The organism is Cellulosimicrobium sp. EB106-03-01-XG111, from assembly GCF_058792115.1.
This window is the reverse complement of record NZ_JBYTEQ010000006.1, coordinates 115,344-229,295: the sequence shown is the minus strand read 5'-3', so window position 1 is coordinate 229,295 and position 113,952 is coordinate 115,344. Positions and strand designations below refer to the sequence as shown.

The window sequence follows — 113,952 nt, the reverse complement described above, 5'->3', positions numbered from 1 at the left end:
CGGTGGTGCGCGCCGTCGGCGTCGGCCCACCAGAGCCCGGGGATCCCCGGGAGGGCGGCGGGCTCGGCCGGGAGCGCGTGGTACGCGACGAGGCTCAGCCAGCCGTGCGGCGGGCGCAGCCCGTCCTCCCGCTCGGCGTGCCAGGCGGCCCACGCCGCGGCGTCGGGCGACGCGGACGCGGCGGGATGCGCGGGTGCGGTGGCCACGGCGCCCGTGGCGGTCGGCGTGCTCGTGCTCATGGGTCCTCCGAGGTCGGTGCGGGTGGTCGGTGCGATCGCTGCGGTGTCGGCGACGGTCAGCCGACGAGCTCGGCGGGGTGCGCCGCCGTCGGTTCGTCGTCGCCGCGCGTCGTCGTGCCGGGGCGGGCGAGGTCGAGGTGCTCGCGCAGGGTCGTGCCCGCGTACTCCGTGCGGAACGAGCCGCGCTCCTGGAGCAGCGGGACGACCTGGTCGAAGACGTCGTCGAGCCCGCCCGGCGTGAGGTGGGGCACGAGGATGAAGCCGTCGGAGGCGTCCTCCTGGACGTGCCGGTCGATGTCGTCCGCGACCTGCTGCGGCGTGCCGACGAACCCGCCGCGCGACGTCACCTGGATGACGAGCTCGCGGATCGACCAGCCGTTCGCCTCGGCCTGCTCGCGCCACGCCGCGGCGACCGCCGCCGGGTCCTTCGCGTGCCGCACCCGGCCGCGCGTGATCGACAGGTTCTCGGTGTCGGGGTCGACGTCGGGCAGCGGGCCCTCGGGGTCGTACGCCTCGAGGTCGCGGCCCCAGACCTGCTCGAGGAACGCGATCGCCGTCGGGCCCGAGACCTGCTGGAGCCGGATCTCTCGGGCGCGCTCCTCCGCCTCGGCGGGCGTGTCGCCCAGCACGACGACGGTCGCGGGCAGGATCTTCAGGGAGTCGCGCTCGCGCCCGTGGGCCGCGAGCCGCCCCTTGACGTCCTCGTAGAACGCGCGCCCGGCGTCGAACGTCGAGTGCGCGGAGAACACGACGTCGGCCGTCGCGGCGGCGAAGTCGCGCCCGTCGGCCGAGTCGCCCGCCTGGAACAGGACGGGGTGGCCCTGCGGGCCCCGCGGCGTCTCGAACAGCCCGACGACGTCCGCGTACGTCCCGTGGTACGCGACCGGCCGCACCGCGCCGGGCCGCAGGAACTCGCCCGCGATCCGGTCGGCCAGCACGGCGTCGTCGTCCCACGAGTCCCACAGGGCGCGCGCGACCTCGACGACCTCGGCCGCCCGCGCGTACCGCTCGGGGTAGGGCAGGTAGCCGCCGCGGCGGAAGTTGGCGCCCGTGAAGGCGTCGGGGCTCGTCACGAGGTTCCACGCCGCACGGCCCTCGGAGAGCAGGTCGAGCGTCGCGAACTGCTTCGCGAGCTCCCACGGCTCGTTGAACGTCGTGTTGATCGTGCCCGCGAGGCCGAGCCGCTCCGTGACGGCCGCGAGCGCGGCGAGGACGGGCAGCGTGTCGGGGCGGCCGACGACGTCGAGGTCGTGGATGCGGCCCTTGTGCTCGCGCAGGCGCAGGCCCTCGGCGAGGAAGAAGAAGTCGAGCTTCGCGTCCTCGGCACGGCGCGCGAGGTGCTCGAACGACGCGAAGTCGATCTGGCTGCGCGAGCGGGGGTCGCTCCACACGGTGGTGTTGTTGACGCCCGGGAAGTGGGCGCCGAGGTGGATCTGCTTGCGGGGTCGGGTGCTCATGTCGGGTCCGTCCGGGCTCAGGCGATCGCCGCGTAGCGGTTCGCGGGGTGCGGGAGGCCGAGCGTGTCGCGCAGCGTCGTGCCCGGGTACGCGGTGCGGAACAGGCCCACGCCCTGGAGCAGCGGCACGACCCCGTCGACGATCGCGTCGAGGTCCGTGCTCAGCGACGACGGCCGCAGCAGGAAGCCGTCGGCGGCGCCGGCGTGCGCCCACTCCTCGACCGTCGCCGCAAGGTCGCGCGCTGTGCCCACGTGCGTCAGCGAGTCCGTGTCCCACGAGACGCCCTCGAGGTCCTCGAGCAGGTCGAGGCGGGCCTGCGCGCTCGCCCGCGTGTCGCCGACGACGACGTAGGCGTCGACGAGGACCCGGAGCGTGTCGGGGTCGCGCCCGGCGTCCGCGGCCGCGTCGCGCACCTGCGACCGGATCGCGGTGGCCTCGTCGCGGGTCGCGGCGCGGACCCGGACGACGTCGGCCCGGCGGGCCGCGAGGTCGAGCGACGCCGGCGTGCTCGCCCGCACGACGACGGGCGGCTGGCCCTGCGGCGGGCGCGGGGTGATCGACGGCCCCTTGACCGCGAACCGGATGCCCTCGTGGTCGACGTAGTGCAGCTTCTCGCGGTCCACGAACCGGCCCGTCGCGACGTCGCGGATCTCGGCGTCGTCCTCCCACGAGTCCCAGAGCCGCGTGACGACCTCGACCGCCTCGTCCGCCTCGGCGACGGCGTCGGGCTCGTCCTGGGCGCCCTTGCGCCCGAAGGCCGCGGCCTCGGCCGGGGTCGTGGACCACCCGACCTGCCACCCCGCGCGGCCGGAGCTCACGTGGTCGATCGTCGCGACCGCCTTGGAGACGTGGAACGGCTCGGTGTGCGTGGTCGTGACGGTCGGAACGAGGCCGATGCCCGCGCTGCGCGGAGCGAGCCGGGACGCGACGAGCGCGGCGTCGAGCCGGCCGCGCACGGACCCGTTGCGGCCCGGCTGGAGGGTGAACGCGTCGTCGAGCGTGACGAGGTCGAGCAGGCCGCGCTGGGCGGTGGCGACGAGCTCGACGAGGCGCTTGGCGTCGAACAGGCGCTGGGCCTGGGAGCCCACGGTCCGCCAGGCGGCGGGGTGCGCACCGGCGTCGGTGAGGTCGACGCCCAGGTGGACGGTGCGGGCGGGGCGGGGGTCGGGCATCGCGAGGATCCGTTCTGGGACAGGCGCCGACCGCACACTCAGGGCGCGGCGGGGTGCCAGGGGGTGGGCAGGGTCGCCCCGCCGCGGGGCGGCAGGGCGGGGCCGGGGAGGCCGGAGGGAGGCCCGTCAGGGCGTGCGCACAGGCGCGCGCGGCGTCAGGAGCGGGGCGTCGTCAGCGACAACAGGTGACGCGCGCGGGGGCGCCGACCGGACAGGAGACGACGGCTGCACCGCGGACCGGACAGGGGCACGTCGGCGCGTGCGGGGTGCTCACCGCGGTGCTCGACTGTCGCCGGTCCATCGTCCGTCTCCTTCGTGCCCGTCGCCGGGCGCCGCGTCGTTGCCCCGCACCGCGCGGGTCGCGCGTCGCGGGACCTGGTCCTCACCCGGGGCACCCCGCCGCGCGGGAGGGTTGCCGTCCGACGAGCCGGGGCTTGGCGTCGGAGCTCATGACCATGTCCTGTGCCGAGGTCCGTGGACCTCGGTTGCGCGGGAACTTACGAGCGGGCACGGAGGGTGTCAACGCACCGCCGGGACCTTCCCACATACTGGACTTGATCGGTCAACTTTGAGCGCCGACGGCTCTCGTTTGCACCGAGTGCATCGATGCACCTAGTGTCAAGAGGTGCCTCCCCTGCCCGGACCCGAGCGCCCGACCGCGCCCGTGACGGACGCCGCCGACCTCGCCGCCCCCGGCCCGGACGCCCCCGCTCCGGACGCCGCGGCTCCCGACCGCCGCGCGGCCCTGCGCGCGCGCCACCGCCGCGCGATCGTCGCCGCCGCCGCGACGCTCATGGAGGAGAAGGGCGGCGCGCGCTTCACCGTCGACGAGCTCGCGGCACGGGCCGACGTCGCGCGCCGCACGATCTTCAACCACTTCGCGTCGCTCGACGACGTCGTGGTCGAGGTCTGCGAGGACGTGCTGGGCTCGGTCGTCGAGACGCTCGGGGCGAGCGCGGCCGAGCCGGGCACCGACCGCCCCACGCCCCTCGACGACGTCACCGCGGCGCTGCGCGGCACGGACCTCGTCGGCCCCATGGCCTACCTCACGCGCGCCCTCGGCGGCACCGCGACCGAGCCCACGCCGCGCGTCACGACGATGGTCGTGCGCACCTTCACCCACCTCGCCGAGCGCCTCGTCGCGGCCACCACGCGCCGGCACCCGGACGTCGACCCGCTCGAGATCGAGATGCTCGTGGGCGCGCTCATGGCCGGGGTCCTCGTCATCCAGCGTCGCTGGTGGGCCGAGACCGGTGCCGCCGACGACGACGCCTCGCGCGAGGTCTGGGCCGGTCTGCTCGACCGCCTCGTCGAACGGATCCGCGCCGGCTGGGCGGACCCCGCCTGACGCGACCCGCACCCTCCCCGCCCCCGCGACCACCTCTCCCGCCACGCCACCCCCGCCACCCCGGGCGCACCCGTCGGACCCGGACCGGACTCCCACCGAAGGACCCTCATGGCTGAACTCCTCTACCGCCTCGGCCGCGCGTGCGCGCGCCGCGCGCGGACCGTCCTCGCCGCGTGGCTCGCGGTGCTCGTGCTCGCCGGGGCGGCGTTCGTCGCGTTCGGCGGCACGCTCGCGAGCAGCTTCTCGATCCCCGGCACCCCGACCGCCGACGTCACCGAGCGCCTCCAGACCGCGCTGCCCGAGGCGTCGGGCGGGAGCGGCACGATCGTCCTCGCGACGGAGGACGGCGCGCCGTTCACGCCCGAGCAGGAGGCGGCGATCGCGGACCGCTTCGCCGCGGCGGAGGAGGTCGACGGCGTCGCGTCGGTCGTCGACCCGTTCGCGACGCAGGAGGAGCTCGCCGACCAGCGGAAGCAGATCGACGACGGCCGCACCCAGATCGCCGCGGGACGCGAGCAGATCGAGGACGGCCGCGCGCAGCTCGCCGCCGCGCAGGAGCAGGTCGACACCGCCCGCGCCCAGCTCGACGCAGGCCAGGCCCAGCTCGACACGGCGCGCGCCCAGGCCGAGGCCGCGGGCGCGCTGGAGCAGGCCGCGCCGCAGCTCGACGCGCAGCAGGCCGAGCTCGACGCGGGCCGCGCCACGCTCGAGTCGCAGGCCGCGACGCTCGACCAGCAGGTCACCGCGCTGGAGGACCAGAGCGCGACGCTCGAGGAGCAGTCCGCGCAGCTCGAGCTCTCCGCTCCCCTGCTCGACATGGCGTCCGACATCCGGCTCGTGTCCACGGACGGGAGCGCGGCGGTCGCGAACGTGACGTTCACCGAGCCGAACATGAGCATCGACCAGCAGACGAAGGACGACCTCGTGGCCGTCTTCGCCGACGACCCGGTCGACGGCGTCCAGACCGACTTCTCGTCCGACATCGCCCAGGGCGTGCCGCAGGTGTTCGGCGTGGGCGAGGCCGTCGGCCTCGTCGTCGCGGCGATCGTTCTCGTCGTCATGCTCGGGACGCTCGTGGGCGCCGGCCTGCCGATCCTCACGGCCCTCATCGGGGTCGGGATCGGCGCGCTCGCCGCGATGTCGCTGTCCGGGGTCGTGGAGATGTCGTCGGTGACGCCGGTGCTCGGCCTCATGCTGGGGCTCGCCGTCGGGATCGACTACTCGCTGTTCATCGTCAACCGGCACCGGCGCCAGCTCAAGCAGGGCGACGAGCTGCACGAGTCGATCGCGCTCGCGAACGGCACGTCGGGCAACGCGGTCGTGTTCGCCGGGGCGACGGTGCTCATCGCGCTGCTCGCGCTCAACGTCACCGGCATCCCGTTCCTCGGCCTCATGGGCACGGTCGGCGCGCTGTGCGTCGCGATCGCCGTGCTCATCGCCGTCACCCTCACGCCGGCCCTGCTCGGCATGATCGGCCCGCGGATCCTCAGCCGCCGCGAGCGCGCCGCGCTCGCCGGTCCCGCCGCGTCGACGGGTGTCGCCTCGACCGGTGCGGCGACCGGCGCGTCGACCGGGAGCGCGGCGTCGGAGCCGGGCGCCGCGGGCGGCCTGCCCGCCGCGGAGCCCGTGCGCCCCATGTCGACCGTCCGCGCGGTGGGCACGGCGCTGCTCGCCGTCGTCGCGCTCGGCGTGATCGCCCTGCCCGCGCTCGACCTGCGGACCAACCTGCCCGACGGCTCGTCCGAGGCGCACGACTCGACGCAGTACCGCGCGTACTCGACGATCGCCGAGGAGTTCGGCGAGGGCACGAACGGACCGCTGCTCGTCGTCGCCGACCTCCCGGGCGAGCCGACCGAGGCCGAGGCGCTCGAGTACCAGGTGGGCGTGGCCGAGGAGCTGTTCGCGCAGGACGACGTCGTGGCCGTCGCCCCGATCGGGACGTCCGAGGACCGCACGGTCGCGGCGTTCCAGGTGATCCCGGCCGAGGGTCCGACGAGCGAGTCGACCGAGGAGCTCGTGCACGCCCTGCGCGCCCTCGAACCGCTCGACGGGGACGTGACGCTCGGCGTCGCGGGCTCGGCCAGCGGCAACATCGACATCTCGGAGAAGCTCGCGCAGGCCCTGCCGATCTACCTCGCGGTCGTCGTCGGGCTGTCGCTCGTCATCCTCGTGCTCGTGTTCCGGTCGATCTTCGTGCCGGTCGTCGCGACGCTCGGGTTCATCCTGTCGTACTTCGCCGCGCTCGGCGGGGTCGTCGCGATCTACCAGTGGGGCTGGCTCGCCGGGGTGTTCGGCGTCGAGACGCCGGGCCCGATCCTCAACTTCCTGCCCACGATCCTGGTCGGCATCCTGTTCGGCCTCGCGATGGACTACCAGCTCTTCCTCGGCTCGGGGATGCGCGAGGCGTACGCGCACGGCGCCCCCGCGCGCGTCGCGATCGTGCAGGGCGTCCGCGCGGGCCGGGCCGTGGTGACGGCCGCGGCGATCATCATGATCTCCGTCTTCGGCGGGTTCGTCTTCTCGCACAGCGCGATGATCCGGCCCATCGGGTTCGCGCTCGCGTTCGGCGTGCTCGTCGACGCGTTCGTCGTGCGGATGCTGCTCGTCCCGGCGCTCATGCACCTCGTGGGCGACAAGGCGTGGTGGCTCCCCCGCTGGCTCGACCGCGTCCTGCCCGACGTCGACGTGGAGGGCGCCGCGCTCGAGCGTCGGCACCCGCACCACCTCGACGGGCCGGCCGACCCGGCTGCCGAGGGCGCCGCGCCCGACGACGGCACCGACCCGGGCACGACCGGCCCGGACGCGGCCGAGCCGGAGCCCGCGCGCGGCTGAGGCCGCGGAGCCCCGCACCGGACCCGGTGCCACCGGTCGACGAGCGAGCCCGCTCGTCGGCCGGTGGCGCCGGGTCCGTCGTCGTCAGGGGCGAGGCACGTGCACCGTCGCGACGATCGCGCGGTGGTCGCTGCCCACGACGTGCAGGGAGTCGACGTCGGTCACGACGTTCTCGCGGTCGGTCACCACGTGGTCGAGGTTCAGCACCGGCGGCACGACGCCGGGGCGCGGCGACCACGACAGGTCGAGCCCGCCGCCCGAGGCGCGCGTCGCGTCGTGGAACCGGTCGCCCAGCAGCCGCCGGAACGTCGCGTGGTCGTGGGTGGAGTTGAAGTCCCCGACGAGCACCTGGGGCAGCGGGTCGCCGTGCGCGCGCTCGGCGAGGGCGTCCGTCTCCTCGTGCCAGATGTCGACGTACTCCGGAATCGGCGGGATCGGGTGCACCGCGGTGACGCGCACCGGCACGCCGTCGACCTCCACCGTCGCCGACGGCATCGCGTCGTTCGAGAGCGGCTCGACGTCGACGTCGCGGAGCGGCAGCGCGCTCCACAGCCCGCTGCCCATGGCGCCGCGCCCGACCTTGCCGTCCGCGCTGTACGGCAGCACGTCCTCGATGCCCGCCGCGACGAGCCGCTCGCGCAGGTCCGTCGTGAGCTCCAGCACGGCGAGCACCTGCACGTGCTCGGTGCGGACGAGGCCGACGAGCGCGTCCGCGTCCGCCGCGCCGTACCAGGTGTTGGCACCCATCACGCGCAGCGTCACCGCCCCGTCGGGCGGGGCGGGGCCGGGCACGAACGCCGGGACGAGCCACACCGCCTGGACGGTGACGCAGACGGCGAGCAGCGCCGCGAGCAGCCACCGGCGCGCGAGGAGGGTGAGCACGAGCCCGACGACGGCGCCCAGGGCGACGATCGGCATGAACCCGACGACCTGCGCGACGGGCGTCCACGCGTCGTCGGGCAGGGCGCGCACGAGCGTGAGGAGGAGCACCGCGACGGCGCCCGCGGCGAGGACGACCGTGAGCGGCCGCCCGCCCGGTCGGCGCCGCGTCGTGACGCGCGCGGGCGGGAGGCGCGTGGTGGCCGAGGTCATGCCCGGACTCTCGCAGCGCCCACCCTGCCGCCGCGACCCGCCCCACCGGCCCGCCCGGCGATCTCCACCGAACCCGCCCACCCGCCCGGGACGACGACGCCCCGGTCACCATGCGGTGACCGGGGCGTCGGTGGAGCGGGTGTCAGCCGAAGATGGCCGGCAGCGTGCCGCGGAAGGCCGCGTCCGCCTCGCTGAGCGGGACGGTGAACAGGCCCGCGACCTCGAGCGCCTCGCCCGACTCGGCGGCGGCCCCGGGCTCCGTGCCGGTCTCGCCGATCTTCAGGACGGGGACACCGCGCGCGACGCACGCGTCGACGAGCTTGGACTCCTCGCCGCGGGGGACCGCGACGAGCGCACGGGCGGTCGACTCGGAGAACAGCGCCTCGAACGGCGTGACACCGTCGCGCTCGGCCAGCGCGTCGAGCGACACGGTGGCCCCGACGCCGAACCGCAGCGACGCCTCGAGGAGCGCCTGCGCGAGGCCGCCCTCGGAGAGGTCGTGCGCGGCCGACACGAGGTCGTCGCGGCTCGCGTTGACGAGGACGCCGGCGAGCGCTTTCTCGGCCGCGAGGTCGACCTGCGGGGGCACGCCGCCCAGGTGACCGTGCTCGACGTCGGCCCACGCCGAGCCGTCGAGCTCCGCCCGCGTGGTGCCGAGGAGGTAGATGCTCTCCCCCGTCTCGCGCCAGCCCGACGGCGTGGCGTGCGCGACGTCGTCGAGCACGCCGAGCACGCCCACGACCGGGGTCGGGTGGATCGACGAGTCGATCTGCCCCGGCTCGCCGGTCCCGTTGTAGAGCGAGACGTTGCCGCCCGTCACGGGGACGCCGAGCTCGCGGCACGCGTCCGCGAGGCCCTCGATCGCCTCGACGAGCTGCCACATCGAGTCCGGGTCCTCGGGCGAGCCGAAGTTCAGGCAGTCGGTCACGGCGAGCGGGCGGGCGCCCGTCGTCGCGACGTTGCGGTACGCCTCGGCGAGCGCGAGGCGTGCTCCCGTGCGCGGGTCGAGCTTGCCGTAGCGGCCGTTCGCGTCCGTCGCGAGCGCGACGCCGAGGCCCGTGCTCTCGTCGACGCGGACGACGCCCGAGTCGTCGGGCTGCGCGAGCGCGGTGTTGCCCTGGACGAACCGGTCGTACTGGTTCGTCACCCACTCCTTGGACGCGAGGTTCGGCGACGCGAGGAGGCGCAGGGCCGTCGCGCGGAGCTCGTCACCGCTCTCGGGGCGGGCGAGCGCGTCCGCGTCCACCGTGCGGGCGTTGAGCCCGTCCTGCCAGGCCGGGCGCGCGTAGGGGCGGTGGTACACCGGGCCCTCGTGCGCGACGGTCCGCGGGTCGACGTCGACGATGCGCTCGCCGTGGTGGTCGATCGTCAGGCGGCCGGAGTCGTTGACCTCGCCGATGACGGCGGTCTCGACGTCCCACTTGCGCGTGATCGAAAGGAACTCGTCGAGCTTCTCCGGCGCGACAACCGCCATCATGCGCTCCTGCGACTCCGACATGAGGATCTCGCCCGCGTTGAGCGTCGGGTCGCGCAGCAGGACGTCGTCGAGCCACACGTGCATGCCGCCGTCGCCGTTCGAGGCGAGCTCCGACGTCGCGCACGAGATGCCGGCGGCGCCGAGGTCCTGGATGCCCTCCACGACCTGCGCCGCGTAGAGCTCGAGGCAGCACTCGATGAGGACCTTCTCCATGAAGGGGTCGCCCACCTGGACGCTCGGGCGCTTGGCGGGCACGCCGTCCTCGAACGTCTCCGACGCGAGGATCGAGGCGCCGCCGATGCCGTCGCCGCCCGTGCGGGCGCCGAAGAGCACGACCTTGTTGCCCACGCCCGAGGCGTTGGCGAGGTGGATGTCCTCGTGGCGGAGCACGCCGAGGCACAGCGCGTTGACGAGGGGGTTGCCCTGGTACGACGAGTCGAACACGAGCTCGCCGCCGATGTTCGGCAGGCCCAGGCTGTTGCCGTACCCGCCGACGCCGCTCACGACGCCGTGCACGACGCGCGCCGTGTCCGGGTGGTCGACGGCGCCGAAGCGGAGCTGGTCCATGACGGCGACGGGGCGCGCGCCCATGGAGATGATGTCGCGCACGATGCCGCCGACGCCGGTCGCGGCGCCCTGGTAGGGCTCGACGAACGACGGGTGGTTGTGCGACTCGACCTTGAACGTCACGGCCCAGCCGTCACCGATGTCGACGACGCCCGCGTTCTCGCCGATGCCGACGAGCAGGTGCTTCTTCATCTCGTCGGTGGTCGCCGCGCCGAACTTCGACAGGTGGACCTTGGAGGACTTGTACGAGCAGTGCTCGGACCACATGACGGAGTACATCGCGAGCTCCGCGGCCGTGGGGCGGCGCCCCAGGATGTCGCGGATGCGCTGGTACTCGTCCGGCTTGAGGCCGAGCTCGGCGTACGGCTGGACCTCGTCGGGCGTGGCGGCGGCGTGCTCGACGGTGTCGAGCGTCGGCGCGGCGGGACGAGCCTCGGAGCGTGCGGAAGCCTGGGGTGCGGGGGCGGTCATCGTTTCCCTCGGGTGGGCGCTGAGCGGGGAGCGCACGACGGCGCGCGGCCAGTCTACCGGCGCGCGCGGAGAGGCTGTCCGGGCGTCTCGCGTCGCGGGCGGCCGAGAAGTGAGACGAGCGTCTCGCCGTGCGGAAACTCCGTTTCCGGGTTCCGATGGAGGGGTGACCACCCTTCTCGAACCGACGTCCGGCACCGCGCGCAGCACGACCAGCGACCTCCTCGACCCGCACCTGGAGCGTCTCGGCCACGAGCTCACGCTCGTCGAGCGCCAGCTCAACGGCTACTCCCGGCGCACCGGCTCCTACGTGGGCCACGGGGCGGTCGAGACCGTCGAGCCGGCGGAAGGGCGCTACCGGGACGAGCTCGAGGCCGAGCGGGAGCGCATCCTGTCGCGGCTCGAGATGCTCAGCGCGATGCGCGTCGCCGCGTCCTGCTGACCCCGACCGCGACCGCGACGCCGAGCGCGGCCACCGCAGGGCGCGGGACGGCTCAGAGCGTCAGCCCCAGCACGACGCCCAGCACGCCGAGCGCGGGCGGCACGAGCTGGACGAGCGCCGCGCGCGCCTTCGACGGCGACGAGAGGATCAGCACGAGCCCCGCCGCGACCATCGACCCGGCCCCCGCGACCACGAGCGTCAGGCCGACGTCCTGCCGGTCCGCCGCGTACAGGACGATGCCGAGCACGACGAGCACCGCGAGGAACAGGTTGTAGAACCCCTGGTTGAAGGCCATCTCGCGCGTGGCCGCCGCCTCCTCCGGCGACGTGCCGAACGTGGCGCGCGTGCGGGCGCTCGTCCACGTGAGCGACTCCATGACGAAGATGTACACGTGGATCGCCGCAGCGACCCCCGCGAGCGCCAGCCCGAACCCGATCATCGTCGGCCCCTCCCGGTCCGCGAGGCCGCACGGTGCGCGGACCCCGGCGTGCCGACCGGGTGTCGCTGCCTCAGCGCTCCTCAGCGTTCCACAGGAGCGGCTCCGCCGCCGCGAGCGCCACGGCCAGCGCGCCGACCGCGAGCCCGACGCGCGTGTGCGGCAGGCGCACGCCGCGGTCGCGCAGCCGCTCCCCGCGCCGGTAGACCCACTTCTCCCCCGCGACCACGAGGGTCGTCGCGAGCGCGAGCCCGGCCGCCGTGCCCGCGACGGCGACGCCGGCCGGCACCGGCGCGGTGTCGTCGTCGGTCGTGGCCCAGGTGTTGTCCTCCCGCGGGGCGCCGTCGGCCGTCGTGGTCCCGGGCGTCGCATCGGCCCCGTCGGCGTCCGCCTCGCGAGCGGCGTCGCGCAGGGAGCGCAGGCCCTCGCGCGCCTCGGTCCCCTCGGTCGTCGAGGTGAACGTCAGCACGACGGCGGCCGTCGCGACCGCGGTCTTGACGAGCGCGCGCGCCCAGCGCGGGCGGACGACGTCGGGCACGGCGTACCACGCCACGGTGGACAGCCCCGCGATCGCCACGGTGCGCGGGTCGGCGACCCGTCGGGTCGGCGCGTGCTCGGTCATCGTGCCCCTTCGTCGGCAGGTGTGCTCGGGGTGCCTAACGGCCCGCGACCGTGCCGAGTTCCTGCGGCCCGGAGGCGTTCGCGCAGGTAGCGCACCGCGGGGGCGTCGGTCATGGTCGCGCGCCACACGACCGTGACCGGGCGGGTCGGGACGGGCTCGCGCACGGGCACCGCGACGACGTCGGCCGGCAGCGGGCCGCGCCCGAGGCGCGGCACGAGCGCGACGGCGAGGCCCTGGGCCACGACCTCGACCTGCGACGCGAACTCGAGGCACCGGAAGTCGATGCGCGGGACGCGCGGCTCGCGCGCGAACATGTGGCAGAACCACTCGTAGCAGATGGTGCCGTCAGGCGTGCAGACCCACGTCTCGTCGAGCAGGTCCGACGGCGTGAGCGCCTCCCGCCCCGCGAGCGCGCTCGACGCGTGCACGAGCACGTCGGCCTCGTCGCGGAACAGCTCCTCGGCGCGCAGGCTCGGGGGCAGCGCGAGGCCGACGCCCTCCCAGTGGTGCACGAGCGCGATGTCCAGGGTGCCCGCCGCGACGGCCGCGACGGCGTCCCACGGCTCGGTCTCCTCGACGACGAGGCGCAGGTCCGGCACGTCGTCCCGCACCTGCGCGAGGAGCGGTGCGACGGCGCCGCGCACGGCCGTCGAGAACGACCCGAGGCGCACGGTCCCCGTGGGGCGCGCCCCGGCGTCGTGCAGGCGGGCCCGCAGCGACTCGACCTGCTCGCGCAGCGCGCGACCCTCCTCGACGACGCGCCGCCCCGCGGCCGTGAGGACGACGCCGCGCCCTTCGCGGTCGAGCAGGCGCGCGCCGAGGTCGCGCTCCAGGCGCTTCACCTGCTGCGAGACGGCGGACGGCGTGTACCCGAGGTCGCGCGCCGCGGCGTGCACGGTGCCGGTGCGCTCGACGGCGAGCAGGGCGTCCACGGCGGCGAGGTCGATCATGCGACGGATGCTATCCGGAAGCGACGCTACCGGGAACCGTGCACGACTGTGCGCTGGACGTTCACGGTGCGACGGCGCACCCTCGATGCCATGCCGCTGCGCCCGTCCCTCCTCGCCGTCCTCGTCGCCGTCGTCTGGGGCGTGAACTTCGTCGTCATCGACCTGGGGCTCGGCGACGTGCCGCCGACGCTGTTCGTCGCCCTGCGCTTCCTCGTCGTGCTGGTCCCGGCGGTCTTCCTCGTCCCGCGGCCGCGCGCACGGTGGCGGGACGTGCTGCTGGTCGGCACGTTCATGAGCCTCGGCCAGTTCGGCCTGCTGTACACCGCGCTCGCGCTCGGCATGCCCGCCGGGCTCGCGTCGCTCGTGCTCCAGGCCCAGGTCGGGCTCACCGTGCTGTTCGCCGCCGCGGCGCTGCGCGAGGTCCCGACGCGCGCGCAGCTCGTCGGCGTGCTGGTCGGGGCGGCCGGGCTCGTCGTCGTCGGCGTGGGCCGCAGCGCCTCGACGCCCGCCCTCGCGTTCGTCGTGACGCTCGCCGCCGCGGCGTCGTGGGCGGTCGGGAACGTCGTCGCCCGACGCGCCGGGAGCCGCCGTGACCAGGGCTCTACCTCGCCTGACCTGGGCTCGACCTCGCGCACCCAGGGCTCTACCTCGGGCGACCTGGGGTCTGCCTCGGCGGGGCGGGGCTCCTCCCCGCGGCCCGGGCTGGAGGGGCTGTCGATGACGGTGTGGTCGGCGCTCGTCGTGCCGGTCCCCATGCTCGGGCTGTCGCTCGCGCTCGACGGTCCGGACGCCGTCGGGCACGCGCTCACCCACCTCACGCTCGCGCCGGTCCTGTCGACCCTGTACACCGCCTGGCTCGCGAGCCTCGTGGGCTACGGGATCTGGAACACGCTCCTCGCGCGGTACCCGGCGTCAGCGGTCGTGCCGTTCACGATGCTCGTGCCGCCGGTCGGGATGCTCGCCGCGTGGCTCGTGCTCGACGAGGTGCCGAACACGGCCGAGGTGGTGGGCGGCGTCGTGCTCCTGCTGGGCGTCGCGACGACGACGGGCGTCCTCGGCCGGCGGCGCTCGCCGGGCGCCGCAGCCGTTCGTCCCGACGCGGTGGCGCCCTCCGTCGCGGCGGGCCCGACGCCCGCACCCGACCACCCCGACGCGACCGCGACCGGCGGCCCGACCGCGACACGCGCCCGCTCGCGCTGACAGGACGCCCGCGCGGGGGTTCCATGGGAGTCCGGGACGTCCGAGACGCGAGGGAGCCTCTCATGAGCGAGACCGCGGGCCGCACGGAGGAACGTCAGCAACCCGAGCTCAAGCGCGTCATGGGGCCCAGGCTGCTGCTCCTGTTCATCGTCGGGGACATCCTCGGCACGGGCGTGTACGCGCTGACCGGACAGGTGGCGGGCGAGGTCGGCGGGGCGGCGTGGCTGCCGTTCCTGCTCGCATTCGTCGTCGCGACGATCACCGCGTTCTCCTACCTCGAGCTCGTCACGAAGTACCCGAGCGCGGCGGGCGCCGCGCTCTACACGCACAAGGCGTTCGGCATCCACCTGCTGACGTTCGTCGTCGCGTTCATGGTCATGAGCTCCGGGATCACCTCGGCCTCCACGGCGTCCAACGCGTTCGCGGGCTTCGTCTCCGACGGGTTCGGGCTCGAGCTGCCGACGGGCGGGGACGGCCGCCTGCTCATCGCCCTCGCCTTCATGGCCCTCGTCGCGCTCGTCAACCTGCGCGGGGTCGGGGAGAGCGTCAAGGCGAACGTCGTGCTGTCGCTCGTCGAGCTGTCCGGCCTGCTGCTCGTCATCTTCGTGGGGCTGTGGGCGACGACGCAGGGCCGCGCCGACTTCTCGCGCGTCGTCGTGTTCGAGAGCGCCGACGACAAGAGCGTGTTCCTCGCCGTCACCGCCGCGACGACGCTCGCGTTCTTCGCGATGGTCGGGTTCGAGGACTCCGTGAACATGGCGGAGGAGTGCAAGAACCCCGTGCGGGACTTCCCGCGCATGATGCTCACCGGGCTCTCGATCACGGGCGCGATCTACGTGCTCGTCGCGATCACCGCCGTCGCGCTCGTCCCCGTGGGCGACCTCACCGACGACGCCAAGGGGTCGGCGCTCACCCAGGTCGTCGCGGCGGGCGCGCCGAACCTGCCGTTCGACACGATCTTCCCGTTCATCGGGATGTTCGCCGTCGCGAACTCGGCGCTCATCAACATGCTCATGGCGTCCCGCCTGCTCTACGGCATGGCCAACCAGGGCGTGCTGCCGCGCGCGTTCGGCCAGGTGCACCCGTTCCGCCGCACGCCGTGGGTCGCGATCCTCGTGACGACGGCCATCGCGTTCGCGCTCATCGTGTACGTCGTGCGACAGTCCGGGACCGCGGCGGGCACCAACGCGATCGCCCTGCTGGGCGGGACGACGTCGCTGCTCCTGCTCGTCGTGTTCACGATCGTCAACATCGCGCTCCTCGTGCTGCGCCGCGACCGCGTCGACCACGAGCACTTCCGCACCCGCACCTGGCTCGCGGTGCTCGGCGCCCTGACGTGCGCGTACCTCGCCGGGCCGTGGGCCCGCAGCGCCGAGCAGCAGGAGCAGTACGTCATCGCGGGCGCGCTCGTGGCCCTCGGGGTCGTGCTCTCGTTCGTCACGTGGCTCTACAACCGCTCGGTGCGCCACCGCCGGATCGCGTTCTCCGACGTCTCCCGCCTGGAGGACGACGTCGACGACGACGGCCCGGGGCGGTGACCGTCGTCGCGCATGATGGGTCCATGCAGACCCGCGTCGCCGCCTACGCCGTGGTCGTCCGCGAGGACGGCCGGATGCTCCTCCCCCACTGGAGCGAGGGGGACCACGGCGGCTGGACGCTCCCCGGCGGCGGCATCGACCCGGGCGAGGACCCCGCCGCCGCGGCCGTCCGGGAGGTGCGCGAGGAGACCGGCTACGACGTCGAGCTCGACGGCCTGCTCGGCGTCGACAGCATCGTGGTCGACGCCGCCGACCGCATCCGTCCCGAGGACCGCGACCGGTCGCTGCACGCGATCCGCATCGTCTACCGGGCCCACGTGGTGGGCGGCGAGCTGCGCGTCGAGGAGGACGAGTCGACCGACGACGTCGGCTGGTTCACGCCCGACGAGGTCGACGCGCTCGACCGCGTCGGCCTCGTGGACGTGGCCCGTCGCTGGGCCGGCCTGCTCCCCGTACCGTCGTGACCCGCTCGCGCCGGGCGGCCGGCGGGCGGCGCGGGGCGACGGTGCTGGGCGCGCCCGCCGTCGGCGTCCTGGTCACGGTCGCGCTCGCCGCGTGCACGTCCGGCACCCCGCCGCCGGACCCCGACACGGTGACGTCCGCACCGGCGCAGGTCCCGCCCCCCGGTCCCGGCGCCACCACGGAGGACGGTGGCGCGGCGGACGATCCGAGCGGCGACCGGAGCGGCGACGCCGAGCCTGCGGCCGTCCGCGTGCCCGTGGGGACGGCGACGGTCGAGATCGCCGCGCTCCTGCCGGTCGGGGCGGCGCCTCCCCACGTCACGGCCGACGCCGAGGGTGCGTCCGACGTCACGCTCGCCCTCGCGGGCGCCCCGGCCGTGGTCGCGGTGGAGGGTGGCTCGCTCGTGCGCCACGCGGACGGCACGCTCACCGTCCTCGACGACGGCGGCGCACCCGTCGGCGGGCTCGGCGCCCCGCGCGTCGTGGGCCGGCACAGCGAGCCGGGCGCGAGCGGCGCGGAGGACGCGAACGGGTCGGAGGGCGCGTCGACCGACGGCACGGACGTCGACCCCACGGCGGGCACCCCCGCGCCCGGGACCCCGCGCGTCCGGGTCGCGCTCGTCGACGCCCACCGCGCGGAGGTGACGCTCGTGGGGACGGCGGGGACGGCGGGGACGGCGGGCACGGCGTCGGGCGCGGACGACGCGGCGGGCGCTCCCGCCGGGGACGCGGGCGGGACCGGGACGCCGGACGACGCGGCGGCGTGGGACGTCGTCGTCCCGCTCGGTACGCGCGCGGTGCGCAGCACCGACTGGGGCGAGCGCGAGGGCGGCCGGTCGCTCGCCGTCGACCCGACCGCGTGGGCCCGCGCCGCGGGACAGGCGGGCCGGGAGCTCGTGTGGGCGCAGGTCGTCGCGGCCGAGCCGGAGGCCGACACCCCGACGATGCACGACCAGCTCGTATGCCACGCCGTCGGCGCCCCGGACAAGGCGACCTGGAACCTCGAGCCGTGGCGGCCCGACGTCGGGCTGCTCGCCACGATGTCCGCGCGCTGCAACCCCGCCTGAGCACCGGCCACGGACGGCAACGGCCCGGGCGGCACGACGGCTGGTGGGCGTCGTGCCGCCCGGGCCTGACCCTCGGCAGCGGTACCGCTCCGCCTGCAGCGCCGAGGACGTTCCGGGGTGGCGCCGAGGACGGCGCCGGGGTGGTCAGCGGGCCTGCGGGCCGCCCTTCGCGGCCTTGCGCAGCGCCTTCTCGCTCCGCGGCTCGTCGCCGCTCGCGCGCAGGCGCCGGTAGTAGTCGCGCGCCTCGTCCTGGCGCTCCTTCTCGATGCCCGTCGCGATCGTCGCGCGCAGGTGCTCGGGGCCGTAGCCCCAGGCGTCCACGAGGTCCTGCGCGTGCGGACGCAGCCGGTCGATGAGGCGGTCGAGGTAGCTCGTCACCGTGCGCGCGCGCTGCGTCGAGAGGCGGCCGTTGAGCAGGTACCAGGCGAGGTGGCGCTCGACGAGGCTCAGGCCGTACAGGTCGCGCACCGTGGTGAGGACCTCGCGCGTGCCCGCGTCCTCGATCGTGCCGAGCGCCTGCGTGAACGCCTCCCAGCGCAGCAGCTCCGCGTGGGCGCGGGCCGCCTCGACGAGCTCGACCTGGTGGGCGTTGAACAGGTTCGTCGCCGTCTCCGGGTCGGCCTTCTGCGCCGGGCGCAGCGCCTGCGCGACGTCCGCGACCATCGTCTCGACCCGGTCGGTGAGGAGCGCGCGCTGCGTCTCGGGGTCGCGCAGGTGGCCGGCGGCGCGGCGCGGGTCGCCGACGTCCGCGAGCGCCTGCGCGGCCCGCTTGAGCGGCGTGCGGTGCAGCGCCATGTCGCCCGCGCGCTCGACGACGACGCGCGCCATCTGGCCCGGGGTGATGCCCTTGAACTGCTTGCCGTAGTCGGCGAGCAGGCGCTTCGCGACGAGCTGGAGCAGGACGGTGTTGTCGCCCTCGAACGTCGCGTACACGTCGAGGTCGGCGCGCAGGCTCGTGATGCGGTTGGTCGTCAGGAACCCGGCCCCGCCGCACGCCTCGCGCGTCTCCTGGAGCACGTCGAGCGCGAACCGCGTGCTCGTCGCCTTGAGCGCGGCCGCCGTCGTCTCGAGGTCCTCGCGCTGCTCCGGGGTGTCCTCCTCGCCCGAGAACACCGAGTGGAACAGGTCGAGCAGGCGGTCGTGCGCGAAGTGCGCCGCGTACGTCTCGGCAATGGGGACGATGAGGCGACGCTTGTGCGTGCCGTAGTCGAGGAGCACGACCTCCTCCGTCGGCGTCGCACCCGTGAACTGGCGGCGCTCGTTCGCGTACCGCACCGCGATCGCGAGGCCGAGCTTCGCCGCGGTCACCGCGGCGCCGTCGAGCGACACGCGACCCTGGACGAGCGAGCCGAGCATCGTGAAGAAGCGGCGCCCGGGGCTGTCGATGGGGCTGGAGTACGTGCCGTCGACGTCGACCGAGCCGTAGCGCGCGAGCAGGTCGGTGCGCGGGACCCGCACGTGGTCGAAGTGCAGGCGCCCGTTGTCGATGCCGTTGAGCCCGCCCTTCTGGCCGTCGTCCTCGCCGCCCACGCCGGGCAGGAAGGGCAGCCGACCGAGCTCGTCGCGCTCGCCCGCGGTGTCGCGGATGGGCACGTAGAACGCGTGCACGCCGTGGTTGACGTTCTTCGTGATCAGCTGAGCGAACACGACGGCGGCCACGCCGTGCACGCCTGCGTTCCCGAGGTAGTCCTTCCACGCCCCGCGGAACGGGGTGTGGATGACGAACTCCTCGGTCTCGGGGTCGTAGGTCGCCGTGGTGGCGATGCTCGCGACGTCGGACCCGTGGCCGATCTCCGTCATCGCGAACGCGCCGGGCACGGAGAGGTCCATGGCGCCCGGCAGGAGGCGGTCCTGCTGCTCGGGGGTGCCGAGGTGCAGGATCGCCGAGCCGAACAGCCCCCACTGCACGCCCGCCTTGATCTGCAGCGACGGGTCGGCCGCGACGAGCTCCTCGAACCCGGCGAGGTTGCCGCCCGCGTCGTCCGCGCCGCCGAGGCGCTCCGGGTACCCGCGCCACACCTGGCGCTTGCCCACGAGCAGGTGCATCTGCTCCAGCACGCGCTCGCGGTGCTCGCGCAGGCTCTGGCCCTCGATGCGCTGGAACGCCTCCTCGCCCGCGGTCGCGCGCGCCGCCGCGCGCAGGTCGGCCCACCGGCCGAGCAGGAGCTTCTCGAGGGCGGCGACGTCGACGCGGGCGTCGCCGTGCGGCGTCGGGCCCGCGTCGCCGGTGCTCGTCGTGCGCGGTGCGAGCGCGGGACGGTCGGACGTGGCGGTCATGGCTTCTCCTTGAGGTCTGAGGCGGTCGCCGGGTGCGGAGGGCGGTCGGTGGGGACGCGGACGGCGTCGGGGCGGGTCGTGCCCGGGTTGTGCGAGAGGACGCCGACGGGGCCGGCCCACAGCCAGGCGGCGACGCGCTCGGTGAGCTGCTCGCGGTCGGGGACGTCGGCGCGGTCGCGGTGGGCGAGCCACCACTCGCCGGCGCCCCGGACGAAGCCGACGGCGCCCGCGGCCCACGCCGCGGCGTCGGCCGGGGAGACGTCGGTGACCCGGGCGAAGGGCTCGGCGACGAGCTCGATCACCGAGTCGAGGAACGCGGCGAGCGGGGCGCGGTCGGCGCTGCCCGCGCCCTGGGTGAGGCCGTTCGCCGCGAGCTGGGCGGCGGGCTCCTCCGTGCCCGCGACGGCGCTCGTGCGGGTGACGAAGTAGTACACGTTGGGCGAGCTCTCGATCATCTCGAGGTACACCCCGACCATCGCGCGCAGCGCGCGCTTGGGGGTCTCGGCGGCCTCGGCCGCCTGGGTCAGGGCGTCGTGCATCTGCCCCACGACGGCGGAGCCCAGGGCGACCTGGAGCCCGGTCTTGTCGTCGAAGTAGCGGTAGATGATCGACTTCGACGTGCCCGACGCCGCCGCGATCTCGTCCATGGAGACCCCGGGGCCTCCCCGGTGCACCGCCTTGCTCGCCGCCCGGATGAGCTCCGCGCGGCGCGCCGCCCGGTGCTCGTCCCAGCGGGTCGACCGACCGTCCACCGCCGCGACCGGCTGCACCCGCCCTCGGGTGACCGGTCGCGCGTCGGCACCTGCGTTCACGTCGTCCTCCGTTGCGCCCGACCTCGCTGTCGTCGGCACCTCGTCACGGGTGCCGAGCCGGGGCAGGGCACGGCCCTGTGACCCGACTCACGAAACTGAGAGTATCAGGTACTCTTGGTATTGGACACCAGCCGGCCCTCTCCCCCGTCTCGCGCACGCCGTGCCGAGGCGCTCTCCCGGGCCGGGACCGAACGCAGCGCAGCGAGCACGGACAGGAAGTGAGGCACAGTGGCCACCAGCACCAGCCCCCGCCCGACCCCCGAGCAGTCCCCCCAAGAGAGCGCCCCCGCGGGCGCGCCCCGCGACGCGTGGGTGGTCGGCGGGAACCGCATCCCGTTCGCCCGCGCGGGCAAGAAGTACGCGTCCGCGAGCAACCAGGAGATGTTCACCGCCGCGCTCGACGGGCTCGTCGCACGCTTCGGGCTCCAGGGCGAGCGGCTCGGGGAGGTCGTCGGCGGCGCCGTGCTCAAGCACTCCCGCGACTTCAACCTCGTGCGCGAGTCCGTGCTCGGGTCGTCGCTCTCCCCGCAGACCCCCGCCTACGACCTCCAGCAGGCGTGCGCGACCGGGCTCGAGGCGACCATCGCCGTCGCGAACAAGATCCGTCTCGGCCAGGTCGAGTCGGGCGTCGCGGGCGGCTCCGACACCGTGTCCGACGCCCCGATCGCCGTGAGCGAGGGCCTGCGCCGGGCCCTGCTCGAGGCGAGCCACGCCAAGACCTTCGGCCAGCGCGTCAAGGCGTTCGCGAAGGTCCGCCCCGCCGACCTCGCGCCCCTCACGCCCGCGACCGACGAGCCGCGCACCGGCCTGTCGATGGGTGAGCACCAGGCCATCACGACCGCCCGCTGGGACATCTCGCGCGAGGCGCAGGACGAGCTCGCGCTCGCGAGCCACGAGCACCTCGCGGCCGCGTGGGACGCCGGGTTCTTCGACGACCTCGTCACCCCGTTCCGCGGTCTCGTGCGCGACGACAACCTGCGCGCCGACTCGTCGCTCGAGAAGCTCGCCGCGCTCAAGCCCGTGTACGGCAAGCGCCTCGAGGGCGTCACGCCGACCATGACGGCGGGCAACTCGACCCCGCTCACCGACGGCGCGTCGACCGTCCTCCTCGCCTCGGCCGAGTGGGCGCGCGAGCGCGACCTGCCGCTGCTCGCACGCGTCGTCGACGCGGAGACCGCCGCCGTCGACTTCGTGCACGGCCACGAGGGCCTGCTCATGGCCCCCGCGCACGCCGTCCCGCGCCTGCTCGCGCGCAACGGGCTCGCGCTCGGCGACTTCGACCTCTACGAGATCCACGAGGCGTTCGCGTCCACCGTGCTCACGACCCTCAAGGCCTGGGAGGACGACGAGTACTGCCGCACCGAGCTCGGGCTCGACGGCGCGCTCGGCTCGATCGACCGCTCGCGGCTCAACGTCAACGGCTCCTCGCTCGCCGCGGGCCACCCGTTCGCCGCGACCGGCGGGCGCATCGTCGCGACGGCGGCCAAGCTCCTCGCGCAGCGCACCGCCGAGACCGGGGCGCCCGCGCGTGCGCTGATCTCCGTGTGCGCCGCGGGCGGGCTCGGCGTCGCCGCGATCCTCGAGTCCGTCCCCGCGACCGACGCCCCCGCCTGACGGCCCCCGACGACCCGAGAGGAACCACCGTGACCGACTCCTACGTCCAGGCCGTCAACTCCGGCTTCACGAAGACGCTCGCCAAGAAGCTCGGCCTTCCGCGCCCGGCGGTCCTGCGCCGCTTCCGCGCGGGCGACCCGCTCACCGTCGGGCCCGTGCTCGTGCTCGGCGGCACGCCCGGCGTGCGCGACGACGCCGACCTCGTCGCCGAGGCCCTGCTCGCCTGGGACCTCGACGTCCGCCAGACCCCGGACGACACGACCCGCTGGGGCGCGGTCGTCGTCGTGCTCAGCGGGATCGAGCGGCCGCAGGACGCGTCCGCGCCCGTCATGGCGCTCTCCGCGACGCTCCGCCGCCTCGCGCCGAACGGCCGCGTCGTGACGATCTCGCGCGCCCCCGCCGACACCGACTCCCCCGAGCTCGCCGCCGCCCGCGAGGGCGTCGACGGGTTCCTGCGGTCCGTCGCCAAGGAGCTGCGCTACGGGGCGACCGCCAACGGTGTCCAGGTGACCGACGACGCCCCCGTCGACAGCCCGAGCGTCCTCGCGACCCTCCGCTTCTTCCTGTCCGCGAAGTCCGCGTTCGTCGACGGCCAGCTCCTCCGGGTCGGCCCGAGCGCGTCCGACAGCGCCTCCGCCGACCTCGACCACCCGCTCGCCGGCAAGGTCGCGGTCGTCACGGGTGCGGCCCGCGGCATCGGGGCGCAGGTCGCCCGGACGCTCGCGCGCGACGGCGCGAGGGTCGTCGTGGTGGACGTGCCCGCCGCGGGCGAGGCGCTCGCCCGGGTCGCGAACGAGATCAAGGGCACGGCGCTGCAGCTCGACGTGACCGCCGACGACGCGGGCGCCCGGATCCTCGAGCACGCCCGCGCACGGCACGGCGGGCTCGACGTCCTCGTGCACAACGCCGGCATCCTGCGCGACAAGCTGCTCGCCAACATGTCCCCCGACAAGTGGGACGCGGTGGTCGCGGTGAACCTCGCCGCGCAGCTGCGGATCACGGAGTACCTGCTCGGCGCGAACGGGTTCTCCTCCGCGCCGCGCGTCGTGTCGCTCGCCTCGACGAGCGGCATCGCGGGCAACCGCGGCCAGGCGAACTACGCGTTCTCGAAGGCGGGCGTCATCGGGCACACGCGCGCGTTCGCCCGTCTGCTCGCGGCACCCGGCGGTCCGGGCGGGACGGCGAACGCCGTCGCGCCGGGCTTCATCGAGACGGACATGACGGCGTCGATCCCGTTCGTGCAGCGCGAGGTCGCGCGCCGCGTCGCGTCGCTCCAGCAGGGCGGCCAGCCCGTCGACGTGGCCGAGGCGATCGCGTTCCTCGCGTCGCCCGCGGCCGGGGGCGTCAACGGCCAGGTGCTGCGCGTGTGCGGGCAGAACGTGGTGGGCCGGTGACGGCGCCTGCGGGCGCCCCGGCGCGCGTCGAGACGCTGCCCGCCGTCCCGGGGCTGGGCGGCCTGTACGTGCGCGGGCTCGCGGCGTCGGGCCGGATCGCGGCGGCGCACCGGCTCCCCGTCCGGGGCGGCCCGACGGAGCTCACCCTCCCGGACGTCATGTACCGGGTCGCGGCCGTCCCGACGGGCGACGACGCGGCGCCGGGCCACGTGGGCAGCGCCGCGCACCTCGCGCGGTACGCGCGGCTCGTGGGCGAGGCGCCGTCGGACGTGCTGCCCGCCGGGTACCTGCACGTGCTGGGGTTCCCGCTCGCGACGGCCGTCATGGTGCGGGCGGACTTCCCGCTCCCGCTGCTCGGGATGGTGCACCTCGCGAACTCGGTGTCCGTGCTGCGTCCGGTGCGGCTCGGGGACGCGCTCGAGGTCCGCGCGCGGGCGCAGGACCTGCGCCCGCACCGCCGCGGTGTCCAGGTGGACCTCATCACGGAGGTCTCGGTGCTGCGCACGGACGACGAGCGCGCCGCGGGCAGCGGGCTGGCCGCGACGACGCTCGCCTACCGGGGCGTCTCGACGTACCTCGCGAAGGGCGCGTCCCTCCCGGGCGGCCCCGCCCCGGCCGACGCCGAGGGACCGGCCGCGTTCGTCCCGCCCCTGCCCACCGCGCGGTGGGCGCTCGGCGCGGGGACCGGCCGCGCGTACGCGGCCGTGTCCGGCGACCGCAACCCGATCCACACCTCGGCGCTGGGCGCCAAGGCGTTCGGGTTCCCGCGGGCCATCGCGCACGGCATGTACACCGCCGCGCGGGCGCTCGCCGAGGCAGGCCCCGGTCGCGGCGACGCCTACGACTGGACCGTCACGTTCGCCAAGCCGGTGCTGCTGCCCGGCACGGTCGACGTCGCGCTCCGCCCGGCGGGCGACGTGCCCGCCGAGGTGCGGGACGCCGTCGGGCAGGTCCCGGCGGCCGTGCCCGACGGCGCGGGCGACCCCGGCACGGGCGTCGCCTACCAGGCGTGGGACGGCAAGGGCCCCCTCCACCTCGCGGGCCGCGTCACCCCGCGCCCCTGACGGTCCCGCTGCCGAGCACGGGGTCGGTGTCGTCGTCGAGCGCCTGACGACACCGACCCCGTGCTCGACGCCGCGCAGGCTCGTGGTCGACGCGCCGGCCGGTCAGGACAGGCGGGCGAGCAGCCCGTCGCGGACGGTCGGCCACTCGTCGCGGAGGATGGAGAAGTAGGCGGTGTCCTGGCGGGAGCCGTCGGGCGCCACGCGATGGCTGCGCAGCACGCCCTCGGGGACCGCGCCCAGGCGCCGGATCGCCCCGAGGGACCGGCTGTTGCGGGCGTCGGCGCGGAGCGCGACGCGCGCGACCTCGAGGTCCTCGAACGCGTGCCGCAGCAGGAGGTACTTGCAGGCCGGGTTCGTCGTCCCGCCCCACCACCCGCGCGCGTAGAACGTGGACCCGAGCTCGACCCGACCCTGGGACGGCACCCACTCGTAGAGCGACGTCGAGCCGCGGACCGCGGCGTCGGCGGGCTCGCCGTCCGCACCGGGAGCACCGGGAACGCCCACGACCGCGAACGCGAGCCGGCCCGGCGCGGCGACCGCGTCGCGCACGTAGCCCTCCATCGCCTCCGTGCCGCGCGGCACCGCGCTGGACATGCCCGCCCAGATGCCGTCGTCGACGAGGGCGCCGAGCGCGGGCGCGTGGGTCGCGGCGAGCGGTTCGAGACGGACGCCGAAGCCTTCGAGGACGGTGTCGTGCTGCACCCGCACATCCCACCACACCGCCCGTGCCCCGACGGCGTGCGAGCCCGGCCGACCGTGGTTACGGTCGAGAGGTACCGACGAGAGGAGCACCCATGGGACTCGGAGACAAGGCCAAGCACGCCGCTGAAGAGGCGGGTGGCAAGCTCAAGGAAGGCGCGGGCAAGCTCACGGACAACGAGCGGCTCGAGGCCGAGGGCCAGGGCGACCAGGCCAAGGCCAACGTCAAGCAGGCGGGCGACGACGTCAAGGACGCGTTCGACCGCTGAGATGCTCCACCGTTCGACCGCGAGGGCTCCGCTACGGCGGGGCCCTCGTGGCGTCTCCGGGACCGTGCGCTCGCGGCGATCGGGGCGGAACGCTCAGGGCAGGACCGCCCGGGCGCGGTGGGTCAGGACGCGGCGAGCGGCCGGACGTCGGCCGGCGCCGCCGGCGCGAGCACCGGGACGACGCGCGGGGCGGTGATCCGCGCGAGGAGACCCACCTCGACCCCGGGCCACTCGGGCGCGAGGATCGAGAACAGCACGGAGTCGGCGCGCGTCCCGTCGGGCGCGGTGCGGTGGCCGCGCATGACGCCCTCCTCGTGGGCGCCGAGACGGCGCATGGCGCCGAGCGAGCGCTCGTTGCGCGTGTCGACGCGGAAGCCGACCCGGTGCACGTCCCACGTCTCGAACGCGTGGCGCAGCAGGAGCCACTTGGTCACGGGGTTGACGAGGCTCCCCCACGTGGACCGCGCGTAGAACGTGCGACCCACCTCGACGCGGCGGTCGACGAGCGACAGGTCGCGGAACGCCGTGCTGCCGAGCACGGCGCCGGGCACGCCGTCGGGGTCGACGGCGCGCACGACGAAGCCCGTGAGGTCCGGGGCCGCGCGCGTCGCGGCCACGAGATCGGCCATCCCCGCCACCCCGTAGGGCAGGGGGATGCTCATGCCTGACCACATCGCCTCGTCGACGAGGCCGGCCAGCGTCTCAGCGTGCTCCAGGGCCAGCGGTTCCAGGCGGAAACCGTGCCCCGAGAGGACGACGTCGTGCAGCACAGCGCATATCAGAGCACACGCGGAACACCGCGCCAAGAGGGTCCGGCGACGCGGTGGACAACGCTCGGCGACGGGCCGGTGAACGGGCTCCCCCGTCGGCCGCCGACGACGGTCAGACGGCCGGTCCGCAGCCCGCGGCGTCGGCGAGGAAGCCCGCCGCGGCGGTCGCGAAGAGACCCTCCAGCCCGGACCCCGCGGGGACCGGGCGGGGGTCGTCGACGACGGCCCAGCAGCCGTCGACGACCTCGTACCGGGTCGTCGGGCCCTGCTCGACGTACGCGCGCACGGCCTCGACGAGGCGCACGACGTCCGCGCCCGTCGTCCCGACGCCCACCGAGGCGCGGATCGCGCCCGCGTCGTAGCCGAGGCGCGCGAGCAGCGGGTGCGCGCAGAACCGGCCGTCGCGCACGCCGATGCCGTGCTCGGCCGAGAGGTAGGCGGCGACGAGGCCCGGGTCGTGGCCCTCGACGGCGAACGTCACGACGCCGACCGGGTCGACGGCGTCGTCCCAGACGCGCACGACCCGGACGCCGGGGACGGCCTCCAGGCCCGCGACGAGGGCCGCGCGCAGCGCCGCCTCGTGCGCGTGCAGGTCGGCCGGGTCGAGCGCGGCGAGCGCGTCGCACGCCGCCGCGAGCGCCGCGGCACCCACCACGTTCGGCGAGCCGGCCTCGTGGCGCGCGGGCGCCGTCTGCCACTGGGTCCCGGTCACCGCGACCTGGCGCACGGCGCCGCCGCCCGCGAGGTAGGGGGTGCCCGCGTCGAGCCAGTCACGACGCCCGACGAGCGCGCCCGCGCCGAACGGCGCGTAGGTCTTGTGCCCCGAGAACGCGACGTAGTCGGCGCCCGACGCGGCGAGCGAGAACCCGCGGTGCGGGACGAGCTGGGCGCCGTCGAGCACGACGCGCGCGCCAGCGTCGTGCGCGGCGCGGACGACCTCGGTGATCGGCAGGGACTCGCCCGTGACGTTGGACGCGCCGGTCACGGCGACGAGCGCGTACGGGAAGCGCGCGAGCTCGGTGCGCAGGCCCGAGAGCGTCTCCGCGACGGACGCGCCGCCCGCGAGGACCGTCGCGCCCCCGGCGCGCTGCCACGGCAGCAGGTTCGCGTGGTGCTCGACGTCGAGGACGAGCACGCGCGCGGGCGTGCCGTCCGCGTTCGCCGGGACGCAGCCCGCGAGCAGGTTGAGCGAGTCGGTGGTGTTGCGCGTGACGACCGTGACGTCGTCCTCGCGCGCGCCGACGAACGTGCCGATCGTGCGGCGCGACGCCTCGTAGAGCGCCGTGGAGACCTGCGACAGGTAGCCCGCGCCGCGGTGCACGCTCGCGTAGAGCGGCAGCACCTCGGTCACGCGGTCCGCGACCGAGCGCAGCGCCGGGGCCGACGCCGCGACGTCGAGGTTCGCGTACGGGACGCTGCGGCCGTCGACGAGCGGGACGAGCGTGTCCCCGCCGACGACGGGCAGGAGCGCGGGCGCGTCGGCGAGCGCCGCGAGGTCAGGGGCCGGGGCGTCGGTGGGACACGAGACGTCCGCGAGAGCAGTCATGGCACAGTCCTCCAGGGTCGTCCGGGGAGAACCTCCCCGCGCTTGCCGCCCGCCGGTCGGCGTGCGGCCTGGTCGTCACCCGGGGCACCCCGCCGCGAGAGGAGGGTTGCCGGCCAGCAAACCGGGGTTTCGCGCTGGCACTCATGACCTGCGTCCAGGATGTGCGCGGCGGCACTCCGTGTCAACCCGTGGTCAGGGCAGTCCGCATGGTGGACGCTCTCTCGCGACGTCGCGGCCCACGGTCACTGCACGCCGAGGGCCGCCGGACTCACGCGCTGTAAAATTTCGAGATTTTGGGAAGGCCATAATTTGAATTCTCGAGTACCTTGAGGGCTAGCAGGTTCTCCTCCTCCTGCTTTAGCCAATCCCTGACCACCGTGCGTGCCTCATTTGACGCGAGCGCGCAGAACGCGAGGATTCGCCGGCTTAGAGGTTGATGACAGTGGGGCATCGAAGCGCGGGCTGCACCGCGCAATTTGTCGGGGTCCCAGCAGGCTAAGCGGTGAGCGGCCATGGCGAGCAGTGGGGCCGATGTCGCCGGTTCGCTTACCAGCGACTCCACGAGTTCGATCATGTTCTTTCGCGGCCTAATGTTAGGCGAAATCATTCGCAGGTAGTGTGCTGTAGACCACTCGAAAGCAGCCCATTCGGACCTCGAATGTTCCACGAGCCAATCCTGCAAGCTCGCCTGAACAAAGTTCTCTCTGAATAGCGGACCAAGGATGTCCGCACCGTGCGGCATCTCGACGCATGCATCAAGCATATCAATCACACGGTAGCTGGAGCCATGCTTTAGCATGCGATTAGCCGCAAACTTGAGGCTCGTCCTTCCCGCGACGGCTGGCTCCTCAAATAGACGATCCACGAGTTCCTCGAGTGGCCCCTCATCCGCCTTCGAATCGAGCGCCTCATCGATTGCACTGTGTTCGATCTGCATCGCGCGCTCCCAAACCTCTGGACCTTCCAGGAGCCTTGTCTTTGCGCTGTTTGCATGGAGTCCCAACGACCGCGCCGTGGACTGCAATTCGAGTTGGGCCGACCGCATCGACGCTCCGTCATCCCCGAAAAGCCAAATGTCATCCATCCAGCGCGTCCAACTTGTTCGCGGGTTCGCCCCCTTCGTTCCGCGCACGACAAGTTCCATGATGCTTGAGGAGTGGCCCTCAAGCACATCGTCCAACGACGACACGTACATGTTGGCCAGAACAGCAGATGCGAAAGAACGTTGCGGTATGCCCGTTCGATGGGCATTCCTATCGAATCCCTCTAGCATACCGAGGAGTCGGCCAGTGGCCTTTCCCTTCTTGGCAATCTGCTCTATCCGCTCCTGGAGGAGTTGCACAGGGATGCTCGCGAAAAAAGAGACAATGTCGGAGACGAGGGCCACGTCGAACTGATATGCAGCAGACTCGAGGTGTGAACGATAAACATCCCACTGGAGCGAGTTTTTCGAGTAAACTCCCCGCTCTGGATCGGCTGGAGGAAGCCTCCATCCGTAGACGTTCCTGGGGAGAGCGCCGATCGCCTCAACGCTAATACGGTCCACAAGCGCCTGGTATGCGAGCCGGTCCAGGATGTCCAAGACCACCGCCGGCCTAACTCCCCAATTCTCCTTTGGCACGTCGATCAGTGTCAGCTTGCGCGAGCCAGAGCCATCGAGATAGGTGTGTAGTTCGCCTCGACCGACCTTCTGCAGAAACTCCAGCTCGGGCCAATTCCATGGGTCTCGGTACCAATCTTCTACGAACTCGACCCGAAGGTTCGATGCTGCGCGGTCGACGTCGAGAGCTCGTTCCCATTGCACGGCTGGCACCGGGCGAGACTCGCACCAGCGCTTCCAATGCGCAACCCTCTCGGATGCGTTTCACCCTCCGACTATTGCTGGTTCGAAGCATCCGGCACACCGTGGGTCCCACTCAGCGCTGAGACGGGCGTTCCGCGCGTCGGACGCGTGGCGTACGATCCGAGCCAACCATCCGGAGCGGCCGAGTGACGTGGCACGTCGACGCCGCAGCAACCCCCCGGACCGCCTCGGCGGCCGGGCGCAGGGTGCTACTGCCACGATCGATGGAGGAGGACTCTCATGAGCGACCAGTCCCAGCAGGCGTCGGCAGCGGGGTCGGCGCTGCCCGACGCACGACCCGCCGTCGGCTACGCCGGCGACCTCACCCCGCAGCAGGCGTGGGACCTGCTCGCGCACGACGAGCGCGCCGTGCTCGTGGACGTCCGCACCGAAGGCGAGTGGCGCACCATCGGCGTGCCCGACGCCACGGACCTCGGCCGCGACGTCGTGTTCGACGAGTGGGTCACCCCGGCGGGCCCCAACCCGCGGTTCCTGGACCAGCTCGTCGAGGCGGGCCTGACGCCCGGCGACGAGCGTCCCGTCGTGTTCCTGTGCCGCTCGGGCCAGCGGTCGATCGGCGCGGCGCGCGCGGCCACGGCCGCCGGGCTCGGGCCGTCGTACAACGTGCTCGAGGGCTTCGAGGGCGCCCAGGGGTTCTCGGGCCTGCGGGACGTCGAGGGCTGGAAGGTCCGCGGGCTGCCCACCACGACGTTCGACGAGGCCGCCCGGTGAGCGCGGCCGTGCCCGGGAGCGTGCCCGGCGGCTCCGGCCGCAAGCCCCTGCCCGCGAGCGCCCGCCCCGCGACGCTCGCCGTGCGCGGCGGTCACGCGCGCACCGAGTTCCAGGAGACGTCCGAGGCGCTGTTCCTCACCCAGGGCTACACCTACGACCGCGCGGCGGACGCCGAGGCCGCGTTCCAGGGAGAGCTCGACCGGTTCGTCTACTCGCGGTACGGCAACCCGACCGTGCACACGTTCGAGGAGCGCCTGCGCCTCCTGGAGGGCGCGGAGGCCTGCTACGCGACGGCGTCCGGCATGTCCGCCGTGTTCACGGCGCTCGCGGCGCTGGTGCGGTCCGGGTCGCGCATCGTCGCGGCGCGCGCGCTCTTCGGGTCGAGCCTCGTCATCTTCGACGAGATCTTCGCGAAGTGGGGCGTGCGGACGGACTACGTCGACGGCCACGTGCTGTCGCAGTGGGAGGAGGCGCTGTCCACCCCCGCGGACGTCGTGTTCTTCGAGACGCCGTCCAACCCCATGCAGGACATCGTCGACGCGCGGCGCGTGAGCGAGCTCGCGCACGCCGCGGGCGCGGTCGTCGTGCTCGACAACGTGTTCGCGACGCCGCTGCTCCAGAAGCCGCTCGAGCTCGGGGCCGACGTCGTCGTGTACTCGGCGACCAAGCACATCGACGGGCAGGGCCGCGTGCTCGGCGGCGCGATCCTCGGGACCGAGGAGTACGTCACCGGCCCGGTGCAGACGTTCATCCGCAACACCGGGCCGTCGCTCTCGGCGTTCAACGCGTGGGTGCTGCTCAAGGGCCTCGAGACGCTCCCCGTGCGCGTCGCCGCGCAGAACGCCGCCGCGGCGCAGGTCGCGGAGGCGCTCGAGCAGCTCCCCGGGATCGGCCGCGTGCGGTACCCGTTCCTCGCGTCGCACCCGCAGCGTGAGCTCGCGCGGTCGCAGCAGAGCGGCGGCGGGACGGTCGTGACGTTCGACCTCGCCGTGCCCGAGGGCACCGACCCCGAGACGGCGAAGAAGCGCGCGTTCACGTTCCTCGACGCGCTCCAGGTCGTCGACATCTCGAACAACCTCGGCGACGCGAAGTCCCTCGTCACGCACCCGGCCACGACGACCCACCGCAAGCTCGGCCCCGAGGGCCGCGCCGCCGTCGGGATCGCGGAGACGACCGTCCGCCTGTCGGTGGGCCTGGAGGACCCGCAAGACATCATCGAGGACGTCGCCCAGGCCCTGAACTCCTGACCCCCCGCCTCCCGCCGAACAGGTGGGCAGCGGGGGCCTGGTCGGCAGCGGGGCTTCCCGGAATCGGGTGGACCGAGCGTGCCGTGCCTTCGTAGCGTCGTCGGGTGCCCGACGCGATCTTCGACGACCCCCGGCTCGCCGCCCTCTACGACCCGCTCGACCCGGACCGGTCCGACCTCGACACCTACGTCGCGATCGTCGACGAGCTCGGCGCGCGCCGTGTGCTCGACGTCGGGTGCGGCACCGGGACGTTCGCGTGCCTGCTCGCGCAGCGCGGCGTCGAGGTGGTCGGCGTCGACCCGGCGGGTGCGTCGCTCGACGTCGCGCGCACGAAGCCGGGCGCCGAGCGCGTGCGCTGGCTGCACGGCGACGCGACGACGCTGCCCCCGATCGAGGTCGACCTCGCGACGATGACGGCGAACGTCGCGCAGGTGTTCCTCACCGACGACGCGTGGGCCGCGACGCTGCGGGGCGTCCACGACGCGCTCGTGCCCGGCGGGTGGCTGGTGCTCGAGACGCGCGTCCCCGCCCGCCGGGCCTGGGAGGGGTGGGTCCGCGAGGCGACGACCACGCGCGTGGACGTGCCCGACGTCGGCCCGGTCGAGTCCTGGACCGACCTCACCGACGTGTCGCTCCCCTTCGTGTCCTTCCACGACACGACCGTGCTGCCCGACGGCACCACGCTCCACTCCGACTCGACGCTGCGCTTCCGGGAGCGCGACGAGGTCGAGACGTCGCTCGTGGCGTGCGGGTTCGAGGTCGTGGACGTCCGGGACGCGCCCGACCGCCCGGGTCGCGAGTGGGTGTTCGTCGCACGGCGCGGCTGAGAGGAAGTCGACCAGTTCCCACGCGGGTGCCACGTGCTCGGCCGCAGGCGCCCGGAACCTGTGGACGGCGGTTCGACGGTGTGGGTCGCACCTCGTAGATTCCTCGTAGCGCATGGCGACCGGCCGGCGCGTGACCACGCCACCACACCGACAGGGGTCCTCTTGCTGCACGTGCACCGCTCCGAGCGTGCCGAGGCCCTCGTGGCGCCGCTCGCCGCCGTGCTCGCGGAGGTCCCGACGGACCCGTTCACGCCGGACGTGGTCGCGGTCCCGACGCGCGGGGTGGAGCGGTGGCTCGCGCAGCGGCTCTCGCACCACCTGGGCGCGGGCGAGACGGCGGGGATCTGCGCGAACGTGGACTTCCGGGGCCCGCGGCGGCTCGTCGAGCAGGTCGTGGCCGACCTCACGGACCTCGACCCGGACGACGACCCGTGGCGCCCCGAGCGACTCGCGTGGTCGGTGCTCGAGGTGCTCGACGCGCACCTCGCCGAGCCGTGGGCGGCGCCGCTCGCGCGCTACGTCGGCGACCCGGGCGACGAGGTGCGGCGGGGCCGGCGGCTCACGCTCGCGCGGCGGCTCGCGGACCTCCTGGTCGACTACGCCCGCCAGCGGCCCGAGGTCGTGCTCGCGTGGTCGGCCGCGTCACCGGTGACAGGGACCGCCGTCGCGCCGGACGACCTCGCGTGGCAGCCCGAGCTGTGGCGCCGCCTGGTGGAGCGCGTCCCGGCGACGGACCCGGCGCGGCGCGTGAGGGCGGCGGTCGCGGCGCTGCGCGCGGACCCGACGGCCGTCGACCTGCCGCCGCGGTTGTCCGTGTTCGGACCCACACGTCTGCCCGAGGACGAGCTCCGGGTCCTGCGCGCGCTCGCCGAGCACCGCGACGTCCACCTGTGGCTCGTGCACCCCTCGCCGGCGCTGTGGACGACGGTCGCCGCGTCCGACGGCGGCCCGGCTGCGGGCGGCGCGGACCCGGGCACGGACCGCACCGGCGCGCCCGTCCGGCGTCGCGCGGACCTTCCGACGTTCGCGCGGCACCCGTTCCTCGCGTCCACCGGCCGGGACACGGTCGAGCTGCAGCTCCGGCTCGCCGCGGGCGAGACGCACGAGGCCCACCACGAGGCCGCGCCCCCGCCGCCGACCCTGCTCGGCGCGCTGCAGTCCGCGCTGCGGGCCGACGAACCGGACGGCGCCCACGTGCTGGACCCGACGGACCGCTCCGTGCAGGTGCTCGCGTGCCACGGGCGCGCCCGGCAGGTCGAGGTGCTGCGTGAGACGCTCGTCGGCCTGTTCTCCGCCGACCCGACGCTCCAGGCGCGCGACGTCATCGTGCTGTGCCCCGACGTCGAGACGTTCGCGCCGCTCGTCACCGCGACGTTCGGCGCCGTCCCCGAGCTCGGCGACGACGCGCACCCCGGCCAGCGGCTGCGGGTCAGCCTCGCGGACCGCGGCGCCGGGACCACCAACCCGGTGCTCGCGCTGCTCGCCACGCTGCTGCGCCTCGCCGACGGCCGCGTCACCGCGTCCGAGGTGCTCGACCTCGCGGCGAGCGGGCCGGTCCGCCGCCGGTTCCGCTTCTCCGACGACGACGTCGACCGCCTGCGGCAGTGGGCCGTCGAGGCGGGGGTGCACTGGGGCGAGGACGGCGAGCGTCGCGCCCGCTTCGGGATCGACGAGCACGTGCGGCAGGGCACGTGGGACGCGGCGCTCGACCGCATCCTGCTCGGCGCGGCGATGGCCGACGAGGACGCGCGGTTCGTCGGGCCCGCGCTCCCGCTGGACGACGTCGGCTCGACGGACGTGGACCTCGCGGGCCGGCTCGCGGAGCTCGTCGCGCGGCTCACGGAGATCCTGCGCGGTCTCGACGGCGTACACCCGCTCGCGCACTGGCTCGACACCCTCGACCGCGCGCTGACGCTCCTGGCGGAGGCACCGCCGACGGAGGCGTGGCAGATCGGCTCCGCGCGCCGCGTGCTCGGCGACGTCCGGGCGGCGGGTGCGGCGGACGGCGGGGTCGCGCTGCGGCTCGCGGACGTGCGGGCGCTGCTCGACGACCGCCTCGCCGGGCGCCCGACGCGCGCCGGGTTCCGCACGGGCGCGCTCACCGTGTGCTCGCTCGAGCCGATGCGCTCCGTGCCGCACCGGGTCGTGTGCCTCCTCGGGCTCGACGACGGCGTGTTCCCCCGCACCGCCGCGCCCGCGGGCGACGACCTGCTCGCCCGGCACCCCGAGATCGGCGAGCGCGACGCGCGCAGCGAGGACCGGCAGATCTTCCTCGACGCCGTCGCCGCGGCGGGCGACCACCTCGTCGTCGTGCACACCGGTGCCGACGAGCGCACCGGGGCGCCGCGCCCGCCCGCCGTCCCCGTGGCGGAGCTGCTCGACGCGCTGGACCGGGTGGCCACCACGGCCGACGGGCGCCCCGCGCGCGAGCACGTCGTCGTGCAGCACCCGCTCCAGACGGTCGACGAGCGGAACTTCACGCCGGGCGCGCTCGGCGTCCCGGGGCCGTTCAGCCACGACGACGCCGCGTTCGCCGGAGCCCGCCAGGCGCGCGAGAAGCGCGAGCCGGTCGGGGCGCTCGTCGGCGCACCGCTCTCGCTGCCGACCGGTGCCGCCGTCGGCCCGGCGGAAGCGCAGGGGTCGCCCACGGCGGCGGGGGGTCGCGCCGACGTCGAGCTCGACGACCTGGTCCGCCTGCTCGAGAACGCACCCCGCTGGTTCGCGCAGCACACGCTCGACGTAGGTCTCGTGCTGGAGGAGGAGGACGTCGAGGACCGGCTGCCCCTCTCCCTCACGGGGCTCGCAGGCTGGGGCGTGGGCGACCGCGTGCTGCGGGCCGCTCTCGCGGGCGTCGACCCGAACCGCGCGATGCAGGCCGAGTGGCGCCGTGGCCAGGTCCCGCCGCGCGAGCTCGGCCGGTCGGCGCTCCAGGAGGTCGTCCGGGCCGTGGGACCGCTCCGGGTCGCGTCCGTCGAGGCCGCGCGCGAGGCCGACGTCGCGGCCGGTCGTCCCGTGAGCCAGGACGTGCTGAGCTCGGCCGAGACGGTCGACGTTCGAGCCACCCTCCCGGGCGGGGGCACGCTCGTCGGCAGCGTCCCGGGCGTGCACGGCGCCCGCGTGGTGCGCACGGAGTACTCGCGGCTCGGGCCGAAGCACCGGCTGCGCGCCTGGGTGCAGGCGCTCGCGCTGCGCGTGAGCGACCCGGACCGTCCGTGGGACGCCGTCGCGATCGGCCGGTCACCCCGCGGCCCGGGTGTCGCGTGGTCGACGCTCACGCCGCCCGACCGCGACACGGCGGCCGCCGTGCTGGCCGACCTCGTGGCCCTGCGCGACGAGGCCGCCCGCGAGCCCCTGCCGCTGCTCCCCGAGGTCGCGCTGCGCTACGCCGAGGAGCGCCGCACCACCGACGCTCGCGACGCCCTGATGCGCGCCGGGTGGGCGTGGAACAAGGGCTTCGAGCGCAAGGACCCGTACGTCGTGCTCGCGTGGGGCCAGGACCCGGCGCTGCCCGACCTCGCGGGCCACGCGACGACGGCCGACCTGGGTCGCTTCCCCGACGACCCGACCCGCCTCGGCGCGCTCGCGCGCCGGGTGTGGGACCCCCTGCTGGAGCACGAGCTGCGAGGTGCGCGATGAGCGGCCCGACGTCCGCACCGGTCACGCCCGCCGCAGCGTCCGGACCCACCGCACCTGGGTCCGCGGCGCCCGGGTCGGCGGTGCCCGGATCTTCCGCGGGGAGCCCGCGGCGCTTCGACCCGTTCGGCGACCTGCCGCGCGGGACGGTCGTGCTCGAGGCGAGCGCCGGGACGGGCAAGACGCACACCATCGCGACCCTCACGACGCGCTACGTCGCCGAGGGCGTCGCGGCGCTCCCGGAGATCATGCTCGTGACGTTCGGCCGGGCCGCGACGTCGGAGCTGCGCGACCGCGTGCGCGAGCGCCTCGTCGCGACCGAGCGCGCGCTGCGCGGCCCCGAGCCGGCGCACAGCACCGACGAGCTCGTCGCGTTCCTCGCCGCCGTCGACGCCGACGAGCTCGCCCGCCGTCGCGAGCGCCTGCGTGTCGCGCTGTCCCAGCTCGACGCCGCGACCATCACGACCACGCACGGCTTCTGCCAGCAGATGCTCACCGCGCTCGGGACCGCGGCCGACGTCGACCTCGCGACGAGCTTCCTGCCCGACGTGGCCGACCTCGTCGAGGAGGTCACGGACGACCTGTACGTGCGGCGGTTCGCCGACCAGAGCGAACCGATCCTCTCGCCGCGCGACGTGCGCGAGGTCGCCCGCGCGGCGGTGAGCGACCACGGGGCGGTGGTCGCGCCGTCGGACGCGGCCGAGGGCTCGGTCGCCGCGGCGCGGTACGAGGTCGCCGGCGCCGCGCGCCGGGAGGTGGAGGCGCGCAAGCGCGCGATGCACCTGCTCGACTACGACGACCTCCTCGTCCTGCTGCGCCGCGCGCTCACGGACCCGGAGCACGGCGAGACCGCGACGCAGCGCGTCCGGTCGAGGTTCCGCGTCGTCATGGTGGACGAGTTCCAGGACACCGACCCCGAGCAGTGGGCGATCCTGCGCACCGCGTTCCACGGGCGGTCCGACGAGCACAGCGCGCTCGTCCTCATCGGGGACCCCAAGCAGGCGATCTACGCGTTCCGCGGCGCGGACGTCGTGACGTACCTGCAGGCCGTCGAGGACGCGACGGACACCGCGACGCTCAGCACGAGCTGGCGCAGCGACGGCCCGCTCCTCGCGGGCCTGCACGCGCTGCTCGGCGAGACGGCGCTCGGCGACCCGCGCATCGTCGTGCGCCCGGTCGACGCGGCGCACCCCGAGGCGCGGTTCTCCGGCGGCGCGCCGGTGCGGCTGCGGCAGGTGACGCGCCGCGCGTACCGGCTGGGCGCGTCGTCGGCGCCGTCGGCCCCGGACGCGCGCGGCCTGCTCGCGAAGGACGTCGCGGCCGACGTCGCGGGCCGCCTCGGCACCGCGTCCGGCGGGGGCGACCGCGTGCGCGACGACAGCGGCGGCACGGCGGGCGGCGCGGCGCGCTGGCGCCCGCTCGAGCCGCGCGACGTCGCCGTGCTGACGCGCACGAACGCGCAGGCCGAGGCGGTGCGCTCGGCGCTCGTCGCGCTGGGCGTGCCGGCGGTCGTGTCGGGGCCGTCGAGCGTGTTCGGGTCGGCCGCGGCGCAGGACTGGCTCACGCTCCTCGCGGCGCTGGAGCAGCCGGGCCTCCACCGGCGCGCGACGGCGCTCGCCCTCACGCCGTTCGTCGGCTGGGACGCACAGCGTCTCGCGACCGCAGGCGACGCGGACCACGACGAGCTCGGCGACACGGTCCGGGCCTGGGCGCGCCTGCTCACCGACCGGGGCGTGGCCGCGGTCGCGGAGGTGGCCGCACGGCGTGGCGCCACCGCGCGCGTCATGGCACGGGCCGACGGCGAGCGCTACCTCACCGACCTGCGCCACGTCACGCAGGCGCTGCACGAGGCCGCGACGACGGAGGGTCTCGGCACGGCCGCGCTCACCGCGTGGCTCCGGACCCGGATCGCGGAGGTCGGGTCGGTCTTCACCGACGAGCGCACCCGCCGTCTCGAGACCGACGCCGCCGCCGTGCAGGTCGTCACCGTGCACGCCGCGAAGGGCCTCGAGTTCGGCGTCGTCTACGTCCCGTTCGGGTGGGAGCGGTTCGAGCCCGACGACCAGGAGCTGTTCGCGTTCCACGACGACCACGGGCAGCGCGTGCTGCACCTCGGCGGGGTCGGCTCCCCCGGGTTCGTGGACGCCAAGGGGCGCTGGCGCGACGAGGAGCTGGGCGAGGACCTGCGCCTGCTGTACGTGGCGCTCACCCGGGCGCGGCACCAGGTCGTCGTGCACTGGACGCCCACCAAGCGCAGCACGGGATCAGGACCGCTCACGCGCCTCCTGCTCGCCGACCGGATGCTCGGCGGCGAGCCCGGGCGGCACGCGCGGCCCGACGCGATGCGCGACGACGCCGTCCGGTCCGCGTTCGAGGCCGTCGCGGCGCGGTCGGGAGGGACGGTCGTCGTCGAGCAGGTCGACGCCCGGGCGAAGGGCGAGCGCTGGTCGCCCGGCACCCGGGCGGGCACGGACCTCGCGCTCGCGACCGCCGTCCACCTCCCGGACCGCGACTGGCGGCGCGCCTCGTACTCGGCGCTGACCGCGGCCGCGCACCACGGCCCGGTCGGCGGGATCGAGAGCGAGCCGGAGGACCCGGGCGTGCAGGACGAGCCGGAGGAGACCACGGACGACGACACCGCCGCGCCGGCGTCCTCGACCCCGGCCCCACGTCCCGGCGCGGACGTGCCGTCCCCGTACGAGGGACAGCCGGGCGGCACCGCGTTCGGCACGCTCGTGCACGAGATCCTCGAGTACGTCGACACCGCGGCCGACGACCTCGACGCCGAGGTGCGCGCCCGCTGCGCGCAGGCGGCGACGGTCCGGGTGCCGGGCGTCGAGCCCGTCGCGCTCGCGACCGCGCTCGGCCTGTCGCTGCGCACGCCGCTCGGACCGATCGCGGGCGGGCTCACGCTCGCCGACGTCGACCCGCGCGACCGGCTGCCCGAGCTCGAGTTCGAGCTCCCGCTCGCCGGGGGCGACGAGACGGAGGGTGTGCGTCCCGCGACGCTGCGCGACCTCGCGGACGTCCTGCGGGCGCACCTGCCCGCCGACGACGCGTTCGCCCGCTACCCCGACCTGCTCGCAGCGCTGGCCGACGAGTCCGAGACCGGCACGGGCACCGGCGGCGTCCCGCTGCGCGGCTACCTCACGGGCTCGATCGACGCCGTGCTGCGCGTGCCCGCCCCGAGCCCCGACGGCGCTCCGGGCGGGGCTCCGGGCGGCCGCCGCCGGTACCTCGTCGTCGACTACAAAACGAACCGCGTCGGGCCGCCCGGGGTCCCGCTCACGGTGGGCGACTACCACCCCGACGCCACGCGCGACGCGATGCTCGCCTCGCACTACCCGCTGCAGCTCGTGCTCTACCTCGTCGCGCTCCACCGCTACCTGCGGTGGCGCGTGCGCGACTACGACCCGGACCGCGACCTCGCCGGCGGGGCGTACCTCTTCGTGCGCGGCATGGCGGGGCCGGACACGCCCCGCGGCCCCGACGACACCCCGTACGGCGTCGTCGCCTGGAGCCCGCCGCCCGGGCTCGTCGTCGCCCTGTCCGCCCTGCTCGACGGAGGTCGCGCATGACCACGGCCACCCCCGGGGCGGCGACCCGGCCCACCGCTGCTCCCGTCACGGTCGACGAGGGCGACCCCCGGCTCGCGGTCGGCGTGCCCGCCGGTCTCGCGCCGTTCAACGTCGCACGCGTCGTCTCGGCCGCCGACGTGCGCGTCGCGCTGCGGCTCGGCCGGCTCACGGGCGAGCACGACGACCGGGTGCTGCTCGCCGTCGCGCTCGCGGTCCGTGCCGTGCGCAGCGGCTCGGTGTGCGTGCGCCTGGACGACCTCGGCTCCCTCGAGCTGCCCGAGGACGAGGAGGCCGCCCGGACCGACGCCGCGGACCTGCCGTGGCCGGACCGCGCCGCGTGGGCCGACGCCGTCGCGCGCAGCCCGCTCGTCGCCGTCGGGGTCGACGGCGCACCCGACCGGCCCGCACGCTGGGTCGGGGGCGCGCTGTACCTCGACCGGTACTGGCGCGACGAGCTCGCGGTCCGGCACGACGTCGACGGCCGGCTCGCGGCGCCCGACCTCCCGGTCGACGCCGAGCGCCTCGACGCCGCGCTGGCGCGCCTCTTCCCCGCGGCGGAGGACACGCGCCAGCGGCTCGCCGCCGCGCACGCCGCCACCCGACGGCTCACCGTCCTCACGGGTGGCCCCGGCACGGGCAAGACGACGACGGTGGCGCGGCTGCTCGCCGTCCTGCACGACGCCGTCCCGCACGACCCTCCCCGCCCCGCGAGCGCGGTGGCACCCGCTCCGTCGCGCGCGGGGGCGAACGCCCCGACCGACCAGGGCACGGCCCTGCGCGTCGCGCTCGCCGCCCCGACGGGGAAGGCCGCCGCACGGCTCCAGGAGGCGGTGCGGGAGGTCGTCGCCGGGTTCGAGGACGCGGCGGACCGCGCGCGCGTCGGGACGCCCGTCGCGACGACGCTGCACCGCCTGCTCGGGTACCGGCCGGGCAGCAGCACGCGGTTCCGCCACGACGCGCACCACCACCTGCCGCACGACGTCGTCGTCGTCGACGAGACGTCGATGGTCGCGCTGCCGCTCATGGCGCGGCTGCTCGAGGCGCTGCGACCCGACGCGCGGCTCGTGCTCGTCGGGGACCCGGACCAGCTCGCCTCGGTGGAGGCCGGCGCCGTGCTCGGCGACCTCGTGCACCGCGAGCCCGTCACACCACCGGCCACCGCGCCGGTCGTGCTCGCGGCGGCCGAGACCGCGCTCGCCGACGCGCCGCCGCCGACCGACGGCGAGGTCGACGACCGGGCGGTGCTCGGCAACGGCGTCGTCCGGCTGCGCACCGTCCACCGTCAGGACCGCGACTCGGAGATCCTGCCGCTCGCCGCCGCGATCCGGGCCGAGGACGCGGAGGCGACGCTCGCCCTGCTGCGCGCAGGGCACGGGTCAGTGGAGTTCCTCGAGACGCCCGACGACGAGCCCGACGACGCGGTGCTGGCCGCGGTGCGCGCGGACGCCGTCGTGGCGGGAACCCTGCTCGTCGAGGCCGCCCGCGCCGGGGACGCCGGCGCCGCGCTCGACGCGCTCGCGCGGCACCGCGTCATGGTGGCGCACCGGCGCGGGCCCGCGGGGCGCGGCCGGTGGGCGGCGCAGGTCGAGGCGTGGGTCGAGGAGGCGACCGGCCACCACGCGACCGACTCCCCGTGGGTCGCCGGGCGGCCGCTGCTCGTCACGACGAACGACGCCGAGGTCGGCCTCTACAACGGCGACACCGGCGTGCTCGTCGCGGAGCCCTCGGGCGGGGTCGTCGCCGTGTTCGGGGACCCGCGCGCGCCCCTGCGCGTGCGCACCCACCGGCTGCCGCCCGTGGAGACCGTGCACGCGATGACGGTCCACCGCGCGCAGGGCAGCCAGTTCGACCGCGTCACGCTCGTCCTGCCGCCCGCGACCTCTCCCCTGCTCACGCGCGAGCTGCTGTACACGGCGGTGACGCGCGCGCAGTCGTTCGTGCGCGTCGTCGGCTCCGAGGACGCCGTGCGCACCGCGGTGACGAGCCCGGTCCACCGCGCGAGCGGGCTGCGGACCCCGCTGCCCGGCGGTCAGTCCTCGGCGCGCTCCGCCTGATCGCGCTCGCGCAGCTCCTTCAGCCTGCCCCAGGGCACGAGCACGATCCAGGCGACGGACGCGACGGCGGCGCCCATGATCATCGAGGGGACGTCCATGGCGACCATCCTGGCAGGCGTGCGCGGTCGCCCCGGGGAATGAGGCACGGGGGTGGCCGGTTGGCACCAGGGTGAGCACCCAGACCCCCCGCCTGTCCGTCCTCGACCTCGTGCCCGTCCGCTCGGGCCAGTCCAGCACCCAGGCGGTGCGAGCGTCGCTCGACCTCGTGCGCCTCGCCGACCGGCTCGGCTTCGAGCGCTACTGGTTCGCCGAGCACCACAACATGCCCGCGGTCGCGGCCTCGACCCCGCCCGTGATGATCGCCGCGGCGGCGTCGGTGACGGACCGGATCCGCGTCGGCTCGGGCGGCGTCATGCTGCCCAACCACGCGCCGCTCGTCGTGGCCGAGCAGTTCGCCGCGCTCGAGGCGATCGCCCCCGGGCGGGTCGACCTCGGCCTCGGCCGCGCACCCGGATCGGACCCGGTGGTCACCCAGCTCCTGCGCATCACCGGCCCGACGGCCGACGTCGACCGCTTCCCCCAGCACGTGACAGACATCCTCGCGCTCATGAGCCCGCAGGGCGCGACGCTGCGCCTCACGAGCGGGCAGGTCTACGACGTGCACGCGACGCCCGCCGCGGACGGCACCCCGACGGTCTGGCTGCTCGGGTCGAGCGACTACTCCGCGCGCCTCGCCGCCGAGCTGGGCCTGCCGTACGTGTTCGCGAACCACTTCTCGGGCCAGGGCGTCGACGAGATCCTCGCCCTCTACCGCGAGGGCTACCGCCCGAGCGAGGCCTTCCCCGAGCCCCGCACGTTCCTCACCCTCAACGCCGTCGTCGCGGAGACCGACGACGAGGCGCGCGCCCGGGCGCTCCCCCAGGCGCGCATGATGGCGCGCCTGCGCACCGGGCAGGCGCTCACCGCGCTGGAGACCGTCGAGGAGGCGCAGGCCGCGCCACTCGACGGCGCGGCCGGGCAGATGGTCGAGGACAGCCTGCGCCGCTGGGCCGTCGGGACGCCCGACGCCGCGGCGGCCGAGGTCCGTCGGCTCGCCGAGCGCCACGGCGTGGACGAGGTCATGGTCGTGCCCGTCGCCGCGTCCCGCACGGACGAGGCGCTCGACGCGACGCCGGGCCGCGCGCGCACGCTCGAGCTCCTCGCGGGAGAGCTCGCCGCCTGACCCGGAACCGCCGAGCACGAGCGTGCTGTCGCTGAGCGCCCCCTCACGACCGCAAGGTCGTGCTCGACACGGAGCGAGGTCGTGGTCGAGGTCGACGTGGTGGCAGGCGCATGGTGGCGTCGGTGGGAGGCGGTAGCGTCGCGCGCATGACCACGAAGTACGACGACGCGTCCTGGCACTTCGACGGCGAGGGCTACCCGCCCGAGGCCGGTCCCGAGGCGGGAGCGACGCACATCGGCATGTTCCTCGCGTGGGCGGCGCTCGCGGGGCACGTGTCCCCGGAGCTCGAGGAGGACTCCGAGGACGAGCTCGCCGCGCTGCGCGAGCGCACCACCACGCCGGGCGCGTTCGTGCACGAGTCGTGCGACGGCAAGCTCGTCGACGTCGACCTCGACGACGTCGGCGCCGCGTTCGCGAGCGCCTACTACGCGGGCGACGACGAGGACGAGGACGACGGCGGCCTGTACCTCGAGGACTACGTGGACGCCGTGAGCCCCGGCGACGGGGAGCCGGAGGACGTGTACCGCGTCCCGGACACGTGGGAGACGTACGAGCTCGTCGCGCCGCTGATCGACGCGCGGTTCTCCCAGTGGGACGACGAGGGCCGCCCCGCGGTCCTGCGGCACCGCGCGTGACATGAGCGTCCCGACGCCCGTCACGCGCCTCGCCGCCGTCCTGCGCGCGGACAACCCCGGCCCCATGACGCTCGACGGCACGCGGTCGTACGTGCTGCGCGCGCCGGGCTCGGCGTCGTGCGTCGTCGTGGACCCCGGGCCGGACGACGCGGCCCACCTCGACGCGCTCGCCGCCGCCGGGCCGGTCGAGCTCGTGCTCGTGACCCACCGCCACGCCGACCACACGGCCGGGTCCCCCGGGCTGCGCGCGCGCACCGGCGCCCCGGTGCGGGCGGCCGACCCGGACCACTGCCACGGCGGCGCGCCGCTGCGCGACGGCGAGGTGATCGAGGCCGCGGGTCTGCGGGTCGTGGTCCTCGCCACGCCCGGGCACACCGCCGACTCAGTCTGTCTCGTCCTGCCCGACGACGGCCCGGTCGCCCCGACCGACGACCCCACCCGCCGCACGGCGGACCCGGGCCTGGCGGGCTCCGGCACCGCGGGTTCCGGCACCGCGGGTTCCGGCACCGCGGCGCACGAGGGCGCGCGGACGCCGTCGGGCCCGACGGTCCTCACGGGCGACACGGTGCTCGGGACGGGGACGACGGTGATCGCGACGCCCGACGGGTCGCTCGGCGCCTACCTCGCGAGCCTCGACGCGCTCGAGGCCGTGGCGGGCACTCCGGGCCCGGCGACCGGCCTCCCCGGCCACGGACCGGTCGTCGACGACCTCGCGGCGCGCGTGCGCGCGTACCGGGAGCACCGCCACGAGCGTCTCGCCCAGGTGCGGGACGTGCTGACCACGCTCGGCCTGGCCCCGGACGCCCAGGACGCGTTCGACCAGGTGGTCGCGCGGGTCTATGCCGACGTCGACCCCGCGGTGCGAGGAGCCGCCCGGCAGTCCGTCGCCGCGCAGCTCGCGTTCCTCGCCGGCACCGGCACCGGCACCGGCACCGGCACCGGCACCGGCACCGGCACGATCGCCGACACCGGAGCGGGCGCAGCCGACGACACGCCCGGCACCCCGAGCCGCGACGGCTGACTGTCGGTGCCACGGTGCACGATGACGGGATGACGACACCACGGCTCGGTATCGCGTTCGTGCCCACCCACGCGCCGGAGAGCCTGCGGCGGCTCGCGACGACCGCGGAGGACGCCGGTCTCGACGACCTCTGGGTGTGGGAGGACTGCTTCAAGCAGTCGGGTCTCGCCTCGGCCGCCGCGGCCCTCGCGTGGACGGACCGCGTGCGCGTCGGCATCGGGCTCATGCCCGCCCCGCTGCGCAGCACGGCGATCACGGCGATGGAGGTGGCGACGCTCGCGCGGATGTTCCCCGGCCGACTCGTCGCGGGGGTCGGGCACGGCGTCCAGGAGTGGATGGGACAGGCGGGGGTGCGCGTCGCGTCTCCCCTGACGCTCCTGCGCGAGCACGCGACGGCGCTGCGCCGTCTGCTCGCGGGCGAGGAGGTCACGACGGACGGCCGGTACGTCACGCTCGACGCCGTCCGGCTCGACTGGCCTCCGACGGAGCCCGTCCCGCTGTGGCTGGGCGGGTCCGGACCGCGGACGCTCGCGCTGGCCGGCGAGCTCGGCGACGGCCTCATCCTCACGAACGCGCTGACCCCCGAGGACGTGCGGAGCGCGGCGGACGTCGCGCGCGAGGGCGGCGCGGGCCAGCGGTTCGACGTCCACGCGACGCTCATCGCCGCGACGGGACCGGACGCGCAGGCACGGCTCGACCGCGAGCTGCCGGTATGGGGCGCGGAGCCTGGTCGTGGCATCGGTGCCGCAGGCGACGCCCGGGCGGTCGCGGCGGGCGTCCTGGCTCTCGCGGAGGCGGGCGCGACGGCCGTGGCGGTCCAGCCGACCGCGGACGAGCCCGACGTCGAGGCGTTCGTGCGCTTCCTCGGGCACGAGGTCGCGCCGCTGCTCAGCTCCCGGTGACGCGCCCGGTGTCGCCTTCGCGGTCCGCGGCGCCGGGCCGCTGGCGCAGGCCGTGGACGAGGGCGACCACCGCGCAGACCAGCGCGACGGCGCCGACGGCGAGCGCGAGGCGGACGGGGAAGTCGGCGTAGAGGTCAGTCACCTCGCCGACCGGGAGGCCCCAGCCCGCCGCGGTCTCGCGCACTTCCGCCGCGAGCGCGCCGATCCGTCCGGGCACGCGCGTCACGGCTGCGGAGACCCACCCGAGCAGCTCGAGGACGACGGAGGCCACGGAGTGGGCGCCGGACGCGAGGGGGATCACCGGTCCACCCTAGCGGAACCGGACAGCGCGGTCATATGCGGCACGGCGGCGCATCGCCTCAGGTCAGCGGCTTGGCGAAGCACAGCGCGACGTGGTTGTCGCGGTCGTAGGGCGGGAAGTGCACGACGGCACGGAAGCCGAGCGAGCGGTAGAGCGCGATGGCGCCGGGCTGGCGGATGCCCGTCTCGAGCAAGAGCGTGGAGACCCCGCGCTCACGCGCCGCCGTCTCCAGCCCGTCGAGGAGCCGACGCGCGGTCCCCGTGCGGCGCGCGCTCTCGCGCACGAACACCTTCTTCACCTCGAGCGCGTCCTGCGGCGCGCCGGGCTCGGGCCGTCGCAGCGACGCGCACCCGAGCGCCGCGCCGTCCCGGTACGCCACGAGGGTCAGCACGACGTCCGTGCCCAGGCGCGTGTCGACGGCGTCGAAGCCCCCGGCGGAGTCGAGGCCACCGAAGAGCTCCGGGTACAGGACGGCCGACGACGTCTCGTGCATCTCGCGGCGCAGCGCGGTCGCGTCGGGGTCGTCCCACGGGACGGCACGGAGCTCGACGGCTCCGACGACCGGGCTGCCCTGCGCGGCGCCGATCTCCCGTCCGGCTCCCGGCGGTCCGGCGGTGTCCGGCGCGGCGGTCCGCGGTCCGGTGGCCTCCGGCGCGGCGGCGCGCGACGCGCGCAGGTCGAGCGCGAAGCAGCGCGAGAGCGGCTGCCCGGCGTAGTGGCCGTACGACTCGATCGGCACGTAGCCGAGCGAGAGGTAGAGGTCGACGGACTCTGGCTGGAGCGTTCCCGTCTCGAGCACGAGCCGGTCGAGGCCCGCCGCGACCGCGCGCTCGTGCAGCGCGCGCATCGCGGTGCGGGCGTGCCCGCGGCCCCGGTGGGCGGGCTCGACGTACAGGCGCTTCACCTCGCCGGTCCGCGCCGGGTGCGCGCCGCCGCGTCCGTCCGGCGTGCCGGAGACGTCGCGCAGCGCGACGAACGCGACCGGTTCGCCGTCGTCCCGGACCACGACGTTCGCGAGCGCCGCCTCGGGGGTGAACGTGCCGGCGTCGGGCTCGCCGTAGCGCACGGCGAGCTCCGCCTGCTGTCGCGACCGCAGCCGCTCGGCCGCGGCGTCGTCCGCCGGGACCGTCGCCACGGTGACGGCCCCGGTCCCGGGGCGCCCGACGCCGTCGGGCAGGACGCGCGGGAGCGTCACGCGCGGACGAGCGCGCCCAGGACCGACGTGAAGAACCCGAGGCCGTCGGTGCCGGCGCGCGGGCCGGCCGCGGCGGCAGGGCCGAAGCCGGGCTCGACGGCGTGCTCGGGGTGGGGCATGAGCCCGACGACGTTGCCCGCCGCGTTCGTGATGCCCGCGATGCCGCGGCGCGACCCGTTGGGGTTCCAGCCGTCGTAGCGGAAGACGACGCGCCCCTCGGCCTCGAGCTCGTCGAGCGTCCGCTCGTCGGCGACGAACTGCCCGTCCTGGTTCTTCAGCGGGATCGTGATGCGCTGGCCGGCCGTGTAGTCGCGCGTCCAGGCGGTGTCGGCGTTCTCGACCACGAGGACCTGCTCGCGGCACACGAAGTGCAGGTGGTCGTTCTTGACCATCGAGCCCGGGAGCAGGTGCGCCTCGGTGAGGATCTGGAAGCCGTTGCAGATGCCGAGCACGGGCATGCCGCCCTTCGCGGCGTCGACGACCGACTCCATGACCGGCGCGAAGCGGCTGATCGCGCCCGCGCGCAGGTAGTCGCCGTAGGAGAAGCCGCCGGGCAGGACGACCGCGTCCACGCCGTGCAGGTCGGCGTCCGCGTGCCAGAGCGACACGGCCTCGCCGCCCGCGAGGCGCACCGCGCGCGCGGCGTCGCGGTCGTCGAGCGTGCCGGGGAAGGTGACGACGCCGACCGTGGCCGTCGCGAGAGCCGCGGTGGACATCAGGCGAGACCCTGCGACGTGATCGTCGCGGCGGCGTCCGTCTCGATGTCCGCGACGCGCACGACGTCCTCGATGACGGGGTTCGACAGGAGCTTCACCGCGGCCTCCTCGGCAGCGGCGAGGACCTCCGGCGTCACGGGCCCCTCGACCTCGAGCTCGAACCGCTTGCCCTGGCGGACGGACGTGAACTGGGTGAAGCCGAGGCGCGGCAGCGCCCCGACGACGGCCTTGCCCTGCGGGTCCAGGATCTCGGGCTTGGGCATGACCTCGACGACGACGCGTCCCACGGGGGCTCCTTGGCGAGAGTGTTCGGGAGGGCCGGGGCTCCGGGATCCCGGCCACGTCACGGGCGTCGAGGACGCCCGGGAGGACGGGACGAGCGGGAGCCGACGGCGGGATTCCGCGCCCAGTCTAGCGGGCGTACGCACGCGTCCGGACGGGCGTCCGCACGGTGAGCGGGCGCGCTCAGCCGCCCGCGGTGCGACGGCGGTCCGGGGAGTCGACGGGGATGTTGCCGTCGAGCACGTGCTTGCGCCAGGCCCGGTCGACGTGGGACCGGCGGAACAGGAACCCGCTCACGAGCGCAGCCGCGCACCACAGGACGCCCATCCAGAGGTCCGGACGGGTGACGTCGTACGAGAACAGCGCATGGCCCAGGACGGGCCACCCGTAGAACACCGCCAGCGCGGTCCCCAGGCTGCCCAGGGTGACGCGCCAGGGGTACAGCGCCCCGTGGATGTCGTCGGCGACCCACCACCAGTACCGCGCGGGGAGCCGCAGGTCGAGCGACCGGTAGAGCAGCCAGCGCCCGAGCGGCGGGTGCTCGCGCCACCGCAGCGCCCACCCCGCGCGCACGAGGCCCCACGCCTCGCGCGCGCTGATGCCGCGGGGAGCGGCGCCGTCGTCCGGCTCGGGCGCCAGGTCGAGCAGCACGGCGAGCGCCTCCTCGGCGTGCTGGTCGCGCCAGCGCCGGGGGTAGGCGCGCAGCCAGAACCGCGCCGACCGCTCGTACCGGTCCGCGCCGCGCGACCCGCGCGCGGGGCGGCCGGGATGCGCGCCGTCGGCGCCGGCCCGTCGCCGGCTCACGCGCCGCTCCCCGCGAGCCCGTCGGCGGCACCTCGACCGGCACCTCGACCGGCACCGCGGGAGAGCGACCGGCGCGCGCGCTCGGCGAGCTCGGCGAGGCGGAGGGTCTCGGCGCGGGCGGCGCGGCGCCCGTCGTCGGTCGCGCGGTAGTAGCGACGCAGCCGGCCGTCGACGACCTCCTCGCCCGTCGGCTCGACGAGCCCGGCCGCGACGAGGCGGTCGAGGTTCCCGTAGAGGGTGCCCGCGCCGAGACGTGTGCGCCCGTCGGAGAGCTCGCGCACCGACCGGATGACGGCGTAGCCGTGGAGCGCCTCGCCGCTGAGGGCGAGGAGCACGAGGTACGCCTGCTCCGTCATCCGGAACGGGGCTGAGGAAACCATGCTCGATATATATCGCCCGACGACCTATGTGCGCAACCGCTCGACGCGTGTGTCAGAGGGTGCCGCTACTCTCGAACACGTGTTCGAGACGCACGCTCGGGCACGGTGCGAGGGCGGGGTCCTGCCCCTTCCCCGCCCTCGCACGAACCTGGCCCGACGACGCACGGAGGCTCACCATGGACGCACCGGCAGCACCCGTCCCGACGACCGAGCGCCGCCGCTCGCGGCCTGCGCCGGCGACCGTGGCGCGGGTCCTCGCGCGCGACGGGACGTGCGTCTTCCCGGGCTGTCGCGTGCCGGCGTTCCGCTGCGACCTCGACCACGTCGTCGCCCCGCGGCCGGGCTCAGGCACAGGCACAGGCACGGACGACGACGCGGGGTCCGCGCACGAGGCCGACAACCTCGTCGCGCTGTGCCGCCACCACCGGGTCGTCCGCGCGCGCGACGGCTGGCGCCCGGCGCTGCTCGCCGACGGGTCGGTCCGGTGGACCGCGCCGAGCGGCCACACCTACCTCCGGCCCGGCACCCTCCGGACCGCGTGAGGGTCAGGCCAGCGTCGAGCCGGTGAGCCGCTCGTACGCCTCGAGGTAGCGCGCGCGGGTGCGCGTGACGACCTCGGCCGGGATCGACGGCGGCGGGGTGTCCGCGGCGCGGTCCCAGCCCGAGGCGGGCGACGTGAGCCAGTCGCGCACGAACTGCTTGTCGAAGCTCGGCTGCGCGCGGCCCGGCTCCCACTGGTCCGCGGGCCAGAAGCGCGACGAGTCGGGCGTGAGCACCTCGTCGCCGAGCACGGTCTCCCCGGTCGCCGGGTCCACGCCGAACTCGAGCTTGGTGTCCGCGAGGATCACGCCGCGATCGCGCGCGATCTCCTCGGCGCGCGCATACACGGCGAGCGTGAGGTCGCGCAGGCGCGTGGCGTCGTCGAGACCGATCTGCTCGGCCACGACGTCGAACGAGACGTTCTCGTCGTGCTCGCCCACCGCCGCCTTCGTCGCGGGCGTGAAGATCGGCTCGGGCAGGCGCGACCCGTCGACGAGGCCGTCGGGCAGCGGCACGCCGCACACCTCTCTGCCTGCGCGGTACTCCACGAGGCCGGAGCCCGTCAGGTACCCGCGCACCACGCACTCGACGGGGAACATGTCGAGGCGACGGCAGATCATCGCGCGGCCGGCGACGACGTCGGGCACGAGGCCGTCACCCGGCACCGCCGAGACCGCGGTCGAGACGACGTGGTTCGGCACGAGGTCCGCGAGCTGCTCGAACCACCACAGGCTGAGCTGCGTGAGCACCACGCCCTTGTCCGGGATGCCGGGCGACAGCACGTGGTCGTAGGCGCTGACCCGGTCGCTCGCGACGACGAGCACGACGTCGCCCAGGGGGTGCACGCCCCCCACGGCAGGCAGGTCCGGGACGTACAGGTCGCGCACCTTGCCCGAGTACGCGTGCGTCCAGCCGGGCAGGTCGAGCGCGGCGGTGTCGAGGGCGTCGGCCTCGCCGAGCGAGAGCGCGGAGCCGGGGTCCTGCGGGGTGGAGGTCACGGCCCCTAGTGTCGCACCATGCGATTCGCACCCGGCCCCGCGTCCACCTCCGGAACCGACTCCGGCCCGTCCCCCGCCCCGCCCGAGGACGGTGACGACGCGGGGCGCGCGACGGACGACCCGCGGGTGCGCGACTTCCTCGCGACGTTCTCGGCCTTCATGGAGACGGCCAACGAGCAGGCGCAGAGGCAGCGGGTGGACGCCGGGCCGTCCGTCGCGGACGTGCTGCGCGAGCACCTGGGCTCCGACCCGCGCGCGATCGCGGTCGTCACCGAGACGGTGTCGACGCTGCGCAGCGTCGACGCGGACGTCGCGATCGAGGCCGTCGTCACGCGTCACGGCGGCGGACGGGTCGTGGGCGTCGGCGGTGGCGAGCAGCGGATGCACACGTCGTTCTCCGAGATCGTCGAGCACTCCGCCCTGTGGCGTCAGTTCCCCGTCGGTGCGGTCGACTACGCGCGTGCGGCGACGGGCCCCGAGAGCGAGCGCCGCACCGTCTCCTTCGGGCTCCACCTCTTCGCGTACGCGGGCACGCCCGTCGCGCTCCTGCAGCGCGCGGCGAACCCGCGGCACGGCAACGAGGGCAGCGTCGAGGTCATGTGCCCCGAGGAGGACGCCGCCCTGTCCCTCCTCGCGGAGCTCCGGGCCGCGATGGTCGAGCACAGCGTGCTGCGCGGCCAGGTCGTGACGTTCACGGCGTCGGACTACGGCGCGCAGGCCGGCGGCATGACGTTCCTGCCCCGGGACCGGGTCCCGGCGACGGACGTCGTGCTCCCGGACGGCACGCTGAGCAGGATCGAGCGCCAGGTGCTCGGCGTCGCGCGGCACCGCACGGAGCTCCTCGCGGCGGGCCAGCACCTCAAGCGCGGCGTCCTGCTCTACGGCCCGCCCGGGACCGGCAAGACGCACACCGTCCGCCACCTGGTCGGCGAGAGCCCGGGCACGACGGTCATCGTCCTCGCGGGCGGTGCGCTGCGGCTCGTCCGGCTCGCCGCCGAGACGGCCCGCGCGCTGCAGCCCGCGATCATCGTGCTCGAGGACTGCGACCTCATCGCCGAGGACCGCTCGTTCCACGACGGCCCGCAGCCGCTGCTGTTCGAGGTGCTGGACGCCATGGACGGCCTCGGCAGCGACTCCGACGTCGCGTTCGTCCTGACGACGAACCGCGCCGACCTCCTGGAGCGTGCGCTCGCGCAGCGGCCCGGCCGGGTCGACCTCGCGGTCGAGATCCCGCTGCCGGACGCGTCGGCACGGCTGCGGCTGTTCGAGCTCTACCGCGGCGACCTGCCGTTCACCTCCGGAGCGCTCGCCGACGCCGCCGACCGCACGGACGGCGTGACCGCCTCCTTCGTCAAGGAGGTGGTCCGGCGGGCCGTGCTGCGCGCGGTCGAGGCCGGGCACGACGTGGGCGACGAGGACCTCCGGTCCGCCGTGCACGAGATGACCGCCGACGCCGAGCGCATCACGCGCTCGCTGCTCGGCTCGTCGCCGGACCTCCTCGACGAGGGGTCGCTCGAGCCCTGACCGGCGACGGCCGTCCTCGGGGGCGTCGGGGCGGGGCGGACCGCCAGCCCGCGCCGATCCTCCCGCCCGCGGCTAGTGTCCCGAGAGGACGACCGTGGGCACGCTCCCCCGCCGTCGGGCGCCCGCTCCGGAACGCCTCCCGCGTGCGCACGTCTCGTCCCGGCTGCGCCGACGGCAGCGGCCGTCACCGGAACGGAGGACGCACCGATGCACCACCCCAGGACAGCACTAGCGGCAGGGCTGGTGGTGCTCGTCGCGAGCGCGGGCCTCGCCGAGACCGCGCGGGCGAGCGCGCCGCCGACGGAGAGCGTCTCCCTGTCCGTGCCCGGCACGGCCCCCGGGCGCACGACGGCACCGGCGACGGACCGCGGTTCCGGCAGCCTGCCGGAGGGGCAGCTGCGCGCGCTCGAGCTCGACCTCGGGCTCGACCCCACGGAGGTCGACGACCGGCTCGCGCTCGACGCCGCGACCGCCACGGTCGAACGCACGCTGAGCGGCGAGCTCGGTGCCGTGTACGCCGGGACGTGGGTCGACGCCGAGGCAGGGACGCCCGTCGTCGCCGTGACCGACCCCGCAGCCGTCGCGGACGTGGAGGCGGCCGGCGCCACGGCCCTCGTCGTGGACCGGAGCCGGGCCGAGCTCGACGACGTCGCGGCGCAGCTCGAGACGACCAGGACGCCCGACGCCGTCCAGGCCTGGTACGTGGACGTCACCACGAACGAGGTCGTCGTCGAGTCGCTCGACCCCGCGGCCGCGGAGGCGTTCGTCGAGGCGTCGGGGACCGACGGGTCCGCGGTGCGCACCGAGGTCGTCGACGCGCCGTACGAGCCGGCGGCGGACGTGCGCGGCGGGGACCGCTACATCTCCCGGGACCCCGGCGGGTGGTCCGGGTCGGCGTGCTCGATCGGCTTCGCCGTCCAGGGCGGGTTCGTCACGGCGGGGCACTGCGGCGCGGCGGGCAAGGAGGTGCTCACCGCGAGCTGGGCGCGGATGGGCACGGTCCAGGCGGCGTCGTTCCCCGGCCACGACTACGCGTGGGCGCGCGTCGACGCCGGGTTCTCGCCCGTCCCGCGGGTGAACGACTACGCGGGCGGCACGGTCGACGTCGCCGGCTCGGCCGAGGCGCCCGTGGGAGCGTCGGTGTGCCGCTCGGGTGCCACGACCGGCTGGCGCTGCGGCGTCATCGAGCAGAAGAACATCACCGTCAACTACGGCACCGGCACCGTCTCCGGCCTCGCGCGCGGCAGCGCGTGCGCGGAGGGCGGCGACTCGGGCGGCTCGGTCGTCTCGGGCGACCAGGCGCAGGGCGTCACGTCGGGGCGCGTCAAGGACTGCTCCAACGGCGGCTCGTTCGTCTACCAGCCCGTCAACCCGATCCTGTCCGCCTACGGCCTGTCGCTCGTCACGACGAAGGGCACGGCGGGCAGCGCCCTCGCGGGGTTGTCGGGGACGGTGAACCGAGACCCCTGGTTCCGCCGGTAGCGACGGTCGCCGGACGCGCCGTCAGCCCGCGGGCGTGACCTCGCCCGCGGCAGCGCGGGCCGCGATGTCGTCGCGGTGGTGCGAGCCGGGGAGCACGATGCGGTCGACCGCCGCGTACGCGCGACGGCGGGCCTCGGCGAGGTCCGCGCCGCGCGCTACGACCGAGAGCACGCGCCCGCCCGCGGCGACGAGGTCGCCGTCGTCCGTGCGCGCGGTCCCGGCGTGCAGCACGTGGACGCCCTCGACGTCCTCCGCCGCCTCGATCCCCGTGATCGGGTCGCCGCCGCGGACGGCGCCCGGGTAGCCGTGCGCCGCGACGACGACGGTGACCGACGCGTCGTCGTGCCAGCGCAGCGGGCCGACCTCGGCGAGCCGCCCCTGGGCCGCCGCGAGCATGACCGCGGACAGCGGCGTCGCGAGGCGCGTGAGCACGGACTGCGTCTCCGGGTCGCCGAAGCGCGCGTTGAACTCGACGACGCGCGTGCCGCGGCTCGTCAGCGCGAGGCCCACGTAGAGCACGCCGACGAACGGGGTGCCGCGCCGCGCCATCTCGTCGATCGTCGGCTGCGCGACGCGCGTGACGACCTCCTCCACCAGGCCGTCGGGCGCCCACGGCAGCGGGCTGTACGCGCCCATGCCGCCCGTGTTCGGGCCCGCGTCGGCGTCGAACGCACGCTTGAAGTCCTGGGCGGGCGCGAGCGGCACGACCGTCGCGCCGTCGCTCACGCAGAAGAGGGAGACCTCGGGACCGTCGAGGTACTCCTCGACGACGACGCACGGGTCCTCGGGCGTGCCGTCCGCCGCGCGGCGGGGCGTCGCGAAGCACGCGGCGGCGTGCTCGAGCGCGGCCTGGCGGTCCTCCGTGACGACGACGCCCTTGCCCGCGGCCAGGCCGTCGTCCTTGATGACGTAGGGCGCGCCGAACGCGTCGACGGCGGCCGCGACCTCGTCGACGTCGGTGCACACGTGCGCGAGCGCCGTGGGGACCGACGCGGCGGCCATGACGTCCTTCGCGAACGCCTTGGACCCCTCGAGCCGCGCGGCCTCGGCGCTCGGCCCGAACACGGGGACGCCGGCCTCGCGCACCGCGTCCCCGACGCCGGCGACGAGCGGCGCCTCCGGGCCGACGACGACGAGTTCGACGCCCAGGTCCGTCGCGAGCGCGGCCACCGCGGCGCCGTCGTTCTGGTCCACCGCGTGCAGCGTCGCGAGGTCCCCGATGCCCGGGTTCCCCGGGGCGGCGTGCAGCTCGTGGCGCTCCGCGCCCGGGCGGTCGGCCTCGTGCGCGAGGGCGTGGACGATGGCGTGCTCGCGGGCACCGGTCCCGACGACGAGGATCTTCACGGGCGCCGAGTCTACCGAGACGGCCCGGACGCCCCGCGGGGCGTCCGGGCCGTGGTCGGCTGGCGTCGCCGGCTCAGTGGATGAGGTCGTGGCGCGGGATGATCGCGTCGCGGCTCGGGCCGACGCCGATCGCGGAGATCCGCGTGCCCGACATCTCCTCCAGCGCGTGCACGTAGCGCTGCGCGTTGACCGGCAGGTCGTCGAACGTGCGGGCGCCGGAGATGTCCTCCCACCAGCCGTCGAGCTCCTCGTAGATCGGCTTCGCGTGGTGGAACGCCGTCTGGTCGAGCGGCATCTCGTCGTACCGGACGCCGTCGACGTCGTACGCGACGCAGACCGGCACCTTCTCGAAGCCGGTGAGGATGTCGAGCTTGGTGAGCACCATGTCGGTGATGCCGTTGACGCGGGTCGCGTAGCGAGCGATGACCGAGTCGTACCAGCCGCAGCGGCGCGCGCGACCCGTCGTGACGCCGTACTCGCCGCCCTGCTTGAGCAGGTACTCGCCGTTCGCGTCGAACAGCTCGGTCGGGAACGGGCCCTCGCCCACGCGCGTCGTGTACGCCTTGATGACGCCGATCACGGAGCTGATGCGCGTCGGTCCGACGCCCGAGCCCGTGAGCGCGCCGCCCGCGGTCGCGTTGGACGACGTGACGAACGGGTACGTCCCGTGGTCGACGTCGAGCATCGTGGCCTGCCCGCCCTCGAAGAGGACGTTCTTGCCCGCGTCGAGCGCCTTGTTCAGCTCGAGCGCCGTGTCCGCGACCATCGGCTTGAGCCGGTCGGCGTACTGCAGCAGCTCGGCCACGGTCTCGTCCACCGTGATGGCGCGGCGGTTGTAGACCTTCACCAGCAGGTGGTTCTTCTGGTCGAGCGAGCCCTCGATCTTCTCCGCGAGGATCTTCTCGTCGAACAGGTCCCAGATGCGGATGCCGACGCGGTTGATCTTGTCCGCGTACGCCGGCCCGATGCCGCGGCCCGTCGTGCCGATGCGACGCTTGCCGAGGAACCGCTCGCTCACCTTGTCGATCGTGCGGTGGTAGCCGGCGATGACGTGCGCGGAGCCCGAGACGAGCAGGCGCGAGACGTCGACGCCGCGCGAGATCAGGTCGTCGAGCTCCTGGAACAGCACCTCGATGTCGACGACGACACCGTTCGCGATGACCGGCGTGACCCCCGGGGACAGGATGCCCGACGGCAGCAGGTGGAGCGCGTACTTCTCGTCCCCGATGACGACCGTGTGGCCGGCGTTGTTGCCGCCGTTGAACTTGACCACGTAGTCGACCCGGGACCCGAGGAGGTCGGTCGCCTTGCCCTTGCCCTCATCGCCCCACTGGGCACCGACGAGCACCACGCCTGGCATGGAATCCCCACTTTCGCACTGCCTGTTCCTCGGGCCGGTCATGGTCGTGGGCGCGCACCGGCGTCCGGAGCGGAGCGGGCACGGGGTGCCCGACGGCGCCGGGCCCGCGGGCCCGAGGCGTCACCCGGGCGGCAGAGACCCGGGGACCGGCGCCGAGTTTACCGGTCGGATGACGGAAATTGACCTTCGAGACGTCTATCGACCGCGTCACGCCCGGGATGGGCAGAATGGCCTCATGAGCGACACGCACGCCAACCTCCTCGGCGGCCCCGCACCGGTCCGCCTCCCCGACGACTACGCGCACGTCCGCGACGCCATCGCGGCCGACGGCGACCCGTACGAGATCGCGGGCCGCTCGCCCGCGAGCTCGCTCGCGTGGGCCTACCTCGCCGAGGACTTCCTCCACGAGAACGGCTCGCGCGGCGCGGTGACGGCCTACGCGTTCGCGCGCACCGGCTACCACCGGGGCCTGGACTCGCTGCGGCGCGCCGGCTGGCGTGGCCAGGGCCCGATCCCGGCCGACCACGTGCCGAACCAGGGCTTCCTGCGGGCGCTCCTGGCCCTCGCCGAGTGCGCCGCGTACCTCGGCGAGGTCGAGGAGGCGGAGCGCTGCGAGCAGTTCCTGCGTGACGCCGGGACCTCGGCCGACGAGGTGCGTGCGCTGCGCTGACCGGCCGCGCGTCCGCCCGGCGAGCACCGGGTGGGCGCGCGACGCACCCGGGCGGCGTCTAGAGTCGTGGGCATGATCGAGATCGCCACGTCCCCCGCGACGACGACCCTCGTCATCGCCGGAGACCTCGATCTCGCCGAGCGCGACCAGTTCCCGGAGATCGCGGCACGCGTCGTCGGGCTGCGCCGTCAGCTCCTCGTCATCGACATGTGCCGCGTGACGTTCATGGACTCCACCGGCGCGGCGTTCCTCATCTCGCTCGCCGACGCCGGTCGCAAGCGCGGCGGTGCGACGGTGCTGCGCGGCTGCGACGACCGGGACCTGTTCGTCCTCGAGGTGTGCGGAGCGCTCGAGCTGTTCCGCATCGACAACGACCACCGCTGCGAGCCCGCGACGCCGCCGTCCGGCTTCGCCAAGGTCGAGCCCCCGGCCTGACGCCGTCGGGCCGCCCTACCGCCCCGAGGGCCGCAGGGTCGCCCACACGAGCTTGCCCGACGCCGTCGGGCGCCATCCCCAGTCGGCGAGCCGCTCGACGATCTGCATGCCGAAGCCGCCCATGCGGTTCGGGTGGCCGTCCGTCGGGACGGGCGGCGCCGGGTTGGAGTCCTCGACCTCGACGCGGATCCCGTCGCCCGTGTCGAACAGGCGCAGCGCGAGGTGGCCCCACCCGTGCAGCACGCCGTTCGCGACGAGCTCGGAGACGACGAGCTCCGCGTTCGCGCTCTCCCGCACGCCCCACGCCTGGCACGTGCGCACGACGGCGTGCCGCGCGCGCCCGATGGACGCTGGCTCGCTCGGCAGGAGCCAGCGACGGCTGCGCGGGCTCAGCACGACCGCGGACGCGTCCCGCTGCGGGTCGGGGATGCGCACGACGACGAGCGCGACGTCGTCCTCGGGGGCGTCGGCCAGGCGCGACAGGAGCTCCTCGCCCACGCCCGCGGCGTCGACGGCCGTGACCGCCTCGGACGCCGCCACGAGCGCCTCCAGGCCGACCCGCAGGGCGCGGTCGCGGCGCTCGATGAGGCCGTCGGTGTAGAACACGAGCGTGTCGCCCGGCAGGAGCGTCGCGACGCCCGTCGAGCGGCTGCGGCCACCGAAGCCGACGAGCGCTCCCCCGGCGTCGTCGAGCTGCGTCACGGTGCCGTCGCGCAGCAGGAGCGGGGGCAGGTGGCCGGCGCGCGAGTACTCGATCCGCCACGCGTCCTCGGGCTCCGCGGCGTCCGGCTGCGTGAGCGCCGCGTACACGAGGCTCGCGGACCGCGGGATGCGCATGCCCTGGACGAGCTGGTCGACGCGCTCGAGCACGGGGCCCGGCGTCGTGAGCTCGTACGCGTACGAGCGCACCACCGAGCGGAGCTGGCCCATGGCGGCCGCCGCCTCGACGTCGTGCCCCACGACGTCGCCGATGACGAGGCCGACGACGTCCGGCGCGATCTGCAGGACGTCGTACCAGTCACCGCCCACCTGGGCGTGCTCGGAGTTCGGCGCGTAGTACGTCCACACGTCGAGGCCCGTGACGTCGGCCTGCTCGGGGAGCATCGCGCGCTGGAGGGTCTCGGCGAGCCGGTGCTCGCGCGCGTAGAGGCGCACGTTGTCGATCGCGGTCCCGGCCCGGCGGGCGATGACCTGCAGCAGCGTGCGCACGCCCTCGCGGGCCTCCGCGTCCGTGCCGAACCCCTGCGGCGGGGTGTCGGGAAGGTCACCCGTGACGAGCAGGCCGAGGATGCGCCGCCGCCCGGGGACGGCGGACACCGTCACGGACCCCGGCGGCCGCGCGAGACCGGAGAGCCGGTGGTGGAGGTCGCGCTGGAGCCAGCCCGAGGCGGACCACTGCGGGTAGGTGGCGGACAGGTCGAGCGTCACCGGGCCCTCGATGCGCCCGTCGAGCACGTCCTGGACGCGGTCGGGCACGTCCACCCGGACGCGCGGCACCGAGCCGGTGACGGCCGCCGAGTCGCCGAGCGCGTCGGTCGTGTGCGCGCCGGGGGCCAGGGGCAGGACGCCGGGCGTGTAGCGGCCGTGCCGCTGGCCGCGCCCGCTCGGTGGCGCCGCCGTGTCGACGCCCTCCGCGTACCGCAGGCCGTCGTCGTTGAGGTAGAAGCCCGCCCAGTCGACGACGTACCCGGCGAGCAGCGCCGTGATGTCACGCAGCGCGTACGGCTGGTCGAGGTCCGCGAGGAGGTCGGAGCTGCGGGAGACGACGTCGAGCACCGCGCGCTCGCGGCGCTCGAGCGCGAGCGACGCGACCTGGGCCGCGTACCGCTCGAGGTGCTCGGAGACGTCGACCTGCGCTCCGACCCAGTGGGTCACCGTGCCGTCCGGGCCCGTGAGGGGCGCGAGCGAGAGCTGCGTCCACACCGCCACCCCGTCGCGACGGAAGGTGCGCACCGTGTAGGTGAGCTCGCGCTCGTCGGCCACGGCGGAGCGGAGCTGCTGCGCGTCGACGGGGTTCGCGAGGAGCGACTCGAGGACCTGAGGACTGCGGCCCAGGACCTCCGCGGCGGTGAACCCGGTCTGTCGCTCGAACGCGCGGTTGACCCAGACGATCGACATCTCCGACGATCGTGGGCCCGTGACGAACATCGCGACCCCGGTCGCGTCCATCGCGCGCGTGCACAGCTCCTGGACGTGCGCGGGCAGGTCGGTGCCGAGCCCCGGCGAGCTGCCCATCGTCACCTCCGACGGTCCGAGCGTCGATCGTCTGGAAACGGACGCCACGGTCGCGTTACTGTCCCGACTGGACATTCAACCGTAGATTGGTGCTTCCCGAGACCGGAACCGGTCCGGACCACGCCAGAGAGGAGCGCCGGTGCGCGAAGGTACACCCCCGGCCGCAGACCGTCCGGTCGGCGTCGCCGGCGACCCCGCAGGAGCGGGCGACCCCGCGAGCGTGCACGTCATCGTGGGCACGACGCGAGCACGCATCGTGCTCTCGGGCGAGATCGACGCCGACCTCGGCGCCGACCTCCAGGAGGCGACCGCCGCGGCGGAGGACTCCGGCCTGCCCGTCGAGATCGACGCCCACCACGTGACCTTCATGGACTCGTCGGGCGTGGCGTTCCTCGCCCGCCTCGCGTCACGCGGCCCGCACCGCGTGCGCGTCCTCCGTGCCCCGCCCACGGTGCGGTTCCTGCTCGAGGTGACCCGGATCGGGGAGCTGCTCGACATCGTCGACGTGGACCCCGGCTTCGACCTCGACGAGCCCCCCGGCAACGGCGCGGGCAGCACCGACTGACGCCCGCGGCCGCGCCCGCCCGCGGCCGCAGCACGACGAAGGCCCCCGGTCCTCACGGACCGGGGGCCTTCGTGCGACGCGGGCCCGGAGCGAGCGCCGGGCCGTGCGGCGTCAGCGGATCTTGTTGCCCGCCGAGCGCAGCTGCTGCGACGCCTCGATGATGCGCGCGGCCATGCCGGCCTCGGCCAGCTTGCCCCAGGCGCGCGGGTCGTAGGCCTTCTTGTTGCCGACCTCGCCGTCGACCTTCAGGACGCCGTCGTAGTTCGAGAACATGTGGCCGACGACGGGGCGCGTGAACGCGTACTGCGTGTCGGTGTCGATGTTCATCTTGATGACGCCGAAGTCGACCGCCGCCGAGATCTCCTCGGCCGTGGAACCGGAGCCGCCGTGGAAGACCAGGTCGAACGGGTTCTCCTTGCCGACCTTCGCGCCGACGGCCTCCTGGATCTCCTTGAGGATCTCCGGGCGGAGCTTGACCGCACCCGGCTTGTACACGCCGTGCACGTTGCCGAACGTGAGGGCCGTCAGGTAGCGGCCCTTCTCGCCCGTGCCGAGCGCCTCGATCGTCGCGAGGCCGTCCTCGACCGTCGTGTAGAGCTTCTCGTTGATCTCGGCCTCGTGGCCGTCCTCCTCGCCACCGACGACGCCGACCTCGATCTCGAGGATCGTGCGCGCCGCCTGCGAGAGCTCGAGCAGCTCGGCCGCGATGGTGAGGTTCTCGTCCAGCGGGACGTCCGAGCCGTCGTACATGTGCGACTGGAACGTCGGCAGGCCGCCGTTCTTCACCTGCTCGGCCTCGATGGCCAGGAGGGGGCGGACCCAGGAGTCGAGGTTCTTCTTGACGCAGTGGTCGGTGTGGATCGCGATCTGCACCGGGTAGTTCTTCGCGACCTCGCGCGCGTACGCCGCGAGGGCGAGCGAACCGGCGATGCGGTCCTTGACCGTCGAACCCGAGCCGTACTCGGCGCCGCCCACGGAGACCTGGATGATGCCGTCGGACTCGGCCTCGGCAAAGCCCTGGAGCGCGGCGGTGATCGTCTGCGACGAGGTGATGTTGACGGCCGGGTAGGCGAACGAGCCTGCCTTCGCCCGGTCGATCATCTCGGCGTAGACCTCGGGGGTTGCGATGGGCATGCGGAGCTCCTGTGGAGTCGTGCGGGGTGGACTGTCAGGTCAAAGTCTGGCATGGATGACAGCGCGAGGTCAGGGCCGTTCGACCTGTGGTCCCCCGATGACCACGCCTCTACCTCGGCGGCCCGGCCGGCCCCAGGTGCTGCTCCGCCCACGCGTGCAGCGCGATCGCGCCCGCGGCTCCGGCGTTGATCGAGCGGGTCGACCCGTGCTGCGTGATGTGGAGCACCGCGCGGCACGCCGCGACCGCCTCGGGGGTCAGCCCGGCTGACTCCTGGCCGAGAAGCAGCACGCACGACGCGGGCATCGCGTAGCCCTCGATCGGCACCGACCCCGGGACGTTGTCGACCCCGAGGAGCGGCAGGCCCTCCCCCGCGGCCCAGCCCGCGAGCTCCTCCACCGACGCGTGGTGGTGCACGTGCAGGTAGCGGTCCGTGACCATGGCGCCGCGGCGGTTCCAGCGTCGCCGCCCCACGACGTGCACCCCGGCCGCGTTGAACGCGTTGGCGGTGCGGACGACGGAGCCGATGTTGAGGTCGTGCGCCCAGTTCTCGATCGCGACGTGGAGCCGACGGGCCGGGTCACGACGCGCGTCGAGGTCGGCGACGACGGCCTCGACCGTCCAGTAGCGGTAGGCGTCGACGACGTTGCGGCGGTCGCCGTGCGCGAGCAGCTCGGGGTCGTACCGGGGGTCGAGCCGCGTCGCCCCGGGCGGTCCGGCGGGGTCCGGGACGCGGGGCCACGCCTCCGGGCCGCCGGGCCACGGGCCGACGCCGACCTCGCGCTCGGCCGTCCCGCCCGGTCCCGCCGTCCCCGCGCTGCTCGCCATGGCGCACATTCTGCCGGGACCCGCAGGTCCGTCGTCGCCGGATCTCCACGGCGGGTGCACACCGACCGCCGGGCCGCGCGGCCCCGCCCGGCTACGCTGGTGACCCGTGAACACCCTCGCCGAGCTCGCCTCCGCCCTCCCGGGGGCCGCGCACGCCGCGGGCCTCGGCGCCGCCGGACCGGTCGCCGCCCTGGGCCCGGACTGGATGGACCCGATGACGCTCATCGAGCGCTTCGGTGACGCCGCGCTCGTCGGGATCGTCGTCGTCATCTTCATCGAGACGGGCCTGCTCTTCCCGATCCTGCCCGGCGACTCGCTGCTCTTCACCGCGGGCGCGCTCGTCGCGCAGGAGTCGCTGCAGATCAGCCTGCCCGTCCTGCTCGTCCTGCTGTTCGCCGCGGCGTTCCTCGGCGACCAGACGGCGTACCTCATCGGACGCACCGTCGGGCCCAAGGTGTTCGACCGGCCCGACTCCCGGTTCTTCAAGCGCAAGTACATCGACCAGACGAACGCCTACTTCGAGAAGTACGGCGGCCGGACGATCGTCATCGCACGGTTCGTGCCCATCGTGCGCACGTACGCCCCCGTCGCGGCGGGCGTCGGCAAGATGCACTACCGGCACTTCGTCGGGTTCAACGCGCTCGGCGCCCTGCTCTGGGCCGTCGGCCTCACGTGGCTCGGCTACCTCCTGGGGAACATCACGTTCGTCAAGGAGAACATCGAGGCGCTCGTGCTCCTCATCGTCCTGCTGTCCGTGCTGCCCATGGTCATCGAGGTCTGGCGCGGTCGGCGGGCGGAGAAGCGGGCCGCGGCGCTGGAGGCGCAGATCGCCGCCGACGCCCACCAGAACGGGGTCGCGGAGGACGCGACCGCCGTCGGCCAGGCCGACACGGACGGGAAGGACGCCTGACATGACACGAGAGATCACGAGCTGGCTCACCGACATGGACGGCGTGCTCGTCCACGAGGGCCACGCGATCCCCGGCGCCCCGGAGTTCGTGCGCGCGCTGCGCGACAAGGGCCGGCCGTTCCTCATCCTCACGAACAACTCGATCTTCACGGCGCGCGACCTGCGGGCGCGCCTCGCGACGTCGGGCATCGACGTGCCGGAGGAGTCGATCTGGACGTCGGCGCTCGCGACCGCGCAGTTCCTCACCGACCAGATCCCCCAGGGCAGCGCGTACGCCGTGGGCGAGGCCGGGCTGACGACGGCGCTCTACGAGGCCGGCTACACGCTCACCGAGTCCGACCCGGACTACGTGGTGCTGGGCGAGACCCGCACGTACTCGTTCGAGGCGATCACCAAGGCGATCCGCCTCGTGCTGGGCGGGTCGCGGTTCATCTGCACCAACCCCGACACGACCGGTCCGTCGCAGGAGGGCCCGCTGCCTGCCACGGGCGCCGTCGCGGCGATGATCACGTCCGCGACGGGCCGCAAGCCGTACTTCGTGGGCAAGCCGAACCCGATGATGTTCCGCTCGGCGCTCAACCGCATCGACGCCCACTCCGAGACGACCGCGATGATCGGCGACCGGATGGACACCGACGTCGTCGCGGGCATCGAGGCGGGCCTGTACACCTACCTCGTCATGACCGGGTCCACGAGGATGGCCGACGTCGACCGCTACCCGTTCCGGCCGAGCAAGGTCGTCGACTCCGTCGCGGACCTCGTCGACCTCGTCTGAGGACACGCCGGGCCGGCCCGGCCGGCCCCCCGGGAGCACCGCACGCACGACGACGCCCGGTCACCTCGTGGTGACCGGGCGTCGTCGTGCGGGGACCGGGTCAGGCGGCCGCGGCCACCTCCGCGCGGCCTGCGCGGCGGCGTCGGACGGCCACCAGTGCCGCGCCGGTGAGCAGCAGCGTCCCGGCCAGGAGCGCGAGGCTCCCGGCGTCGGAGCCGGTGGTGGCGAGCGCACCCGAGTAGGCGTCGCACTCGACGTCGCCGCCGACGGGAAGGCTGACCGTCACCGGCGCGAGCGCGGTGCCGGCCTCGTAGAACCCGGCGAACGCCTTCGCGCCGGCGGCCGTGAGGGTCGCGGGGGCGCCGCTCCACGTGATCGTGGAGCCCGACGTGGACTTCTTCCCCGACAGGTCGAGGCTCGCGAACGCCACGCCGGTCGACGAGGACTTCTTGCCCTCCATGTCGCTGCTCTGCACGTCGACCACGAGCGTGCCCGACGACCCGTCCACGACGACGCGCGGGTTGCTGATCCGCAGGTCGAGGATGCCCTCGTGCCCGGAGAACGACACCGAGCCGCCGAAGCTCGCGCGGCCCTTGCCGAGGTCCGTGTTGAACGAGCCCTTGCCGCCGCTCCACGTGAACGCCGAGCCGCCGTCCCGCACACCGTCCGTCGAGACCGAGCCCTTCGCGATCGGGCCGGTGACGTACGACCGGAACCGGTCGCTCACGCCCCACGAGAGGGTCGCGCCGTGGACGCCCTGGGCGAAGCACTGCTCCGCCGCGCTGCCCGACCCGGTGCCGGTGCCGGTCGTGCCGGCACCGACGATCGTGAGGGGCGCGGACGCCGTGTGGCCCGCACCGACGAGGAGCAGCGTGTGCTCGCCCGGCGCGACGTCCTTCGGGATCGTCACGGTCGAGGTCGCGGCACCGCCCGCGTTCGCGGTCGTGCCCGTCGCGAGCGTGCGCGGCGTCGAGCGGAGCTCCGTACGGATGCCGGTCTCGCCCGCGCCGAACCCGACGCCGCTGATCGTCACCTCGTCGCCCGGCCGTGCCTGCGCCACCGAGAGCGTCGCCCTGGCCGGGTCCACCGACCCGCCCGTCGAGCCGTCACCCGGGGCGCCGATGGTGCCGCCGCCCCCGGGCGCGGTCGCCTTGGCGCCGACCGTGAACGTCACCGGGTCGAGCGCGGTACCGGCCGGGTAGAAGCCGACGAACGCGAGCGAGCCGTCCGCCGTGAGCGTCGCGGCCGCGTCCCGGAACGTCACGGCCCCGTCCGCGCCCGTCGTGGGCGTGCCGAGCGCGAGCGTCGCGACGGCGACGCCCGTGCGGTCGAACGTCGAGCCGTCCAGCCCCGTGGAGCGCGCGTCCGCGAGCAGGCGACCCGTGCCGGGGCCGGTGATCTCGACCACCGGGTTCGACAGGGTGAGGTCGAGCGCGCCCGCGTGGCCGGTGAAGCGGACCGTCCCGGTGTACCGGGCCGTCCCCCGACTGCTCGCCGCGGTCCACGTGCCGCCGTCGGCCTGGCCGAAGCGGAAGACGCCGTCGACGACGCTCGCCCCGTCCGTCGCCGTCGCGCCGCCCTTCGCGACCGGGCCCACGATGTAGCTGCGGAACGACTCCTTGACGCCCCACGTGAGGCTGCCGGCCGTCGTCGGCGCCGGGGTCACCGGCGTGGCGGTCACCGCGACCGTCACCGGCGCGGACGTCGAGCCGCGGTAGGCGGTGGCGTCCGTGGGGACGAAGGTCGCGCTCAGGGCGTGCGAGCCGACGGCGAGCGGGGCCGTCCGGAACGTCGCGGCACCGTCCGTGACGGTCGCGGTGCCCAGGGTCGTGCCGCCCTCGACGAACCGGACCGTGCCGGCCCCCTTCGGCGCGACCGTCGCGGTGAGCGTCACCGCCGTGCCCTCGACGACCGACGTCGCCGACGACGCGAGCGTCGTCGTGGTCGCCTTCGCCTCGCCGCCGGGGACCGGGGCGGTCACGGTCAGCGTGGTGCTGCCGGTCAGGCCGAGCTCCGACGTGACGACCACGGGGACGGACCCGGCGGGGGTGCCGGCGGGGACCGTGAGCACGAGCGTCGCGCCGTCGCGGGAGTACGACGCCGGGGCGCCGCCGAACGTCACGGCCTTGATCGCGTCGTCCGCGCCGAGACCGCGCACCGTGACGCGGACCGTCGAGCCGGCCTCCACCGTGGTGGACGCGGGCGTGACGGTGAGCGTGCCCGGTGCGTCGTACGCGACGGGGACGAAGAGCTCCTGCGCGGCGTTGCTCACGCCGCCCGCGCCGTAGGTGTAGACGCCGTAGCGCCCGCCCTCGAGCGCGGCGGGGTTCTTCACGACGAGACGCGCCTCGAACGTGCCGTCCGGCGTGATGTCCGTCCACTGCGCCCGGACCACCGACTGGTACTGCGCGGGGACCTGGTCGAGCACGGGCTCGGCGAGGGCCCACGCCTGCGAGCCGACCTTGCGGTTCGACGACGCGGCGCCCTCGGACGGCCGCCACTGCTCGGCGAAGCTCCCGAACACGACGTAGGTGCCCTGCGGGAGCGTCGCCGGGATCGGGACGCCGCGGCCGCCGACGTTCGCCGCCGGGTCGAAGCCGGTGCCCCGGACGACGATCGTGTCCCCTACCGCGACCGGGGTGTCGCCGAGCGGCGTCGTGCCGTCCGCGGCGAGCACGGTGATCTCGGGCGTCCACTCGGGCGCCTCGGGCTCGGTCGTGAATGCGACGGGCGCGTACAGCTCCTGCGCGGCGTTGACCGTGCCGCCCGCGGCGTACGTGTACGCGCCGTAACGGCCGCCCTCGCGCCCGAGCTCGCTCGCGACGAGCTCGGCGGTGAACGTGCCGTCCGGCGCGAGCTCGGCCCACTGCCCGCGGATCGCGGACTGGTAGCGCGGGTCCACCTGGTCGAGCGCCGCGGACGAGAGGGCCCACTGCTGCGAGCCGGCCGTGCGCGCGCTCGACGGAGCGCCCTCCGACGGGCGCCAGTCGGCCGCGAAGCTGCCGAAGACCACGTAGGTGCCCGCGGGGATGCCCCCGGAAATGGGCGGACGGTTGCCCGCCGGTGCGACGTTCGCGTCCGGGTCGAAGCCTGAGCCCTTGACGACGATCCTGTCGTCCGGGCGGACGGGCGCGTCTCCGAGCGGTGTCGTGCCGTCGGCGGCGTAGAGGGTGATCTGCGGCTCCCAGACCGGCTCGGGCGCCGTGCTGCCCTGGACCGCGACGGGCGTGAACGTGTCGAGGCTGCGGTCGGTCACCGAGAGGCCGTGCGCGGCGGAGGTCGCCACCACGTACTGCTTCGCCGGGTCGAGCTTTCCTGCCGGGACGGTCAGCGTCGTGGTGAACGCGCCGTCGCGCACCTGCTGCGGCATGACCCAGCCCTGGGCGAGCCAGCCGCTCGCGACGAGCGGGCCGCTGCCGTCCCAGATCGCGGCGTCGCCGAGGAGCACGTACGCGCCGTTCGCGGCGCCCGCGCCGACGAACCCGGTGCCCGAGATCGTGAAGGTGTTCTCCACCGCCGGGTCGACGGGCGTCGACGGCGACACCGTGACGGCCGGCTCGACGGCGGGCTCCGGCTCGGGCTCCGGTTCGGGCTCCGTGGCGGTCACCGTGTGCGCGACGGCCGCGGAGGCCGAGGCGACGAACGCGGCCGGGTCCGCGGGCGTGAAGGCGGCGCTCAGCTGATGGCTGCCCGCGGCGAGGGTCGTGGTCTCGAGGCGCGCGACGCCGTCGGCCACGGCAGCGGTGCCGAGGGCGGTGCCGCCGTCGCGGAACTCGACCGTGCCCGCGGCGGCGGGCGCGACGGTCGCGGTGAGCGTCACCGTCGCCCCGGCCGCGGACGTGCCCGCGGGCGCCGCGACGAGCGTGGTCGTCGTCGCCTGCGCGGGCGCCACCGGCTCGGGCGACACGACGCGGGCGGTCAGGGTCGACATGGGCCTGCCCGCGTACGACGAGAAGTACGGCGAGACGTTCCCGAGCGTCCCGACGACCGTCCCGTCCGCCACGAACGTGACCTCGTCACCGGCTCGCGTCGCGGACACCGTGACGTCGGCGACCTTCACGTCGTTCCCCGCGCCAGGGTTGACGGTGCCCGCGAAGTCCGCGTAGACCGCGCCCGTCGTGGGGCCGGTGAGGTCGAGCCGCACGTCGGAGATCGTCACGTCGAGCGCGCCGTGGTGGCCCTCGTACCGGGTCGAGCCGCCGAGACGGACGGAGCCCGTCCCGGACGCGTCGTCGTAGCTGCCGGACGCGGGGCCGTAGGACGCCTGGCCGCCCTGGAGCGGGGGGGTGATCGCGCCCTGGGCGATGCCGCCCGTGACGTACGACGTCCACGAGTCGACGAAGTTCCAGGTGGCCGACCCGCCGGTCACGTCGGCCGCGGCCGCCTGGGCCGGGGCGCCGGTGCCGGCGACGGTGAGGCCGGCGGCGAGCGCCGCGGCGAGGAACGAGGCGAGGGCGCGTCGGACGCGTCTCGACGATGAAGTGCGCACAAGGTCTCCCGTGCTGGTCCGGGCGAGGTCCCGGCGGGGAGCGGGACCGAGAAGGGAGCGTGCTCACGCTCCGTCGTGACGGACCATATAAGGGTCGCCTCACCAAAGCAAGGTAAGCCTGACCTATCGAGATGTGACGCGCGCCTCGTCGCACGACGACGCCCCGCGACCCAGGAGGCCGCGGGGCGGTGCGCCGCGTCGAGCGGCGGGAGACGGAGCGGAGGAGCTCAGGCGAGACCCAGGTCCTCCAGGCTGAACAGGTAGTGGTACGGCACGCCGAGCGCCTCGATCTTGGCGCCCGCGCCCGTGGCCCGGTCGACGATCGTCGCGACGCCCGCGACCTCGCCCCCGGCCGCGCGCACGGCCTCGATCGCCGTGATCGGCGAGCCGCCCGTCGTCGTCGTGTCCTCGACCACGACGACGCGCCGGCCCGCGACGTCGGGGCCCTCGATCTGGCGCTGCATCCCGTGCGCCTTGGCCGCCTTGCGCACCACGAACGCGTCGAGGTCCTGGCCGCGGGACGCGGCGGCGTGCAGGAGGGCGTTCGCGATGGGGTCGGCGCCGAGCGTCAGCCCGCCCACCGCGTCGATCTCCGCCGTGCCGAGCCCCTGCTCCTCGAGGAGGTCGAGGAGCTGGTGGCCGATGAGCGGCGCGGCGCGGTGGTGCAGCGTCACGCGGCGCAGGTCCACGTAGTAGTCCGCCTCCTTGCCCGAGGAGAGCGTCACGCGGCCGTGCACGACGGCGAGCTCGCGGATGAGGCCGAGCAGCTGCTCGCGGGGGGTCGAGGCGAGCGTCGAGGCGGGGTCGGTAGTCACGACCGCCAGGGTATCGGGCCCGCCCCGTGCCTAGCGGTACTTGCCGATCGCGCGGACGGCGGAGCGCGGCATCGCGCGCAGGGCCGCCGAGGCGACCCGGTACCGCACCGACGGCGTGGAGATGACGACGCCCCGCCGCACGTCCGCGAGCGCCTCCGCGACGACCCGGTCCGCGTCGAGCCACGCGAGGTCGGGGAGCACGGACTTGTCGATGCCCGCGCGGTCGTGGAACTCGGTGTGCGTGAAGCCGGGGCACAGCACGGTCGCGGTGACGCCCGTGCCGTGCAGCTCGACGGCGAGGCCTTCCGTGAAGGACCGCACCCAGGCCTTCGCCGCCGCGTACGTGCCGCCCGCGGTGAGGGCCGCGACCGACGCGACGTTGAGGATCGCGCCGCGCCCGCGCTCCGTCATCTGGCCCGCCGCCGCGTGGGACAGGACCATGACGGCGCGGACCATGACGTCCAGCGCCTCGAGCTCGACGTCGAGGTCGCCCCCGACGAAGCGCTGGTGCGTCGCGAAGCCCGCGTTGTTGACGAGCAGGCCGACCGGGCGCTCGTCCGGGCCGCCGGTCGTGGCGAGGCGCTCCGCGACGCGCGCGACGTCGTCAGGCACCGAGAGGTCGGCGCGCAGCACCTGGACGCGCACCCCGGCCGCGGCGCGGATCTGCCGTGCGGTCTCCTCGAGGCGCGCCTCGTCGCGCGCCACGAGGACGAGGTCGTGCCGCGCCGTGGCGAGCTGCCACGCGAACTCCAAACCCAGGCCGGCGCTCGCGCCGGTGATGAGTGCTGTCGCCATGGTCACAGCCTACGGGCGCCCGGGTGACCCGGGCGCCCGCAGGCGGGGTGGAGTCGTGTCACCGGGCCGGCGGCTTCACGGCGAGCACGGGGCACGCGGCGCCCAGCAGGATCTGCTGGGCGGTGGAGCCGAGCACGAGCTTGCCCACGGGGGTGCGGTGCCGCACTCCCACGACGACGAGGTCGGCGTCGACCTCGGCCGCGACGCCGAGCACGACCTCCGCGGGCAGCGCGGAGGACTGCAGGTGCCGCACCTCGTGCTCGACCCCTGCCTCCTCGAGGATCGTGCCGACCTCGACGAGCTGGTCATGGTCGGCCCAGCGCGGGTCGACGAGCCGGTCGCCGCGCGTCGTGTTGACCACCACGACGCCGGTGCCGAGCAGGACGGCCGCCCGGGCCGCGGCCCGCGTCGCGGCGGTCCCGAGCTCGCCGGGCGCGTAGGCGAGGACGACGGTCATCAGCGCACCTCCTGGTCCTGGGCCTCGACGCGGACGTCCTCGGCGAGCTCCGCGAGCTCGGCACCGGTGCGGCGCTCGCGCCGGCGCAGCCACAGGCCCGCGAGGATCACGACGGCGACGAGGGCGTAGGCCGTCGCGGCGAACGGGCTGGTGACGAGGGTCGTCAGGTCGCCCTGGCTGATCGCGAGCGAGCGGCGCAGCCGGTCCTCGGCCATGGGGCCGAGGATCATGCCGACGACCATGGGGGCGACGGGGTAGCCGTAGCGCCGCATGAAGAACCCGATCGCGCCGATGACGAGCAGGATGAGCACGTCGACCGGGGAGAAGTTCAGCGCGTACGAGCCGAGCGCGCCGAACAGCAGGATGCCCGCGTAGAGGTAGTGCCGCGGGATCTGGAGGACCTTCACCCACATGCCCACGAGGGGCAGGTTGAGCACGATGAGCATGAGGTTGCCCACGTAGAGGCTCGCGACGAGCGCCCACACGAGCGCGGACTGGCTCTCGAAGAGCAGCGGGCCGGGCTGGATGCCGTACGACTGGAACGCGACGATGATGATCGCGGCGGTCGCCGTCGTCGGGAGGCCGAGCGTGAGGAGCGGCACGAGGACGCCGGACGCCGCGGCGTTGTTCGCCGCCTCCGGGCCCGCGACGCCCTCGATCGCGCCCTTGCCGAACTCGTCCTTGTGCTTCCCGGCGGCCTTGCGCTCGGCGGCGTACGACAGGAAGGTCGCGACGTCGGCGCCGCCCGCCGGGATGGTGCCGACGGGGAACCCGATCGCCGTCCCGCGCAGCCACGGCTTCCAGGAGCGCCGCCAGTCCTCGCGCTTCATCCAGGAGCGCCAGCCCTTCTCGACGGGGATGACGTGCACGGGACCGTGCCGCAGGCGCGACCCGACGTACAGCGCCTCCCCTACCGCGAAGAGGCCGACGGCGACGATGACGACGTCGATCCCGTCGGCGAGCGTCGGGACGCCGAACGTGAAGCGCTGCTGGCCGGTGAGCGTGTCGGTGCCCATGAGCCCGAGGAACAGGCCGAGCGACAGGGACGCCATGCCGCGCGGCACCGACGACCCGAGCAGCGCGCCGACCGTCACGAAGGCGACGACCATGAGCGCGAAGTAGTCGGGCTCGCCGAGCTGCACGGCCCAGCGCGCGACGTACGGCGCGACGAAGGTCAGGGCGACGGTCGCGATGGTGCCCGCGACGAACGAGCCGATCGCGGCGGTCGCGAGCGCGGCCGCCCCGCGGCCCGCGCGGGCCATCCTGTTGCCCTCGAGCGCCGTGACGATCGACGACGACTCGCCGGGCGTGTTGAGCAGGATCGACGTCGTCGACCCGCCGTACATGCCGCCGTAGTAGATGCCGGCGAACACGATGATGGCGGCCGTCGCGTCGAGCGAGTACGTGAGCGGCAGGAGGAGCGCGATCGTCATCGCGGGGCCGATGCCGGGGAGCACCCCGACCGCGGTCCCGACGAACACGCCGAACAGCGCGTAGAGCAGGTAGACGGGCTGGACGACGGTCGCGAACCCGTCGAGCAGCGCGGTGAGGTTATCCACGGAACCAGGTCACCCCCTCCAGGAGCGGGCCGGGCGGGAGCGACAGCCCGAGCACGCCCCCGAACAGGACCTGGATCACCAGGGCCAGGACGAGGCCGAGCACGGCGGCGCGCCACCACGGGCGGGCGCCGAGGACGATCGCGGCCCCGGCGAACAGGAGCGTCGCGGCGAGCGGCCACCCGACGAGGTTGATCGCGTAGACGTGCACGAACAGCACCGCGCCGAGGAGCCCGACGGTCAGCCAGTCGGTGCGGGCGTCGGGGTCGACGTCCTCGCCGTCCTCCTCCTGGCCGCCGTGCCCCCGCCAGACGGCGACGAGCAGCACGAGGCCGGTCGCGAGCAGCATCGCGCCCACGAGGTAGGGGAACGCCCGGGGCCCGAGCGTGTTCGCCGAGCCGGGCACGACGATCGTCCCGGCGTCGAGGAGCACGAACACTCCGAGGGCGGCGGTGACGCCGGCGACGACGAGCTCGCCGGGTCGCCGCCAGGGACCCGCGGCGGGGGTGGCGCCTGCGGGGTCCCCGGCGGCCGGGCCGTCGGCGGGGTCGCCGACGGCCGGTGCCGACGCCGGCCCGGGGCGGGGCTCGGCGGCGGACGGTCCTGGGTCGGGGGCCGCGTCGGACGGCCCCGGCTCGCGCGACGCGTCGGGTGGCGCGTCGCGCGAGGCGCGGCGCCTGGTCACGGCGCGACCAGGCCGACGTCGGTGAGCGTCATCTGGATGTCGGCGATGTTCTCCGTGAGGAAGCCGTCGAACTCCTCGCCCACGAGGAACGCGTCGTCCCAGCCCTTCTCCTCGAGCGTCGCCTGCCACTCGTCGGACGCGACCATCTCGCTGACGAGCAGCTCGAGGGCGCGGCGGTCCTCGTCGGAGAGGTCGCCCGGCGCGACGACGCCGCGCCAGTTCGTGAGCTCGACGTCGTACCCGGCCTCGGTCATCGTCGGCACGTCGGGCAGCAGGTCCGTGCGCTCGGCGCCCGAGACCGCGAGCGCCCGGACGGTCCCGGCCTTGACCTGCTCCGCGTACTCGCCGACGCCGGAGATCCCGGCGCTCACCTTGTTGCCGAGCAGCGCGGCGAGCGACTCGCCGCCGCCCGAGTACGCGACGTAGTTGAGCAGCCCGCCCACCTCCGCCGACGGCACGTCGGCCGCCTGGAGGAGCATCCCCGCGAGGATGTGGTCGGCCCCGCCCGCGGAACCGCCGGTGATGGAGACGGACTTGCCGTTCGCCACGACGTCGTCGACGAGGTCCTCGAGCGTCTGGTACGGCGACGACGCGGGCACGACGACGACGAGCGGCTCCTCGGTGAGCCGCGCGATCGGGGTGGTGTCCTCGATGCGGGCCTGCGACTCGTTGGTCTCGACCGCCCCGACCATGACGAGGCCCATGACGAGCAGCGTGTGGGGGTCGGTCGTGTTGGCGAGCGACGCGAGGCCGACCGTGCCGCCGGCGCCGCCGACGTTCGTCACGGTCGCCGTGCGCACGAGACCGGAGCCCTGGAGGTCCTGCTGCATCGCGCGGCCGGTCTGGTCCCAGCCCCCGCCGGGGTCGGCCGGGACGACGATCGCGAGCTCGTCGACGGACGCGGCGGCCTCGCCGGACGCGTCGCCCGACCCGCCCGTCGTGGGGGCGCTGGGCTCGAGGCCCGAGCACGCGGCGAGACCGAGGACGAGTCCTGCGGCGAGCGTCGCGGTGAGAGCGTGCCGCGGGCTGACGGTGTGCCCGGAGCGCGGGCGGACGACGGATCGCATGTCTCCTCCTTGAGCGGGACCCGCAACGGCGCGGGCCTCACGACCTGATCCGGGGAGCGTAGGAGCGTGGCGCGCCGCACCGGGGGCTGCGGTCGTACTGGACGTTGCGGTCGATCCGGTGGTTGCGGTCGTTGGGGAGGTTGCGGTCGTTGTGGTCGCGGCCGGGGCCTGGCCCGCGGCGGGCCTGGGGCACACTGGTCCGGTGGGTCGAGCAGTGTCGCTCCGGGTGCAGCTTCTCGTGCTGCAGGTCGCCATCGTGCTCCTGGTCGTGGCGTCGACGGGGGCCGTCGCCTCGACCCTGCAGCACCGTCAGCTCCGGGACGCCTACCTCGACCGCATGACCGCGGTCGCGTTCTCCGTCGCGCGCCTGCCCGCGATCATCGACGCGTTCGACGACGAGGACCCCGCCGCGACGATCCAGCCGATCGCGGAGGTGATCCGCGAGGCGTCCGACGTCACGTACGTCGTCGTCACGGACGACGAGGGCGTGCGGTACTCCCACCCGGACCCGACCCGCATCGGCGAGACGGTCTCGACCGACCCGTCGGTCCCGCTCTCGGGCGAGGTGTGGACGGGCACGCAGACCGGCACGCTGGGCGAGTCCTGGCGCGTCAAGGTCCCGGTGTTCGGGCCCGAGGGGGACGTGGTCGGCACGGCCAGCGTCGGCATCCTCGAGTCCGACCTCGCCGACGACCTCGCCGACGACCTCGGGTGGCTGCTCGCGGCCCTCAGCGTCGCGGCGGCCCTCGGGGTCGTGTGCGCGGCGTTCGTCACGCGCGCCGTGCGCCGTCGCATCTTCCGGCTCGAGCCCGAGGAGATCGGCCGGCTGCTCGAGACGCGCGACGCGATGCTCCACGGCATCTCCGAGGGCGTCGTCGCGCTCGACCGCGACGGGACGGTCGTGCTCGTCAACGACGAGGCGCAGCGCCTGCTCGGGGTCGCGGCGTCCGACGCCGTCGGGCGGCCCGCGCACGACGTCCTCGACCCGCAGCTCCTCGCGCTCGTGCCCGACGCCGCGGACCCCGCCGACGCCGACGCGCGCGCCGCCGGGCCCGAGGAGGGCGGCGCGCTCGTCCTCGCGGGCGAGCGCGTGCTGCTCGCGCGCGCCGACCGGGCCCGCGTGGACGGCCGCGCCGTCGGGACCGTGCTCCTCCTGCGCGACCACACCGAGCTGCACGCGCTCCTGCGCGACCTCGACGGGGCACGCGGCCTCACCGACGCGCTGCGCGCGCAGTCCCACGAGTTCGCCAACAAGCTGCACGTCGTCTCGGGCCTGCTGGAGCTCGGGCAGGCCGACGAGGCCGTCGCGTTCATCGAGCGCGCCGGGCACGGCGGGCTGCTCACCGCGTCGGGCGTCGCACCCGGCGTCCACTCCCCCGAGGTCGCCGCGCTGCTGCTGGTCAAGGCCACGACGACGCGCGAGCGCGGCTCGCGGCTCGAGGTCTCGCCGTCCGCCCACCTCGCCGAGCCCGCGGGGCCCGACGACGCCGCGCTGCACGGCGACGCCCTCACCGTGCTCGGCAACCTCGTCGACAACGCGGTCGACGCCGTCGGGCCCGGGGGCCGCGTCCGCGTGCTCGTGACCGACCGCGCGCCCGACGGCACCGGTCCGACGCCGGACGGCCGCGTGGTGGTCGTCGTCGAGGACGACGGCCCCGGCATCCCGGCGGGCGCCCGCGCCGACGTCTTCGCCGCCGGGTACACCACGAAGGCAGGCCCGCACGGGCGCGGCATCGGGCTCGCGCTCGTGCGGCGCGTCGCCGCGCGGCGCGGCGGGACCGTCGAGGTGACCACCTCCGTGCTCGGCGGGGCGCGCGTCGCCGTGGCCCTCCCCGCGCAGCCCGTCGCCGCCACCGCGGGCGCGGGCGGCATCTCCCGGACGCCGGAGGCCGCGTCGTGACGCCCGGCGACCGCACCCTCGCATCCTCCGGCGGGACGACCGCGCCGCCGGGCGACCGGCTGCGCGTCCTCGTCGTCGAGGACGACCCGACGATCGCGCGCCTGCACCGCGGCTTCGTCGAGTCGCACCCGCGCTTCGTCGTCGTGGGCGAGGCGCGCACCGCGGCCGAGGCGCTGCGCGCGTTCGCCGTGCTCGACCCGGACGTCGTCCTGCTCGACATCTACCTGCCCGACGCGACCGGGCTGCACGTGCTGCGCCAGATCCGGCGCCGCCCCTCCCCGCCCGTCGACGTCGTCGCGACGACCGCCGCGCGCGAGCTCGAGAGCGTCCGTCAGGCCATGGCGGGCGGCGTGCAGCACTACCTCGTCAAGCCGTTCACGGCCGCGGCGCTGCGCGGCCGGCTCGACGAGGTCGCGCGCCTGCGCGACACGCTCCGCGCCACGGGCGACGTGCTCGACCAGGACGCCGTCGACCGCCTCGTGCGGCGCGGGGCGCCGGACACCGCGGCGCTGCCCAAGGGCCTGTCCGAGCGCAGCCTGCGGCTCGTCGTCGAGGCGCTCGCGGCCGCGTGCGCCGACGCGGGCGACGCGTCGGCGGGCGAGGTCGCTGCGCGGACCGGCATGTCGCGCGTGAGCGCGCGCCGCTACCTCGAGCACCTCGTCGCCACGGGGCGTGCCGACGTCGCGCCCCGGTACGGCGCGGCCGGGCGCCCGGAGAACGGCTACCGACCTGCCTGACCGCCGGGGCCGCTGCGGCTCGTGACCGCGACGCCGTACGGTGGGGCCCGTGCGCCTCGCGACCTGGAACATCAACTCCGTCCGTGCCCGCGTCGACCGCGCGGTCGCGTTCCTCGAGCGGACGGGGACCGACGTCCTCGCGCTCCAGGAGACCAAGTGCACGGACGCGCAGTTCCCCGTCGCGCCGTTCGAGGCGGCCGGGTACGAGGTCGCGCACGTGGGCGTGAACCAGTGGAACGGCGTCGCCGTCGTCTCGCGCGTGGGCCTCGCCGACGTCGAGACGTCGTTCCCCGGCCAGCCCGCCTTCGGCGACCGGGTCGAGGCGCGCGCGCTCGGCGCGACGTGCGGGGGCGTGCGCGTGTGGAGCCTCTACGTCCCGCACGGGCGCGAGGTCGGCGACCCGCACTACGCCTACAAGCTGCGCTGGCTCGACGAGCTGCGCGCGCAGGCCGCGGGCTGGCTCGCCGCCGACCCGGCGGCGCAGGTCGCGCTCGTCGGGGACTGGAACGTCGCGCCGCTCGACACCGACGTGTGGGACGTCGCGTACTTCGCCGGGAAGACGCACGTCACGCCCGCCGAGCGGGACGCCTTCGCCGCGTTCGGCGCTGCCGGGTACACCGAGGTCACGCGCGAGGCGATCCCTGCCGAGCGCACCTACACGTACTGGGACTACCAGCGGCTGCGGTTCCCGCGGAACGAGGGCATGCGCATCGACTTCGCGTACCTGTCGCCCGCCGCCCGCGCGCGCGTCACGGGCGTGACGATCGACCGCGACGAGCGCAAGGGCAAGGGCGCGTCGGACCACGTGCCGGTCGTCGTCGACCTGGCCGACTGACCTCCGGGGCGACCGCCGTGGGGCTCGGGCCCGGGTCCGCGCCGCGGGTCCGGGGCCGGGTGGGGCGCGTCCCCTCGCTACGGTGTGTCCATGACGACGCCACCCGTCCCTCCGTACGGGTCTCCCGACGAGCCCGCCGACCCGTACGCCCCCCGGCGGCCGCACCAGCCCCCGCTCACGCCGTACCACCCCCCGACCGACGACGCCCCCTCCGCGCCGGACGACGGCGGGTTCGTGGCACCGTCGGGTGCCGGAGGCGGGGGCGGGTACGGGAGCACGCCGGGCGTCGGGGGCGGGTACGGGAGCGCGCCGGGCGTCGGCGCCCCCTACGGCGGACCGGCCGCGCCCGCCGGGCCGGGCTCGCCCTACGGCCCCGGCTCCCCCTACGCCCCCGGAGCGACGCCGTCGTACGGCGCGGCGCCCGGGTACGCGGCGCCACCCGGGCCCGCGGCGTACCCGGCACCCGGCTACGGCGGCTACCCGCCGCCGTACGGCGCGCCCTACGCGCCCCCGCCGCGGACGAACGGGCTCGCGCTCGCCTCGATGATCGTGTCGATCGCGAGCCTCGTGCTCTGCGCGGGCTTCCCCGGCCTCGTCGGCCTCGTGCTGGGCATCGTGGCGCTCAACCAGGTGATGCGCGACGGCACGCGCGGGCGCGGGTTCGCCGTGACCGGGATCGTCGTCGGCGCCGTCGGCACGGCGTTCGCGATGCTCGTGGTCCTCGCCGGGACGCTCGGGGACTCGGCACCGTGAGCGACGACGACCTCTTCGCCCCGCCCGGCGGCAGCACGTCCGGGCCTGCGGGACGCCCGCCCGTCCCGCCTCCCGCCGGGGTGCCCGTGGCCTCGGGGCCCCGTGGCGCGGACGCCGAGGCGCCCCCGCGCCGGACGCCGCACGGCCCGTCCGGTGCGCAGGCGCCCGTGCCGCCGCCCGGGCCCGACGACCGGCCGGGCTTCGCCCCGGACACGTACTACGCGCCCGGGTGGCAGCCCGCGGCGCCCCGCGTCGAGCCGCTCGCCGTGGCGAGCGTGCCGGCGGGGGTCGTGCTCGGGCCGGTCGGCGTGGGCCTCGGGGCCGCCGCCCTGTCACGCATCCGCTCGCGCGGCACCCGCGGGCGCGGACTCGCGGTCGCCGGGACGGTGCTCGGCGCGGTCGCCACGCTCGCGTGGGTGGCGGGCGGGATCGCGTGGTGGCAGGGCGAGCAGGCACGCACGCCCCTCGCGGGCGACGTGGACGCACCGCGCATGGTGAGCGCCGTGCAGCTCGTGCTCGGCACGTGCCTCGACGAGCTGCCGCCCGACGGCGAGGTGTCGCGCGTGCGCGCCGTCCCGTGCGCGGACGAGCACCACGCGCAGGTCGTCGGCCGCACCGACCTCGGCGCGGACGAGGTGTGGCCCGGCCAGGACGCCGTGGACCGCCGCGTCGCGCGCGTGTGCACGCCCGACGCCCTGGGTCCGGACGCTCCGGAGGGCGTGCGGCTCGTGGTGTGGGCACCGACCGAGGCGTCCTGGCGCGACGGCGACCGCACCGGGCTGTGCCTGGCGAGCAGCGAGGCCCCGCTCCCGGGCGACCTGATCGGCTGACGACGTCGACCCCGCGCGCCGTCAGCGCGCGGCGTCGGACAGCACGAGGCGCAGGTACGCGCGCAGGTCGGCGGCCATGTCGACGCGCTCGGGCCGCGGGCGGTCGAGGGACAGCAGCCACTGGACCTGGAGGCCGTCCATGAGCGCGACGAGCTGGCGGGCCGCGACGTCCGGCTCGACGCCGTCGCGCAGGCCGCCCTCCCGGGCGCGCCGGGAGAGCTGCTCGCCGATGCGCGCGACCGTGGACTCGTAGCGCTCGACGAAGTACGCGTGCGCCGGGTGGTCGGGCGACGTCGCCTCGGCCGCGAGCGCCGTGAACAGCTCGACGATCGGCCGGCGCAGCGCGTTGCGCTCGACGAGCCGCACGAGCGCGTCGAAGAAGTCGGTCCCCCGCGCGAGGTCCTCCTCGAGGTCGGCGCGGTCGACGGTCTCCCGGTGGTCGAGCACCGCCTCGAGGAGCGCCGCCTTCGTCGGGAAGTGGTGAAGCAGCCCGGGGTGGGACATGCCCACGCGGGACGCGAGCTCGCGCAGGGACGCGGCGTGGAAGCCGACCTCGCCGAAGAGCACGACGGCCGCCTGGAGGATCTCCTCGCGCTTGGCCCGCCCCTTGGCGTACCCGCGGGCGGGGTCGGGCGCCGTGGCGCGGCGGGAGCCCGCGCGGTCCTGCCCGGCGCCGATGGCCGCGCTCGTCATGGCACTGCTCCGTCCGTCGTCCGACGAGGGCACACCCTACCGACCGCGCTGCGGCCCCGCGGGGTGCCCGCGCCCGGGCGGGCGCGGTTCAGGACGCGGGGGCGAGCGTCGGGGCGGGCTCGTCGGTGCTCGACGACGGCCCGGGCACCGCGGCCGACGGCCGGTCGGTGGAGGGCGTCGGCGCGGGCTCGGTCGGGGGCGGCGTGCCGGGCTCGGTCGGCTCCTCGACCTCGGGCGGCGCGGCACGCAGGGCCTCGGCGGTCGCCGCGGTGACCGTGCCGTCAGGGGCGAGGCCGTGCGCCTTCTGGAACGCTCGCAGCGCGGTGCGCGTCGCGTCGTCCATCGTCCCCGTGACGGCGACGTCGGCACCGTGCACCCGCAGCCGCTCCTGGACCCAGGACACGGACGCCGTGCCCGGGTCGGTCGTCGGGGAGGGCGTGGGGGTGGGCGCGGTCGGTGCCGGGGTCGGCTCGGACGCGGTGGGACCGGGCGCGGGCTCGGCGGAGGGCGAGGGTGCGCCGGGCGCGCCCTGCTCCCCGCTGCCGCTCGCGGACGGGCGCGGGGCCGGCGTCGAGCCCGTGTCGCCGGACGTCTCGTCCGACGCGTCCGGCGGGGGGATGCGGGTCACCTCGGGGCGCGGGGTGTCGGGGCGCGGCGTGACCGCGGGGACCGTGTCCTCGCCGTTCGCGCCGCCCTCGGCGGAGACCCCGCCGACGACGACCGCCTCGCCACCGCCCGTCGCGGCACCGACCATGCCCGCGACGGCGACGACGAGCGTCACCGCGCCCGCGCCGGCAGCGACCGTGACCCACGGCGTGGCGGTGCGGCGCGCAGGCCGCTGGACGGGGGCGGTGCGGTCCCGCTCGGCGGGTCCGGACCGGTCGTGGCGTCGGCGCACGTCGCCTCCTTCCGGGGCTGTCGAGGGGGCGGACGGCGCGACACGCTGCCCGCCGGGGCGGTCGGGTGGACGTCCACCCTGCCCCATCCCGGCTCGTGTGTCACGCCCGACGCCCTCACCTGCGGCGATACCCGCCACGGCTCCCCCGGTCCAGCGGGGCGGCGCCGCGCCTCCGACGGAGGTCGCAACGCAGGTTCCGCCCTGCGCCGCAAGACCCGGCGGGGGCCCGCGCGACAGCCTGGTGGGGCACCGCACGGGAGGCCCGTGCGGGACGCACGAGGGAGGGACCGGCATGACCACCATCCACGTCTCCGGGCTGCGCAAGGCGTACGGGGCGTTCGACGCCGTGCACGACGTGAAGTTCACCGCCGCGCCGGGCCGCGTCGTCGGGCTGCTCGGCCCGAACGGCGCCGGCAAGACGACCACGCTCCACGTCCTGCTCGGGCTCGCGGCGGCGACCGCGGGCACCGCGACGTTCGACGGCCGCGCGTTCGCGGACCTGACGCACCCGGCCCGCACCGTCGGCGCGCTGCTCGACGCGGGCGGCCTGCACCCGGGGCGGACGGGGCGCGACCACCTGCGCGTGCTCGCCTCCGCCGGCCGGATCCCGGCGCGGCGCGTCGACGAGGTGCTCGCGCTCGTCGGCATGACCCCCGCCGCCGACCGCCGCGTGCGGACGTACTCGCTGGGGATGCGGCAGCGCGTCGGGATCGCGGCCGCGCTGCTCGGCGACCCGGAGGTCCTCGTCCTCGACGAGCCCGCCAACGGTCTCGACCCCGCCGGGATGCGCTGGCTGCGCGACCTCGTCCGCGCCTTCGCCGACGACGGCGGCACCGTGCTCCTCGCGAGCCACGTGCTGTCCGAGGTGCGCCAGGTCGCGGACGACCTCGTCGTCGTCGGGCAGGGGCGCGTCGTCGCCGAGGGACCGCTCGACGAGCTGCTGCGCGGGGAGTCCCTGGAGGACTTCTACCTCGACCTGACCGCCACGACCGAAGGGGTGCGCTGATGTACCGCGCCGAGATGCTCAAGCTCCGCACGACCCGCGCGACGTGGGTCGTCGCGGCCGTCGCCGTCGCCGGGATGCTCGTCGTCCAGGCCTTCACCCTGCTGCTCCCCACGATCCTGCGCAGCGCCGACGCGGTCGGCGGCGGCACGACCGTCGGGCTCCAGGCCCCGCCCGAGATGGTGGCCGAGCTCGCGCCGGACCTCGGCGCGCTCGCCGACGTCTCGCAGCCCGCGTTCCAGCGCTCGATGCTCGACCTGCTCGGCACCGGTCTCGGCGGCTCCGGGTCCGTCGGCGTCGCGACCGTGTGCATGCTCCTGCTCGGCGTGCTCGCCGTGACGACCGACTTCCGCACGGGCGGCATCGTGCCCACGGCGCTCGTCCAGCCGTCGCGCCTGCGCATCCTCGGCGCGAAGGCGGGCGCGACCGCGACCGTCGCGCTCGGCGTCGGCGTCGTCCTCGCCCTACTGGGCGCCCTGGGGCTGCTCGTCGCGATCGTCACGACGCCGGGAGCGGGCCTCGCGCTCGGCCCCGGCGGCGTCCTCGGCGTCTGGGCCCGCGGGCTCGCGGTGCTCGTCCTGCTCGCGTGGCTCGGGCTCGGCATCGGGACGCTCGTGCGCGGCCAGGTGGCGGGCGTCGTCACGGTCGCGGCGCTCGCGCTCGCCGAGCCGATCGTCCGCGGCGCGGTGACGCTCCTGTCCGGCGGCGACTCGGCCGCGGCCGAGTGGCTCCCGCTCGGGCTGGGTGCGCTCGCGTCGACCGGCGGGTCCGCCGCGACGCTCCTCGGCGGCGCGGCACCGCTCGGAGCGCTCGCCGCTCTCGCCGGGCTCGCGGCGTGGGCCGCGCTCCTGCTCGGCGGGGGCGCCGTCAGCCTGCGGCGACGCGACCTCGTCTGACCACAGCCCGTCCGGCTCTCGGCGCGACGACCCGGTCGTCCACAGCCCGGGAGCCGCGCGGCGCCGTCGGCCCGCCCGCCCCGTAGGGTGGGCGGGCCCGACGGCGCACCCCGTCCCCGCACCCGTCGCCCGTTGGAGGAGGACCGTGACCGAGACCCTGCGCCGCGCGCTCGACCGGGCGGGCGTCCGCACCGACACCGGCCGCGACGCCGTGCTGGCCGGTGTCGTCGCCCTCGCGACGGTCGCGCTGTTCCTCGGCATCGAACGCGTCCTCGCGACGGAGGTCGAGGCCACGTTCGGTGCGGGACCGGGCGAGAGCGTGATCAGCCCGGGCGTGCGCGCAGCCGTGCTCGCGCTCGTCGTCGGTCAGGCCGCGGCGCTCGTGCTCCGCCGTCGGGCACCGCTCGTCTGCCTCGCGCTGACGGTCGTCGCGCAGGTCGCGATCACCGCCCTCCTGCCCCCCTACGTCGGGTTCCAGGCCCCGGCGACGCTCGTCGCCGCCTACTCCGCCGGGGCCTACGCCCCCCGCCGCGCGCGGCTCGGGGCGCCGGCGCTCGCGGCGGTCGCGCAGGTCCTGCTCGTCTTCGCGCTCGGCGGGTTCGGCGTCCCCGCCGGGGCCGGGCCCGCGCAGCACACCCTCCAGGTGGGGGGTGCCCTCCTCTCGGCGGTGCTCACGTTCGTGGGCGCGGCGCTCGTCGGCTCGTACGTCGCGACGCGGCGCGAGCTCGTCGCCGAGCTGCGCGACCGCGTGGTGCGCGCCGAGCGCGAGCGCGAGGCGCTCGCCGCGCAGGCCGTGCTCGAGGAGCGCGCCCGCATGGCCCGCGAGCTGCACGACGTCGCGGCGCACCACCTCTCGGGCATCGTCGTGCAGGCGTCCGCGGCGGAACGGCTCGTCGACGCCGACCCGGAGCGCGCCAAGGAGTCGGTCCGCTGGATCCGGTCGCAGGGTCGCGAGACGCTCGACGACCTGCGCCTCGTGGTCGGCATCCTGCGCGGCCGCGACGACGAGGGCGACGCGCGCGAGGCCCCGCAGCCCACGCTCGCCGACCTCCCCGCGCTCCTCGAGACGGCGCGCGCCGCGGGCACGACGGTCACCGTCGAGACCGAGGGCGAGCCCTGGGAGCCCGCACCGACCGCCCAGATCGCCGTGTACCGCGTGCTGCAGGAGGCGCTGGCCAACGCGCGGCGGCACGCGCCCGGAAGGCCGGTCGCGGTGCGGCTCGCGTGGAGCCCGACGGCCGTCGTCGTCACCGCGCGCAACCCCGCCGGTCGCACCGCTCCCCCGCAGGACGCCCGCCCGGGCCACGGCCTCGTGGGGATGCGCGAGCGCGCCGCCGTGCTCGGCGGCACGCTCGACGCACGGCGCACGCCCGACGGCGCGTGGCTCGTCCGGCTGACCGTCCCCCGCGCCCCCGCGCGCGACCCCCGCACCCCCGCCCAGGAGGCCTCGTGACACGCGTCGTGCTGGTGGACGACCAGGCGGTCGTCCGCGCCGGGTTCACCGTCATCCTCGAGAGCGAGGGCCTGGAGGTCGTGGGCGAGGCGTCGAACGGCGCGGACGCCGTCCGGGTCGCGCGCCGCGAACGCCCCGACGTCGTGTGCATGGACGTGCGCATGCCCGGCGGCGACGGCATCACGGCGACGCGCGCGCTCGCCGGGCCCGACGTCGCGGACCCGGTGCCGGTGCTCGTGGTGAGCACGTTCGACCTCGACGACTACGTGTTCGGGGCGCTGGAGGCCGGGGCGAGCGGGTTCCTGCTCAAGGACGCCGAGCCGGAGGTGCTCGTGGACGCCGTCCGGCGCGTCGCGTCGGGCGACGGCCTCGTGGACCAGTCGCTCACCCGGCGCGTGCTCGGCGAGTTCGCGCGCCGTCGTGCCCCGGTGTCGCGGGACGACGACGCGGCCGCGCTCCTCACGCCCCGCGAGCTCGACATCGTGGCGCTGCTGTGCCGGGGGTCGTCGAACGCGGAGATCGCGACGGCGCTCTTCCTCGAGCCGAGCACCGTGAAGTCCCACCTCAGCCGGGCCATGACGAAGACGGGCGCGCGCGACCGCGTGCAGCTCGTCGTGTGGGCGTTCCGGCACGGGATCGTGGACCCCTCGGCCTGACCTCAGCGCACGGGCCGCGGGAGGCCGAACCGCGCGTGCACCGGCGCGGCGACGTGCACGAGCGGCGGGTCCGCGGGCGGCAGCCCGAGGAGGTCGAGCAGGTCGGTGTCGAGGGCGTCGAGCGTGCCGCGCCGCAGGGTCCACGGCTCGTGCACCACGGGGAAGCGCCACAGCCGCCCGGCCCGCACGCCGTACGCGGACCACCGCGCCGTGAGCCACCGCACGAGGCCCGACGCCGCGTCCACCTCCTCGTGGGAGCGCACCTCGGCGTGCAGGGAGAGACCGCGCAGGCCCGCGTGCTCGTGCGGCACGGGCAGAGGTCCGCGGCCCGCGGAGCGGAACCGGTAGCGCACCGCCGACGGCGGCCCCGCCCGGTCGTCGCGTGCGTGCACCGCCGCGCGGGCCGGGTGGTACGGGACGCCCGCCGCGCGCGTCGCGGCGACGAACGCGCGCGACGTCGCCCACAGACCGAGGAACCACACGCCCTCGGCGCCCGCGCGGTCGCGCACGTACACGCGGACGTTGAGCTCGGGGAACGTCGACCACGCGCCCAGGGCGGGCAGCGGCGGGACGCGGACGCCCGCCATCCGGAACGGGACCACCCCGAGCCACGTCGTCCCGTCCACGTGCTGCACGGTGAGGCCGGGCGGGAGCCAGCCCTGCACGACGGCCGGGTCGACGGGCCAGTGCAGGAACGTCAGGGCCTCCCAGCGCTGGGCGTTCACCACGACTCGTGGCCGCCCGAGCGGCGACGCGCCGGGTGCGCGCACGCCCGGACGCTCGGGCGGTCGTGGGGACATGGCCCTACGGTGCGCCCCCGGGCGCACCCTCGCACGAGGTCGGCGGACCGGTCGGCGCGCCGGTCAGAACACCTGGTACAGCGCACCCTGGACGAGCCCGCTCACGAGGCCGAACAGGGCCGACGCGCCGAGCGCCGTACCGGCCGCCGCGAGCCCGGTGCCCGGCTGACGCCGCACGAGCGCGACAGTGCCCGTGACGGTCGCGACGAGCGCGAGCAGGCCCGTCAGCGTGCCGCGCGCGAACTGGAGCAGCCCCACCGCCGTGGGGTCGTACCCGGACGACAGCACGAGCGGGAGCGCCAGCGACGCCAGCCCACCGACGAGCACGGTGACGACACCGGAGACGAACGCCGTGACCGCCAGCGGGGACCGGCGCGCGGGGACGGGAGACGAGGTGCCGTACGCGGCGGTCGGCGACCACGTCTCGGGCCCGGGCTGGGGAGCGCTCATGCGCACATCGTGCCCGAGGAGCGGCACCGGCGACAGGGCCGTCCGGGGGCCGCGCCGCCGGAACCGGCGCTCAGCGGTGGCCCGGCGCGCCGCGCCGGAGGTCCTGGGACTCCTCCGGGTGGTAGACGCACACGTGCAGGGCCCGGGGCCGCACGCTGATGTCGAGGCGCTCGTCCGGCTCGATGACGTCGCCGTCGAGCTGACGGGGCTGCGGCCGGTCGGACACGACGGAGACGTCGCGCCCCCGCACGACCTCGCGGCTCGGCACCCGGCTCTTGCCGCGCACCACGCCCCACAGGAGCTGGAACCAGTGCCGCACGTTGCGCGGCGCGATGATCGCGACCTCGAGCCGGCCGTTGTCGGGCTCGGCGTCCGGGAGGAGGTTCGTCCCCGCCTGGAGCCGCCCGACGTTCCCGACCACGACGGTGCGCGCGCGGCGCCGGCGCGTGCGCCCGTCGACGGTGACCTCGACGTGCATCTCGTCGTCGGCCAGGTGCTTGAGCGCGGAGAAGACGTACGCGACCGACCCGGCGCGGGCCTTGAGCGCCGTCGGCGCGTCCTGCATCATCGCGGCGTCGAGGCCCATGCCGGCCATGATCGCGAACGTCTGGCCGTCGGCCACCCCGACGTCGATGGTGCGCCGGCCGCCGCGCAGCACGAGCCGGATGCCCTCCTCGGCGTCCGACGGGACACCGAGGTTCACCGCGAGCAGGTTCCCCGTGCCGCCCGGCAGGATCGCCAGCGCGGCGTCGGTGCCCGCGAGCCCCTCGACGACGGCGCGGACCGTGCCGTCGCCGCCGCTCACGAACACCACCTCGGCGCCGTCCTCGACGGCCTGGCGCGCCTGCCCCGTCCCCGGGTCCTCGGCCGTCGTCTCGAGCCATGCGGGCTCGGGCCACCCGGCGTCCGTGAGGCGCGTGACGATGAGCTCGCGCAGCGCGTCCAGCCCTTCGACACGGTTCGGGTTGACGATGACCGCGGAGCGGCGCGGGACGTCGTCGGGCCGCCGCTGCGGGGAGGTGGTCGCGGATGTGGTCGTCTCGTCGGTCGGCACGGACCGAGTATGTCCCGGCGGCGCGCTGCCCGCCCGGGCTCCGGCCGATCAGCTCGAAGACGAAAGGGGCGCGGCGGGTGGTGGGGCCGGGCCGCGGCGGCCTAACGCTCCTTGAAGTAGCGGAAGAGGTGCTTCTCTCGCGTGGTGAGCACTGCGGTCTGGGCACCGAGGAGGGCACCGACCGCTCCGGTGGCCAGGGACCGAGCGCCGGTGGCCCAGGTCTCGATGCCGGAGTCGGGGTTGCCCCAGGCGGCGACCCACCACAGCGCGGTGGCCGCGACCGTGGTGGCGGCGAGTGCCCAGGCGAGCGTCTCGAGCAGGGCCTTCCAGGCGAGCGCGGGTCGTGGGACGCGGGCGTGCAGGGCGGCGGCGAGCTCGAGTCGACGGGAGCGGATCGCGGTGTAACCCAAGGCGATCCCGACGACGAGCGCGGCGACCGGGGCGTGCCGGGTCAGGCGCTCGGCGAGCAGGGCCGGCGCGTCGTAGTTGCCGCCGAGACGAGCGTTGAGCTGGCCCTGGGTGGGCTTGGTCTCACCGGACGGGTCGGGCACGAGAGCGGTGCGTAGGTAGGTGGCCGTAGTCGCGTCGGCGGGCCAGATCTCGGCCCAGCACGCGTCGAAGGGCCCGGTTGCCGGTACCGGGGTGAGCAGGGTGTAGCCGAGGGTGCGGGCCCGCCCGTCGTCGGGGTAGGGGTAGACGCCCGCGACGACGGCCGTCCCCGTAGTGGTCGCGACCTTGTCGTCGGCGCGGATGCCGAGCGCCTCCGCGAGATCGCTCGCCAGCCACACGCCGGAGGCGGTCGTGGCCGACGGGTCGAGCACGCGCGCCAGGCCGGGAGTGATCTCGAAGGTGGAGAGCTCTGACCCCGGGAGGTTGAGAGCGCGCGCCGGCTCGCCCGCACGCAGCGCACCGGCGGCGCGCACCCCGGTGATCTGGGTCAGCGCCTCGCACCGCGCCGCGTCCACGTGCTCGGGCGACTCGAGCACCTGCACGCTCGCGCCGGCGTCGCGGAAGTCCTGCGCGCCGCGCACGACGTCGACCACCGCACGCACATCCACGGCGGCGAGCACGCCGACGGCGAGCAGCAGGACGACGGCGTACGTCGCCGCGCGCGTCGTGCCGGTCAGGACGTCGCGCCATGCCTCGGAGATCACCGACCCGGCCCGCATCGACCGACGACGACGCGGCGGGGTCTCGTCGTGTTGCCCGGCGGGCGGGGAGCCAGGCAGGGTCGTGCGCGCTGCCGTCGCTCTGGGCGGGGTCACGGTCACCGCGCGCCTCGGGCCCGTTGCCCCGCGAGGCTGAACGCCTCCTCCTGGTAGTCCGCGAGGTCCACGATGCGGGTGCACGCGTCGCGCGTGTGCGGGTCGTGCGTCGCGACGACGACGATCGAGGACTGCTGCGCGATCCCCGCGATGACATCGTTCACTGTCGCGGAGGTCGCGAGGTCGAGCTGCGCGGTCGGCTCGTCAACGAGCAGCAGGTCCGGAGCGATCGCGACCGCACGCGCGAGCATGAGCCGCTGCGCCTCCCCGCCCGACAGCGCCCGGAACGGCCGCCTCGCGACCGGTACGAGCGCGAACCGGTCCAGGACTTCCAGCGCCTCGGTCTCCGCGTCGCGGCGTCGTGCCCCCCGCGCCAGCAGCGGCAGCACCACATGGTCCAGGGCCGCCCGCCTCGCCACGCCGTGCGGATTCTGGAACACCCATCCCGTGTGGTCGACCCCGACCCGTTCGATCGTGCCCGCCCGAGGCGTCACCCAACCCGCGAGCAGGCTGAGCAGCGTGGACTTGCCCGAGCCCGACGGCCCGACCAGCCCCACGACCTCCCCTGGTCGCAGCAGCATGTTCAAGCCCGCGAACAGGGTGCCCGTGCCGTCGAACGCGTGAGACAACCCGAACGTCTGCACGTACTTGGCTCCCGGCGCTCCCGTGAGGGCGCTCGCCTGCCTCGCTCTGCGCGGCCTCATGCGCACGACGACTGCCCTTGCTGCGGCGTGAGGTCGACGACGGACGGCGCCGCACCGTCGAACGTCACCAACGTCTGCCCTAGGGACGACGACACCACCGTCACCGGCCGGGCCACACCGTCTCCCACCACGCACCCCGAGGTACCCGACAGCGCGAACAGCGCACCTGGGGGCACCACCGCCACGTCCAGCGGTTCGGCCAGCACATACTCCAGCATCACCGGCTCCGAGCCCTCCGAGCGCTGCCACGCCACGAGCTCCGGGCCGCGTTGCACCTCCTCCAGGAACGTCGGGTCCGTCACCACGCCCCCCTCGCCCACCGGTGCGGTCAGCTCTCCGTACCGCACCACCCGCGCACCCGGGGCGCCGTCCGTAGCCGAGTCAGCGAGCCGCAACGACGACAGCGCGCCCGCAACGGTCACGAACGGCTCGTCGCCCGCGACCGCGCCCAACGGCGCCCCGCACTCCTTCACCGCCACCGACGGCGCCGGCAACCACAGCACGGACGCCGCCGGAAGGTCACCCGACGGCTTCGCGACTCCCGCATCCCTGAACAGGCGCGTCACCGCCGTCTTCGTCGCGTTCCCGTACTCCGCGTCCGCACGAACAGGGAACCCGATCCGCGCAAGCTCGGCCTGGAGCGCATGCACATCATCACCCTTCGCGCCCGGGGCGAGGTCGCGCCACAGCGGGACCGACGTCGCCAGCGCCAGCACCGGCCGGTCGTCGATCGTCGCGGGGCTCGACCCCGACTCGATCACCCCGCCCGGCACGCACGACGACGCCGTCACCCGCCCCGAGTCCGCCAACGACAGCGGTGACTCCTGCGCGACCTGCGGCGTCACCTTGACCCGCCGTGCGTCGTCGAACACCTGCGACGACACCGGCGCAGTAGCCACCGCCTCCGGTGACCGTACGCTGTGCGGGACACGCTCCGGCGCCAGGACCACACCTGCGGCCACGCCAGCCGCAAGAAGCGTCGCCACGCCCAGCATGATCGTGGCCACCGCGACGCCGGGCCCGTCACTCTTGCTCACCGTGATCACCCCTGCATTCCTTCGAACCCAGACACTCCGAGAGGTTCCCTGCCTGGATCAGTCCTTCGCGAGATCGACGACCAGCGAGCGGTCGCGGTCCATCACCACGACGACGGGACCACGCGAGCCGACCGAGCGATCGGCAAGGTCCACGACCTTCCCGAGTGCTTCGTCGGGCGTCGGCTCGACAATGCACTCCGGTTCCGAGTCGGCGTCGAAGACATAGGTCCATCCGCGTTCCGGCACGCCCCCGCACGAGCCCACAAACTCATAGACGACGAACACGGGCCTCTCCAAGGCCTGCCCCCACTCACGGGAGAAACCGATCGGGACATCGTTGAGCGCCTCGTCGAGCACCCGATCTCGGACGACCCCGTCCGAGGCAAAGCCCTCGGGCAGATCGACCGTCCGAACATCTGCGGCGTCCTCGAGCTCACGGCTCTCCTCGGGCGTCAGGGGAGGAACCGCCGGACGAGCCGTGCACGCGCCCCCGGACGCGACGGCACACGCGACGAGCAGCGATACCGCGGCACGGCGGGCACCTCTTCTCACGAATCCGGATTCCTCATGCAGCGAACTTCCCACGCATCCGGCTCAAGCCCGTCGAAAGCCCCCTCATCAATCTCCCTGACGATGTCGTCGGCCGAGTAGTCGGCCCCTCGCACGCCATGCCGGACCATGCACTCCGCGGCGGCGGTGTTCACGTCCTCGTCCTGAGGGTTCCCGAGGACAGCCGCATAGAGAGGCTCGATGAGCGCGGTCGTCCCCGTCTCGCACTCTGCGAGGACCGAATCCGCGCCTCGGGACTCCGCCTCGTCCTCGAACGGTCCGAGCCGATACCGGTCACCAAGAGCTTCCACCGGGACGCCACGGTCTTCCAAGCACGCGACGAGTCGGCTCCGAGCCTCGACCATCTCCGCGTCCGAGATGGTTCCGTCGCGCAGCACGCCCCGTTCAAAATCGGACGTCGATGCCTCGTATGCAGCATCGAACTCGGCTGCGTACGGGCTCTCCTGCCCGGCATTCTGAGAACAGCCAGACAGGAGAGCAACCGCAACGACGACGGTCGACAACCATCGTCTCGGCACCGTCATACGATCACGGAACCTTCCACCCGCTGGTCTGGTTGCGGTCCCACACCTGACCGTAGTTCGCAACCCTCCAGGACGACGGGTAGTGACTCGTCTCGGACCATGTGTGCCAGTAGGCGATGTCCTGGAACACCGCACCGTTGGTGGTGCGGTAGTCGAACCGCGCCCGTGTCAGTCCGCAGTTTCCGCGAAAGGACTCGGTGTACGTCGCCCAGTCGTAGATCTGGAAGTGGCAGCCGTTGATCCCGGGTGTCGCCGCGGCTGTGACAGGAACTGTCACGACCGTCCCGATCACGAAAGCTGACGCCGCAATGGTTGAGATCAATCTTCGCTTCATCGCGATTTCCCCTGTCTTGCCGCCCCCCCCCTGAGCGGCTGGCATGAGGATCGCACAGTCGTACGGGTGCCGCAAGGTCTAAATCTGAGGTGGTAACAAAAATCGTCGCGGCCACGTTCCTCCGCAACGTCGCACGAGACAGAGCGACTCCGCGGACCGCGTCTCCGCCAATCGACGAGCGTGTCCGCAGAGTGATCGTCGTGACGGACTGCTGCCTTAGCGAACGCGCGAACCGCGGTGCAGCTGCGTCCCGACGGCGGTCTGAGGCGAAGTTCCGGACGGTCATCCCGGGCACCCGGCCGCACCCGCTCCTCAAGACCCTCGAAACCGCGGCCCGGGCCGCAGGGCAGACACGGCCCGACCACGCCCCGGGCCACGTGCCGACCGTTCGACGACGGCACGTGGCGCGGGGTCAGCCGAGCGGGACGTCAGGCCGTGAGGATCTCCGTGCCGAGGGTCAGGCCCTGACCCTCGGGGTCGCGGTCGACCCGGACGACGTCACCGTCAGCGACGTCGCCCGAGAGCAGCATCCGCGCGAGGCGGTCGCCGATCTCGCGCTGCACGAGGCGGCGCAGCGGGCGCGCCCCGTACGCCGGGTCGAAGCCCTCGAGCGCGAGCCACTCGCGGGCGGCCGTCGTCACGTCGAGCGTGATGCGCCGGTCCGCGAGGCGCCGGCCGAGCGCGGCGACCTGGATGTCGACGATCCGACCGAGCTCCTCGATCGTCAGCGGCTCGAACACGATGACGTCGTCGAGCCGGTTGAGGAACTCGGGCTTGAAGGACGCCCGCACCGTGCTCATGACGGCCTCGCGCTTCTCCGCGTCGTCGAGCATCGGGTCCACGAGGAACTGCGAGCCGAGGTTCGACGTCAGCACGAGGATGACGTTGCGGAAGTCGACCGTGCGGCCCTGGCCGTCGGTGAGACGGCCGTCGTCGAGCACCTGCAGCAGGATGTCGAAGACCTCGGGGTGCGCCTTCTCGACCTCGTCGAGCAGCACGACCGAGTACGGCCGACGCCGGACGGCCTCGGTGAGCTGGCCGCCCTCCTCGTAGCCGACGTACCCCGGGGGCGCGCCGACGAGCCGGGCGACCGAGTGCTTCTCGGAGTACTCGGACATGTCGATGCGCACCATGGCGCGCTCGTCGTCGAAGAGGAAGTCGGCGAGCGACTTCGCGAGCTCCGTCTTGCCGACGCCCGTGGGGCCGAGGAAGAGGAACGAGCCCGTGGGCCGGTCCGGGTCGGCGACGCCCGCGCGCGAGCGGCGGACGGCGTCGGACACCGAGCGGACGGCGGCCTGCTGGCCGATGAGGCGCTCGCCGATGACCTCCTCCATGTGCAGGAGCTTCTCGCTCTCGCCCTGGAGCATGCGGCCGGCGGGGATGCCCGTCCACGCGGACACGACCTCCGCGATCTCGTCGGCGCCGACCTTGTCCGCGATCATCGGCGCGGCCTCGGGGCCGGACGCGGCGAACGCGTCGTCGGCCTGCTCGGCCGCCTCGGCCTCGTCGAGCTCGCGCTGGACCTGCGGGATCTCGCCGTACTGCAGCCGGCCCGCGGTCTCGAGGTCGCCCTCGCGGATCGCGCGCTCGACCTGGACGCGCAGCTCGTCGAGCTTGGCGCGCAGGTCACCCACGCGGTTGTGGCCCGCCTTCTCGGCCTCCCACCGCGCGGTGAGCGCGGCGAGCTCCTCACGACGGTCCGCGAGGTCGGCGCGCAGCTTCTCGAGCCGTTCGAGCGACGCGGGGTCCGTCGACTCGGAGAGCACGACCTCCTCCATCTCGAGGCGCGTGACGGCGCGTTGGAGCTCGTCGATCTCGATCGGCGAGGAGTCGAGCTCCATGCGCAGCCGCGACGCCGCCTCGTCGACGAGGTCGATCGCCTTGTCCGGGAGCTGGCGGCCGGTGATGTAGCGGTCGGAGAGCGACGCCGCCGCGACGAGCGCCGAGTCGGCGATCGTCACCTTGTGGTGCGCCTCGTACCGCTCCTTGAGGCCGCGCAGGATCGCGACCGTGTCCTCGACGGAGGGCTCCCCGACGAACACCTGCTGGAACCGGCGCTCGAGCGCGGGGTCCTTCTCGATGTACTCGCGGTACTCGTCGAGCGTGGTCGCGCCGACGAGGCGCAGCTCGCCGCGCGCGAGCATCGGCTTGAGCATGTTGCCCGCGTCCATGGCGCCCTCGCCGCCCGCGCCCGCCCCGACGACCGTGTGCAGCTCGTCGATGAACGTGACGACCTCGCCGTCGGAGGACTTGATCTCCTCCAGGACGGCCTTGAGGCGCTCCTCGAACTCGCCGCGGTACTTCGCGCCCGCGACCATGCTCGCGAGGTCGAGCGACACGAGCCGCTTGCCCTGGAGCGACGTCGGGACGTCGCCCGCGACGATCCGCTGCGCGAGGCCCTCGACGACGGCCGTCTTGCCGACGCCCGGCTCGCCGATGAGCACCGGGTTGTTCTTGGTGCGGCGGCTGAGCACCTGCACGACGCGCCGGATCTCGGAGTCGCGCCCGATGACGGGGTCGAGCTTGCCCTCGGCGGCGCGCGCCGTGAGGTCGGTCCCGTACTGCTCGAGCGCCTTGTACGTGCCCTCGGGGTTGGGGCTCGTCACGCGCGCGCTGCCCCGGACGGCAGGCAGCGCCGAGCGCAGGGCTTCCGCCGTGGCGCCGGCCTGCTGGAGGATCGTCGCGGCCTGCGACGACCCGGCCGCGATCCCGAGGAGCAGGTGCTCCGTCGAGACGTACTCGTCGCCGAGCGCCTGGGCCTCCTTCGCGGCGGCGTCGAGCGCCGCGGACGTGGCGCGCGACGGCGTCGGCTGCGCGACGGCCGAGCCGCTCGCGGTGGGCAGCGCGACGAGCGCCGCGCGCACCTTCTGCCCGACGGCCTGCTTGTCCGCGCCGACGGCGTCGAGGAGCCCGACGGCGACGCCGCCCTCCTGCGTGAGCAGCGCGGCCAGGAGGTGGGTCGGCTCGAGCTGGGGGTTACCGGCGGCCGACGCGGTCTGGATCGCCTCGCCGATCGCCTGCTGCGACATCGTGGTGAACTTCGTTTCCATAGGTGCTCCGTGTGATGCTCGAAATGATGGTCTGACCAGTGGAACGACTCCTAAGTTGAGTGTATTCCGCTCAACTTCGATCGGCACCCCCGTGCGGCCTCCGTCCGTACTCCGCGCCCCCGGAGCGGATGAAGTCCGGCCGCATTCCGTCTCAAAACGGCATCGACCCTCGCCCCGGGCGACGATCCGCGACATGCTGGGCGGGTGAACTCCTCACCCTTGCGCAGACGACTCGGCCTCGGTGCCCTCCTCGCCACCCTCGCACTGTTCCTCACGGGGTGCATGAGGATGGACATGGCCATCACCCTCAACGAGGACGACACGTTCGACGGCAGCGTCGTCATGGCGTTCTCCGACGAGGTCGCCAAGTCGATGGGGTCGGACCCCCAGGAGCTCTGGGACCAGATGGGCTCCGAGATGGAGTCCGAGATGCCGGAGGGCGCGACGCAGGAGCCCTACGCGCAGGACGGCTACACCGGCACCAAGATCACCTACGCCGACCAGCCGATCGCGCAGCTCGACACCGGCGCCGCCGACTCGATCTCCGTCACCCGCGAGGGCGACGACTACGTCGTGAGCGGCTCGATGGACATGACGGGCGAGGAGTTCAACCCGGACACGGGTGACGCGGCGGCCGACGAGATGTCGCGGCAGATGATGGAGGGTCTCGACATCAAGATCGCCATCACGTTCCCCGGCGAGGTGGCGGAGTCCAACGGCGAGGTCGACGGCAACACCGTGACGTGGACCCCGGTGGTCGGCGAGGCCAACGAGATGACGGCGCGCGGCTCGGCCCTGCCCGGCGGCTCCGCGGGCTCGGGCTCGGGCTCCGACGAGGGCACGGACGAGGGGAGCGACGACGGCGCGACCGCGCCCGACGCCGACAGCTCCGACGCGTCCGGCTCGTCGGCGTGGATCTGGTTCCTGGTCGGCGGCCTCGTGCTGCTCGGCATCATCGGCCTCGTGCTGTGGCTCGTGCTGCGCTCCAAGCCCGGCACGCAGGACGGCCAGAGCACCGGCTTCTCGCAGGGCGGGTACCCCGGCCAGCCGGGCCAGCCCGGCCAGCAGGGCGTCTACGGCGCCCCGGGGCAGTACCCGGGCCAGCCCGGCCAGCCGGGCCAGCACCCCGGCCAGCCCTACCCGGGCCAGCCCGGCCAGCAGGGCCAGTACCCCGCTCAGGGCCAGTACCCGGGCCAGTACGGCCAGCCCGGCGCGCACCCCGGCCAGCAGGGCCAGTACCCGGGTCAGCCCGGCCAGCCGCAGGGCTACGGGACGCCGTCCGGCCCGGGCCAGCAGGGTGGCCCGTACGGCGGCCAGCCGCCGGCACCGCCGCAGCAGGGCGGCTACCCGGGCGCCGCGCCGTTCGCACCCCCCGGCGCGCCGCACCCGCAGTCGTCCCCGACGACGCCGCTGCCCGCGCAGCCGCCCGTCGCGCCGGGCGCGACCCAGCCGCTGCCGCCGCACCAGCCGCCGGCACCGACCCAGCCGCTCCCGCCGCAGCCGGGTGCGGGCCAGGACGGCCCGGGCGCGCAGGCCGGTCCCGACGACGAGATCGACGACGCGACACGGCTGCGCCCGCCGACCGACTGAGCGGCCCGCACCCCGCACGACACGACGGCCCGCCCCGGGAGACCGGGGCGGGCCGTCGTGCGTCCGGGACCGCTCAGGACTCGACGGTGACCTCGACGACCTCGCCGACGGCGTCGAGCCGCACGGCGGGCCAGTAGCCGTCGAGGAAGTGCTCGCCGCACGTGTCGGCGAGGTGCACGACCATGCTCCCGTCCTCGTGCCGCTCCACGAGCTCGACGACGAGGTCGTCGCGCGCCTCGGCGAGCTCGTCGGGCGTCGGCTCCCCCTCGCCGAACCGGCGCACGACGGCCTCGACCGCGCGACGCGCGAGCCGCGGGCCGAGGGCGTCGTCCCACAGCGCCTCCGCGGGCACGTAGGCGAGCGCCTCGGCGCCGAGCGCGGGATCGACCTCCTCGAGCGTCGCGGGGCGCCACGACGGGTCGCGGTCCTTGTCGACCACCTGCGCGCGGATCCCCTCGACGAGGTCCGGCTGCGTGTCGACGAACCAGCAGACGAGCCCGTACTCCTGGGCGAGCGCGGCGCGGAGGTCGGGCAGGCCGCGAGCGCTCCGCACGGCCGCGAGCGCGACGGTGACCGCGGTGGGCGACAGCCGTTCGAGCTCGTCCGCCTCCGCACCCGCGCGCTCGTCGCCGTCCGCGGCGGCCGCGCGCAGGCGCGCCACGATCTGAGGCACGGTGTCCGCCGCGTACGCGGCGTCGATCGCGGTCCGGCGCGCGACGAGCCCGGACACCGGCGTCGGGAGAGCGTGCCGCCGCACGACGTCGCGCACGGCCTCGACGTCGAGCGGGTCGACGCCCGCGCTCGCGAGCGCGGCGAGGTCCGCGCCGAGCACGGGCAGCCGTTCGCTCGGCACGTAGTGGTCGGCGAGCCCGGCGTGGATCGCATCGGCGGCGTCCATCGTCACCGCGCCCAGCGCGAGCATCTCCCCCAGCCGCCCGGGCGCGCGGGCGAGGAGCCACGACCCGCCGACGTCGGGCGTGAAGCCGATCCGCGTCTCGGGCATCGCGACGCGCGAGCGCTCGGTGACGACGCGGACCGGCGCGTGGGCCGCGAGGCCGACGCCGCCGCCCATCGTGATGCCGTCCATGATCGTCACGACGGGCACGGGCAGCTCCGCGAGCGCCGCGTCGACCGCGTACTCGCGCCGGAAGTACCGGCGCGCGTCGGCCTGCCGCCCGGCGACGACCGACGCGTGCAGCTCGCGGATGTCGCCGCCCGCGCACAGGCCGCGGTCGCCCGCGCCGTCGAGCAGCACGAGCCGCACGGTCGGGTCGACGCGCCACTCGTCCAGCACGTCGGCGATCTCGCCGAGCATCGAGTACCCGAGCGCGTTGAGCGCGCGGGGCCGGTCCAGGGTGAGGTGCCCGACGCCGTCGTCGACGCGGGCGAGGATCTCGCTCGTCATCCGCGTCACGCTACCGCCCGTCGGCGGCCGCGGGCGCGCACGACGTGGGACCCTGGCACGGCAGAGGGGTCGGGCCGGCGGTGCCGGGAGCAGCGAGGAGGCGGCGGTGGACGAGGCGACGCGGACGGACGGGACCTGGCGGCCCGACGTGCTGGGCGGGGACTGGGTCGCGCGCGACCTCGACCTCCCGGACGGCGCGGTGGCGACCCTGGTGCGGCGCGACGCCGCGGCGCCCGCGGGCGACCGGCCCGCGGTGCTGTACGTGCACGGGTTCATCGACTACTTCTTCCAGACGCACGTCGCGGAGGCGGTCGAGGCGCGCGGGTACCGGTTCTACGCCGTCGACCTGCGCGGCTACGGGCGCTCGATCGGTCGCGGCACCGGCGCGCCGTCGCGGCCCGACGACGACCCGAACTTCGTCACCGACCTCGCCGTCTACGCCCAGGACCTCGACGCGGCGGCGCGCGCGGTGCGCGCCGAGGGCCACGACCGGCTCGTGGTGCTCGGGCACTCGACGGGGGGCCTCCTCGCGAGCCTGTGGGCCGACGCGCGGCCCGGGCGGCTCGCGGCGCTCGTGCTCAACAGCCCGTGGTTCGACCTCAACAAGCCGTGGGTGTTCCGCGGCCCGGTGACGTGGGTGGTCGACGTCGTCGGGCGGGTCGCTCCGCGGCTCGTCGTCGGCGGGCTCGACCCGCACTGGGCGGAGGCGCTGCACGCGAGCACCGGCGGCGAGTGGGACTTCGACCTCGCGTGGAAGCCGATCGAGGGGTTCCCCGTGCGCGCCGGGTTCCTGCGGGCGGTGCGCCGCGGCCACGCCCGCGTCGCGCGCGGGCTGCACGTCGACTGCCCGGTGCTCGTGCTCGCGTCCGCGCGCAGCGGCCCGGCGTCGGGCTGGCACGACGCCCTGCTCACGACCGACAGCGTGCTCGACGTCCGGCACATCACGTCGCGCGCCGAGCGGCTGGGCGACGACGTCACGGTCGTCACGGTCGAGGGCGGCGCGCACGACCTCGCGCTCTCCCCCGAGCCCGCCCGGTCGACGTACCTGCGCGAGGTCCTCGACTGGCTCGACGCCCGGGTCTGACGCCGCCCACCGCCATGTCCGAATCCCGCTAGCCAGGGCGTGGTCCGGCGGGTGAGGATCGAGTCATGACGACGACCCTCGCGACGCCCCCGGCGACCACGGACCCCGTGTTCGCCGAGCGCTACCGCGCCATCGCGTCGCGCGACCGCCGCTTCGACGGGCAGTTCATCACCGCCGTGAGCAGCACCGGCATCTACTGCCGGCCGTCGTGCCCGGCGCGGACCCCGAAGCCCGAGAACGTCACCTTCTACCTCACCTCGGCCGCCGCCCACGAGGCCGGCTACCGCGCGTGCAAGCGCTGCCTCCCGGAGGCGGTGCCGGGCACGCCGAGCTGGGACCTCGGGCACGACCTGTCCGCCCGGGCCATGCGGCTCGTCGCGGACGGCGTCGTGGACCGCGAGGGCGTCGACGGCCTCGCCGCCCGCCTCGGCTACTCGGCCCGGCACGTGCACCGCGTGCTCGTCGCGGAGCTCGGCGCCGGTCCGGTCGCGCTCGCCCGTGCGCTGCGCGCCCAGACGGCGCGCGCCCTGCTCACCGGGACCGACCTGCGGCTGGCCGACGTCGCGTTCGCCGCCGGCTTCGGCAGCGTGCGCCAGTTCAACGACACGATCGCCGAGGTCTTCGACACGACGCCGGGCGAGCTGCGCCGTCGGGCCCGGCCCGACCGGGCGACGTCGACCGGCGACCCCGGCTCGCGCGCCGAGACCGCCGGGTCCCCCGCGGACGACGGCGGCGCCACCGGCGTGCTCGACCTGACCCTCCCGCTGCGCGAGCCGTTCGACGCCCACGGCGTGTTCGCGTTCCTCGCGGCGCGTGCCGTGGACGGGGTCGAGGTCGTCGACCTCGACGGCCCGCTGCTCTCCTACGCGCGCACGCTCACGCTGCCGCACGGGCCGGGCGCCTTCCGGGCCACCTACGGGCCGCCGCCCGGGACCCGACGGCGCCCGCCGCGCTTCCACGTGGAGCTCGAGCTGTCGTCCGTGGCCGACCTCCCGGCGGCGATCGCGCGCGTCCGGCGGCTGTTCGACCTCGACGCCGACCCCGCGGCCGTCGACGCGGCCCTCGCCGCGGACCCGGCGCTCGCCGCGTCGGTCCATGCGGTCCCGGGGATCCGCGTCCCGGGGGCGGCGGACGCCGCCGAGATCCTCGTGCGCGCGCTCGTCGGGCAGCAGATCTCGGTCGCGGCCGCGCGGACGCACCTGTCGCGGCTCGCCGTCGCGCTCGGGACGCCGTTCGCGTCGCGGTTCGGCCCGACGCGCCTGTTCCCGACGCCCGCGCAGCTCGCCGCCGGGGGCTCGGACCACCTGCGCGGCCCCGCCCGGCGCACGGCGGCGGTGCTCGGCGTCGCGCACGCGCTCGCCGACGGGTCGCTCGCCCTCTCCCCGGCCGACGACCCCGCGGCCCAGCGCACGGCGCTCGAGGCGATGCCCGGCGTCGGGCCGTGGACGTCCGGGTACGTGGCGATGCGCGTGCTGCACGACCCCGACGTCCTGCTCGACGGCGATCTCGCCCTCCGCGCGGGTGCCGCCGCGCTCGGCCTGCCCGACGACCGCCGCGCGCTCGCCGCCCGCGCCGAGCGCTGGGCGCCGTGGCGCTCGTACGCCGCGATGCACCTCTGGCGCGCCTCCGCGCCTGCCCCGACCCCTCCGAAGGAGACCCCGTGACCACCGCACCCGCTCCCACCACCACCGCGACGGCAGGCACGAGCCCGGCCGTCACCACCACGCTCACCACGCCCGACGGTCCGTTCACGGTCGTCGTCGACGCCGCCGGCGCGGTCCTCGCGTCCGGCTGGACCGACGACGCCACGTCGCTCGTCGCCCTCGTGCACCCCGGGCTGCGCCCCGCGGAGGTGACCCCGGTGCCCGACGACGACCCCGCCGTCGCGACCGCCGTCGCTGCGGTCCGGGCCTACTACGCGGGCGACGTGCGGGCGATCGACGCCGTGCCGGTCCGACAGGCCTCGGGACCTTACCGCGCGCACGCGTGGGACGTGCTGCGCACGGTCGAGCCCGGTGACCCGGTGACCTACACCCGGTACGCCGAGCTGTCGGGTCGGCCCGCCGCCGTCCGTGCCGCCGCGGGCGCCTGCGCGATGAACGCGGCGGCCCTGTTCGTGCCCTGCCACCGCGTGCTGCGCACGGACGGCAGCCTCGGCGGCTTCCGCTACGGCCTGGACGTCAAGCGCAGCCTCCTCGACCGCGAGGCCCGGGCGACCGCGTCGGCGCCGGTGCGCTGAGGCCGCCGAGGACGGACCGACGGCCCGGTCTCACGCCGCCGGAGCGCGCGCCGGCTCCGCCGCCGCGAGCGTGAACCGGGCCCCGAGCGTCGCCGCCGCCACCACCCCGGCGGCGGCGACGAGCACGACGTCCTTGAGCACGTACTGGCCCATGAGGGTCATGCCGTCGCCGAACAGGTCGCCCGGGAAGAGCGCGACCGGCGAGAGGACCCCCGCGAGCGTGACGGCGAGCACGACGAGCCCGGCACGCAGCGCGCGGCCGGTGAGGAGCGCGAGCCCGACCGCCGTCTCGACGACCGCCGTGAGGACTACCGCGGCGGTGCCGTCGACCAGGCCGAAGGTGAGCGCCTCGACCGTCCGGCGCACGATGTGCTCCGCCGGGCTCGCCCCCGGGAAGAACTTGAGGACCCCGAAGCCGAGGAAGACGAGGCCGAGGGCGACCCGCAGCGCCGGCACGGACCAGTCGGCGAGGCGCTCGCAGAGACCCTCGCGGAGCCGCCGGGCAGCAGCACGCCGAGGCCCCTCCGCAGCGGGGGCGGGGGTGGACGGGGACGGTGCGGCGGGTCCGGTGGATCCGGTGGGGGCCATTCTGAGCTCCTCGTCGAGCAGTAGCGTTCCACTTTCCGGCGATAAGATAGCGGACCTGCGATATTCACCGCGCGCAGGCCCGCTCCCGCGAGACGGGGGACGGGCCGCGCCCGCCGCCGAGAGGGGCCGGGGATCAGCCCCAGCCGAAGACCTGCGTCCAGGCCCCGTTCGCGTGCCCGACGCCGATCTCCCGCAGACCGCAGTTGAGGATGTTCGCGCGATGGCCGGGCGAGTCCATCCACCCGCGCACGACGTCCTGCGCGGTCCGGTAGCCCTTCGCGACGTTCTCGGCGCCCGGGTTCGGGTAGCCCTGCGCGTGGGCCCGGTCCCACGGCGACCGGCCGTCGAGGCTCGTGTGGTCCATGTACCCCTGGGCGTCCATGTCCTCGCTGTGGAGCTGCGCCGCAGCGGTGAGCCGGTCGTCGACGGCGAGCGGCTCGCACCCGGCGGCGGCCCGCTCCGCGTTCGTCAGCTCGACGACCGCCGCGCCCTCCGCCGTGATGGCCCCGGGACCCGCTCCGCCCGGCGCGGCCGCTCCGGCGGCCGTCGTGGTGCCGGCGGCAGGAGCCGCCGCGTCCGCCGGTGCGGTGCCGGGTGCCGGGTCCGTCGCGGTGGCGTCGTCCGGGCCGGCGGGGTCCGCCTCGCCCGCGAGCGGCACGTCCTCCGGGGTGCCCGTCGGCGCCGGGTCGGCGGGAGGCGCCTCGTCCGCCGCGGGCGCGGGCGAGGTCTCGGAGCCGGTGGGGGCGTCGTCGGCCCCGGGCGCTCCCGGCGCGGTGGGGACGTCCGAGGGGAGGTCGTCGCGCGCGTCGGCCAGGGTGCGCGACGCGCGGTCGTCGCGCGGGTCCCGGCCCGCGAGCCACTCCTGCGGAGAGGTTCCCTGCCACGGGAGCGCCGCGACGACGGGGCCGAACGGTCCCGCGTGCTCGGGACGGACCTCGCCCGTCACCGTGGCGGCCGTGAGCCCGAGCGCCGGGCCCAGCAGCAGGGCGGCCACGACGCCCGTCGTCACCGCGACGCGCGGGCCGGACCGCAGGTGCCGGGCGAACGGGCCGCCGCGCCGTCGTGCGGGCGCGGAGGACGACGGGGGCACGGGAGACGGCGCGGGCGCCGCCCCGGCCGAGCGGTGCCGGGGCGTGCGCTGCGAGACCATCGCTCGACCCTACCCATCGGGCGCGCGGATGTGTACCGCTTCGTCCGTTCTGCGCCCGGTCGACGGCCGGATCGAGGGCCGGATCGAGGGCCGGATCGACGGCAAGATCGACGGCCGGGTCGACCGCGAGGTCAGACGATCGACGGCTCCTCCGGGGCGGAGACCGTGAACACCGCGCCCGCGATGAGCGGCACGGACGTCACCCGACGCTCGAGCTCGTCGAGCCGACGGGCGACGGACGTCTCCGACTCGTCCCCGCGCAGGTCCACGCTCGCCACGAGGTACAGCGCGCGCGGCCCGACGTACTCGAGCCGCAGGTACGTGACACGCTCGACCTCGGGCAGGTCGCGGATCCCCGTCAGCACCGCGGCGCGCGTCGCGGGCATCGCCGCCTCCCCGACGAGGAACCGCCGGTTGCGATCGATGAGCACCACGGACACCACCGCGAGGACGAGTCCGACGACGATCGACCCGACGGCGTCGGGCACGGGCGACCCGGTGAGCTGGTGCGCCAGGACGCCCGCGAACGCCACCACGAGGCCGATCAGCGCGGCGGCGTCCTCCGCGTAGACCGCGCGCAGCGTCGGGTCCGACGTGACGAGCACGTGGTGCAGGGTGTCGCGGTCCGCCGCCCGCGCCTCGGCCCGCGCCTGCCGCCGCGCGCGCAGGAACGACACGCCCTCGAGCACGAACGCCAGGGCGAGGACCGCGTAGGCGACGACGTAGTTGTCCGCCGGCTCGGGGTGCACCAGCTCCTGGATGCCGTGCGTGATCGACACCCCCGCGCCGACGGCGAACAGCCCGATCGCCGCGAACATCGACCAGACGTACGCCTCGCGGCCGAACCCGAGGGGGTGCTCGGTGTCCGCCGGGCGGCGCGAGCGCCGGTCGGCGACGAGGAGGAAGATCTCGTTGCCCGTGTCCGCCCACGAGTGGACCGCCTCCGCGAGCATCGACGCCGAGCCGGTGACGGTCGCGGCGACCGTCTTCGCGCCCGCGATGAGCGCGTTCGCGAGGAACGCGACGATCACGGTGACGGTGCTGTCGCCGCCGCCCTCCGGTCGCGCGACGCGCGGGTTGCGCGACTCCGGCTGCGGCGGGGCGGGCGTGGGGGCGTCGGGCATGCTGCCGGTCTACCAGCCGCGTGCACGACCCGCGCGCGGAGGCCGGGCGCGCCCGGGCCGGGCGCGCAGGCCGGGCACCAGGTCCGGCACCGCACGCGCCGCGAGGCGACGTCAGCGCGCCGGGCCCTCCGCCCCGGCGGCACGACCCGCGCCGCCGGACCCGGGCTCGCCCGCGCCGTCCGGTCCGGGGTCGCTCGTGTCGGCGAGCTCGACGTCGCCGGTCGCACCCGGCTCGCCGTGCCGGTCCGTGTCGTCGTGCTCGCCCGTGTCCTCGCGCTCCGCAGCCTCCTGGTCGCGCGTGAGCTCGTCGACGACGAGCAGGTCCGTCCGGACCTTGCCCGTGCGGTACCCGGCACGACCGACCATGTGCGCCGCGACGGGCGACGTGAGGAGCTGGAACACGACGACGAGGAACAGCGTCGCGACGGCACCCCACGAGCGCAGCCGCAGGCTCAGGCCTGCGAGCACGAGGATCAGCCCGAGGACCTGGGGCTTCGTCGCGGCGTGCATGCGCGCCAGGAGGTCGGGGAACCGCACGACGCCGACGCCCGCGGCGAACGCGAGGAACGCGCCGCACAGGAGGAAGACGGCGGAGACGACGTCGGCGACGGTGTCCCACAGGCCGGTGGTCGGGTCCATCAGCGCACCTCCCCCTCGGGCGCGCCACCGTGGTGCTCGCCGTCGACCGCCGCGTCCCGGTCGGACTCCTCGGCCTCGCGGCGGGCGGCGTCCTCGGCCGCGATCTCCTCGGCCGTGCGGATGCGGCCCTCGTCCTCGGGCTCGACCGACGCGAACCGCGCGATCGTCACCGAGCCCACGAACCCGACGAGCGAGAGCACGACGAGGATCGGGATGGTGTCCGTGCGCCGGGAGAACGCGGCCTCGAGCGCGATGGCCCCGACGAGCGTCGTCGTGAAGACGTCGAGCGCGATCGTGCGGTCGAGCATCGACGGCCCGCGCTCGGCGCGCGCGACGGCGAGGCTGGCTCCCGCGGCGAGCAGCACGGCGCTCACCACGACGATCACGAGGTAGACGGTGTCGCTCATGCCTCGGCCACCTCTCGCGCGGACGGGACGTCGTACAGGCCGGCGGCCCGCAGCTCGTCGTTCGACGCGAACGCGTGCAGCACGCGCGCCTCGAGCGCGAGCGTGTCCTCGCGGATCTTCTCCACGCCGCCCGCGGTCTCGACGTCGAGCACGTGCAGGTAGAGCATCCCCGTGAGGCGGTGCGCCTCGACGACGATCGAGCCGGGGACGAGCGACGACAGCTCGGCCGTGATGGTCAGGTAGATGTCGGACGGGTTCCGCAGGCGCACCCCGACGACGGCGCCGCGCGGCGTGTGCCGGGGGTTCAGCGCGAGGAGGCTCACCTGGAACGACGCGACGACGAGGTCGGAGACGAAGCGCCCGACGAGCACGAGGAACGGCCACGGCCGGAACTTCCCGCGCGCCGCGATCGACGGCAGCGGGAAGAACGTGATGACGGCGAACCCGATGATGACGCCCGCGAGGACGTTGCCCACCGACAGGTCGCCCCAGAGCATGACCCAGACGATCGTCAGCCAGAGGATGGTGCGCCACTGCGTGGTGACGCGGGCGAACCACCCGGACGCGAGCGCGCGGCGGCGGCGGTGCAGGCTCATCCGTCCGCACCCCCGTCCGTCCCGACAGGTTCCGTGCCGACGGGTTCCGTGCCGTCGCTCTCGCCTGTCGCGACCTCGTTCGACTCGCCCTGGCCGCGGTCGGAGTCGCCGGGGAACACGGCGTCGACGTACGTGTGGCCGTCGAGCAGCGTCGCGGCGGCGCGCTCGGTGTACGAGTAGAGCGGGCCGGCGACCACGGTGAGCGCGAGGCCGAACGCGACGAGCGCCGTCGCCGGGCCGACCATCCCGCGCGGGAGGCGCGCGTCCGCGGGGATCTCGACGGGCGCCGTCTGCCAGAAGGCCTTGTTCCAGGCCTTGACGATCGCGTACAGCGTGAGCAGCGACGTCACGACGGACCCCACGACGAGCGCCCACGTGAGCGGCGTGCCCTGCGCGACGCCCTCCTCGAGGAGACCGACCTTGCCGAGGAAGCCCGACAGCGGCGGGATGCCCGCGAGGTTCATCGCCGGGATGAAGAACAGGATCGCCAGACCGGGCGCGAGCTTGGCGAGGCCGCCGAGCCGGTCGAGCGACGTCGAGCCGCCGCGGCGTTCCACGAGGCCGACGACGAGGAACAGCGTCGTCTGCACGGTGATGTGGTGCACCACGTAGAAGATGGCGGCCGCCATGCCCGGCTCGGACGCGAGCGCGATGCCGAAGATCATGTAGCCGATGTGGCTCACGAGCGTGAACGACAGGAGTCGCTTGATGTCGTTCTGCGCGACGGCGCCGAGGATGCCGACGACCATGGTCAGCAGCGCGAGCCACATGAGGACGTCGTCGACGACGCTGTCCTCCGGGAAGAGCAGCGTCTGCGTGCGGATGATCGCGTAGACGCCCACCTTGGTGAGCAGGCCCGCGAAGACGGCCGTGACGGGCGCGGGCGCCGTCGGGTAGGAGTCGGGCAGCCACGCCGACAGCGGGAAGATCGCCGCCTTGATGCCGAACGCGAGCAGCAGCAGGAGCTGGATCGCGAGCGCCGTCCCGGGGTCGATCTCCGCGTACCGCTCCGAGAGCTGGGCGAGGTTGACCGTGCCCGTCGCGGCGTAGGTCAGCGCGATCGCGACGAGGAAGACGATCGACGAGAGCAGCGCCACGACCACGTAGATCGACCCGGCGCGGATGCGCTCGCCCGTGCCGCCGAGCGTGAGGAGCACGTAGCTCGCGGCGAGGAAGATCTCGAACCCGACGTAGAGGTTGAACAGGTCGCCCGAGAGGAACGCGTTGAAGACGCCCGCCGCGAGGACCATGAACGTCGGGTGGTAGATCGCGACCGGCGCCTCCTCGTCGCCGTCCGCCACGCCCTGCGCGAGCGAGTACAGCAGGACGCACAGCATGACGAAGCTCGACACGACGAGCATGAGCGACGAGAGCCGGTCCGCGACGAGGTCGATCCCGACCGGCGCCGCCCAGCCGCCCACGTCGACGACGATCGGGCCCGAGTCGGCCGCGACCAGGAGGCCGACGGCCGCCGCGAGGACGAGCGCGAGCGCGGCCACGGTGATGATCCGCTGCGCGCGCGGGTGGCGCCAGAGGGCGAGCGCGAGACCGGCCGCGACGAGCGGCAGGACCACGGGGAGCGGGACGAGGGCCGCGGCGGTGAGGTTCATCGCGGCTCCTTCCCGTCAGTCCGTCGGTCGTCCGGTCGTGCGTCATCCGGTCGTGCGTCGTCGGGTCGGGCGTGATCGGATCGGGCGTCGGAGGCCTCGGTGCGGCCGTCCGTGGCGTCCCCCGCGTCCTGCCCCGCCGGGCCCGACGGCGGTTCCTCGCCGTCCGTGACCCCGTCGCCGTCGCCGTCGGTCTCGTCGCGGACCTCGGCGGCCTCGTCGTCCAGGGTCGCGCCGCTCTCCTCCGTGTCCGCGTCCTCGAACGCGGGCGCGTTGCGGGCGGCGTGCCGCGCGACGCGGCGGTCCTCGAGGTCGTCCTGCACCTCGTCGTGGCCGTGCAGCTGCCACGAGCGGTAGGCCATCGCGAGCACGAACGCCGTGATGCCGAGCGTGATGACGATCGCCGTGAGGACCATCGCCTGGACGAGCGGGTCGCTCATGTCCTCCTCGGGCGTCGTGCCGATGAGCGGTGCTCCCCCGGCGCGCCCGCCCGCGACGAGGAAGAGCAGGTTGGCGCCGTTCCCCATGAGGATGAACCCGAGCAGGACGCGCGTGAGGCTGCGCTCGAGCAGCAGGTAGACGCCCGCGGCGAACAGCACGCCGATCGCGAGGACGAGGACGACGCTCGGCGCCATGTCGATGGCGTTCACCGGCGGCCACCTCCGATCGAGTCGGGCTCCATGGCCTCGAGCGGCCCCGTGTCCTCGCCGGGCTCGCGGCCCGCGGCGGCGCGTTCCGCGTGCCGGTCGATCTCGGCACCGAGGGTCCGCAGGATGTCGAGGACGAGGCCCACGACGACGAGGAACACGCCGACGTCGAAGAACAGCGACGTCACGAGGTGGATCTCCCCGACGAGCGGGAGCGCGAGGTCGTAGGCCTCGCTGCCGAGCACGTTGCCGGTGAGCAGGAACGCGACGAGCCCCACGCCCGCGGACAGGAACAGGCCCGTCCCGAGGAGCAGGCCGGGGTGGACGGGCGCGGCCTCGCCGAGCTCGTACCGGCCGCCCGCGAGGTACCGCACGATGAGCGCGATGCCGACGACGAGGCCTGCGGCGAACCCGCCGCCCGGCGCGTTGTGGCCCGAGAACAGCAGGAAGAGCGCGAAGACGATCATGGCGTGGAACAGCACGCGCGTGACGACCTCGAAGATCACCGAGCGCCGCTGGGGCGCGAGGGTGCGGCCGGCGCTCAGCCACACGAGCATGCGCGGCTGGTCCTTCTCCGTGACCCCGCGGCGGCGCAGCGCCGCACCCGGGTCGTCGGTGTCGCTCCAGACGCCGGAGCCCGACGCCGTCGTCGCGGGACGCGCGCCCGAGGCACGCAGGATCTCGCCGCTGCGCGACCGCAGGAAGACGAGCGACGCGACGCCCGTCGCAGCGGCCAGGAGGACGGAGATCTCGCCCATGGTGTCCCACGCGCGGATGTCGACGAGGGTCACGTTGACGATGTTCTTGCCGTGCCCGAACTCGTACGCCTCGGCCGGGAAGTCGACCGAGATGGGCGTCGCGACGCGCGCGAGGGGCGCGACGAGCGCGAAGCCCATCATGACGACCGCGACCGCGAGGCCGATCCCCAGGCGGACCCACCGGCTCGCCGCCAGCGGCCGGTTCGAGAAGTACGCGGGCAGGCGTCGCAGCACGAGCACCATGACGACGAGCGTGATCGTCTCCACGAGGACCTGGGTGAGCGCGAGGTCGGGCGCGCCGTGCAGGAGGAAGAGGACGGCGTTGCCGTACCCCGCGATCCCGACGAGGATCACGGCCTTGAGCCGGCGGCGCGAGCGCGCGGCGAGCACCGACGCGATGCAGATCGCGGCGACGGCGACGAGCTGCGCGGGGCGGTCCCAGGCGCGGAGCTGCTCGGGCCACGCCGTCTGCGCGACCATGACCATGCCGGGCCCGAGCACGAGGACCACGAGGATCGCGCCGAGGTAGAACGGGAGCGAACCACGCTGCGTGACGGCCGTGATGTCGGCGGCCAGGTCGTCGAGCTTGCGCATCACCTTGCGGTACGTGACGTCGGCCTCGGGCCCCGTCCACAGCGAGGCCTGGAACCGCTCGACGCGCGACCGCTGCCAGAACAGCACGACACCGACCGCGAGCACGAGGGCCGTCAGCGCGAGCGCGGGGGTGAAGCCGGCCCACAGGACGAGGTGCCCGGGCTCGCCGACGGGGTAGGTGTCCGCGTACGGGGCGAGGAGGTCCTCGCCGAAGTGCGGCACGAGCGCCGTCGCGAGCCCGAGGACCGCGAGCACGACGGCCGGGCCCACGAGCAGGAACGGCTGGCGGTGGATGCGCGCCGGGTCGATCGGCGGCTCCTCGGCCTCGACGGCCGGGCGGCGCGCGGCGCCGGTACCGGCGCCAGCGCCCCACGCCTTCTCGTGCGCGTTCGCGCGCGCGGGCGAGCGGCCGAGGTGCGGCTTGGACGCGAACGCGCCCCACCAGAAGCGCAGGCCGTACGCGACCGTGAACATCGAGCCGACGACGACCGACCACAGCACGACCGTGTCCACCCAGACCGGCCCCTCGCCGTGCAGGAGCGACTCGAGCGCCGCCTCCTTCGCGACGTACCCGGCGAACGGCGGCAGCCCGATCATCGACGCGGTCGCGAGCCCGCCCGCGACCGCCGTCCACGGCAGGGCCTTGCCCACGCCCGTGAGGCGGCGCAGGTCGCGCGTCCCGGCGGCGGCGTCGACCACGCCGACGACGAGGAACAGCGAGGCCTTGAACATCGCGTGCGCGCCGATCATCGCGAGCCCCGCGAGCGCGGCCCCGCGCGTCCCGAGGCCCACGAGCAGGATGATCAGGCCGAGCTGGCTCACGGTGCCGAACGCGAGGACGAGCTTGAGGTCGTACTGCCGCAGCGCGCGGTAGCCGCCCACGAGCAGCGTGCCCGCGCCGAGCACGATGACGAGCGTGCGCCAGACCGTGGTGTCCGAGTAGGCGGGCGCGAAGCGCGCGACGAGGTAGACACCGGCCTTGACCATCGCGGCCGCGTGCAGGTAGGCGCTCACCGGCGTGGGCGCCGCCATCGCGGCGGGCAGCCAGAAGTGCAGCGGGATGAGCGCGGACTTGCTCGCCGCCCCGACGAGGAGGCACACGATCGCGGCCGTCACGGCGCCGCCCGTCGGCGGGTCCGTGATGATCTCGGACATGCGGAAGGTCCCGCCCTGGACCCCGAGGATCACGACCCCCACGAGCATGGCCAGGCCGCCCGCGGTGGTGAGGATGATCGCCTGCATGGCGGCACGACGGCTCGCCTTGCGGTCGGCGTAGTGGCCGATGAGCAGGTACGAGAAGACGGTCGTGAGCTCCCAGAACACGAACAGGAGCAGCATGTCGTCCGCGGTGACGAGCCCGACCATCGCCCCCGCGAACGCGGTGAGGACGCCGCCGAAACGCCGCAGGCCCTGCGCGGTGGGCGAGAAGTAGGCCGAGCAGTAGACGAGGACGAGCGCGCCCACGCCGCCGACGAGCAGCAGCATGAGCCACGACAGCGTGTCCATGCGGAAGGCGAGCTCGAGCCCCAGCCCGGGCACCCACTCGATGACCTGCGTCGGGTGCTCCCCCGACATCACGCGGTCGGTCCAGGCGAGCGCGTAGACCGCCGCGGACGCCGGCGCGAGCGCCATGACGAGGAACGCCCGGCGGCCGAGGAACGAGACGAGTGCAGGCGCGCCCAGTGCCATCACGAGATGGGCAAGGAGCACGTAGAGCACGGGCCGCTCCGTCCGGGTCGGGGGCGGGTGGGCGAAGTTCTTGCTGGACTTGTCATCGCCGCGCCCGGGCGGGGGGAAGCCGCAGGGCACGACAGTTCACGGCGCCGACGAGGCCGGGCCGAGAATCATTTTACCGACTCCTCAGCCGTGCGGGGCGCCCGCAGCCCCGTCCGTGACCGATTCCTCAGTCGGCCGTCACAGATCCTCGGGGTCCACGAGGAACTCGGCCTCGTCCGCGATCTCCCCGCCGACCGCCTGGTGCAGCGTCCGCGTGACCTGCGTGACCACCTCCGCGGCGCGCTTGCGCGCGATCTGGTGCTCGAGCGACGGCTGCTCCCGCTGGGACTCGGCGAGGTCCTGCGGCTCCCACCGCACGCGGTAGCTCACCGCGCCGCCCACCGTCCACGGCAGCCCGCGCAGCAGGAGGGGCAGCGCCTCCTCGCCGCCGACCTCGACCGCGACGAGCCCGTCCATGCCCAGGTCGACGAGGAGGCCGTACCCGTCGAGCACCGCGCCCGTCGTCAGCGCCTTGATGTCGATGTCGTCCGCCGCGGCGTGCAGCGCGCGCCGCAGCTCCGGGTCCATCTTCTCGCCCGGGTAGAGCGGCAGCTCGGTGATGCCCTTCGGCGGCCCCTCGTACGGCTTGCCCTCCGTCGCGAGCCGCGTCCGGGGGTTCAGCCGACCGACGAGCGCGAGCGCGGCGTGCGGGTCGAGCCACACGTCCGAGTACAGGGTCATGTCGACGGCGACGCCCGGGTCCGGGGTGAGGACGACGGCCGGCCCGGCCGGGTTGCCGACGTCGGTCCGGAGCGAGCCGCCGAGACGCCGCGCCGCCGCGACGAGGAACGCGACCACGCGCTCCTCCTCCCGGACCGGCAGGCCGCCGGGGAACGCGCGCCCGACGCCGTCCCGGTCCCCGCCGCCCGGGTAGGGGACGTCCCCGCGCTCGCGGGGGCAGACGACGTCGAACACGAGCGCGGTGCCCGGCACGCCGGAGCCGGGCCCCGCGTAGGGCCCGGTGAGCGTCGTGTGGCGCGACGTGCGCAGCACGCCCGGCTCCCCGGGCCGCGCGGTGCGTGCGGGCGGCACGAGGGGCTCGGTGCCCTCCGGAGCGACGTCCCAGCGCGCGCCCGCGAACCGTGAGAGCGCGAGCGTCTCGACCTCGTCCACGAGGACGTCGGCGGGCAGCCCCAGCACGTGCCGCGCCTGGTACGACTGCGCGGCGCCGGGCCCGGCGGGGTGCGGCAGGGGCGGGAGCGGGCTCATGCGGTGCGGTCCTCCTGGCCTCGGGTCCTGCGGGGTCGAGCGGCGTCCGACGCGGCGGGCCGCGCTCAGACGTCGGTGCGGTGGAAGCTCTGCCACGAGCGGGAGGCCGTCGGGCCGCGCTGGCCCTGGTAGCGGGAGCCGTAGACGCTCGACCCGTACGGGTTCTCCGTGGGCGAGGACAGCCGGAAGAAGCACAGCTGGCCGATCTTCATGCCCGGCCACAGCGTGATGGGCAGCGTCGCGACGTTGCTCAGCTCGAGCGTCACGTGGCCGGAGAAGCCCGGGTCGATGAACCCGGCGGTGGAGTGCGTGAGGAGACCCAGGCGGCCCAGGCTCGACTTGCCCTCGAGGCGCGCCGCCACGTCGTCGGGCAGCGTGACCGTCTCGAACGTCGACCCGAGGACGAACTCCCCCGGGTGCAGCACGAACGGCTCCGCCGGGTCGACCTCGACGAGGCGCGTGAGGTCGGGCTGGTCCTGCGACGGGTCGATGAACGGGTACTTGTGGTTGTCGAAGAGCCGGAAGAACCGGTCGAGGCGCACGTCGACGCTCGACGGCTGGAGCATCGCCGGGTCGTACGGCTCGAGCTGGACGCGGCCGGCGTCGAGCTCGGCCCGGATGTCGCGGTCGGAGAGCAGCACGGGCCCACGCTAGCCGACGCCGGAGCGTGCCCGGACCGGGCGCCGCACCGTGGATCGGCACCGTCGACCGGCACCGTGGACCGGCACCGTGGACCGGCGGGCGGCGGGCGCCGTCGGGCCGGGGTCCGCGGGCCGCCTCGTCGTCGAGACGGCGCGGACCCCGCCCGCGGTCGGGGGGTCAGGCGCGCAGCGGGCGGCCTGTCGAGTCCACGGAGTAGTAGCCCGTCTTCGAGGTCAGGTAGAGGATGCCCTCCACGAGGCCCCAGATCGCGATGACCGGGGCCGCGAACCCGAAGGAGAGCACGGACACGAGCAGCATCGTCAGGCCGATGCCGGTGTACCCGAGGTAGAAGCGGTGGATGCCGAGGCTCCCGACGAGGATGCCCAGCAGGCCCGCCGCGAGGCGCGACTTCGCCTGGGGGTCGTACGCCGGGTCGTAGCCGGGCTGGCCGTACGCCCCGGGCTGGCCGTAGGCGCCGGGCTGCGCGTAGCCCGGCTGCTGGCCGTAGCCCTGCTGGGCGTAGCCCTGCTGGGCGTAGCCCTGCTGCGGGGCGGAGCCGTAGCCCTGGTCGGGCGTCGGCTGTCCGTAGCCCGGAGCACCCGGCGTCCCGTACGCCTGCTGGCCGTACGCGTCACCGGCCCCGGGCTGCTGGCCGTAGCCGGGCGTCGGGTCCGACGGCGCGGCGGAGCCCCCGTAGACCGGGTCGCCGGGGGCGGGCGTCCCCTGCGACGGGTCGGGCTGCTGCTGGTACGGGTTCTCGGACAAGGCGGCTCCTCGGGCGGCGCGCCGCTCGTCGGCGCGGGAGTGGTCGTGGTGCGGGCGGTTCTGGCATCACCGGCGTCGTCCGCTATGATCGGGTCGCGCGCTGGTTCGCCGAGGATCCTCCCAGAGGGCCCGGGGCGAACGCTACCGGCGCCGCGCGGGTGTAGTTCAATGGTAGAACTTCAGCTTCCCAAGCTGATAGCGCGGGTTCGATTCCCGTCACCCGCTCAGCCTTCGAGAGAGCCCCGCACCGGACCGGTGCGGGGCTCTCTCGTCATGACCAGGCGGCAAGCAGGTCGGCGGCCGTCCACACCCGGGACAGGCGCGGGTCGTCGTCGGCACCGGCCGGGCAGACCGCGACGAGCGGGGTCGCGGCACCGACCCCGGGACCGGTCGAGCATGCTCGGAGGGATCGAGCCGTCGAGTGCCCGAGGATTCCCGCTCCTGAGATCCCCTCCGATCGAACCCCCACCAAGAAAGCCAAACTCGATGGGGGTGTCGTCGCCGAGCCCGAGGTCGCGCGCCACGGCGACGGTGACGTGGCGCGCGACCCCGGCCTCGGCGGTCGGTGGCCCGGGCGTCAGCCCAGGATGCTGCCCGCGGCCTTGGCCGAGGCGGCGAGGGAGCCGGTGAGCGGCAGGTCGGGCAGGATCACGGCCTGGGCCGCGTGGTAGACGTCGGGCTTGCCGACCCACGTGACGCCGTCGGGCCGGTTGGCGGTGTCGAGCTCGTGGTGCCACGACCCGCGCTCGTGGTCGACGAGGTGCTCGTCGATCCACGCCCACCAGCCAGCGGCGGCCTCGGCGAACCGGGGGTCGCCCGTGACGCGGCCCAGCACGTCGGCGG

The 113,952-nt window shown here is 75.1% G+C and carries 100 protein-coding genes, 1 tRNA gene, 2 pseudogenes and 2 riboswitches (2 of these 105 running past the window's edge); of the genes and pseudogenes, 43 read left to right on the top strand and 60 right to left on the bottom strand.

From position 1 onward, the window contains the following. The 3 genes in view from AC3WT4_RS08105 to AC3WT4_RS08095 are tightly spaced (at most 56 nt apart) and all read right to left on the bottom strand, a layout consistent with a single transcriptional unit that may run on beyond the window. Positions 1 to 239, bottom strand: the start of a protein-coding gene (locus AC3WT4_RS08105; RefSeq protein ID WP_108049308.1) for a DUF1684 domain-containing protein. The gene continues 661 nt to the left of window position 1, outside the view; the window shows 239 of its 900 coding nt (coding positions 1–239); its start codon is at positions 237 to 239; the stop codon falls past the left edge of the window. A 56-nt stretch (positions 240 to 295) separates the two neighbouring features. After that, a complete protein-coding gene (locus AC3WT4_RS08100; RefSeq protein WP_492315205.1) occupies positions 296 to 1,696 on the bottom strand; it encodes an NtaA/DmoA family FMN-dependent monooxygenase in 1,401 nt (466 codons plus the stop codon). 17 nt (positions 1,697 to 1,713) lie between these two features. Beyond that, positions 1,714 to 2,868: an LLM class flavin-dependent oxidoreductase gene (locus AC3WT4_RS08095; protein WP_492315204.1), complete on the bottom strand. Its 1,155-nt coding sequence runs from the start codon at positions 2,866 to 2,868 to the stop codon at positions 1,714 to 1,716. Between the two features lie 347 nt (positions 2,869 to 3,215). Next, a riboswitch (SAM riboswitch) is annotated at positions 3,216 to 3,323 on the bottom strand. A gap of 170 nt (positions 3,324 to 3,493) precedes the next feature. Here AC3WT4_RS08095 and AC3WT4_RS08090 point away from each other — a divergent pair. Together AC3WT4_RS08090 and AC3WT4_RS08085 are read left to right on the top strand one after the other, a co-directional pair. Then, entirely contained in the window at positions 3,494 to 4,216 is a 723-nt protein-coding gene (locus tag AC3WT4_RS08090; RefSeq protein WP_255180416.1) for a TetR/AcrR family transcriptional regulator, read from the top strand. Between the two features lie 108 nt (positions 4,217 to 4,324). Next, positions 4,325 to 7,048, top strand: a complete 2,724-nt coding sequence (locus AC3WT4_RS08085; RefSeq protein ID WP_074805448.1) for an MMPL family transporter — start codon at positions 4,325 to 4,327, stop codon at positions 7,046 to 7,048. Between the two features lie 84 nt (positions 7,049 to 7,132). On the opposite strand, the gene AC3WT4_RS08080 is transcribed toward AC3WT4_RS08085, so the two are convergent. Together AC3WT4_RS08080 and purL are read right to left on the bottom strand one after the other, a co-directional pair. Then, positions 7,133 to 8,140, bottom strand: a complete 1,008-nt coding sequence (locus tag AC3WT4_RS08080) for an endonuclease/exonuclease/phosphatase family protein (RefSeq protein WP_492315203.1) — start codon at positions 8,138 to 8,140, stop codon at positions 7,133 to 7,135. A 142-nt stretch (positions 8,141 to 8,282) separates the two neighbouring features. After that, positions 8,283 to 10,655 carry a phosphoribosylformylglycinamidine synthase subunit PurL gene (gene purL, locus AC3WT4_RS08075; RefSeq protein WP_400113271.1) on the bottom strand — a complete coding sequence of 791 codons (2,373 nt, stop codon included), beginning with the start codon at positions 10,653 to 10,655 and terminating at the stop codon, positions 8,283 to 8,285. Between the two features lie 163 nt (positions 10,656 to 10,818). Between purL and AC3WT4_RS08070 the strand changes: the two genes are divergently transcribed. Continuing rightward, complete coding sequence (locus AC3WT4_RS08070; RefSeq protein WP_074805434.1) at positions 10,819 to 11,094, top strand: hypothetical protein; 276 nt, start codon at positions 10,819 to 10,821, stop codon at positions 11,092 to 11,094. 52 nt (positions 11,095 to 11,146) lie between these two features. On the opposite strand, the gene AC3WT4_RS08065 is transcribed toward AC3WT4_RS08070, so the two are convergent. The 3 genes from AC3WT4_RS08065 to AC3WT4_RS08055 form a co-directional block, all read right to left on the bottom strand. Beyond that, complete coding sequence (locus AC3WT4_RS08065; RefSeq protein ID WP_074805433.1) at positions 11,147 to 11,533, bottom strand: DUF1304 domain-containing protein; 387 nt, start codon at positions 11,531 to 11,533, stop codon at positions 11,147 to 11,149. A 70-nt stretch (positions 11,534 to 11,603) separates the two neighbouring features. After that, complete coding sequence (locus AC3WT4_RS08060) at positions 11,604 to 12,152, bottom strand: hypothetical protein (protein WP_074805428.1); 549 nt, start codon at positions 12,150 to 12,152, stop codon at positions 11,604 to 11,606. Further along, on the bottom strand, positions 12,149 to 13,102 hold the full coding sequence (locus tag AC3WT4_RS08055; RefSeq protein ID WP_492315202.1) for a LysR family transcriptional regulator: 954 nt from the start codon (positions 13,100 to 13,102) through the stop codon (positions 12,149 to 12,151). Before AC3WT4_RS08055 ends, AC3WT4_RS08060 begins: the two co-directional genes overlap by 4 nt. 90 nt (positions 13,103 to 13,192) lie before the next feature. Here AC3WT4_RS08055 and AC3WT4_RS08050 point away from each other — a divergent pair, with 90 nt between their 5' ends. The 4 genes from AC3WT4_RS08050 (at position 13,193) to AC3WT4_RS08035 (ending at position 17,368) form a co-directional block, all read left to right on the top strand. After that, positions 13,193 to 14,302 carry an EamA family transporter gene (locus tag AC3WT4_RS08050; protein WP_492315201.1) on the top strand — a complete coding sequence of 370 codons (1,110 nt, stop codon included), beginning with the start codon at positions 13,193 to 13,195 and terminating at the stop codon, positions 14,300 to 14,302. A gap of 62 nt (positions 14,303 to 14,364) precedes the next feature. Continuing rightward, entirely contained in the window at positions 14,365 to 15,840 is a 1,476-nt protein-coding gene (locus AC3WT4_RS08045) for an APC family permease (protein WP_286185987.1), read from the top strand. A 23-nt stretch (positions 15,841 to 15,863) separates the two neighbouring features. Next, positions 15,864 to 16,304, top strand: a complete 441-nt coding sequence (locus AC3WT4_RS08040; RefSeq protein WP_492315200.1) for an NUDIX hydrolase — start codon at positions 15,864 to 15,866, stop codon at positions 16,302 to 16,304. Beyond that, entirely contained in the window at positions 16,301 to 17,368 is a 1,068-nt protein-coding gene (locus AC3WT4_RS08035; RefSeq protein WP_492315199.1) for a DUF2599 domain-containing protein, read from the top strand. The genes AC3WT4_RS08040 and AC3WT4_RS08035 overlap by 4 nt, the downstream gene beginning before the upstream one ends. Positions 17,369 to 17,512: 144 nt before the next feature. Here the strand turns inward: AC3WT4_RS08035 and AC3WT4_RS08030 are convergent, their stop codons facing one another. Together AC3WT4_RS08030 and AC3WT4_RS08025 are read right to left on the bottom strand one after the other, a co-directional pair. Further along, complete coding sequence (locus AC3WT4_RS08030; RefSeq protein WP_400113275.1) at positions 17,513 to 19,645, bottom strand: acyl-CoA dehydrogenase family protein; 2,133 nt, start codon at positions 19,643 to 19,645, stop codon at positions 17,513 to 17,515. Continuing rightward, on the bottom strand, positions 19,642 to 20,457 hold the full coding sequence (locus AC3WT4_RS08025) for a TetR/AcrR family transcriptional regulator (RefSeq protein WP_492315198.1): 816 nt from the start codon (positions 20,455 to 20,457) through the stop codon (positions 19,642 to 19,644). The genes AC3WT4_RS08030 and AC3WT4_RS08025 overlap by 4 nt, the downstream gene beginning before the upstream one ends. Positions 20,458 to 20,685: 228 nt before the next feature. On the opposite strand from AC3WT4_RS08025, the gene AC3WT4_RS08020 reads away from it, so the two are divergent. The 3 genes from AC3WT4_RS08020 to AC3WT4_RS08010 are packed head-to-tail and all read left to right on the top strand — an operon-like array spanning position 20,686 to position 24,529. Continuing rightward, positions 20,686 to 22,071 carry an acetyl-CoA C-acetyltransferase gene (locus AC3WT4_RS08020; protein WP_492315197.1) on the top strand — a complete coding sequence of 462 codons (1,386 nt, stop codon included), beginning with the start codon at positions 20,686 to 20,688 and terminating at the stop codon, positions 22,069 to 22,071. Between the two features lie 29 nt (positions 22,072 to 22,100). Next, positions 22,101 to 23,465, top strand: coding sequence for a 3-oxoacyl-ACP reductase (locus AC3WT4_RS08015; protein WP_108049290.1), 1,365 nt, complete (start codon positions 22,101 to 22,103; stop codon positions 23,463 to 23,465). Then, entirely contained in the window at positions 23,462 to 24,529 is a 1,068-nt protein-coding gene (locus tag AC3WT4_RS08010; RefSeq protein WP_492315196.1) for a MaoC/PaaZ C-terminal domain-containing protein, read from the top strand. The genes AC3WT4_RS08015 and AC3WT4_RS08010 overlap by 4 nt, the downstream gene beginning before the upstream one ends. A gap of 102 nt (positions 24,530 to 24,631) precedes the next feature. Here the strand turns inward: AC3WT4_RS08010 and AC3WT4_RS08005 are convergent, their stop codons facing one another. Then, positions 24,632 to 25,231 (bottom strand): GNAT family N-acetyltransferase, encoded by a 600-nt coding sequence (locus AC3WT4_RS08005; RefSeq protein ID WP_492315195.1) that lies wholly within the window; start codon positions 25,229 to 25,231, stop codon positions 24,632 to 24,634. A 92-nt stretch (positions 25,232 to 25,323) separates the two neighbouring features. Here AC3WT4_RS08005 and AC3WT4_RS08000 point away from each other — a divergent pair, with 92 nt between their 5' ends. Beyond that, the gene (locus AC3WT4_RS08000; protein WP_034652831.1) at positions 25,324 to 25,497 is read left to right on the top strand and encodes a CsbD family protein; all 174 of its coding nucleotides are present in this window, start codon (positions 25,324 to 25,326) and stop codon (positions 25,495 to 25,497) included. A 122-nt stretch (positions 25,498 to 25,619) separates the two neighbouring features. Here the strand turns inward: AC3WT4_RS08000 and AC3WT4_RS07995 are convergent, their stop codons facing one another. From AC3WT4_RS07995 to AC3WT4_RS07985, 3 genes are all read right to left on the bottom strand, one after another. After that, positions 25,620 to 26,267, bottom strand: a complete 648-nt coding sequence (locus AC3WT4_RS07995; RefSeq protein ID WP_492315194.1) for a GNAT family N-acetyltransferase — start codon at positions 26,265 to 26,267, stop codon at positions 25,620 to 25,622. A 112-nt stretch (positions 26,268 to 26,379) separates the two neighbouring features. Beyond that, the gene (locus AC3WT4_RS07990) at positions 26,380 to 27,813 is read right to left on the bottom strand and encodes an aminotransferase class V-fold PLP-dependent enzyme (protein ID WP_492315193.1); all 1,434 of its coding nucleotides are present in this window, start codon (positions 27,811 to 27,813) and stop codon (positions 26,380 to 26,382) included. A 33-nt stretch (positions 27,814 to 27,846) separates the two neighbouring features. After that, a riboswitch (SAM riboswitch) is annotated at positions 27,847 to 27,962 on the bottom strand. A 119-nt stretch (positions 27,963 to 28,081) separates the two neighbouring features. After that, positions 28,082 to 29,626, bottom strand: a complete 1,545-nt coding sequence (locus AC3WT4_RS07985; protein ID WP_492315192.1) for an RNA-directed DNA polymerase — start codon at positions 29,624 to 29,626, stop codon at positions 28,082 to 28,084. 270 nt (positions 29,627 to 29,896) lie between these two features. On the opposite strand from AC3WT4_RS07985, the gene AC3WT4_RS07980 reads away from it, so the two are divergent. The 6 genes from AC3WT4_RS07980 to recD all read left to right on the top strand — a co-directional run bounded on the left by AC3WT4_RS07980 (position 29,897) and on the right by recD (position 41,727). Continuing rightward, a complete protein-coding gene (locus AC3WT4_RS07980; RefSeq protein ID WP_083384979.1) occupies positions 29,897 to 30,388 on the top strand; it encodes a rhodanese-like domain-containing protein in 492 nt (163 codons plus the stop codon). Beyond that, positions 30,385 to 31,635: an O-succinylhomoserine sulfhydrylase gene (locus tag AC3WT4_RS07975; RefSeq protein ID WP_492315191.1), complete on the top strand. Its 1,251-nt coding sequence runs from the start codon at positions 30,385 to 30,387 to the stop codon at positions 31,633 to 31,635. The genes AC3WT4_RS07980 and AC3WT4_RS07975 overlap by 4 nt, the downstream gene beginning before the upstream one ends. A 104-nt stretch (positions 31,636 to 31,739) precedes the next feature. Further along, entirely contained in the window at positions 31,740 to 32,462 is a 723-nt protein-coding gene (locus tag AC3WT4_RS07970) for a class I SAM-dependent methyltransferase (protein WP_492315190.1), read from the top strand. Positions 32,463 to 32,633: 171 nt separating this feature from the next. Continuing rightward, entirely contained in the window at positions 32,634 to 36,098 is a 3,465-nt protein-coding gene (gene recC, locus AC3WT4_RS07965; RefSeq protein WP_492315215.1) for an exodeoxyribonuclease V subunit gamma, read from the top strand. A gap of 80 nt (positions 36,099 to 36,178) precedes the next feature. Next, positions 36,179 to 39,673 carry a UvrD-helicase domain-containing protein gene (locus AC3WT4_RS07960; protein ID WP_492315189.1) on the top strand — a complete coding sequence of 1,165 codons (3,495 nt, stop codon included), beginning with the start codon at positions 36,179 to 36,181 and terminating at the stop codon, positions 39,671 to 39,673. After that, positions 39,670 to 41,727 carry an exodeoxyribonuclease V subunit alpha gene (gene recD, locus AC3WT4_RS07955; protein ID WP_492315188.1) on the top strand — a complete coding sequence of 686 codons (2,058 nt, stop codon included), beginning with the start codon at positions 39,670 to 39,672 and terminating at the stop codon, positions 41,725 to 41,727. Before AC3WT4_RS07960 ends, recD begins: the two co-directional genes overlap by 4 nt. Here the strand turns inward: recD and AC3WT4_RS07950 are convergent. Next, positions 41,703 to 41,825: a hypothetical protein gene (locus AC3WT4_RS07950; RefSeq protein ID WP_255434672.1), complete on the bottom strand. Its 123-nt coding sequence runs from the start codon at positions 41,823 to 41,825 to the stop codon at positions 41,703 to 41,705. The two genes, recD and AC3WT4_RS07950, sit on opposite strands and share 25 nt — an antisense overlap. A gap of 71 nt (positions 41,826 to 41,896) precedes the next feature. Between AC3WT4_RS07950 and AC3WT4_RS07945 the strand changes: the two genes are divergently transcribed. The 4 genes from AC3WT4_RS07945 (at position 41,897) to AC3WT4_RS07930 (ending at position 45,507) form a co-directional block, all read left to right on the top strand. Beyond that, a complete protein-coding gene (locus AC3WT4_RS07945) occupies positions 41,897 to 42,949 on the top strand; it encodes an LLM class flavin-dependent oxidoreductase (protein WP_108050107.1) in 1,053 nt (350 codons plus the stop codon). A 146-nt stretch (positions 42,950 to 43,095) separates the two neighbouring features. After that, positions 43,096 to 43,584: a DUF7832 domain-containing protein gene (locus AC3WT4_RS07940; RefSeq protein ID WP_074805849.1), complete on the top strand. Its 489-nt coding sequence runs from the start codon at positions 43,096 to 43,098 to the stop codon at positions 43,582 to 43,584. Between the two features lies 1 nt (position 43,585). Beyond that, complete coding sequence (locus AC3WT4_RS07935; RefSeq protein WP_492315187.1) at positions 43,586 to 44,605, top strand: MBL fold metallo-hydrolase; 1,020 nt, start codon at positions 43,586 to 43,588, stop codon at positions 44,603 to 44,605. Positions 44,606 to 44,634: 29 nt separating this feature from the next. Beyond that, positions 44,635 to 45,507: an LLM class flavin-dependent oxidoreductase gene (locus tag AC3WT4_RS07930; RefSeq protein ID WP_492315186.1), complete on the top strand. Its 873-nt coding sequence runs from the start codon at positions 44,635 to 44,637 to the stop codon at positions 45,505 to 45,507. Here the strand turns inward: AC3WT4_RS07930 and AC3WT4_RS07925 are convergent. From AC3WT4_RS07925 to AC3WT4_RS07900, 6 genes are all read right to left on the bottom strand, one after another. Then, positions 45,494 to 45,808: a hypothetical protein gene (locus tag AC3WT4_RS07925; protein ID WP_108050101.1), complete on the bottom strand. Its 315-nt coding sequence runs from the start codon at positions 45,806 to 45,808 to the stop codon at positions 45,494 to 45,496. The genes AC3WT4_RS07930 and AC3WT4_RS07925 overlap by 14 nt on opposite strands. A 58-nt stretch (positions 45,809 to 45,866) precedes the next feature. Continuing rightward, positions 45,867 to 47,003, bottom strand: a complete 1,137-nt coding sequence (locus AC3WT4_RS07920) for a GNAT family N-acetyltransferase (protein ID WP_492315185.1) — start codon at positions 47,001 to 47,003, stop codon at positions 45,867 to 45,869. Beyond that, a complete protein-coding gene (purQ, locus tag AC3WT4_RS07915) occupies positions 47,000 to 47,719 on the bottom strand; it encodes a phosphoribosylformylglycinamidine synthase subunit PurQ (RefSeq protein WP_074805369.1) in 720 nt (239 codons plus the stop codon). The genes AC3WT4_RS07920 and purQ overlap by 4 nt, the downstream gene beginning before the upstream one ends. Continuing rightward, positions 47,719 to 48,006, bottom strand: coding sequence for a phosphoribosylformylglycinamidine synthase subunit PurS (purS, locus tag AC3WT4_RS07910; RefSeq protein ID WP_021483374.1), 288 nt, complete (start codon positions 48,004 to 48,006; stop codon positions 47,719 to 47,721). The genes purQ and purS overlap by 1 nt, the downstream gene beginning before the upstream one ends. Positions 48,007 to 48,184: 178 nt before the next feature. Next, positions 48,185 to 48,805, bottom strand: a complete 621-nt coding sequence (locus AC3WT4_RS07905) for a hypothetical protein (RefSeq protein ID WP_492315184.1) — start codon at positions 48,803 to 48,805, stop codon at positions 48,185 to 48,187. Next, positions 48,802 to 49,185 (bottom strand): PadR family transcriptional regulator, encoded by a 384-nt coding sequence (locus AC3WT4_RS07900; RefSeq protein WP_286186270.1) that lies wholly within the window; start codon positions 49,183 to 49,185, stop codon positions 48,802 to 48,804. Before AC3WT4_RS07900 ends, AC3WT4_RS07905 begins: the two co-directional genes overlap by 4 nt. Before the next feature lie 176 nt (positions 49,186 to 49,361). On the opposite strand from AC3WT4_RS07900, the gene AC3WT4_RS07895 reads away from it, so the two are divergent. Next, the gene (locus tag AC3WT4_RS07895; RefSeq protein ID WP_492315183.1) at positions 49,362 to 49,727 is read left to right on the top strand and encodes an HNH endonuclease; all 366 of its coding nucleotides are present in this window, start codon (positions 49,362 to 49,364) and stop codon (positions 49,725 to 49,727) included. 3 nt (positions 49,728 to 49,730) lie between these two features. On the opposite strand, the gene AC3WT4_RS07890 is transcribed toward AC3WT4_RS07895, so the two are convergent. Next, positions 49,731 to 50,645, bottom strand: coding sequence for a phosphoribosylaminoimidazolesuccinocarboxamide synthase (locus AC3WT4_RS07890; RefSeq protein ID WP_492315214.1), 915 nt, complete (start codon positions 50,643 to 50,645; stop codon positions 49,731 to 49,733). 96 nt (positions 50,646 to 50,741) lie between these two features. Between AC3WT4_RS07890 and AC3WT4_RS07885 the strand changes: the two genes are divergently transcribed. Together AC3WT4_RS07885 and AC3WT4_RS07880 are read left to right on the top strand one after the other, a co-directional pair. After that, a complete protein-coding gene (locus tag AC3WT4_RS07885) occupies positions 50,742 to 52,247 on the top strand; it encodes an AAA family ATPase (protein ID WP_083384974.1) in 1,506 nt (501 codons plus the stop codon). Between the two features lie 207 nt (positions 52,248 to 52,454). Next, positions 52,455 to 53,729, top strand: a complete 1,275-nt coding sequence (locus tag AC3WT4_RS07880) for a S1 family peptidase (protein ID WP_492315182.1) — start codon at positions 52,455 to 52,457, stop codon at positions 53,727 to 53,729. A 21-nt stretch (positions 53,730 to 53,750) separates the two neighbouring features. Here the strand turns inward: AC3WT4_RS07880 and purD are convergent, their stop codons facing one another. Together purD and AC3WT4_RS07870 are read right to left on the bottom strand one after the other, a co-directional pair. Continuing rightward, positions 53,751 to 55,073 carry a phosphoribosylamine--glycine ligase gene (purD, locus tag AC3WT4_RS07875; RefSeq protein WP_492315181.1) on the bottom strand — a complete coding sequence of 441 codons (1,323 nt, stop codon included), beginning with the start codon at positions 55,071 to 55,073 and terminating at the stop codon, positions 53,751 to 53,753. A gap of 73 nt (positions 55,074 to 55,146) precedes the next feature. Next, the gene (locus tag AC3WT4_RS07870; RefSeq protein WP_021482868.1) at positions 55,147 to 56,433 is read right to left on the bottom strand and encodes an adenylosuccinate synthase; all 1,287 of its coding nucleotides are present in this window, start codon (positions 56,431 to 56,433) and stop codon (positions 55,147 to 55,149) included. A gap of 235 nt (positions 56,434 to 56,668) precedes the next feature. Between AC3WT4_RS07870 and AC3WT4_RS07865 the strand changes: the two genes are divergently transcribed. Then, a complete protein-coding gene (locus AC3WT4_RS07865) occupies positions 56,669 to 57,103 on the top strand; it encodes a DUF3151 domain-containing protein (protein WP_074805353.1) in 435 nt (144 codons plus the stop codon). Between the two features lie 72 nt (positions 57,104 to 57,175). Continuing rightward, a complete protein-coding gene (locus AC3WT4_RS07860; RefSeq protein WP_043653881.1) occupies positions 57,176 to 57,538 on the top strand; it encodes an STAS domain-containing protein in 363 nt (120 codons plus the stop codon). 15 nt (positions 57,539 to 57,553) lie between these two features. Here AC3WT4_RS07860 and AC3WT4_RS07855 read toward each other — a convergent pair whose 3' ends face one another. After that, a complete protein-coding gene (locus tag AC3WT4_RS07855; RefSeq protein WP_257417086.1) occupies positions 57,554 to 59,773 on the bottom strand; it encodes a SpoIIE family protein phosphatase in 2,220 nt (739 codons plus the stop codon). 139 nt (positions 59,774 to 59,912) lie between these two features. On the opposite strand from AC3WT4_RS07855, the gene AC3WT4_RS07850 reads away from it, so the two are divergent. After that, the gene (locus tag AC3WT4_RS07850; RefSeq protein ID WP_425457988.1) at positions 59,913 to 60,338 is read left to right on the top strand and encodes an STAS domain-containing protein; all 426 of its coding nucleotides are present in this window, start codon (positions 59,913 to 59,915) and stop codon (positions 60,336 to 60,338) included. Between the two features lie 111 nt (positions 60,339 to 60,449). Here AC3WT4_RS07850 and fbaA read toward each other — a convergent pair whose 3' ends face one another. Both fbaA and AC3WT4_RS07840 read right to left on the bottom strand, forming a co-directional pair. After that, positions 60,450 to 61,472 (bottom strand): class II fructose-bisphosphate aldolase, encoded by a 1,023-nt coding sequence (gene fbaA / locus AC3WT4_RS07845; protein ID WP_074805350.1) that lies wholly within the window; start codon positions 61,470 to 61,472, stop codon positions 60,450 to 60,452. A 109-nt stretch (positions 61,473 to 61,581) separates the two neighbouring features. After that, positions 61,582 to 62,307, bottom strand: a complete 726-nt coding sequence (locus tag AC3WT4_RS07840; protein WP_492315180.1) for a TrmH family RNA methyltransferase — start codon at positions 62,305 to 62,307, stop codon at positions 61,582 to 61,584. Between the two features lie 97 nt (positions 62,308 to 62,404). On the opposite strand from AC3WT4_RS07840, the gene AC3WT4_RS07835 reads away from it, so the two are divergent. Both AC3WT4_RS07835 and AC3WT4_RS07830 read left to right on the top strand, forming a co-directional pair. Next, a complete protein-coding gene (locus AC3WT4_RS07835) occupies positions 62,405 to 63,208 on the top strand; it encodes a VTT domain-containing protein (RefSeq protein ID WP_074805344.1) in 804 nt (267 codons plus the stop codon). A gap of 1 nt (position 63,209) precedes the next feature. Continuing rightward, the gene (locus tag AC3WT4_RS07830) at positions 63,210 to 63,983 is read left to right on the top strand and encodes an HAD-IIA family hydrolase (protein WP_108051200.1); all 774 of its coding nucleotides are present in this window, start codon (positions 63,210 to 63,212) and stop codon (positions 63,981 to 63,983) included. 100 nt (positions 63,984 to 64,083) lie between these two features. On the opposite strand, the gene AC3WT4_RS07825 is transcribed toward AC3WT4_RS07830, so the two are convergent. The 7 genes from AC3WT4_RS07825 to AC3WT4_RS07795 all read right to left on the bottom strand — a co-directional run bounded on the left by AC3WT4_RS07825 (position 64,084) and on the right by AC3WT4_RS07795 (position 73,847). Further along, positions 64,084 to 68,472: an HtaA domain-containing protein gene (locus AC3WT4_RS07825; protein WP_492315179.1), complete on the bottom strand. Its 4,389-nt coding sequence runs from the start codon at positions 68,470 to 68,472 to the stop codon at positions 64,084 to 64,086. 227 nt (positions 68,473 to 68,699) lie between these two features. Continuing rightward, positions 68,700 to 69,287, bottom strand: a complete 588-nt coding sequence (gene pyrE, locus AC3WT4_RS07820) for an orotate phosphoribosyltransferase (RefSeq protein WP_492315178.1) — start codon at positions 69,285 to 69,287, stop codon at positions 68,700 to 68,702. Between the two features lie 30 nt (positions 69,288 to 69,317). Next, positions 69,318 to 70,082: an SDR family NAD(P)-dependent oxidoreductase gene (locus tag AC3WT4_RS07815; RefSeq protein WP_492315177.1), complete on the bottom strand. Its 765-nt coding sequence runs from the start codon at positions 70,080 to 70,082 to the stop codon at positions 69,318 to 69,320. A gap of 58 nt (positions 70,083 to 70,140) precedes the next feature. Then, on the bottom strand, positions 70,141 to 70,539 hold the full coding sequence (locus tag AC3WT4_RS07810; RefSeq protein WP_034655300.1) for a universal stress protein: 399 nt from the start codon (positions 70,537 to 70,539) through the stop codon (positions 70,141 to 70,143). Further along, positions 70,539 to 72,098 carry a tripartite tricarboxylate transporter permease gene (locus AC3WT4_RS07805; protein ID WP_108051204.1) on the bottom strand — a complete coding sequence of 520 codons (1,560 nt, stop codon included), beginning with the start codon at positions 72,096 to 72,098 and terminating at the stop codon, positions 70,539 to 70,541. The genes AC3WT4_RS07810 and AC3WT4_RS07805 overlap by 1 nt, the downstream gene beginning before the upstream one ends. Beyond that, on the bottom strand, positions 72,091 to 72,780 hold the full coding sequence (locus AC3WT4_RS07800; protein WP_492315176.1) for a tripartite tricarboxylate transporter TctB family protein: 690 nt from the start codon (positions 72,778 to 72,780) through the stop codon (positions 72,091 to 72,093). The genes AC3WT4_RS07805 and AC3WT4_RS07800 overlap by 8 nt, the downstream gene beginning before the upstream one ends. Further along, entirely contained in the window at positions 72,777 to 73,847 is a 1,071-nt protein-coding gene (locus AC3WT4_RS07795) for a Bug family tripartite tricarboxylate transporter substrate binding protein (RefSeq protein ID WP_108050956.1), read from the bottom strand. The genes AC3WT4_RS07800 and AC3WT4_RS07795 overlap by 4 nt, the downstream gene beginning before the upstream one ends. Positions 73,848 to 74,049: 202 nt before the next feature. Here AC3WT4_RS07795 and AC3WT4_RS07790 point away from each other — a divergent pair, with 202 nt between their 5' ends. The 5 genes from AC3WT4_RS07790 to AC3WT4_RS07770 all read left to right on the top strand — a co-directional run bounded on the left by AC3WT4_RS07790 (position 74,050) and on the right by AC3WT4_RS07770 (position 78,902). Continuing rightward, on the top strand, positions 74,050 to 75,747 hold the full coding sequence (locus tag AC3WT4_RS07790) for an ATP-binding protein (protein WP_492315175.1): 1,698 nt from the start codon (positions 74,050 to 74,052) through the stop codon (positions 75,745 to 75,747). Continuing rightward, complete coding sequence (locus tag AC3WT4_RS07785; RefSeq protein WP_492315174.1) at positions 75,744 to 76,484, top strand: response regulator; 741 nt, start codon at positions 75,744 to 75,746, stop codon at positions 76,482 to 76,484. The genes AC3WT4_RS07790 and AC3WT4_RS07785 overlap by 4 nt, the downstream gene beginning before the upstream one ends. Positions 76,485 to 76,533: 49 nt before the next feature. Then, positions 76,534 to 77,319: an exodeoxyribonuclease III gene (locus AC3WT4_RS07780; protein WP_400112509.1), complete on the top strand. Its 786-nt coding sequence runs from the start codon at positions 76,534 to 76,536 to the stop codon at positions 77,317 to 77,319. Between the two features lie 90 nt (positions 77,320 to 77,409). Beyond that, a complete protein-coding gene (locus tag AC3WT4_RS07775) occupies positions 77,410 to 78,072 on the top strand; it encodes a DUF4190 domain-containing protein (protein ID WP_074805327.1) in 663 nt (220 codons plus the stop codon). Further along, positions 78,069 to 78,902, top strand: coding sequence for a DUF4190 domain-containing protein (locus AC3WT4_RS07770; protein WP_492315173.1), 834 nt, complete (start codon positions 78,069 to 78,071; stop codon positions 78,900 to 78,902). Before AC3WT4_RS07775 ends, AC3WT4_RS07770 begins: the two co-directional genes overlap by 4 nt. A gap of 21 nt (positions 78,903 to 78,923) precedes the next feature. On the opposite strand, the gene AC3WT4_RS07765 is transcribed toward AC3WT4_RS07770, so the two are convergent. Then, the gene (locus tag AC3WT4_RS07765) at positions 78,924 to 79,595 is read right to left on the bottom strand and encodes a TetR/AcrR family transcriptional regulator (protein WP_074805324.1); all 672 of its coding nucleotides are present in this window, start codon (positions 79,593 to 79,595) and stop codon (positions 78,924 to 78,926) included. 88 nt (positions 79,596 to 79,683) lie between these two features. Further along, the gene (locus AC3WT4_RS07760; RefSeq protein WP_108050952.1) at positions 79,684 to 80,493 is read right to left on the bottom strand and encodes a peptidoglycan-binding domain-containing protein; all 810 of its coding nucleotides are present in this window, start codon (positions 80,491 to 80,493) and stop codon (positions 79,684 to 79,686) included. A gap of 292 nt (positions 80,494 to 80,785) precedes the next feature. On the opposite strand from AC3WT4_RS07760, the gene AC3WT4_RS07755 reads away from it, so the two are divergent. From AC3WT4_RS07755 to AC3WT4_RS07740, 4 genes are all read left to right on the top strand, one after another. After that, positions 80,786 to 81,499 carry an ABC transporter ATP-binding protein gene (locus AC3WT4_RS07755; RefSeq protein WP_492315172.1) on the top strand — a complete coding sequence of 238 codons (714 nt, stop codon included), beginning with the start codon at positions 80,786 to 80,788 and terminating at the stop codon, positions 81,497 to 81,499. Then, a complete protein-coding gene (locus AC3WT4_RS07750; RefSeq protein ID WP_492315171.1) occupies positions 81,499 to 82,392 on the top strand; it encodes a hypothetical protein in 894 nt (297 codons plus the stop codon). The genes AC3WT4_RS07755 and AC3WT4_RS07750 overlap by 1 nt, the downstream gene beginning before the upstream one ends. 145 nt (positions 82,393 to 82,537) lie before the next feature. Beyond that, positions 82,538 to 83,845, top strand: coding sequence for a sensor histidine kinase (locus AC3WT4_RS07745; RefSeq protein ID WP_492315170.1), 1,308 nt, complete (start codon positions 82,538 to 82,540; stop codon positions 83,843 to 83,845). After that, complete coding sequence (locus AC3WT4_RS07740) at positions 83,842 to 84,501, top strand: response regulator (protein ID WP_074805309.1); 660 nt, start codon at positions 83,842 to 83,844, stop codon at positions 84,499 to 84,501. The genes AC3WT4_RS07745 and AC3WT4_RS07740 overlap by 4 nt, the downstream gene beginning before the upstream one ends. 2 nt (positions 84,502 to 84,503) lie before the next feature. Here the strand turns inward: AC3WT4_RS07740 and AC3WT4_RS07735 are convergent, their stop codons facing one another. The 10 genes from AC3WT4_RS07735 to clpB all read right to left on the bottom strand — a co-directional run bounded on the left by AC3WT4_RS07735 (position 84,504) and on the right by clpB (position 94,289). After that, complete coding sequence (locus AC3WT4_RS07735; protein ID WP_492315169.1) at positions 84,504 to 85,301, bottom strand: YqjF family protein; 798 nt, start codon at positions 85,299 to 85,301, stop codon at positions 84,504 to 84,506. 63 nt (positions 85,302 to 85,364) lie between these two features. Beyond that, a complete protein-coding gene (locus AC3WT4_RS07730; RefSeq protein WP_492315168.1) occupies positions 85,365 to 85,751 on the bottom strand; it encodes a hypothetical protein in 387 nt (128 codons plus the stop codon). 70 nt (positions 85,752 to 85,821) lie between these two features. Continuing rightward, complete coding sequence (locus tag AC3WT4_RS07725; protein WP_492315167.1) at positions 85,822 to 86,805, bottom strand: diacylglycerol/lipid kinase family protein; 984 nt, start codon at positions 86,803 to 86,805, stop codon at positions 85,822 to 85,824. 101 nt (positions 86,806 to 86,906) lie between these two features. Further along, complete coding sequence (locus AC3WT4_RS07720; protein WP_492315166.1) at positions 86,907 to 87,959, bottom strand: hypothetical protein; 1,053 nt, start codon at positions 87,957 to 87,959, stop codon at positions 86,907 to 86,909. A 113-nt stretch (positions 87,960 to 88,072) separates the two neighbouring features. Beyond that, positions 88,073 to 88,774: an ATP-binding cassette domain-containing protein gene (locus AC3WT4_RS07715; RefSeq protein ID WP_492315165.1), complete on the bottom strand. Its 702-nt coding sequence runs from the start codon at positions 88,772 to 88,774 to the stop codon at positions 88,073 to 88,075. Then, complete coding sequence (locus AC3WT4_RS07710) at positions 88,771 to 89,820, bottom strand: peptidoglycan-binding domain-containing protein (protein WP_492315164.1); 1,050 nt, start codon at positions 89,818 to 89,820, stop codon at positions 88,771 to 88,773. Before AC3WT4_RS07710 ends, AC3WT4_RS07715 begins: the two co-directional genes overlap by 4 nt. A gap of 48 nt (positions 89,821 to 89,868) precedes the next feature. Further along, positions 89,869 to 90,363, bottom strand: a complete 495-nt coding sequence (locus tag AC3WT4_RS07705) for a hypothetical protein (protein WP_492315163.1) — start codon at positions 90,361 to 90,363, stop codon at positions 89,869 to 89,871. Continuing rightward, a complete protein-coding gene (locus AC3WT4_RS07700) occupies positions 90,360 to 90,884 on the bottom strand; it encodes a hypothetical protein (protein ID WP_167405813.1) in 525 nt (174 codons plus the stop codon). The genes AC3WT4_RS07705 and AC3WT4_RS07700 overlap by 4 nt, the downstream gene beginning before the upstream one ends. A 25-nt stretch (positions 90,885 to 90,909) precedes the next feature. After that, a complete protein-coding gene (locus AC3WT4_RS07695; RefSeq protein ID WP_146177767.1) occupies positions 90,910 to 91,239 on the bottom strand; it encodes a hypothetical protein in 330 nt (109 codons plus the stop codon). Between the two features lie 428 nt (positions 91,240 to 91,667). After that, positions 91,668 to 94,289 carry an ATP-dependent chaperone ClpB gene (gene clpB, locus AC3WT4_RS07690; RefSeq protein WP_257417072.1) on the bottom strand — a complete coding sequence of 874 codons (2,622 nt, stop codon included), beginning with the start codon at positions 94,287 to 94,289 and terminating at the stop codon, positions 91,668 to 91,670. 294 nt (positions 94,290 to 94,583) lie between these two features. Here clpB and AC3WT4_RS07685 point away from each other — a divergent pair, with 294 nt between their 5' ends. Further along, positions 94,584 to 95,879: an LppM family (lipo)protein gene (locus AC3WT4_RS07685; protein WP_492315162.1), complete on the top strand. Its 1,296-nt coding sequence runs from the start codon at positions 94,584 to 94,586 to the stop codon at positions 95,877 to 95,879. A gap of 73 nt (positions 95,880 to 95,952) precedes the next feature. On the opposite strand, the gene AC3WT4_RS07680 is transcribed toward AC3WT4_RS07685, so the two are convergent. Further along, a complete protein-coding gene (locus tag AC3WT4_RS07680; RefSeq protein WP_492315161.1) occupies positions 95,953 to 97,284 on the bottom strand; it encodes an enoyl-CoA hydratase/isomerase family protein in 1,332 nt (443 codons plus the stop codon). A 106-nt stretch (positions 97,285 to 97,390) separates the two neighbouring features. Between AC3WT4_RS07680 and AC3WT4_RS07675 the strand changes: the two genes are divergently transcribed. From AC3WT4_RS07675 to AC3WT4_RS07665, 3 genes are all read left to right on the top strand, one after another. Beyond that, a complete protein-coding gene (locus AC3WT4_RS07675) occupies positions 97,391 to 98,368 on the top strand; it encodes an alpha/beta hydrolase (RefSeq protein ID WP_492315160.1) in 978 nt (325 codons plus the stop codon). Positions 98,369 to 98,433: 65 nt separating this feature from the next. Further along, positions 98,434 to 100,032 carry an AlkA N-terminal domain-containing protein gene (locus tag AC3WT4_RS07670; RefSeq protein ID WP_492315159.1) on the top strand — a complete coding sequence of 533 codons (1,599 nt, stop codon included), beginning with the start codon at positions 98,434 to 98,436 and terminating at the stop codon, positions 100,030 to 100,032. Then, positions 100,029 to 100,607, top strand: a complete 579-nt coding sequence (locus AC3WT4_RS07665) for a methylated-DNA--[protein]-cysteine S-methyltransferase (protein ID WP_257418641.1) — start codon at positions 100,029 to 100,031, stop codon at positions 100,605 to 100,607. Before AC3WT4_RS07670 ends, AC3WT4_RS07665 begins: the two co-directional genes overlap by 4 nt. Before the next feature lie 30 nt (positions 100,608 to 100,637). On the opposite strand, the gene AC3WT4_RS07660 is transcribed toward AC3WT4_RS07665, so the two are convergent. The 12 genes and pseudogenes from AC3WT4_RS07660 to AC3WT4_RS07605 form a co-directional block, all read right to left on the bottom strand. Next, positions 100,638 to 101,063: a DoxX family membrane protein gene (locus AC3WT4_RS07660; protein WP_257418642.1), complete on the bottom strand. Its 426-nt coding sequence runs from the start codon at positions 101,061 to 101,063 to the stop codon at positions 100,638 to 100,640. A gap of 265 nt (positions 101,064 to 101,328) precedes the next feature. Next, the gene (locus tag AC3WT4_RS07655; protein ID WP_492315158.1) at positions 101,329 to 102,345 is read right to left on the bottom strand and encodes a CAP domain-containing protein; all 1,017 of its coding nucleotides are present in this window, start codon (positions 102,343 to 102,345) and stop codon (positions 101,329 to 101,331) included. A gap of 131 nt (positions 102,346 to 102,476) precedes the next feature. Beyond that, positions 102,477 to 103,469, bottom strand: coding sequence for a cation diffusion facilitator family transporter (locus AC3WT4_RS07650; protein ID WP_083384965.1), 993 nt, complete (start codon positions 103,467 to 103,469; stop codon positions 102,477 to 102,479). Positions 103,470 to 103,721: 252 nt separating this feature from the next. Next, a pseudogene (gene mnhG, locus AC3WT4_RS07645) lies at positions 103,722 to 104,108 on the bottom strand (monovalent cation/H(+) antiporter subunit G); the annotation flags it as partial. Further along, complete coding sequence (locus AC3WT4_RS07640) at positions 104,108 to 104,515, bottom strand: MrpF/PhaF family protein (protein WP_074805264.1); 408 nt, start codon at positions 104,513 to 104,515, stop codon at positions 104,108 to 104,110. The pseudogene mnhG and the gene AC3WT4_RS07640, both read right to left, overlap by 1 nt. Further along, positions 104,512 to 105,111: a Na+/H+ antiporter subunit E gene (locus tag AC3WT4_RS07635; RefSeq protein WP_074805261.1), complete on the bottom strand. Its 600-nt coding sequence runs from the start codon at positions 105,109 to 105,111 to the stop codon at positions 104,512 to 104,514. The genes AC3WT4_RS07640 and AC3WT4_RS07635 overlap by 4 nt, the downstream gene beginning before the upstream one ends. Further along, positions 105,108 to 106,721 carry a Na+/H+ antiporter subunit D gene (locus AC3WT4_RS07630; RefSeq protein WP_108050795.1) on the bottom strand — a complete coding sequence of 538 codons (1,614 nt, stop codon included), beginning with the start codon at positions 106,719 to 106,721 and terminating at the stop codon, positions 105,108 to 105,110. The genes AC3WT4_RS07635 and AC3WT4_RS07630 overlap by 4 nt, the downstream gene beginning before the upstream one ends. A 116-nt stretch (positions 106,722 to 106,837) precedes the next feature. Further along, positions 106,838 to 107,353: pseudogene (locus AC3WT4_RS07625) on the bottom strand (Na(+)/H(+) antiporter subunit C); the annotation flags it as partial. An 11-nt stretch (positions 107,354 to 107,364) separates the two neighbouring features. Then, complete coding sequence (locus AC3WT4_RS07620) at positions 107,365 to 110,436, bottom strand: Na+/H+ antiporter subunit A (protein WP_492315157.1); 3,072 nt, start codon at positions 110,434 to 110,436, stop codon at positions 107,365 to 107,367. Between the two features lie 195 nt (positions 110,437 to 110,631). After that, positions 110,632 to 111,702, bottom strand: coding sequence for a hypothetical protein (locus tag AC3WT4_RS07615; protein ID WP_492315156.1), 1,071 nt, complete (start codon positions 111,700 to 111,702; stop codon positions 110,632 to 110,634). A 65-nt stretch (positions 111,703 to 111,767) separates the two neighbouring features. Next, a complete protein-coding gene (gene dcd / locus AC3WT4_RS07610; protein ID WP_074805252.1) occupies positions 111,768 to 112,343 on the bottom strand; it encodes a dCTP deaminase in 576 nt (191 codons plus the stop codon). A 178-nt stretch (positions 112,344 to 112,521) separates the two neighbouring features. Continuing rightward, positions 112,522 to 113,109: a TM2 domain-containing protein gene (locus tag AC3WT4_RS07605; RefSeq protein WP_492315155.1), complete on the bottom strand. Its 588-nt coding sequence runs from the start codon at positions 113,107 to 113,109 to the stop codon at positions 112,522 to 112,524. Positions 113,110 to 113,263: 154 nt separating this feature from the next. Here AC3WT4_RS07605 and AC3WT4_RS07600 point away from each other — a divergent pair. Further along, positions 113,264 to 113,334: transfer RNA gene (locus AC3WT4_RS07600), tRNA-Gly, on the top strand. A gap of 352 nt (positions 113,335 to 113,686) precedes the next feature. On the opposite strand, the gene AC3WT4_RS07595 is transcribed toward AC3WT4_RS07600, so the two are convergent. Further along, positions 113,687 to 113,952 carry the 3' portion of an AGE family epimerase/isomerase gene (locus AC3WT4_RS07595; protein WP_257418647.1) on the bottom strand. The gene runs 1,015 nt beyond the window's last position, so 266 of the gene's 1,281 nt are visible here — the last part of the coding sequence; its start codon lies off the right edge, out of view; its stop codon occupies positions 113,687 to 113,689.

Excerpts from the sequence above, each read along its gene's own strand:
- AC3WT4_RS08100 (WP_492315205.1), bottom strand. The coding sequence starts at position 1,696 with ATGAGCACCCGACCCCGCAAGCAGATCCACCTCGGCGCCCACTTCCCG.
- AC3WT4_RS08095 (WP_492315204.1), bottom strand. The coding sequence starts at position 2,868 with ATGCCCGACCCCCGCCCCGCCCGCACCGTCCACCTGGGCGTCGACCTC.
- AC3WT4_RS08085 (WP_074805448.1), top strand. The coding sequence starts at position 4,325 with ATGGCTGAACTCCTCTACCGCCTCGGCCGCGCGTGCGCGCGCCGCGCG.
- AC3WT4_RS08080 (WP_492315203.1), bottom strand. The coding sequence starts at position 8,140 with ATGACCTCGGCCACCACGCGCCTCCCGCCCGCGCGCGTCACGACGCGG.
- purL (WP_400113271.1), bottom strand. The coding sequence starts at position 10,655 with ATGACCGCCCCCGCACCCCAGGCTTCCGCACGCTCCGAGGCTCGTCCC.
- AC3WT4_RS08065 (WP_074805433.1), bottom strand. The coding sequence starts at position 11,533 with ATGATCGGGTTCGGGCTGGCGCTCGCGGGGGTCGCTGCGGCGATCCAC.
- AC3WT4_RS08060 (WP_074805428.1), bottom strand. The coding sequence starts at position 12,152 with ATGACCGAGCACGCGCCGACCCGACGGGTCGCCGACCCGCGCACCGTG.
- AC3WT4_RS08055 (WP_492315202.1), bottom strand. The coding sequence starts at position 13,102 with ATGATCGACCTCGCCGCCGTGGACGCCCTGCTCGCCGTCGAGCGCACC.
- AC3WT4_RS08050 (WP_492315201.1), top strand. The coding sequence starts at position 13,193 with ATGCCGCTGCGCCCGTCCCTCCTCGCCGTCCTCGTCGCCGTCGTCTGG.
- AC3WT4_RS08045 (WP_286185987.1), top strand. The coding sequence starts at position 14,365 with ATGAGCGAGACCGCGGGCCGCACGGAGGAACGTCAGCAACCCGAGCTC.
- AC3WT4_RS08040 (WP_492315200.1), top strand. The coding sequence starts at position 15,864 with ATGCAGACCCGCGTCGCCGCCTACGCCGTGGTCGTCCGCGAGGACGGC.
- AC3WT4_RS08030 (WP_400113275.1), bottom strand. The coding sequence starts at position 19,645 with ATGACCGCCACGTCCGACCGTCCCGCGCTCGCACCGCGCACGACGAGC.
- AC3WT4_RS08000 (WP_034652831.1), top strand. The coding sequence starts at position 25,324 with ATGGGACTCGGAGACAAGGCCAAGCACGCCGCTGAAGAGGCGGGTGGC.
- AC3WT4_RS07990 (WP_492315193.1), bottom strand. The coding sequence starts at position 27,813 with ATGACTGCTCTCGCGGACGTCTCGTGTCCCACCGACGCCCCGGCCCCT.
- AC3WT4_RS07980 (WP_083384979.1), top strand. The coding sequence starts at position 29,897 with ATGAGCGACCAGTCCCAGCAGGCGTCGGCAGCGGGGTCGGCGCTGCCC.
- recD (WP_492315188.1), top strand. The coding sequence starts at position 39,670 with ATGACCACGGCCACCCCCGGGGCGGCGACCCGGCCCACCGCTGCTCCC.
- AC3WT4_RS07950 (WP_255434672.1), bottom strand. The coding sequence starts at position 41,825 with ATGGACGTCCCCTCGATGATCATGGGCGCCGCCGTCGCGTCCGTCGCC.
- AC3WT4_RS07940 (WP_074805849.1), top strand. The coding sequence starts at position 43,096 with ATGACCACGAAGTACGACGACGCGTCCTGGCACTTCGACGGCGAGGGC.
- AC3WT4_RS07935 (WP_492315187.1), top strand. The coding sequence starts at position 43,586 with ATGAGCGTCCCGACGCCCGTCACGCGCCTCGCCGCCGTCCTGCGCGCG.
- AC3WT4_RS07930 (WP_492315186.1), top strand. The coding sequence starts at position 44,635 with ATGACGACACCACGGCTCGGTATCGCGTTCGTGCCCACCCACGCGCCG.
- purQ (WP_074805369.1), bottom strand. The coding sequence starts at position 47,719 with ATGTCCACCGCGGCTCTCGCGACGGCCACGGTCGGCGTCGTCACCTTC.
- AC3WT4_RS07900 (WP_286186270.1), bottom strand. The coding sequence starts at position 49,185 with ATGGTTTCCTCAGCCCCGTTCCGGATGACGGAGCAGGCGTACCTCGTG.
- AC3WT4_RS07895 (WP_492315183.1), top strand. The coding sequence starts at position 49,362 with ATGGACGCACCGGCAGCACCCGTCCCGACGACCGAGCGCCGCCGCTCG.
- AC3WT4_RS07885 (WP_083384974.1), top strand. The coding sequence starts at position 50,742 with ATGCGATTCGCACCCGGCCCCGCGTCCACCTCCGGAACCGACTCCGGC.
- AC3WT4_RS07880 (WP_492315182.1), top strand. The coding sequence starts at position 52,455 with ATGCACCACCCCAGGACAGCACTAGCGGCAGGGCTGGTGGTGCTCGTC.
- AC3WT4_RS07870 (WP_021482868.1), bottom strand. The coding sequence starts at position 56,433 with ATGCCAGGCGTGGTGCTCGTCGGTGCCCAGTGGGGCGATGAGGGCAAG.
- AC3WT4_RS07865 (WP_074805353.1), top strand. The coding sequence starts at position 56,669 with ATGAGCGACACGCACGCCAACCTCCTCGGCGGCCCCGCACCGGTCCGC.
- AC3WT4_RS07860 (WP_043653881.1), top strand. The coding sequence starts at position 57,176 with ATGATCGAGATCGCCACGTCCCCCGCGACGACGACCCTCGTCATCGCC.
- AC3WT4_RS07855 (WP_257417086.1), bottom strand. The coding sequence starts at position 59,773 with ATGGGCAGCTCGCCGGGGCTCGGCACCGACCTGCCCGCGCACGTCCAG.
- fbaA (WP_074805350.1), bottom strand. The coding sequence starts at position 61,472 with ATGCCCATCGCAACCCCCGAGGTCTACGCCGAGATGATCGACCGGGCG.
- AC3WT4_RS07840 (WP_492315180.1), bottom strand. The coding sequence starts at position 62,307 with ATGTGCGCCATGGCGAGCAGCGCGGGGACGGCGGGACCGGGCGGGACG.
- AC3WT4_RS07830 (WP_108051200.1), top strand. The coding sequence starts at position 63,210 with ATGACACGAGAGATCACGAGCTGGCTCACCGACATGGACGGCGTGCTC.
- AC3WT4_RS07815 (WP_492315177.1), bottom strand. The coding sequence starts at position 70,082 with ATGGCGACAGCACTCATCACCGGCGCGAGCGCCGGCCTGGGTTTGGAG.
- AC3WT4_RS07810 (WP_034655300.1), bottom strand. The coding sequence starts at position 70,539 with ATGACCGTCGTCCTCGCCTACGCGCCCGGCGAGCTCGGGACCGCCGCG.
- AC3WT4_RS07795 (WP_108050956.1), bottom strand. The coding sequence starts at position 73,847 with ATGCGATCCGTCGTCCGCCCGCGCTCCGGGCACACCGTCAGCCCGCGG.
- AC3WT4_RS07775 (WP_074805327.1), top strand. The coding sequence starts at position 77,410 with ATGACGACGCCACCCGTCCCTCCGTACGGGTCTCCCGACGAGCCCGCC.
- AC3WT4_RS07765 (WP_074805324.1), bottom strand. The coding sequence starts at position 79,595 with ATGACGAGCGCGGCCATCGGCGCCGGGCAGGACCGCGCGGGCTCCCGC.
- AC3WT4_RS07755 (WP_492315172.1), top strand. The coding sequence starts at position 80,786 with ATGACCACCATCCACGTCTCCGGGCTGCGCAAGGCGTACGGGGCGTTC.
- AC3WT4_RS07750 (WP_492315171.1), top strand. The coding sequence starts at position 81,499 with ATGTACCGCGCCGAGATGCTCAAGCTCCGCACGACCCGCGCGACGTGG.
- AC3WT4_RS07735 (WP_492315169.1), bottom strand. The coding sequence starts at position 85,301 with ATGTCCCCACGACCGCCCGAGCGTCCGGGCGTGCGCGCACCCGGCGCG.
- AC3WT4_RS07730 (WP_492315168.1), bottom strand. The coding sequence starts at position 85,751 with ATGAGCGCTCCCCAGCCCGGGCCCGAGACGTGGTCGCCGACCGCCGCG.
- AC3WT4_RS07715 (WP_492315165.1), bottom strand. The coding sequence starts at position 88,774 with ATGAGGCCGCGCAGAGCGAGGCAGGCGAGCGCCCTCACGGGAGCGCCG.
- AC3WT4_RS07695 (WP_146177767.1), bottom strand. The coding sequence starts at position 91,239 with ATGAAGCGAAGATTGATCTCAACCATTGCGGCGTCAGCTTTCGTGATC.
- clpB (WP_257417072.1), bottom strand. The coding sequence starts at position 94,289 with ATGGAAACGAAGTTCACCACGATGTCGCAGCAGGCGATCGGCGAGGCG.
- AC3WT4_RS07685 (WP_492315162.1), top strand. The coding sequence starts at position 94,584 with ATGGCCATCACCCTCAACGAGGACGACACGTTCGACGGCAGCGTCGTC.
- AC3WT4_RS07680 (WP_492315161.1), bottom strand. The coding sequence starts at position 97,284 with ATGACGAGCGAGATCCTCGCCCGCGTCGACGACGGCGTCGGGCACCTC.
- AC3WT4_RS07670 (WP_492315159.1), top strand. The coding sequence starts at position 98,434 with ATGACGACGACCCTCGCGACGCCCCCGGCGACCACGGACCCCGTGTTC.
- AC3WT4_RS07655 (WP_492315158.1), bottom strand. The coding sequence starts at position 102,345 with ATGGTCTCGCAGCGCACGCCCCGGCACCGCTCGGCCGGGGCGGCGCCC.
- AC3WT4_RS07650 (WP_083384965.1), bottom strand. The coding sequence starts at position 103,469 with ATGCCCGACGCCCCCACGCCCGCCCCGCCGCAGCCGGAGTCGCGCAAC.
- AC3WT4_RS07640 (WP_074805264.1), bottom strand. The coding sequence starts at position 104,515 with ATGAGCGACACCGTCTACCTCGTGATCGTCGTGGTGAGCGCCGTGCTG.
- AC3WT4_RS07635 (WP_074805261.1), bottom strand. The coding sequence starts at position 105,111 with ATGAGCCTGCACCGCCGCCGCCGCGCGCTCGCGTCCGGGTGGTTCGCC.
- AC3WT4_RS07630 (WP_108050795.1), bottom strand. The coding sequence starts at position 106,721 with ATGAACCTCACCGCCGCGGCCCTCGTCCCGCTCCCCGTGGTCCTGCCG.
- AC3WT4_RS07615 (WP_492315156.1), bottom strand. The coding sequence starts at position 111,702 with ATGAGCCCGCTCCCGCCCCTGCCGCACCCCGCCGGGCCCGGCGCCGCG.